The following is a 112,461-nucleotide window of genomic DNA, read 5'->3' as shown; positions in this document are numbered from 1 at the left end:
CAGGCGGCCCGCGATGCGGGCGACACGCCCCGGATTGGCCGTGCCGATCCGCCCCTGCATCCCTCTCGCCCCGCCGCGCCAGAGCTGTTGAACCCACGCGATGTGCCGCGCCGCCGCCCCGGCACGCCCGAGGGCCGCATCGCGCTGTTGCATGCGGTGGCGCATATCGAACTGAACGCCGTTGATCTGCATTGGGACATCATTGCACGGTTCACGGACACCAAATTGCCAATGGGGTTCTATGACGATTGGGTCAAGGCGGCGGATGAAGAATCCAAACATTTCAATCTGATGTGTGACTGCCTTGAAGCGGAAGGCAGCTTTTATGGCGCCTTGCCTGCCCATGCCGGCATGTGGCGGGCCGCCGAGGACACAGTGGATGATCTGATGGGCCGCCTGGCCGTCGTGCCCATGGTGCTTGAGGCACGCGGGCTGGATGTGACCCCCGGCATGATCGAGATTTTCAAACGCGCCAAGGCAGATGGCGCGGTTACAGCGCTTGAAACCATCTATGCCGAAGAGGTTGCCCATGTGGCCTATGGCAGCAAATGGTTCCACTTCCTCTGCGGACGTTTTGACGAGGATCCCAAGGAACGGTTTCACGCGCTGGTGCGCAAATATTTCCACGGCCATCTCAAACCGCCCTTCAACGAAGAGAAACGCGCCGAGGCAGGCATTCCCCCCGATTTCTATTGGCCGCTGACCGAGACAGGCGAACCTTGAGTTGAACCTCGCCTGCCAAGCATTTGGAATAGGCGGTTTTTTGCCCATTTGGTCAGTTCCGGTGGTTTGATGTCGCAGTATCGGTCAACAGGGTTGCCCCATGGCCGGTCACTGGATAATGAAATCTGGACCAAAATGTGCCGGGGGGGAACCTGCACCTTTGGTCGGGGGACGATAAAAAGGACAACATTGTGCGTACAAGGCTCGCCATCAAAGTGAACGCCATTCTGGAACAGTATTTTCCTGAACGCCGTGTTTTTCTCAAATCCGACAACGACACACGATTTATCCGCTTGCGCCCCGGCACACAGATTGTTGCCTTCGCAGGCTCCGCCGCGCTGGTCGCCTGGGCGATCGTCGCCACAGCCATTATCCTGATGGACAGCATCGGCTCCGGCAATTTCCGCGAACAGGCCAAACGCGATCAGCGCACCTACCAGGCGCGTCTGAACGATCTGTCCGGCCAGCGCGACAGCCGCGCCGAAGAGGCATTGGCCGCGCAGGAACGGTTCAACGCCGCGCTCAAGCAGATCTCGCTGATGCAGTCAGAGCTTTTGCAATCCGAGACCCGTCGCCGCGAGCTTGAGACCGGCATCGACGTGATCCAGTCCACCCTGCGCGACACTATGAAAGACCGTGAAACCGCGCGCCGCACCCTGGCAGAACTGAAAGACACGCTGGAGGACGGAGCCGGACAGGTGCAGGTCGCCGCCAGCAACGCCCCGATGGATTTCCTGGCCGAAGCGCTTGAGCGGACGGCAAAGGAACGCGATCAGGTTGTGGCCGATGCGCAGGATGCCCTGCTTGAGGCGGACCGCATGGCCCAGCAGATTGCCCTGATGCGTGATCAGAACGATGCGATCTTCCGCCAGCTTGAAGAGGCAATGACCGTTTCTGTGGCCCCGCTTGATAAAATGTTCCGCAATGCCGGCATGCCGCCGGACCGGATCATCGAACAGGTGCGCCGGGGCTATTCCGGCCAGGGCGGACCTATGACGCCGCTGTCCTTTACCACCCGCGGCGAGGAACCCACCGCCGATACCCTGCGTGCCAACCGTCTGCTCAACCAGATGGACAAGCTGAACCTTTACCGGATCGCCGCACAGAAGGCGCCCTTCGCCAACCCTGTTAAATCCGCCTTCCGTTTCACCAGCCAGTTCGGTTATCGCCGCGATCCCAAGACCGGCGGACGCCGCATGCATTCAGGTGTTGATTTCGCCGCCGGACTTGGCACACCGCTTTATGCCACCGCCGATGGCGTCGTGGTTCATGCCGGATGGCAGTCCGGCTATGGCCGTCTTGTTAAGATCCAGCACGAGTTCGGCATCGAGACCCGCTATGCCCATTTGTCCCGGCTTCGCGTAAAAGTAGGCCAAAGGGTCTCGCGCGGACAGCGTATCGGTGATATGGGGGCATCTGGACGCGTAACTGGCGTACACCTGCACTACGAAGTGCGTGTGGGCGGCAAAGCTGTTAACCCCATGATCTATATCAAGGCTGCAAACGATGTTTTCTAAAAGCAAAATCAACGACCCCGCACCATCCAAGGACGCCGATGCGCCCAAACCTGCGGCACCGCAAGCGCCATCCGCTTCGACACAAACCACGTCGAGCGAGTTCAAGGCCAGCGCCCCAAAGGCAAAACCTCCCGCCTCCGTGCTGTCATCTGACCTGCATGTGACAGGCAATATGAAGACCACCGGCGACATTCAGGTAGAAGGCACGGTGGAAGGTGACATTCGCGCGCATCTGCTGACCATTGGTGAGACCGCCACGATCAAAGGCGAAGTGGTTGCGGATGACGTTGTGATCAACGGTCGCATCGTGGGCCGTGTACGCGGCCTCAAGGTGCGCCTGACCTCCACGGCACGTGTTGAGGGCGACATCATCCACAAGACCATCGCCATCGAATCCGGCGCCCATTTTGAGGGTTCCGTGCAGCGGCAGGACGATCCCCTGAACCCCGGCGCCAAATCCGCACCGGCGGCCAAGGCCAATCCAGCCAGCTAAGTGGCGCAACAGTCCAAGAATTGAAAGGCATCGCCATCGGGCGGTGCCTTTTGTTTTGGGTCTGGCCTGCGAAAAGGGACCAGCTGCGCGGCAAGTCTTCAGACCCTTATGAGCGGCGGATCATCAGCCCCTTCGCCTTGCCACGATCCCTTGGCTGGTGCGTGACGGGGGGCCCGATGGAAACGCGTAGACCTGCTCAACCTCAAAACCGGCCTCAGCTACCAGTGCCAGAATCTCAGCCCTTTGAAATGTCCTGTGCCGCCACTGCAACCAGATGATCGCATTGCACCAATGCGGCTTTGACACCACAAGGCGCAGTTGCCCCCCGGGAACCAGAAGATCCCGCATTTGCCCGAGTGCGGTCAGCGGATCATCGCAATGTTCCAGGACATGCGCCGCCAAGACCACATCGACAGGCTCCGTTTCCGTCGTCTGTCCGAGAAATGACTTTAGCATCCGCGGCTCCACCCCGCGCCGGTTCAAGGCCGCTTTGCCCCGTTCAAGCATGGCTGAACTGGGCTCCAGCAGGGTCAATTCGCGCGGCGGGCCATGAATGGCCACCCATGCTTCGGCAAATGCGCCGGTGCCTGAACCAACGTCGATGACCCGTTTGTTGCGGCCATCAAGATCAGATGGCGCAGACAGAAAGCCCAAGTACCCATCGTAGTAGCCAAGCGTCCGCATCTTGTCGCCCCAACGCGGGGCGGCAATGTCGTATCGGTTGGTTGTGGAGATCTGGGTGTCTGCCATGTGGAGTTCCTGCCGGTATAGGCGATGCTGTTGCGCGAGAGCCTACTCAAGCATGTATCGGAATACCACTGAACTCAATGGAATGTGAACGCAACACAGTCCATCGGCACGCAGTGGCCTCGGCTCTCTCAGACAGAAAGTTCCCCCTTGGCCAAGTCCGGACCAAAGGCTTCTGGCTTTTGCAAACGGAACGTCTGGTCCGTCCGTGCCGCAGACAGAATCCGGTCACAGCGAAAGGTCCTTGGTCCGCCCCGCAGGTGATCGACCGCAACCACGTACCAAACCGGATATTTCAGCAATAGGTAATGTGGCTCGATCCGGCGCTCGGAGGTCTCTCCGTCCTCACGTCGATAGGCAATCTCAAGCAACTCCTGATTGATGAAAGCCTGATGCAGCGCCTGCACCACCCTTTTGGGCGGCGCATCTGCGCTGGCCTGCACGTAGGTCGAGGCGGTCACCCCCACCAGAATGCGGGATTTCAACTCATTCACCTTCTTGCGCTTCTCCGCAGAGAAGGACGCTACCAACTGCCGCCGGACACTGTCCAGATTGGCCAGAAACATCGGCGAATTCATCTGCTGGGCCACCGCGATGCTGATCAACAGATCGACCGCGTCACCATAGGTCAGGTTCAACCGGCCAACGCCCCAGTTCCGGTCAAGACGCAAGCCGCCGCCGCGCCCCCGGTCCGCATCGATCTGCATGCCGTGGTGGTCGCGCATCAACGCCAGATCGCGGGCAATCGTGCGCGGGCTGACGCCATGCTGCCGGGCCAAATCGCTGACGGTGCAATGGCTGTCCTGCTTGAGCTGGACCGCCAACATTTCGAGCCGTCTGAGTCTGCCTGGGGTATCTGCGCGTGCCATCGCACAAATAGGACATAAACTGTCTTATTTGGCAATATGGATGTTCGCAAGCCTGCGATTGCATCGCGGCTGAAACAAGGAAAAAAGCTATGAAACTAAACTACGCTGTCGTTGGAACCAACGACTTGAACGCCTCCAAAACCTTCTATGACGCCATGTTCTCAGAGGCGGGCCTGCACAGCATGTCACCTTCGGACAGAATGACCTATTGGCTGGCTGAGGACTTCGCCTTTGCCGCCGCGATTCCCTTCGATACCAAGCCCGCGACCCGCGGCAATGGCACGATGGTGGGTTTTGCCGTTGGCAGCCAGGCAGAGGTGGAACGCCTGCATGCACTGGCGCTTGAGCTTGGCGGCACATGTGAAGGTGCGCCGGGCCAGCGCGGCCCAAAGTTTTCGGCCTATGTACGGGATCTGGACGGCAACAAGCTTTGCTTTGCTGAATAGAGGCAAAGGGAGGGGCGCGCCGGCCGGGCCTGCGCCCCTACCGCCCCAGCATCCAAGTGCCATCCGGCCAGAAGGCGTGAAAGGCAAAGGCAAACATCACATCATGGGCCAGATCACGCCCCTGCCCGTCCTGCACACGGATGCTGCCCACGTCGCGGCCCTTGGCGATCTGGGCCGTGTCGAGGGCGGAGGCCTGCCCGGCCCGCCAGCTGATTGTCACACCGGCCTCTGTCAACTGCTCCGCTTCGGCTAGCCGCGTCATGGGCCAGGCGCGATTGCCGACCCGCACCACGCGTTCCAGCGCCGGAATGCCATGGGGCGGCGGGTCACCGGAATAAAGGAAGGGCCGCGTCAGGCTGTCATAACCACGATATGGATTGCGGCCATAATCGCGCGGATAGCTCGGTTCGGCCATCACCAGCCCCTGCGGATGCGCGTCCTTGAATTCCGCCCAGCTTTCCATCCAGCTTGGCAACTGGCGCAGCTCTGCACCGGTCAATTCACCCACGATCCCAACGCCTTGCGCCTGCTGCCACCAGCTTTGGGTTTCGCGGTCATACATCACCATATCCGAATTGCGCAGCTTGCCTGTGACGCCAAAGGTCAGCACCCGCCCCCGCACCCGGCCATCAAACACCATGGCCGAATTGCACAGCGGGCAGAAGGTCACCGTCACAGGTGATCCGCCAATGCGGTCATTCACGATCTCATGCCAGGTGAGGTACCGGATCGGATAGGCCCGCGCCGGATGCCCGTCCAGGACCACGGTGATCACCGGCTCGCGGTCCGCGATCCGGGTTTCCTTGCTGGCATGGACAAATTGCGGGGCATCCAGCGCAGGAATGCCATCCTTGGGCGGCCCGCCCGAAAGGATCTCGGCCCAGCTGTCCACCGAAGTGTTTCCGAAATCCGTGTCTGGCCATTCACTGCGCCAGAACTCAGGGCTGGCATGGGCAGCGGCCAAGGACAGACAAAAAGCGAGGGCGGCGGTCAAAGCTTTGATCATGCCCCACCCTGACGCAAATGGGGCCCGCAATCCAGCAGGCCCCACGCAATCTTGATCAATGATGAAGGGCGGCGTTACTCGGTCACGGTCACTTTGCGCATCAGATCGGGCGTGCCGACCACCGCACCATTGCCGCCGGTGCCGCGCTTGATCGCATCCACCACGTCCTGCCCTTCGGTCACGCGGCCCACAACGGTGTATTGCCCGTTGAGAAAGTGACCGGCGTCAAACATGATAAAGAACTGGCTGTTGGCGCTGTTCGGGTTCTGGCTGCGGGCCATGCCCACAACGCCCTTGTCATAGGGCACATCGGAAAATTCCGCTGGCACATCCGGCATATCAGAGCCGCCCATGCCTGCACGGCCCAGATCGCCGCCTTCCCGGCCAAACTGCACGTCACCGGTTTGCGCCATAAAGCCGTCGATCACCCGGTGAAACACCACGCCGTCATAGGCGCCTGCCTCGGCCAAGGTGGTGATCCGCTCCACGTGCTGGGGCGCGACGTCCTCCAGCAGATCGATCATCACGGTGCCATTGGCCTCGCCCTCGATCTCGATCTTCAGGCCGGTGGCCCCGACCGCCGTGCCCATCAGGGCAAACGCAAAAGCACCTGCAAGTAACTTACGCATCCGCAGCCACCTTCATGCTGATCATGCGGTCCGGCTCCGGTGCAGGCTCGCCCCGTTTGATCGCATCGACATGTTCCATGCCGGAAATGACCTGACCGTAAACGGTGTATTGACCGTTGAGGAAGTCGTTGTCTTTGAAGTTGATAAAGAACTGGCTGTTGGCGCTGTCCGGATTGGCAGAGCGCGCCGCGCCGATGGAGCCGCGTGCATGTGGCACCTTGGAAAATTCAGCCGGAACATTGCCCAGATCGGAACCGCCCGTGCCTGCCAGACGCAGGTTGAAGTCTTTTTCGATGTTGCCGTGTTCCACGTCGCCGGTTTGCGCCATGAAGCCGTCGATCACCCGGTGAAAGGCCACGTTGTCGTATTTGCCCGCGCGGGTCAGTTCTTTCATCCGCTCTACGTGCTTTGGGGCCACCTTGGGCAACAGCTCGATAACGACAGTGCCGCCTTTGAGCTCCATCAGGATGGTGTTTTCTGGGTCTTTGATCTCGGCCATGCCGCGCTCCTTTAAACTGGTTTGCCTCTAACTAGGTTGGATAAGCGCAATTGCCAAGCTGCTGCATTGACCTGAGGCCCCAGAAAGGCAAAACACGGGGCCAAACCAAAGGACAGGAGTATCACATGGGCTGGAAATCGCTGGATGACATGGAATTGTCAGGCAAACGGGTGCTGGTGCGGGTGGATATCAATGTTCCGGTGGAAAATGGCGTGGTCACAGATGCCACGCGGATTGAACGTATCGTTCCGACAATCACCGATATTCTGGCCAAAGGCGGCAAACCGATGCTGATCGCCCACTTTGGCCGCCCCAAGGGCCGCGTGAACCTTGAGATGAGCCTTGCGCAGGTGCTGCCCGCGTTGAACGATGCGCTAGGCCGCAAGGTTGTATTGATCGAAACGCTGGAAGGTGCGGAGAACCTGACGGCAGAGGCCGACGCGGCAGATGTGCTGCTTTTGGAGAACATTCGCTTTTACCCCGGTGAAGAGGCCAATGATCACGACTTTGCCCGCCGCCTGTCCGGCCTTGGCGATGTCTATTGCAACGACGCCTTTTCCGCCGCTCACCGCGCACATGCCTCGACCGAGGCGCTGGCGCGACTGCTGCCTGCCTGCGCGGGCCGGTTGATGCAGGCCGAGCTCAGCGCGCTTGAGGCCGCCCTTGCCACGCCAGAGCGCCCGGTTGGCGCTGTTGTGGGCGGGGCGAAAGTCTCCACCAAGATCGAACTGCTGGAAAATCTCGTGAATCGCCTTGATGTGCTGGTGATCGGCGGCGGCATGGCCAACACCTTTCTCGCCGCCCTCGGCGCGGATTTGGGCGCGTCTTTGCAGGAGCCAGATTTTTTCGACACCGCCAAAGACATCATGGCGCAGGCCGATAAGGCCGGGTGCCGGGTGATCCTGCCTGTTGATGGGCTGGTTGCGCGGGAATTTGCGGCAGGTGCCGATCACGAAGTTGTTCAGCTTGGCCCCGACGCCAAACTTGACGCAGATCAGATGGTTCTGGACGCAGGGCCAGACAGCATCGCAGTGACCGCTGCCGCCTTTGAAGGGCTGAAAACCCTGATCTGGAACGGCCCCATGGGCGCATTCGAGATTGCACCTTTTGATACCGCAACCGTTGCCGCCGCCAAAACCGCCGCGCGGCAGACCCGCGATGGCGCGTTGATTTCCGTGGCTGGTGGCGGTGACACCGTTGCCGCGCTGAACCAGGCGGGTGCCGCGGAGGATTTCACCTATATCTCCACCGCGGGCGGCGCGTTTCTGGAATGGATGGAAGGCAAGGAATTGCCGGGGGTTGCGGCGCTTTCCGCCTGAAAACGGGAAGGCTTCACCCGAAACGGGTAAAAAGGCCACGCTGCGGGCAATTCGGAAAATTTACCTGAACAATAGGGCACGGGGGGATTCACACGGCGAATCACCTGTGTCATATTGCCTTTACGTCCATCAAGAGACGATTTGAGGCAGATAGAATGACCCGCACCGCACGCCCGGCCTTTGGCACGCTGTTCTTTTTCGCCATCGCTTTCGCGTTGAGCCTGTATTTCACCTTTGCCGCTGTGCAGGGTGACTTTGGCCTCTTCCGCCGGGCGGAAATCCTCGCCGAAACGCAGGATCTTCGGGCACAGCTGGATGGGGTACGCGCCGATGTGGCGAGGATGGAAAACCTGACCAAACGTATGTCAGATGATTACCTCGACCTTGATCTTTTGGACGAACAGGCCCGTAAGGTGCTTGGTATGATCCGCTCAGACGAGATTGTAATCCGCTAAAATCAACGATTTGACCACATTTGGGTGGTTTTTGGGTGTGACTTCTTGCCCCAACGTCAAATCTCACTACCATTATGTTCTCGAATCCATTAGAAGATAGTTTAACGCTAAACTATCTGCGGACATCTGATCTGCGCAGACGGAGGACATGCCCATGGCAGCGAAGAAACCTAGTAAGAAACCCAATGTCTCAGCGGAGGAGCTCAAAGCATACTATCGTGACATGCTTTTGATCCGCCGATTTGAAGAAAAGGCCGGTCAATTATACGGCATGGGTTTGATCGGTGGTTTCTGCCACCTCTATATCGGCCAGGAGGCCGTTGTGGTTGGCCTTGAGGCCGCCGCAGAGGAAGGCGACAAGCGCATCACATCCTACCGCGATCACGGTCACATGCTGGCCTGCGGCATGGACCCCAACGGCGTGATGGCCGAGCTGACGGGCCGCGAGGGTGGCTATTCCAAGGGCAAGGGTGGCTCCATGCACATGTTCTCGAAAGAGAAGCATTTCTACGGCGGCCACGGTATCGTCGCAGCGCAGGTGCCCCTGGGCGCGGGCCTCGCCTTTGCCGACAAATACAAGGAAAATGGCCGTGTCACTTTCACCTACTTCGGTGATGGCGCGGCAAACCAGGGTCAGGTTTATGAAACCTTCAACATGGCCGCCCTGTGGAAATTGCCCTGTATCTTCGTGATCGAAAACAACCAATACGCCATGGGCACCTCGCAGCAACGCTCCACCTCCTCTGCCGAGATATACGAGCGCGGCAAGGCGTTCGGCATCCCCGGTCAAGCTGTGGACGGCATGGATGTTCTGGCCGTCAAAGAGGCTGGTGAAAAGGCCGTTGCGCACTGCCGCTCAGGCGAAGGGCCCTACATCCTTGAGGTCAAAACCTACCGCTATCGCGGCCACTCCATGTCCGACCCCGCGAAATACCGGACCCGCGAAGAGGTCCAGAAAATGCGCGAAGAACGTGATCCGATCGAAGCTGTGCGCGCCTTGCTGCTGACCGGCAAACACGCCACCGAGGACGATCTCAAATCCATCGACAAAGAGATCAAGGCCATCGTGAACGAAAGCGCGGAATTTGCCAAAGACAGCCCCGAGCCAGCGCTTGAGGAACTTTGGACAGATATTTACGCAACAGAAATCCCGCAGGAGGCTTGATAGATGGCTACTGAAATTCTCATGCCCGCCCTCTCGCCCACCATGGAAGAAGGCACGCTGGCCAAATGGCTGGTCAAGGAAGGCGATACCGTGTCGTCCGGCGATATCCTTGCCGAGATCGAAACCGACAAGGCCACCATGGAATTTGAAGCCGTGGACGAAGGCACCATCGGCAAGATCCTGATCGAAGAAGGCACCGAAGGGGTCAAGGTCAACACCGCGATTGCCGTGCTTCTCGAAGATGGCGAAAGCGTTGAAGACATCGACAGCGCCGCATCTGCCCCTGCGCCTCAAGCCAAGGCCGAAGCCCCGGCAGAGGCCGCGCCCGCCCCTGCCGCCGCGCAATCCGCGCCCGAAGCGCCCAAAGTGGACCTGACACCGGATTGGCCGGAAGGCACGCCGATGAAACAACAAACCGTCCGCGAAGCCCTGCGCGACGGCATGTCCGAAGAGATGCGCCGCGATGAAAATGTATTCCTGATGGGCGAAGAGGTGGCCGAATACCAAGGCGCTTATAAAATCTCCCAAGGAATGCTGGACGAGTTTGGCAAAAAGCGTGTGATCGACACCCCGATCACCGAACACGGGTTTGCCGGAATCGCCACAGGCGCAGCCTTTGGCGGTCTGCGTCCCATTGTCGAATTCATGACCTTCAACTTCGCCATGCAGGCGATTGACCATATCATCAACTCCGCCGCCAAGACGCTCTATATGTCCGGCGGCCAGATGGGTGCGCCCATGGTCTTCCGCGGCCCCAATGGCGCGGCGGCCCGCGTCGGCGCCCAGCACAGCCAGGACTACGCCGCATGGTACATGCAGGTGCCCGGCCTCAAGGTCGCGATGCCCTATTCGGCCTCGGACTACAAAGGTCTGATGAAGACCGCGATCCGCGACCCCAACCCGGTGATCTTCCTCGAAAACGAGATCCTCTATGGCCGCAGCTTTGATGTGCCGGACATCGACGATCACACCGTGCCATTCGGCAAGGCCCGCATTTGGCGGGAAGGCAAGGACGTAACCATCGTCAGTTTTGGCATCGGTATGAGCTACGCATTGGAAGCGGCCGAGAAACTGGCCGAAGAGGGTATCGACGCCGAGGTCATCGACCTGCGCACCCTGCGCCCGATGGACACCCCCGCGATCATCAATTCCGTGATGAAAACCAACCGCTTGGTCACCGTCGAAGAAGGCTGGCCGCAGGGTTCTGTCGGCAGCTACATCTCCTCCGTGGTGATGCAGGAGGCGTTTGATTACCTCGACGCACCGGTGATCAACTGCACCGGCAAGGACGTGCCCATGCCCTATGCCGCCAACCTTGAAAAACACGCACTGGTGACCACCGAAGAGGTCATCGCAGCCGTGAAAAAAGTAACCTACAAATAAGGAGCGGCCCGATGCCCACAGAAATCCTCATGCCCGCCCTGTCCCCCACCATGGAAGAAGGCACGCTGGCCAAATGGCTCGTTAAGGAAGGCGATACCGTCTCCTCCGGCGATCTGCTGGCCGAGATCGAAACCGACAAAGCCACCATGGAATTCGAAGCCGTGGACGAAGGTGTCATCGGCCAGATCCTGATCCCCGAAGGCAGCGAAGGCGTCAAGGTAAACACCGCCATCGCGGTTCTGCTCGAAGACGGAGAAAGCGCCGATGACATCGGCTCCGCCGCTCCTGCCCCCAAGGCAGAGGCCGAACCCTCCGCAACGCCTGATGCCGCGCCTGCCGCAACCGCCGCTCCCGCTGCAGCGGCACCCGCCCCCGCCGCCCCCAAAGGCGCCGATGGCACGCGCATCTTTGCCTCCCCGCTGGCCCGGCGCATCGCCGCGAACAAGGGGCTGGATCTGGCCAATGTCACCGGCAGCGGCCCCCATGGCCGCATCGTCAAGTCCGACGTTGAAGGGCTTTCCGCCTCTGATGCTCCAGCGGCCAAACCTGCTGCAGACGCCGCCGCACCGGCAGCGCCAGCCGCCGCCGCGCAAGGCCCGTCCACGGACGCCGTGCTGAAGATCTACGAAGGCCGCGAATTCGAAGAGGTCAAACTCGACGGAATGCGCAAGACGATCGCCGCCCGCCTGACCGAAGCCAAACAAAGCATCCCGCATTTCTATCTGCGCCGCGATATCCAACTGGATGCGTTGATGAATTTCCGCGCCGATCTGAACAAACAGCTTGAGCCGCGCGGCATCAAACTGTCGGTCAACGATTTCATCATCAAGGCCTGCGCTCTGGCCCTGCAACAGGTGCCCGAGGCCAATTCGGTCTGGGCCGGTGATCGCACGTTGCGGCTCAAGCCATCGGACGTGGCAGTCGCAGTCGCCATCGAAGGTGGCCTGTTCACCCCGGTCCTGAAAGACGCCGAGATGAAATCGCTTTCGGCCCTCTCAGCGGAAATGAAAGACCTCGCTGCCCGTGCCCGGGATCGCAAACTCGCCCCCCATGAATATCAAGGCGGCAGCTTTGCCATATCCAACTTGGGCATGTTCGGCATCGAAAACTTTGACGCGGTGATCAACCCGCCCCACGGCGCCATCCTTGCGGTTGGCGCTGGCGTCAAGAAACCCATCGTCGGCAAAGACGGCGAAATGGCCGTGGCCACCGTGATGTCCGTGACGCTGTCTGTAGATCACAGGGTGATTGACGGTGCGCTGGGGGCCAATCTTCTCAACGCAATCAAAGACAATCTCGAAGCGCCGATGACCATGCTGGCCTGATCCCTTTTTGGCCCCAAATACTCGCGGGGAGCATGAGGGGCCGCCAGCCCCTCATCGCCAGCCCGCAGGGATGGCATAAATCAAACAAAAAGCCGGGGTTTCCCCGGCTTTTTCAATTCTTAATACGGCGTTCGGACAGGTAATCAGTCCTGCGGTCCCAGCATGTGGTTCATCGACACCGCCGGTTGATCACAGCCCGCCTCGCCCACAATCCGCGCCGGAATTCCCGCAACGGTCTTGCACGGCGGCACAGCCTCCAACACCACAGACCCTGCCGCAATGCGGCTGCAATGGCCCACAGTGATATTGCCCAAAACCTTGGCACCGGCTCCGATCAGAACACCATCTTCAATCTTCGGATGCCGGTCCTCTTCTTCCTTGCCCGTCCCGCCCAGAGTGACCGAATGCAACATCGACACATTGTCTCCAACCACGGCAGTTTCGCCGATCACGATGGAATGGGCATGGTCTATCATGATGCCGCGCCCGATTTTCGCCGCCGGATGAATATCAACGCCAAAGATCTCGCTCACCCTCATCTGCACAAAATAGGCGAGGTCGCGCTTGCCTTTTTGCCAAAGGTGATGCCCGACGCGGTAGGCCTGCACCGCCTGATAGCCTTTGAAGTACAAAATCGGCTGAAGCAATCTGTGGCACGCCGGGTCGCGTTCATAGATCGCCACCAGATCGGCCCGCCCGGCCTGAATAAGCTCGGGGTTCTCGGCATAGGCTTCTTCAACCATCTCGCGCACAACCATCATCGACATTTCATTCGACGAAAGCTTGGCCGCGATCCGGTAAGACAGAGCCTTTTCGATAGACTGGTGGTGCAGAATACAGGCATGCACAAACCCGCCAATCAGGGGCTCGTCCGACACAGCTTGCTGTGCCTCTTTCTGGATCTGGTCCCAAACAGGGTCCATAGGTGCAATTTTTGTGCGCAGTTCAGCCATAATATCCGTCCTTTGTTGGCTCTACCCTAGCCCATGCAACATCTGATGCCCAAACGCAAATCTGTGATGTGGCACATAAAATCATGTGGTCATGAAAGTTCTACTTACAAGTTTTTTGTTGCCCGAAAGCGGCTCAACGCGGTCAGAACCACCAGGCAACACTTTGCATAATCGCGATCATCAAAACTGCGCTCGGCGGCCAAGGCGTGTTTTTGTGCCGCCGCCAACAGCGTCCCATTGCCCCATTCGGGATGATCGCGGCGCAGCCGGCGCGTATATTTGTCCGCATGGCTGGCCTGCACAATCAATGCCGTGGCAAAGCTTTCCCGGCGATCAGGTCTTGCCGCCATCACCGCCCGCGCCGCAGCAGTCACATCCGACCAAAGCACGCGGCGCATTATGCAGAAACCACCACCGCCGCGAAAAGCCCTGCCCCGTAGGTCGCCGAGATTTGCGCCACCTGAACATCAAAGGGGCGCACCGCCCCATCCGCGGACTGTGCAGCGGCTGAATAGGTCCAATTTGGCTGAGCTACGATCTCTTGGCGCAATGTCGCGCCGTTCTTGCGCACCTGCACCAGATAGGATTCGCTTTCTTCGCCCAGTGGCACTTCTGCCGCTTCCCAGCCATCCCCCCCTATCCGAGTGCGCCTGATCCATTCCAGTCGGGCGTCGCCGCCCATCTGCAAATCAACGCGCAGATGGCAGGGGCTGAAGGGGCGCAGCCCGTTGCCGTCAAATGCGACCTCCACATGCCGATACGACGGATCATCATATCCACGCCCCGCCGGTCCGATCCGGAAATGTTGCGCAACGCGGCGCAGGTTCGGGCTCAGCTCAATCTGTTTTGGGATACCGTCGAGCAGGACAAAAACCGACCCTTCCGGCCAAACCTCCGGCATCAGCGCATCAGACCCCGCCTGCCCCCGCAGCCGTCCGCGCAGCCAATAGGTGTCCTGCCCGATCAACTCTGCCTCGGCGAACTGGAAGATCTCCCAATTGCCGGGCGTACCATCCCCAATCGCCGCCGTATTTGCCCCGCTAAGAAGGGCTTGCGCCTGCACAGTCTCCAGTTGCCCAGAGATCAGCTTGACCTCCAAGACCGGCCCATGATCCATCACCCCGGCACAGGCTGCGGGCAGCGCCGTCTTGGTTATGCCGATGGTGGCGCGGGCATGGATCAGGCTGTTTAGCGTATAATCGGCATCCACGCCCGACTGGAACACCGCCGCCGCCCCCGGCCAGGGATCCGCCGTGATGGCGATATGTGGCGCATGGGGCACTTCATCGCCACGCAACAATGGCAGGTCCAGAAAGTGCGAGATCACCGGAACCGGCGCAACAAATGGCTTGATTGGGACGGGACCCTCACTCAGGTCAGCGGTGTCATAAACCTGCGGCTCAATGCGCACAGCATCCACCAGTTGTGTCAGGGATTGTTCAACCCGATCAATGCGGTATCGCCCCGCGCCTTCATTGCCCTGACCGGGCAGTTCGATCACATCACCCGCGCCCAGATCCATCCGCGACGGCGGCAACGCAAGGCGCAAGGTCTCCCGCGCCACCCGCGCTTCGGTCAGCCAACGCTCTGCAATCTGGCGCCCTTCACTGCGCGTCAGGGACATGTTCATTTCCGACCCCGTGACCGCATGGGTCGCCTCATCGGCCAGAACGGCCTCCTCCGCGATCACATCAAAATCGGCATCCGCCTGCACAAAACGCAAACGCACCCGCCCGGACACTTCGGCCTCGGCCTCACGGCTTTGCTCTGTTACACCGTCCAGCTCATCGCTCACCGCCAATCGACCCACATCGATCGCCTCCGGGGTCAACCCATCGCGGGACCGGAACACCAAAGCGCCTTCCCGTTCAACCGCGTCAAATCCGTATCGGATCATCAATGGCTGCAACGCGGCACGGGCATCGCCGACCTGCTCCACCGCATAGCCGCGCAAGTAACCGTAAAGCCCTTCGGTGCTAAAGGCCGTCAACCCCGCCCGCTCGCAGATCTCCCGCACCACTGAGGCCAAGCTGCGCGACGAGGTGCGCCCATTGATCCAATGCCCCCGCGCATAATTTTCGCCATCGCTCCAGCGTTCGATATCATTCGGGAAAAACGGATAGGGCCTGCTGTCCCAGGCCCAAACAAAGGCCCGCGACATATCCAGCATCCGGCCCTCATATTCCGAAGACAGCGGATTGTTGTCAGGCTCTGTCCAATATTCCGACATCGCCCGCAGATATTGCATCTGGATCAGCTCATCCCGCGCCCCGTTGGAAAACCGGGGAAGCAAGCTTTCAGAGCTTTTGCGATCAAGGAACTTGTTGGGTTGGTTCGCCCCTTTGTCCACCGCGCCGCAGCCGTATTCGGTGAACCAGATCGGCTTTGATTTCGGCAACCAACTGGTCGGGCTCGCTGCGCGCACCCCGCCAATCCGGTCGTGGTGCGTGTTCTCCCACCAGCCGCGCAAATCCTTGTAACGATGCACCCAAGGTTCGCCATAATCCCCATCGGTGATATCCGTGCGGATCTGCGCTGCGCGGGCGGTCTCGGAATGATAATACCAATCGAAACCTTCTCCGCCCTCAATGTTGGACTTCAGGTAATCAAGATCATAGATCGCATCCCAATCCAGCCCATCCAGATGTCCCTCCTCATCGCGCCAATCGGCCAAAGGCATGTAGTTGTCGATGCCAATGAAATCGATATTCGGATCCGCCCACAAAGGGTCAAGATGAAAGAAACGGTCGCCCGATCCATCCTGCGGCGCGTATCCAAAATATTCAGACCAGTCCGCCGCATAGCTCAGCTTGGTATCTGGCCCCAAAAGGCTGCGCACCTCCGCCGCCAGGCTGCGCAAATGCGCCACTGCCGGAAAGCTGTTTCCCGGCCCCCTGATCTGCGTCAGACCGCGCATCTCTGATCCGATGCAGAATGCCTCAACACCGCCTGCCGCAAGGCACAGCGCCGCATTGTGCAGGATAAACCGGTTCATCCCCCATTCTGCAGGGCCGCTATAGATCACGGCCCCGTCTTCCACCGTAAAATCCGCCGCTGTCGCCGCTCCAAAGAAGGCATCGACCTCGGAAACCGCCTGTGCCGTGCCATCAGGGCTGCCCGGCCGCCCCGGTGCCTCAGACAGGGTGATCCGCCCGCGCCACGGCAGATCAGGCTGAAACCCGTTGTCGCTATAGGGGTCTGGCAACTCGTTGCCCTTGAATGGGTCCATCAGGATAAAGGGGTAATACATCACCGCCTTTCCCGCCGCGTTCAGCGCCTGAATGGCCTCGATGACCGAAGCATCAGTGGGCGTGCCGCCATAAACCGGACGCCCGTCGTCCTGCACGATCACCTGCGCTGCCGACCGGTCAATCCCGCCTGAGGTCCAGGGCATTTCCGGGCTGTCCACTTCAAGCTGCTCAACCTTTGGCCGCACTGTGCACGCCCCGCACCGCAGATCATCGCCGAACCAGGACACAACCAGCGACGCCGCTTGAAGGTTTGGCAGTTCTTCAGTGACGGCATTCACACATTGGGCAAAGTCCGGCTCTGCCGCCGGAGTAGAGACATTGGCGCTTTGCAGCACCCCATCACCCAGGTCGTAGTTCACAGGCGAGGTTGCCAGTTCATATTCCCCCGTGCCGGGGATAATCGCGACGCCGCGCACGCCGAACGCAGGGGTATGTTCCCAGCCCGGTGCGCCCGGCTGCTCGGGGCGGATCACCTCAAAGGAAAACTGCGGTATCCGGTTGCCAAACTGGCCCAAGGGCAGATCTTCCATAACCACATAGGCCGTTCCGCGATAGGCAGGCACCCGGCCCGCGCCCTCGATTGCCTCCATGACAGGATCCGGCAACTGGTCTGCCGTGCCATGATAAACCCGCATGTTCAGATCCTTTGGCGCAACCTCTTCGCCATCCGCCCAGACCCGGCCAATGCGGGTGATCTCACCTTCGCAAATACCAATCGCAAGACTGACCGCATAACTGTACTCGGACACTTCCGGCGAAGGGCTGCTGCCCTTACCGCCCCCCGACACTGAGACAGTTTCGATGAAGTCAGACGCCCAGATCACATGCCCCCCCATGCGCATCCGGCCGTAAACCTGCGCAATCGCTGCACCCTCTCCGGCGTTGGTCAGGCGAAAGCGATCCACCTTGCCAGTCTCGACCGCTTCACCGCCCTGACCCAGCAGGCGCTGATCCACCACCCGTCCCAGTGTTGCGCCGACCGCACGGCCGATTGCCACGGATGACAGCCCCGCAAATGTGCCCCCGATAGAACCGCCAAGCGCAGCGCCGGCTGCGGAAAATAACAATGTCGCCATCACAAGGCTCCTTGAGGAAATTCAAACCGCGCGACAATGCGCCTGCGCCATGGACCTGCAAGCGGGCTTTCGGTCACGCCATGCCGCGCATAGGCATGTATAAAACGCGCGTCCGCCCCAGTTTCGGATTGCAGCCCCAGATGTTTTGCCACCGATCCCTGCCGCATCCGGAACAACACGACATCACCGCGCGCTGCATCCCCCAAGGGTTTGGCTCGCAAATGCCGCAGCGCCGCCGCCCAAAGCCGCTCTTCACCTTGCGGCTCGGACCAATCCATCGAATAGGCAGGCACCGCTTCGGGTTCTGCACCAAATTGCTCGCGCCAAATGCCCCGGATCAGCCCCAAACAATCACACCCCGCCCCCTTGGCCGCTGCCTGGTGCACATAAGGCGTGCCAATCCAGTCTCTTGCAGCGTGAACCACCTGATCGCCCTGAACTGTCATCGCCGCGACCCTCCGGTGTTGGCCCCTTTGGATTTCGGCACCGCAACCACCCAATCCTCACTCGGAATATCGGGGAACCCCTGAAAGTTGATCAGATTGTCGAATTTGAGCCGGCAAATCTCCAATCGCTTGTCACAACCCGCAATCAGCCGCACAGTGTCGCCGGGTGCCAGCACAGCACGCAAAGGCTCCCACAGATCAATCACCCGATTGCCGTCCTTGGTCCGGTCATGTTTGATCACCGACCAAAGCCCCGCCGCGGCGCCATCCAGTGCCTCAAGGCGGCCCCGCTCGAACCACCCCTCGCCGTAACCTTCGAAGGCATCCCAGATCAGCCTGCGACGATCCTCGATCTGCTCCACCGCACGGGTCTCGCGATAGCCCGGTTGGCTGAGATCAAACCGGCAATTCTTATCGCCCAGAACCGCGGTGCAAGGCTTTTGATAGACCCGCCCCATTGGCCGGTTCAACGCCTCGGTCAACCCGCGCAACTCGGCCCGAAATGCACCATCAATGCGCCGCAACTCACCAATGCTGCCCGAGAACTTCAGCATCCGGTGATCCGGATCCTGCCAGTTCACCAACCATGCCTTGACCGCAGCCCCGTCAAAACGGCCTTGTTCGATCTCATCCTCGCGGATGGATGCATGGCTCAACGCACCCAGCGCCTCGGTGTTGTCCACGGCCAACCCTGTGGTCTGGGCAATCGCCCGTGCGCTCAGCCCCGCATCAGCCTCAAACACGAACCCCTCGAACGCCAAAGGCATATCGTGATCGGTAAAGGCAAACGTCTTGCCATCCGCCCGCTCAATCGCCCAGGCGTGGCACAGCGTGGTCAACCCGCCTGCCAGATGGTCCAACACCCCCTGCCTTGCCCCGCCCATCAGATCCGCACCTCGATCACGGGAACATTGGGCACCTGACCGGCCTGAAAGCTGGCCACCGACGTCAGGATCCGGTCTGTGTCAAACCGCACCGGCACGTCAAACTCATAGCCGGCCAGTATCTCCATCCCCGGATCAGGCGGATGGGCAAAACGCACCATGCCCGTGACCAGATCCACCTCATAGTCCACGCCCTCTTGCAGGCTGTCCTGCTCAACCCCGACACGCACCGTGCCAGAGACCGGTTTCTTGATCGGACGGGCATAGCTTTGTGCGCCGGACCTGTAGGTCTTGATCAGCTGAAAATCGACCGTTTCGCCATTCCCGAAGCCGATGGTCTGGTCATCAAAAGCCACCTCAGCCGATCCCGCGCCAGACTTGTAATCCGCCCAGTCTTTCCAGCGAAATCCATGCATTTGTCCCATCCGGGCCTCGAAGAACCCGATGAGCACCTGCAGATCATCAATCGACCGCATGCCAAGCCCGGCATCATAGACCCGCCGCGAATGCGCCCAGGGGGTGTTGCGCTCTTCGAATCCATTGGCAAGCGTGACCACATCGGTGCGCCGCTGCGGCCCACCCACGGACCCAAAACTGAGGCTGGCCGGAAATCTGATTTCGTGAAATGTCATGGCTGTTCCCTCGCTCAGCGGTTTCTCTTGCCAACAGAAAGTGCCCGGCTCATCTGCGCCGCGATCTGGCTCTGGGATCGCTGGAATCCTTGAACATCAGGCGTCGTGATGTTCATCACCACATGCACATCGCCGCCGCCCACGCCGCCACGCACCCCCAGCTTCCCGTCCGCGCCGCGGGCCAGTGGCATAATCGCCTCCGGTCCCGCTTCCCCCATCAACCCATAGCTGCCACGCAACGGGAAATGGGTGGGCCCGGCCACGATGCCGCCGCCACCACTTTGCACACGCCCCGCGCTCACCACGCCGCCTCGCGCAAATGGGATGACCCGCCCTTGCGAAAACGGCGCGCCCTGCTCAAACGGCAGAACATTCTGGACCAACGCACCCACGCCCTGTGAAATCAGACCTCCAATATGCTGCGTCACCGGCTTGATCGCAGCGTTGTAGGCGGTGTTCGCCATCGTCTGCGCCACACTGCGCAACGCATCGGTCAATTTCATGCCGTCAAACACCACGCCATCAAACGCCTTGCGCAATCCCCGGCTCAGCCCACGCTCCATCGTCGCCATATCCTTGCCCGTCGCCGCCAAGGACACCCGCATCCGGCGCAGCTCGCTGTCGAAACCGCTGACAAGCACACTGGTCTGCGCCAATGTCCCGTTGAGCCCGGCCGCCTTGCCGTTCAACTGATCAAAGCTGTTTTCATCCGCCATCTTGTGTTCCTTTTGCTTGGTCAGGATAGGCATCCATCAAGGCGTCCAACCCGTCCCGCGTCATGGGCTGGCGCGATCCGGCCTTACCCAGCATCACCTGCAGCTCTGCCGGGGTCAGGTTCCAGAACACATCCGGCGCCAACCCCAGTTGGTGCAACCCGGCCCGCAACAACGCAGGCCATGCCACTGGCTCGCTCACTCCGGCACCACAAAGGCGCGCGCCAGCAACTCTGCTGCCGCCTTCGCCGCCGCAACAGGGCCGCCCTCGATCTCTGCCTCTGCCAATTCAGTATCGCTGATCGCGGCGCCGCCGCCGCGCAACCCAGCTCCCAAAAGCGCCAGCACATCACGGCTTGAGAACGCCCGCGTCTCGAACCGTTCGACCAGCGCCACAAGCGATCCGACCTCCAGCGTCTCCTCCAACGCCGCCAAAGCGCCCAAAGACAGCCGCGCCAGGTGGCGCTGGCCATTGACCGTCAGGGCCACTTCCCCGCGCCACCGGTTCGCCATGCTCAGACCACCACCACATCTGCGGTAAAGGTCAGCATGCCCGCCGATTGCAAGCTCAGCTCATAAGTAGCCTCGCCGTTCAACGCCCCAGCATATTCCAGCGCCGTCACCTGAAACGGGCCCTGCACCACGCCGAAATCGGGGATGATGATCTGAAAATCCGGCGTCAGCCCATCAAAGAACAACTGCCGTGCCCGCTCATCCGTACCCGCATCGCGGAACACACCTGACCCGCTGATTGCTGCAGATCGCACGCCCGCCCCGACCAGCAACTCGCGCCAACCCCCTTCGCTATCAAGCGCGGTCACATCCACCGTTTCCGCGTTGAAGCTGATCCGCGTGGCCCGCAGGCCTGCGACGGTCTCGAACTGCCCGTCACTTGTCATATCGATTTTGACCAAAAGGTCTTTGCCTGCTTGAACAGCCATGTCGTATCTCCTGTGATTGTCCGTGAATTTTCCGATGGGCGGCCCTAGCCGTCTTCGACCCTTGCCCGAAACCGCATATCAATCTGCCGCGCAGATACCGCGTCGATCCGGTGCGCCTTGGCCTTCTCAAACCACAGGCCCACCAACCGTCCCCGGCTCAGCGCCAGATCCGCCTCATGCAATGCATCGCTGACCGCGCCCGCCGCCGCCTTGGCGTCCGCAAACCCCGGCCGCGTCGTGATCACCGAAACCGTGACCACATGCACCGCGCCTGCGCCGCTGCAGTCGGAGGCGTCCTCAGCCGTTTCACTGCCCAGCCGAACATAAAGCTCCGGCAACGCACCCGAAGGCACCGCGTCATAAACCGCATCGCCCACCAGCGCCGTCAACGCCGGATCACCGCGCAACGCGTCATAGATCGCGGCCTGCAACGGCCCGGAAAGTGCAAAGCTCATACCACCACCTCCTCATCGGCAAAGCAGGTCAGGTAGCGCCCCGCGCCGTCCCACTCGGCCACCGCCTGAACGACAAAGATCCTCTCGCCATCGCGCAAACGCTGCCGCGGCTTGGGCCGATCCGGGCTGCCATAGGGTGCACCGCGCACCACGATCTTGTGCGACACCCGGCTCACCGGCGCACCGCTCTGCGCTGTTTCCCTGCCCGTGCGGGCGGTGATTTGCGCCCAAAGCGTGCCAAGGGCGACCCAGCCCTCCGTGTAGCCTCCCGCGCCATCACTCACCCGCTCAGGCCCTTCAAGGATCAGGGCATGGGATAAAACCGGCATGCTCATGCGCCTGCCCCGATGCGGATGGATTTATAACGCTCGATCAAGCTGCTGACGCCGAAGGGCATGCAGCCCTCGCTCAGCCCGGTGTCATTGCGATACTCATAATAATGTGCCGCCAACATCAGGACGGCCTGCTGCATGTCCGGCGGCAAATCCGCCCATTCTGCGGCCATACCCGCCTCGAACCGCAGCCGTACAGAGCCGCCCGTCGGAATACCCGGCAACGCCGTTCCGGTGCTGCGCAAACGCGGGCGATGCATGTCCTGCTCCAACCAGTAAAGCGCCGGACCAACCGCAATCTCGGTCCCGTTGCCCGCAATCACCGTCACCTGGGACAGTGCAGAAACCGGCGCAATCGGCAGCGGTTGCGCCGCGTCGTCGCGCCAATGGCTCACTGTCCACACGAACCCCCGTGTGAACAATGCCTTGCCAGTGCGGGCCTCAATCGCCGCCAAGGCAGCGCGCAAAAAGGATAGCAACACCACATCTTGCAACCCGTCCTGACCAAAGCCACTGCCAAGCCGCAAATGCGCCTTGAAGGCCTCCACCGGCAAGGCCGCATCCGCGACAGGTGTCTCTTCGATCAACATCATGGAAATTCTCCGAAAAATCGCAATTGGCACAACCGATCTGGTGCCCGGACGCGCGGCCGCCCGCACCGCTTGGTCGGAAGGGAACAGCTAGGCAATGCAGGGCCATTGGTTACGCGCCCGGACCGGGGCAAATGCCCCGGCCCCGCTTTTGGCTCCGGCTTACACCAGACCAAATTTCAACAGCTTGATGGCCGCAAAATCGCTCACATCGCCGCCAACACGCTTTGTCGCATAAAACAGAACATGCGGCTTGGCGCTAAAGGGATCACGCAGAATGCGCAGGTCAGGGCGCTCCGCCACGGTGTAGCCTGCGTTAAAATCACCAAAGGCAATCGCCATCTGGTCACTTGTGGCATCCGGCATATCCTCAGCCACCAACACCGGATAGCCCATCAACCGCGCAGGCTCCCCCGCCGCCAGACCGTCAGACCACATGAACCGGCCATCGCCGTCCTTCAGCTTGCGCACCAGACCGGCGGTCTTGGAATTCATCACGAAAGACCCGTTGGCCCGATACTGCGCACCCAGGGCGTAGACCAGATCAACGATCGCATCCGCTGTCAGATCTCCGTCCAGACCCGTCGGCACATAACCCAGATTGCCCCAGGTCCACGCGGCATTGTCTACCGCCGTATGAGCGAGCATCCCCTTGGGCTTGTCGATCCCATCGCCGTTGATAAAGGCATCGGCCTCGGCCCGCGCAAACTTGTCCGCGATCCGCCCCGACAGCCAGCCCTCGATGTCAAATGCACTGTCATCCAGCAACCGCTGCGACGCCTTCGGCAGGGCGCTCAGCTCATGCAGCGCAATGGTGATCCGGTCGATTTGCGGCGTGCTGGTCTCTGCCGTCGGATCTGTCTCCGTCGCCCATCCTGCGCCGACATCCGTATGATCCACCAGTACGTCATAGGATGTCGCCTCAACCTGAACCACCGCCGCAATCGCCCGGATCGACGCCGTGGTGTTCAGCACAGACTGCACACGGTCCGACGTCTGCGGATCGACCAGATAGCCCCCGTCAGAGTTGACGGCGGTGGACATGGATTTGCCCTCCAGTTCCAGCCCGCGCAGCCCATCATCATCGCCATTGCGCAGATAGGCCTGAAAGGCCACCTGATGCGGCGCGGCAGTGTCATTCGCCGCGCTCAGCGGGGTGCGTGCAGGCAGTGTCATCTTGCGGTCCAACATGGTCATTCGCTCTTCTGTTTGTTGCAGTTTCGTTTCGATTTCGGACTGGAAGCCTTTGAATTCCGTGACAAACCCATTCACGGCCTGCCGCACTTCCTCCGCCGGGGGCAGATCGCCGCCCATCGTCTTGCTCTCGCTCATTTGTTTCCCTCGATCCCTTGTTGCCTCATCCGGCGCAGATCTTGCCGCGCCCCTTCAAAGATCCCCGCCATTTGCCGCATGTCCGCAGCGCTTTGCCTGTCTTCCGCTTTCGCGGCGACCCGCGCATTCGGCAGCATCGGAAAGGTCACCAATGACACCTCCCAAAGCTCCAACTCCGCCAACAGACGCTGCCCCTTGGCCGTCTTGCTGGACTTTACAGTGCGATAGCCAATCGACAGCCCGTCAATCGCACCCGCCGCAATCAGTGCAGCGGCTTCGCGGCCCTTGGTCACGCTGTCCAGAATACGCCCCTTGACCCAGAGGCCGCGGGCGTCCTCGCGCACCTCATCCCAAACGCCAATGGGCTCGGACGGATCATGCTGCCACAGCATCTTGACGCTGCGCCCCGCCTCCCGCAGCCCCTTCAAGCTCTGCGCATAGGCGCCGCGTTGCACCACATCGCCGCTTTGGTCTGCCGCATCAAACAGGCTGGCATATCCGCTGACCTGCACGCCGCCTTCGACCACCTCAGCGCTGCCAAACCGCGCAAACTTGCGTTCAAGCCCACACCGTTCAGCGGGCAAAGTCTCCCCGTGCTCTGGCCCGCAGCCAAAGCGTATTGCATCATATTCCATGACAACTCCTCAGAATTTTGCGCCTTAAGGCGTGACCACCAGAAAGCTCTGCACCGCCTGCGCCAGGATCACCGCAACCACCCCGTAAACCGTCAGCCAAAGCCGCCGTTCCATCCGTTCCATCATATCCTCCAGACGGTCCAGCCGGCGCAGCAGGTTTTCATGATGGATCGCGCTCACCCGTTCATGCGCTTGCAACCGCAGCCCCGGTGCGCATTCAAACCGCTCATATGCCGGAAGCTCACTCATCGGCCACCACCGCAGGCAGCCCCAGCATCCGGCGCTTTTCAGCCTGGCTCAGAAACTCCGCCTGTGCCACCCGCGCCCATTGCGCATCCCGCTCCGCTGACAGGGCGGGCACCTGATCCAGATCCGGCTTGACCTCCACGATCTCGCCGGAAAGGCCGGACAACCAATGCCCCAGGGCCGCTGTGACACGCGTCGCCAGTGGCAGCACGGTCAAACGGTAAAACGCGCGATGGGCCTCCTGATAGTTGGCATAGGTCGCATCCCCCTGCACCCCGATCAGCATCGGCGGCACCCCGTAGGCCAAAGCAATCTCCCGCGCTGCCGCCTCCTTGGTCTTCTGAAATTCCATGTCGGAGGGGGAAAAGCCCATGGGCTTCCAGTCCAAACCGCCCTCCAGCAACATCGGTCGCCCTGCATTGCGCGCGCCTTGATGATGGCTCTCCATCTCGCTCACCAGCCGGTCATATTGATCTTCGCTCAGCTTGCCCTGACCTTCCGCGCCCTTGTAGACAATCGCCCCCGACGGCCGGGCGGCATTGTCCAACAAGGCTTTTGACCAACGCGATGCAGCATTATGCACATCCAGCGCCATCGCCGCGGCCTGCATCGGGCTAAAGCCATAGTGATCGTCCTGCGGATGGAAGTTACGGATATGGCAAATCGCATCGCGGCCACCCCGCAGATCAAACCGGTGCTTGCGCCCGCCAACAGCATATTCATAGGCCATCGGCCAGCCATCCGCCCCCGGCACCACCGACATCCGGTCTGAGCGTAACACATGCAGCTCTGCCGGAACCCCGGTATCCCCCACCGCCTCGACATAGCCATTGCCGCTCAAGAGCAACTGCGCATATAGCGCCTCCAGCAGCTCGGCCCGCCCCTGCGCCCCATTGGGCCGTGCCAGCAAGTCGGCAATCGGATGCGCCTCGTAGCGATGCGCTTTATCCTGCACCGCCAAAGGCAAGGCCGCCGCCGCCTCCGCAATCAGTTTGACCGACCGGAACCCGACAGGATTGCCGCAAAACCCGGTCCGCGTCAGGCTCGCCGTGTCACGCGGGCTCCAGGCAACCCGGCCCGAGGTCTGATAGGCCACAACCGGACCTGTGGCCGATGCCTTCTGCGCCGGTGCCTCTGCCGCCGCCCCGCGCCGCAGGAAATCCAAAACCATCACGTCACTCCTCATTCGCTCTGCCCCAACCGGCGCAAACAGAACCTGCCAACAAAAGGTTAAGACCGCGAAACCAGACCGTGCGCCGCTTGGCGCAACACCTCGTTTCGCGCCTCCCCCCCACTTCATTTGGCAAGAAAAACTCCTGCGCGGCACCCGCCGCACAGACTGCCCTCACAAGGTCCGCACCCCCGGTGCCCGCCACTTGGCCGCAGGCGCGATCATCAGCTCATGAATGGCCCAGACCAGCGCATCCACCCGGTCCGGGCTGCCGCCACCCTCATAGCCCCGCGCCGTCATCCGGCACATCTGGTCCTCTAGGGCATCCAGCCCGCGCAGGTGGCGCACCCGCCCCTGCTCATAAAGGGCGGCCACCGGTTCTGCCCGCGCTGCCTTGCCGCGGCTGGCATGCACCGCCTTGATGGGCAGCATCGGATCCACGCCATGCAAAACCTCGCTGACCATCTGCCCGCCCTGGTTGATCTCCACCACCAGACGGTCCGCGCCAAACCGCTCCATCGCGGCAATGGCGGCCTTGGCCCATGCGCCCGGACTGGCCCCCTGCACCGTACAATCTGCCAAGACAACCGCCCGCCAATCCTGCACTGGCCCTTGCGTCGTCGCGCCGACCACGACGATCCCGCATTCGTCGGCGCTTGCACCGCTGCTGATGGAGGGGTCAAGCCCGACAACAATCCGGTCAAACTCAGGCGGGGCTTCAAGACGGCCTTGCTCCAACATCTCGCTGGTCCACAGCGCGCCTTCCGCATCAGACAACAACACCCCGTCCAGCTCTTGCCGTCCCATCCGCGTGCCGCGATACCTTGCCCGCACCTCTTCCATGAAAGAACTTGCCAGATTGGCTGCATTCGCCTCCGTCGGCGCATGGGTCTGTACCGTCGACGGGGATTTGAGCAGCTTTTTCAAGACATCCACATTGCGCGGCGTCGTCGTCACGCAGACCCGCGGATCATCCCCAAGCCGCAGCGCAAATTGCAACTGGTCCCAAGCCTCCTGCCCGCGCTTCCACTTGGCCAGCTCATCCACCCAGGCGGCATCAAACTGCGGTCCGCGCAGCCCTTCAGGGTCATGCGCCGTATGCACCGTGGCAACCGCGCCATTCGGCCAGATCAACCGCTTGCGCGTGGCCTCCCAGTCGGGCCTGCGATCCTCTGGCGAACAGGCCAGAATGCCGCTGTCACCAAAGATCATCACCTCACGCACCTGCTCGATCGTTTCGCCCACCAAGGCCACGCGCCGGCACCGCCCCTTATCCAAAGGCCGCGCCCCCTCAACCATGCTGCGCACCCATTCCGCGCCCGCGCGGGTCTTGCCCGCCCCGCGTCCACCCAGCACAACCCATGTGCGCCACGCGCCCTCTGGCGGCAATTGATGCGGCATCGCCCAGAACTCAAACAAATAGGGCAGCGCCATCAACTCCCCCGCATTCAGATCATCCAGAAACTCGGCTTGCACCGCCGCATCTGCGCAAGCGATCCAGCTTGCACCCGATGTCAGCCCTTGCTTGCTCCAGATCGAGGGCATGGCCTGCCCTTGCGATCCCCGCTTGTCGATTTCTACAGTCATTCAGAAACATCTCCGCCTTTGTGCATTGCGTCACCAGCCCCTGCATGTCGCGCAGGTGCTTCGCCATCTGTGTTTTGTCGATATCCTCCCCAGATCGGGCCGTTTGTGCCTGGCCTTCGATCTCTTGCCGCAACACCCGAATTGCGGCCCGCAAGGCGTCAAGGATCTCAACACCATGCGCAATTTCTTCGTCCGGGGTGATTACTGTCATTGTCGCGCAAACCTCTTGTAAGGAATTCCCGACCAATCAAACGCAAAACGGCCCTCGAGGTGTCCCTCGGGGCCGTTCATTCACGTCTGCTAGCGTGACAAAATCTATAGTTCAGACCGTGCGCAAAGTCAAGAATAACAGTGTTAACAACACCTTACCCAAACGCACGCCAAAGCGGTCGCACGCGCCTAGTTCCCACCCGTCGAGGCATTGCCCGCTGCCGCTGCACCGCGCTCCGCTTCGATCTCGCGCCACTTCGCAACGTTGCGGTTGTGCTCATCCAAGGTCTCGGCAAAGGCGTGTCCACCCGTACCATCAGCCACGAAAAAGATGAACGGGCTCTCATCCGGCTGCGCTGCCGCCATCAGGCTGGCTCGTCCGGGGTTGGCAATTGGCGTCGGGGGCAAGCCTTCAATCACATAGGTATTCCAAGGGGTTGCCTTGCGCAGCTCCGACCGGCGCAAGCCGCGCCCCAAGATGCCTTGCCCCTTGGTGATGCCGTAAATGACCGTCGGGTCGGTTTGCAGACGCATGCCCTGGTTCAGACGGTTCACAAAAACACTGGCCACCTGCCGCCGCTCTTCTGGCACGCCGGTTTCCTTTTCCACGATCGATGCAAGGATCAACAGATCCTCAGGCGTTTCAATTGGCAAATCCGGATCACGCGCCTCCCATGCGGCAGAAACCAACAGCTCTTGCGCATCCTGCATCTGGGCAATCACCTCAGCCCGATCATCGCCGGGCCGCACCTCATAACTGTCGGGTGCCAGCGATCCTTCAGGCGGCTGCGTTGCAATCTCGCCATCCAGCACCTCAATCCCCTTCAGCGCCTCAACCACCTGCCAGCTGGTCACACCTTCGGCTATCGCAATGCGAAACCGCGTGTCACCCTTGGCAGTGGTCTGGGTAAACAGCTCAGGAACCTCATCCGCGCCGGGCGTGAACTCCACCCGTTCCACAAACCGGTTCGTGTTTGGGTCCAACTCGCGGACCTGCACCGATACCCGGTTGATGCCGATCCGGTACACCACTTCGGTGCCGCAAGTGCTGGCTCCGCCCTTGGTGATCACATCGACAATCTCCGCCATCGACGTGCCCGGCTGCACCAGAAAGCTGCCCGCCTTGAGCTGGGAAGTTTTCTCTTGGTAATCCGATCCGATCCGAAAAATCGCCGCAGAACTCACCGCCCCTTGCTCCGCAAGGCTCCGGCTCACTTTGCGCATGTTCGACCCGCGCTCGACCTGCAGGCAGATGGCCTGCGTCAACGGACCCTCGGCCTGATACTGGCCCTTGCCCCAGAGGATCACGCCCCCGACAAGGAACAACAGAACTGACAGGAACGTGACCGCGTTAGACGCAATGTGTCGCCACATTATTTGACTTTCCCGAACAGAACGCTTGCGTTGGTGCCACCAAAGCCGAACGAGTTGCTCAGCGCCACATTGATCTCGCGCTCGACCTTTTTGTTCGGGGCCAGATCAATGGGCGTTTCCACCGCGGGGTTATCAAGGTTGATCGTTGGCGGTGCGACCTGATCACGGATCGCAAGGATGGAGAAAATCCCCTCAATTGCGCCCGCCGCACCAAGAAGGTGGCCCGTTGCAGATTTGGTCGAAGACATCGTGACCTTGCCCGCATCCGCGCCCATCATCCGCTCAACAGCGCCCAATTCGATGGTGTCGGCCATGGTCGAGGTGCCATGCGCGTTGATATAGTCGATGTCTTTCGGCTCCAGCCCGGCAGAGCGCAACGCCGCCCGCATGGACCGCTCGCCGCCTTCACCATCTTCGGATGGCGCGGTGATGTGATAGGCATCGCCCGACAGTCCATAGCCCAAGACCTCGGCATAGATCTTCGCGCCACGCGCCTTGGCGTGTTCGTATTCTTCCAGAACCACAATGCCCGCGCCCTCACCCATGACAAAACCGTCGCGGTCCGCGTCATAGGGGCGGCTGGCGGATTTGGGATCATCGCCACGTTTGGTCGACAGCGCCTTGCAGGCGTTGAAACCGGCAATGCCAATCTCGCAAATTGCCGCTTCCGCACCGCCTGCAACCATCACATCCGCATCGCCCAGCATGATCAGACGGCTGGCATCGCCAATGGCATGTGCGCCCGTGGAACAGGCCGTCACAACCGAATGGTTTGGCCCTTTAAACCCATAACGGATCGACACCTGCCCCGAGATCAGGTTGATCAAGGCACCCGGCACAAAGAACGGGCTGACCCTGCGCGGACCTTTTTCTTTCATCATCACGGCGGTGTTGGCGATGGAGTTCAAACCACCAATGCCGGATCCGATCAATACGCCCGTGCGCTCAAGATCTTCAACGTCCGTCGGCATCCAGCCGCTGTCTTCAACAGCTTGCTGCGCAGCGGCCATGCCAAACAGGATAAAGGTATCTACCTTGCGCTGTTCCTTGGGTTCCATGTATTTGCCAGCGTCAAACGTGCCGTCACTGCCATCACCCAATGGCACTTCGCAGGCATATTGCGTGACCAGATTGCTCGCATCAAACCCCGTAATCGGGCCCGCGCCGGACTGACCGTCCAGAATACGGCTCCAGCTTTCCTCTACGCCATCTGCCAGCGGCGTGACCAAACCCAAACCGGTTACAACTACTCTGCGCATATCCAAGCCCCTTGGTGTTATATCGCTTTGGGGGGCTATACCTTGCGGCACCCCCTTTGTTCAAGTGCGCAGGCACGCCCTCGCACAGCGGACCAAGCGTGCCACGGCGACCCGCCCCCGCCAAGCCCCGAAGTTAGCCAACCGGCCCCTTACGGGTCATCAATTGCACCTTATCGCCGCCAAATTCCGCCTCGCGCAGCGGAACATAGCCGACTTCCCGTGCGATGCGCAGCGATCCGGTGTTGTCCGGCGTGATCATGCAGACCGTCCGACCTGCAATCACACGGTCAAACCAATCATGGGCGGCCTGTACGGCCTCCAGCCCCAAACCCTGCCCCTGGCTCCCCGGTTCGAGCACCCATCCCGCCTCGGGAAAAGGATCAAAATCATCGCCCAATCCGCGTGAGCCGAAGAAAAAGCCGGTCTGCCCTGCCATCTGATGCTGACGGTGCACTTCGATGGCCCATTGGCCAAAGCCAGTAATCTGCCAATGGCCCGCATTGCGTAAAAATGCGTCCCATGATTGGGATTTGGGCCGCGGTTTGCCACTGATATGGGTCACCACTTCGGGCATGGCCCAGATTTCGGCAAAACGGCCAAAATCCTCCGCCCGCATGGCACGCAGGGTCAATCGGCGGGTGTTGATAGTCGGAATATTTCGGGACATTGAGGGTGAATTGCCTTCACTCGTAAACTGCTGCTTTGCCTCAGTTTTGCGCGGCCTGCCGCCCGGCACAACCCCTGCTTTGCCCTGCCCAATAGAAAACGGCGCCATTCCGCCAAGGAACAACGCCGCTTTGAATTTCATAGCTGCAAAGGCGCTCAGGCCAATGCGAAAAGCCGATTAGGAGGCTTCTTTGATGAACTTTACCGCATCGCCAAAAGTCTGGATGTTTTCGGCTGCGTCATCTGGGATTTCGATGCCGAACTCTTCTTCGAACGCCATCACCAGTTCAACAGTGTCAAGGCTGTCTGCGCCAAGATCGTCGATGAACGACGCATTCTCGGTCACTTTGTCCTCTTCAACACCAAGGTGTTCCACAACGATTTTTTTCACGCGGTCTGCGACGTCGCTCATAATAAGTCCTCATGTCTTTGGCCCTGTTTGGGCCCTTTTCTATCCGCACGCCGTTGAACGACGCTTGGAAATTACCCCGTTGCCGAGGCGGCTATTTCCCCTGTTCGCACAGGGAATAGGGTGCGATCAAGCACCCCTCGATACGAATCTGCGCCTCGTTTACCATATCAATCCTATCAGGCAAACGTTTTGCGTCAGAGGCTACAACATGGCCATGCCGCCGTTCACATGCAAGGTGGTGCCTGTTACATAGGCCGCTTCATTGCTGGAAAGATAGACCACAGCAGCGGCAATCTCGGATGGCTCGCCCATGCGGCCAGCAGGGATTTGCCCCATGATTCCAGCCTTTTGATCATCGGTCAGCTTATCGGTCATCGCCGTGGTGATAAATCCGGGCGCAACCGCATTTACTGTGATCCCGCGGCTCGCAACCTCACAAGCCAGCGACTTGGACATGCCCACCATGCCTGCTTTGGACGCCGCATAATTGGCCTGACCGGGGTTGCCGGTGGCGCCGACCACGCTGGAAATATTCACAATCCGGCCCCATCGGGCCTTCATCATGCCGCGCATCACCCCTTTGCACAGCTTGAACGTCGCGGTCAGATTCACGTTCAGAACCGACTGCCATTCATCATCCGACATCCGCATGAACAGATTGTCGCGGGTGATCCCGGCGTTGTTGACCAGAATATCAACCGATCCCATCGCTTCTGCCGCCTGTTTGGGCAGCGCATCAACCGCCTCCATATCGCTCAGGTTACACGGCAGCACATGCGCCCGCTCGCCCAGTTCCGCCTTCAGCGCCTCAAGCGGCTCAGTGCGGGTGCCGGACAGGCCAACTGTTGCGCCCTGCGCATGCAATTTGCGCGCAATATCGGCGCCAATCCCGCCCGATGCACCTGTCACAAGTGCATTTTTACCTGTCAGATCAAACATGTGTCTTCCTTTGCTCTTTCTCTTTTAGGGGTGGGTCAGCACACCAAACCGCGCCAATTCACCCCGTGTCATCTCATGTATCCCGTCTGAGGGCGCGGCCTGCAAGGTAAACCAGTAAAACGCATCACTGCCCAGCATATCGCGGGTGTACTGCGCGTTGGCCTGATGCTCCGCCGCATCGCGCGGATAACTGCTGCCCTCGCCAAAGCCATCGGCCCAGCTGTGCACCCCGATCACCGCACCGTTTTGCGCGGTACGGCGCACGCCGGCCAGGAACAGATCCACCGCACCTGAATAGATCTCGCTCTGCGCGGTCAGATGGGTGTCCAGCCCGCGCCCGCGCAAGAAATACCCCATCCGCAATACCGCCTGATCATCGAGTGATCCTGGCATCATCCCCTGCACCACGGTGACAATCTGCGGGTTGGCGGCAATCACCGCCTCGAAATTCGCCGGTGTACGGCTGGTGATCTCACCATTGAGCCAAAGCTGGCTGCCGCGCACCTCCATCGCTGTGCGATCCACGGCATTGTCTGCAATCGCACAGCCGAGAATCGCCAATACAGCGACAAGTAGCGCGGCAAGCCGCATCAGGCGTCTTTGGCCGCCGCAACATCATCGGGCGTGCCGATGGCCCGCATGGCACTGTCCTTGGCGATCCGCCGGATCATACCGGACAGGGCCTTGCCTGCGCCGATCTCCCAAAACTCGGTCACGCCCTGCGCGGCCATCCATTCCACCGAAGACCGCCAGCGCACGCGCCCGGTCACCTGCTGCACCAGCAAATCGCGGATCTGGCCTGCATCGGTCACCGCCTCTGCCGTAACATTGGCCACCAGCGGCACTTGCGGATCATTCATCGTGACCTCGCCCAGGGCGCGGGCCATTTCATCCGCCGCTGGCTGCATCAAGGCGCAGTGGAAAGGCGCCGAAACCGGCAAAGGCAAGGCGCGTTTTGCCCCTGCCTCTTTGGCCAGAACAAGCGCTCGTTCAATGGCCGCCTTGCTGCCGGACAGCACGTTTTGGGTTGGATCATTTTCATTGGCCAACTGGCATACATCGCCCTGCGCGGCATCCTCGGCCACCTTGGCCGCTGTGTCTGCGTCCAGCCCCAGAACCGCCGCCATCGCGCCTTGACCCACAGGCACCGCCGCCTGCATTGCCTTGCCGCGAATGCGCAACAACCGTGCGGTATCGGCCAAAGACAACGTGCCCGCCGCACAAAGTGCTGAATATTCGCCCAATGAATGGCCCGCCACAAAAGCCGCCCGGTCCAGACCAATCCCCTCGGCCTTCAACGCCGCCATCGCCGCCATCGAGGTGGCCATCAGAGCAGGCTGCGCATTTTCTGTCAGGGTCAGTGTCTCGATCTCGCCCTCCCAGATCAGATCGGACAGCTTTTCACCCAGGGCCGCGTCGACCTCATCAAAAACGGCCCGCGCCTCTGGATAGGCTTCGGCCAATGCGCGGCCCATGCCGATTGTCTGTGCGCCCTGTCCGGGAAATACGAATGCGATGCTCATGTTGGCCCCTTCTTTTCAGTGGCCTTTGGTCTAGCCTGCACCGCCCCCCTGAACAAGAGTGCAGAGACGCTGTGCATGGATTGTCATTGCCTTGGCCGGATTGACACTTAGGTTGGCGCAGACCCAAGCAGGAGCTGACGATGTCCCTATCCAACACCCAAACCCGCTATGGCGCGGTGACCAAGGCGATCCATTGGCTGATGGCCCTGTTGATCCTGTCACTGATCCCGATGGGATGGTTTGCCCATCAATTGCCTTTTGAAACGGACGCCGAGCTGGCCCGCAAGGCATGGCTGTTTTCACTGCATAAGACATTGGGCGTGCTGGCATTCTTCCTTGCTGTCCTGCGGATCATCTGGGCGTTCACTCAGCCCAAGCCCGGCCTTTTGAACGCTGACAAAAAACTGGAAAGCTGGGCGGCAGACACCGTGCACTGGATGCTTTATGGCGCGATGGTGGTGGTGCCGCTGTCCGGCTGGATCTCCCATGCAGCCGCGGCAGGTTTCGCGCCGATCTGGTGGCCCTTAGGCCAGGGACTGCCGCTGGTGCCAAAATCCACCGCGGTTGAACACTTCTTTGGCGCGCTGCACTTCGTGTCCGGGCGGTTGCTGATCCTGTCCTTGGTGCTGCATATCGCGGGCGCATTGAAACACCACGTGATCGACCGTGACGCGACGCTACGCCGGATGTTGCCGGGCCGTCCGGATCTGCCTCCCCTGCCCGATCAGGCGCACAGCCGCACCCCCGTTTTGGCTGCCGTTGCGCTTTGGTTGGCGGCTCTGGGTCTATCGGCAGCATTGGCAGGCGGCAAAACCCAAGCCGCGCCCGAAGCCCTGGCCGAGGTCACATCACAATGGCAGGTCGAAACCGGCACCATCGAAATTACCGTGGTACAATTCGGCTCTGAAATCACTGGCAGCTTTGCTGATTGGACCTCTGTCATTGCTTTTGATGAGACCATCCCGACGCCCGATGTCGCGATCGGCAGTGTGGAAACAACGATCTCGATCCCCTCGCTCACCCTTGGCTCTGTCACCGCGCAGGCGCTTGGGCCTGACTTTTTTGCTGCCACGGATTATCCAACGGCGGTATTCAAGGCAGATATCAAACATGCCGCCGACGGGTATGAGGCCATCGGAACCCTGTCCATAAAGGATCAAACCGCGCCCTTGACCCTGCCGTTCAGCCTTTCGGTGGACGGCAACCGCGCTGAAATGCGCGGTGATCTGACACTGGACCGGCGCAGCTTTGGGATTGGTGATAACGTCAATGACCCCGCAACGCTGGGCTTTGAGGTGCGGGTCAAAATCACCCTGACCGCGCAGCGCGGCACGGAATAACAAAAGGCCGCCGGGGTGTCCGGCGGCCTATTGTTCTGTCTCGCGTTGAAAGTTTAGTCGGCTTTCATCGCCTCGATAGAGATTTTCACTTGTACTTCGTCGCTCACATAGGGCGCGAATTTTCCAAGGTTGTAATCCGAACGCACCAGCGTGGTGGTGGCGTCAAAACCCATCCAGGGCTTGCCCGCCATCGGGTGATCGCCTTTTTGGTTCAGCTTGGCATCCAGGACCACTGATTTGGTTACATCGTTCAGCGTCAGATCACCGGTGATCAGCGCGGTATTGTCGCCGGTGACTTCGATCCCTGTAGAGGTGAATGTCACCAGATCGCCCTCAGCGGCGCCGAAAAAGTCTGGCGACATAAAGTGTGCGTGGCGCTCTTCCCAGCCGGTGAACATCGACATCACAGGCATGGACACCGTGACCGAAGAGGCCTCAGGCGCGTCCGCATCAAACATAATCTCGCCTTCAAAGCCAGAGAACATGCCATAGCTGGTGGAGAAGCCGAGGTGGTTGTAATCAAACACGATTTGGCTGTGGCTGGCATCCAGCACATATTTCTCTGCGCCTGCGGCAAAGGATGGTCCGGCCAGAACTGTTGTCAGGCCGAGGGCCGAGGCAAGAATTGCGTTTTTCATTTGGGTCGCTCCGTTGGTTTGCGTTTGTGCAAGCCAAAATGGGGACCAAGGGCGCAAGTGCAATTGGACAGGTCTGAACAGGGTCTGCGCATTTTTGAACACTGGAGCCGGCTGGCGGCCCTTGCAAAAACAAACGCCCCGGCTATTGCCGGGGCGCTTTTGGGTCGTGGAAAGGCATTCTGCCTTTGTGTCGGGCATTCTGCCCTGTCGTTTCAGGCGTTCTGCCTGTCTTGTCCGGGCCTTCTGCACCGGTTTTTGGGCCTTCTGCCCGGATCACGCAAGCGTTCTGCTTTTTGCGGGCTTTTGCCCAGCGTCACCCGGCAGTCTGCGCCAGTTTCCCGACGTCTTTCAGCCCCCCCACGAGGCTGAAAAGGGCGTCGCGATTCTTCATTGTGATGTCCACCAGCAAGTCGTCGTTCCGGTCCCACATGCGCACGCGCGGCCCGTCCTGTTCGGCGCGGGCCAGATCGTCAAACCCGCAGCGTCGCAAGATGATGTCACCGACCCCTTTGGCCGGGCGCACCACCCGCACCTCGCGGCGGATTGTGTCGATCTCGACACGCGGATCGCGGGGAGTGCTGCTGGCCAGCAGCAGACCGAACCCGGCCAATCCCCCAGTCAAAGAAAGAGCCAGCTTGAACAGCAACAGATCGTTATCCCAGCTTGATCCCGGTGCGACCCAGAGGCCAACCGCCGCAACCATCAATGACGCGCCCATCAGCCGCTGCACCGAGCGCTGCATCACGCGGCCCTCATCATTTGGCCGGTTGCGCATCGCGCTGGTTTGTTTGTCTTCTGACAAAAAGGAAGCATCCTCGCCCTCCATAAAATCTGCTGTCGCTGTCACTGCACCCATCCTCGCTGTTCATCTTGAGTTAAGGAATGGGCGAAGAAATGGCCGAGAATTGGGCGACAACTGGGCGATGTGCGTACCTTGTCAGGGCAGCGCCGTTATCTGCCCTCTTTGCCGGCCATTGCCATTCTGCGCCAATGGCGATACCTGTGCCGCAGGCCCGACCGCCTGCCGCCCGCAATACCGGTGAAGTGTCGGATATATTTTGGACCTACCCTGTTCTGCCGGTGGGAAATGCGGGCTCCTTTCGAAAATGCGGAACGTGTTTGTGAGGCCAATCATGTCCCTTAATCCTGCTGTGGATCCTTCTCCGCAAAATCCCTTTACCCACGGGCCGCTTGGCCCGATCTTTGCCAAGACCGCACTGCCCATCATCTTTGTGATGTCGATGAACGGTCTGCTGACGGTGGTAGATGCGATCTTTCTGGGTCGCTATGTCGGCGCAGAGGCGCTTGGCGCTGTGACCCTGATCTTTCCTTTGTTCATGCTGATCGTGGCGTTGGCAACGCTGGTCAGCAATGGCATGTCCAGCAAACTGGCCCGCCACCTGGGCGCAGGAGAGCATGACGCCGCCCGCGCCGTGTTTGCCGGTGCGCATGGGCTGGCCCTGTTCGCCGGTGTGCTGCTGGTGCTGACCTATCTGGCGGTTGGACCGGCGGTTGCACAATTTCTTGCAGCCGGGTCCGACGTGCTGGCCGAGATGGCCCAGACCTATCTGGCCATCACGATGTTCATGTCGCCCTTGCTTTTCGTGCTCAGCGTCAATTCGGATGCGCTGCGCAATGAGGGCCATGTCGGTGTTATGGCCGCACTCAGCCTTTTGGTGTCCTTGCTGAACATTTCCTTTAACTATGTCCTGATCGCCCTGATGGATATGGGCGTGGCCGGATCGGCCTATGGCACGGCGCTGGCGCAACTGGTGACGATCCTGATCGTGATCGGCTTTCGCCTGTCGGGTAAAACCCTGCTCACCCCGCGCGCCCTGCTGCAAGCGCCCCTGACAAGCGATTGGGGCCGTATCCTCGCCCTTGGTGCGCCGCAAAGTCTGAACTTCATTGGCGTGGCCCTGGGCTCCACCGCGATCCTGCTGGCGCTGCAAATGGTGGATGCGCCGCAATATACCGCGACAGTTTCGGCCTATGGCATCATCACCCGCGTGATGACCTTTGCCTTTCTGCCGCTTTTGGGGCTGACCCATGCGCTGCAAACCATTGTCGGGAACAACTATGGCGCGCGGGCGCTGGACCGCTCGGATCGCAGCTTGCGGATCGGGATCTGGATCGCGTTCCTTTATTGCCTTGGTTGTCAGGTGGTCTTTGTGGCACTGGCCCAACCGATTGCGCGGCTCTTTGTGGCCGATCCTGCGGTGATCACGGCGTTTCAATGGATCTTGCAAGTCACCACTGTAATGTTCTGGCTGGCGGGTCCGATGATTGTGATCGCCTCCTACTTTCAGGCGCTGGGGGATGCGACACGGGCGGCGGTGCTGGGATTGACCAAACCCTATGCCTTTGCGCTGCCGCTGACCTTTGCCCTGCCGCTTTTGATGGGGGAGTTTGGGATCTGGATTGCCGGTCCGGTGTCTGAGATCTTGATGGCGATCCTCACCTTTGTGGTGCTGTCCCAGACCGCACGCCGCCTGAACCTGCGCTATGGGCTTTTTGCCGCCGCGCGGGCCTGATCCTATTTGACGCGCGGCGGCCTTGCCCTGCGCGTCAAACCGTGTATATGGACCCTTCCTTTGCAAATCTTTTGAACCGCGCAGTCTCTCGTGGTGGGGCCGCAAAGGATCATGCCCTGCCTATGAAATGCGCCTTGATAAAAGTAGGAGTACACATGCCACTGTATGAGCATGTTATGATTGCGCGTCAGGATCTTTCCAACACGCAAGCCGAAGGCCTTATCGAACATTTTGGTGCCGTCCTGTCCGACAATGGCGGGAAACTCGTGGATCACGAGTACTGGGGCGTCAAGACAATGGCCTATAAAATCAACAAAAACCGCAAGGGCCACTATGCCTTCCTGCGCAGCGACGCACCAGCGACCGCCGTTCAGGAAATGGAACGCCTGATGCGCCTGCATGACGATGTCATGCGTGTTCTGACCATCAAAATGGATGAGCATAAAGACCTGCCATCCGTTCAGATGCAGAAACGTGACGAACGGCCCGAGCGCCGCGAACGTCGCTGATTTTGGCTTGAGGAAAAGGATCTAAACCATGGCTGCAAAACCATTTTTCCGCCGTCGCAAGGTCTGCCCATTCTCGGGCGACAACGCACCTGCGATCGACTATAAGGACACACGTCTGCTGCAACGCTACATCTCAGAGCGTGGCAAGATCGTGCCTTCCCGTATCACCGCGGTATCCGCGAAAAAGCAGCGTGAACTGGCCCGTGCCATCAAACGCGCCCGCTTCCTCGCCCTGCTGCCCTACGCCGTTAAGTAAGGAGAAAGCACATGCAAGTTATCCTTCTGGAACGTGTATCCAAGCTTGGCCAAATGGGCGAAGTTGTGGACGTAAAGCCGGGTTATGCTCGCAACTTCCTGCTGCCACAGGGCAAGGCGCTGTCTGCGTCCAAAGCCAACGTGGAAGCCTTCGAAGCACGCAAAGCACAGCTTGAAGCACAGAACCTCGAAACCAAAAAAGAAGCCGAAGCCATGGCGGACAAGCTGAACGGTCAGCAGTTCATCGTGATTCGCTCTGCTTCTGACGCCGGTGCGCTTTATGGCTCCGTCACCACCCGTGACGCCGCCGAAGCATCGACAGAGGCTGGTTTCACCGTAGACCGCAAACAGGTTGTTCTGGGCAGCCCGATCAAGGATCTGGGTCTGCACGATGTCACCGTTGTTCTGCACCCCGAAGTCGAAGCCACAATTCAGTTGAACGTTGCACGTTCCCCTGAAGAGGCCGAGCTTCAGGCGTCCGGCAAATCCATTCAGGAACTGGCCGCGGAAGAAGAAGCCGCAGCTGATTTCGAGATTGCCGAATTGTTTGATGATATCGGTTCCGCCGCATCCGACGATGACGAGCTGGCCGAAGCGGTCCAGCCTGCAGAAGAAGCTGAGGACGACGCGGCGAAAGCCTGATCTCCCCCTTCCCTTCTATCGAACAGAAACGCCGCGCAGATCCTGTGCGGCGTTTTTCTTTGCCCTGCGCAAATCGCCGCCGATGCCAAAGGCTTTACCTTGTCGTAACGCCCTTGCGGGATAAACAGAGGCTATTGTTCCTGTTTGCCGGTGCGTTCCATGCCTCACCTCTATTCCCGACGTTCGATGTTGTTGCTCTGCGCGGGGGCGTTGCCGCTTGCGGCGTGCGGGGGTGGCGGCAACAGCGCCCCGGCGCCCTACACCAACCCGCCCGAACCGCCGCTCTATCCCAATGAAACCCCCGCCTTGCGGGCCAGCATCAACCGTTGGGCGGATCACTATGCCTTGCCGCGACCGCTGGTGCACCGTCTTGCCATTCGGGAAAGCACGCATAACCCTGCGGCCCGCAACGGCCCTTATTGGGGGCTCCTGCAAATCCTGCCCGCCACGGCCCGCACCATGGGGTTTCGCGGACACCCCGCTGATCTGCTGGACGCGGAAACCAATTTGCAGTTTGGTCTCAAATACTTGCGCGGCGCGTGGCTCTTGTCCGATGGTAATTTCGACACCGCCATCGGCTGGTACGCGCGGGGCTATTACTATGAGGCCAAGCGCCGCGGCATGTTGGTCGAAACCGGTTTGAAGTCTGGCTGACGGGATGCGGCCTCTGGCTGGATCTCCGTCAAATCACGCGCAGACCTACCCAAAGCCCCAGTGCAAAGGTCAAATGTGTTTGCAGGCTCCGGCTGCGGGCCGACCACGGCTCTGGCAATTTCCGCCCCGCAATCCCCATCCCGAATGCGGGCTGCATCACGAACCATGGCGCCACAACGGAGCCCACTCCGACCACAAACGCCGCAGCGACCACGGATGCACCGGCCTGCACCATCCAAACCGCAGGCGCCGCCCAGATCACACCAATCACATAATGGAGCAACCAACCAAACGGGCGTTCACCGCCGCGTTGTTCAGTGGCCGCGATGTTGTTGTGAAACCATCGACCGGACCACATGTGCAACATCCAGCGGCCCAACAGCGCGTAATCCAGCCCCCTTACCCCGCTCAGCCGCGCCCGCAGCACCGAAATCACATCCATCACCACCGTGGCCACCACACCAACCGGGATCACCTGCGCCGCTATTCCATCTCCGAACATTTTTTGCCTCTTGTCAGTTACGTTCACGCTGCGCAACCTGCATCTTCAAGTGCACTTGAGGTCAACCATGCAAAACCCCGACATTTCCGAACTGGCCAAAGACAGCGGCGTGCCTGCCTCAACACTCAGATATTACGAGGAAATCGGACTGATCCGCGCGGTCGGACGCAAGGGGATCAAGCGCGTGTTCACCGCAGATGTGATGGACCGTCTGACGTTGATTGGCCTGGGCCAGCGGGCCGGTTTCAAACTGCGCGAGATCGCGGCGCTGATGGGCCGACGGGACGCGCCGCGCCTGTCGCCAGACGCCCTGCGTGCCCGCGCCGATGCGCTTGACCTGCAAATTGCAGAGTTGCAACGCATGCGCGATGGCCTGCGTCATGCGGCCAATTGCACGGCACCCAGCCATCTGGAGTGCCCCAAGTTCCGGCGTATCCTGCACATTACAAAAACCCGCAGGCGGCAGGGTAAACCTTAGCGGAGACAAACGAAAAAGGCCGCACCAGATGGCGCGGCCTTCACAACTTGGATCAAGTTGATCTTATTCGTCTTCGAGCGCTTCAACGGCCTTTTGCAGGTCGTCCTTGCTGATCTCTTTTTCAGTCACTTCGGCGTTTTCCGCGATGTGATCAATCACTTTGTCTTCGAACAAAGGCGCACGCAACTGTTGCTGCATCTGCTGGTTTTGCTGAACGAATTCAAAGAACTGGCGTTCCTGACCAGGGTACTGTCGTGCCTGGTTCATGATCGCCTGGGTCATCTCGGCGTCGGTCACCTGTACTTCGGCTTTCTGGCCCAGTTCTGCCAGCAGAAGGCCAAGACGCACGCGGCGTGTCGCCAGCTTGGTGTGCTCTTCCTTGGTTTCGATCTCGGGGTGATCGTGGCCTTCAACGTCAGGGTTTTCGTCATGCCACAGCTGGTGGGCAATCTGGCCCGCTTCGGTTTCAACCAGGGTGGGCGGCAGGTCAAAGTCAACCATGCTGTCCAACTGGTCCAGCAGGCCGCGCTTCATCACCGCGCGGGAGGCACCGGCGTATTCGGCTTCCAGACGCTCAGCGATCTGCGCTTTCAACCCGGCCAGATCTTCGGCACCGAATTTTTTCGCCAGTTCATCGTCGATCTCAGCGGCAACAGGCTCTTTCACCTCTTTGATTGTGCAATCAAATGTCGCTTCTTTGCCCTTCAGGTGCTCGGCCTGATAATCGTCAGGGAAAGACACGGTCACGGCTTTTTCTTCACCGGCCTTTACGCCAACCAGCTGCTCTTCAAAGCCGGGGATAAAGGAGTTGGACCCCAGAACCAGCGGATAATCTTCGGCAGAGCCACCTTCAAAGGCTTCGCCATCCACTTTGCCAACAAAATCCATGACAACCTGATCGCCGTCTTTGGCTTTGGAGCCTTTCTTGCGGGCTTTGAAATCCTGCGCGGTTTCAGCAAGGTTGGCCAGCGCTTCATCCACAGCGGCGTCATCGGCTTTGACCACCAGCTTTTCCAGCTTGATCTTGGACATGTCCAGTTCAGGGATTTCTGGCAGCGCTTCATAGGTCATTGTGACCTCGACATCGTCGCCTTCTTTCCAGTCTTCGTTGGCCATTTTCACTTCGGGCTGCATCGCAGGGCGATCGCCGGATTTTTCGAAATGCTCGTTCATCGCGCCGTCGATGCTTTCCTGCATCGCTTCGCCCATCACGCGCTGGCCAAACTGCTTTTTCAGCAGCGCCATCGGCACCTTGCCCTTGCGGAAGCCCTTCATCTCGACTTCAGGCTGCGCCTCGGCCAGCTTCTCGTTCACTTTGGCGTCCAGCTCGGCCGCCGTCAGGGTGATGGCATAGCCGCGTTTCAGACCTTCGTTCAGCGTCTCGTTGACCTGCATGTTTGCTCCATAGGATAGGGCCGCGCCGCGCGGCGCGGGTAAAAATTTCCGCCCTTCTATGGCTGATGAAGGACGTGCGCAAGGGGGTCAGCCCGGTCGAACCGGCCTTAGGCGGTGGTTGGGGTTAAAAACCTGCCTGCATCTGCAAAACAGGCCCCTTGGCCACCGGATCGGATCACATGCCCAAGGCTTCTTTGTACATTTCCAGAACCGCCTCTTCTTCGGCGATGTCGTCCTTGTCGCGTTTGCGCAGAGCGATGACCTTGCGCATGACCTTGGTGTCATAGCCGCGCGCCTTGGCCTCGGCCATGACTTCTTTTTGTTGCTCGGCCAGGTCTTTCTTTTCCGCGTCCAGACGCTCGATCCGTTCTACAAACTGGCGCAGCTCGTTGGCTGTCACACGGTATGTCGCATCGCCTGCGGTTTCGATCACGTCTGGGTTGGTGCCTGTATCGCTCATCTGACGGTCCTCTTGATTGGCTTTCAGACTGACTACCTTCGGGGCGGCGCCCCCGCAAGCGGGACTTGCCCCAAGCGGGGGATTGTCGTAGCAGCCTGCCATGGAAACCGACACATTTACCGTTTTTGATTGGATCATCTGGTCTGGTGCCGCGCTGTCCCTGCTGGGGCTCGTTGGGCTGGTCTGGTGCATTCTCAAGGTCACCCGCGCCAAACGTGCACAGCTGGATGATGAGGCGATGCGCGCCGTGCTGCAATCTGCACTGCCGCTAAACCTTGGGGCGCTGTTCTTGTCGGTCATTGGCCTGATGATGGTTGTGGTCGGGATCTTCATGGGCTGAGGCGGGCCTTGCCTCCTGCCCTGCGACCCATTGCACCGACCTGCAATGACGGCTGGACAGGAACCCGCTCTGCGCTTAAATCATCCTATGGATATTCGCCAAATCACCCCCCGCTATTTTGTCAGCCCGCAGATTGACCCGTCCGATATGGACGCCCTGCGCGACGCTGGCATCACTCGCATCCTGTGCAATCGCCCTGACGCCGAAGTGCCGCCAAGCCACAGCGCTGATGCGATCCGCGCCGCGGCTGAGTCTGCAGGGATCGCCTTTGCGGTTCAGCCGCTGACCCATCAGACCATGGTGCCCGATGTGATTGCCAAGAACCGGGCGCTGGGTCTGGATACGGGCGATGTGGTTTTGGCCTATTGCGCCTCTGGCACCCGCTCGACCATTGCATGGGCGCTGGGGCAAGCCGGCACGCTGCCCGCAGATGAGATCGTCGCAGCCGCCGCGGCGGGCGGTTATGATCTGAGCAACATCCGCCCCGCGCTGGATCAACCTTTCGTTTGATCCCTCTGGATTGAAGCTACCCCGCCTCTTGTTCGGCGGGGGGATCTTCGAAGCCCGGCAGGTCTGACATGTCCGGCAAATCAGGTAGTTCCGGCAGATCGGGCAAATCCGGCAGGTCGGGCAGGTCGGGCAACTCGGGCATGTCATCCCCCATTTCAGGCGGCTCCGCTCCGTCATAATCTGCACCCGGCATCTCCATCATTGCAGCGGCCGGAGACAAGCCAACCGCAGCGCGGGCATCCCCGTCCGGTTCCGTCTGCTTTTGACCCTGCCCGGTCTGTGTGACCCGCAGCGCCCGCATCCCGTTGACGCGCCCCAATGTGCCAAGGCCAAGTGCTTTGCCGCCCATGGTCAGCACACGGGCCTGATCAAAGGCACATCGGCCCAGATCAATCTGATCCCCCACCTTGAGCGCCCCAAGCCGGCGCAGCGGCATCCGAAACCGGGTGAGCGCGATATTGAGATCAACGTGCAACGCCAAAACCGTTTCGGTCAGCTTTTTGGGAACCCGTTTGTCGGGTGCGACGCTGTCATCTTTGGCGTCCTCCGGCGGGATGGGGTCTTGGGCCATCTCGCTGTGCGGCAGGCAAAGGGTCAATGACCCCTGCCGAGTGCCGCCATCGATATCCACCGTGATTTCGATGATTTCAAAATCCTGTGCCGTCAGCGCCATCAACAGCAGCCGCGGCGTAGCCGTCCGCGCACCAAAGGTATAGCCGCGGATCAGGTCGCGGTCGGCCTCCGTTTCAGGCAGGCCAGCCGCACGGAGGATCAGCGCGTCAATGAAAGGCGCACACATCGCGGCATCGGTTTCGGTCATGGTCCGCACGTCGCCCTCTGCGGCGGGCAAGACCTTTCCCATGGTCTGTTGTTGCAGCAAGGCGCCGACGAGCGCCTGATCGACCACAACGCCGCCCCTTTGCCGCTGGGGCCCATCCATCAGCAGCAGCAGCGCATCCGCCGGAAACAGCTCACCCAAGGTGTCCGCGCTGCGGGTTTCGCGTCGCAGGCCAATCACTGCCATCGCCATATCGAACAGATCATCCGCCACCTTGGCCAAAGTCAGGCGCAGCGCCTTGGCCAGCGTCATTGCACGGGCCTGATGCGTCGCACGGCCCGAATGGGCTTTGCGATGCAGGACACCTGCAGGCGGTGTTGTCTCTTCGGTTATGGCTGATTGTTCCTGGTCTTGACCCATTGCCTCCGCCCGCGGTTGGGATTGCTGGGTCCAGCCATAGCGGAAGATTGGTTACTATGGCCTTTATGCGGGCTGGCTGAGTTCCGATTGATCTGTCTGGACCGGGGCAAGCGCCGATGCCGGCAAGAAAACCCGGAACGCCGCCCCTTCATAGGATGTCAGATAGCTGATTTCGCCGTCCAGCCTGTGCATGATCTCGCGGCAGATCGCCAAGCCCAACCCTGCACCATCTCCTTCGGCGCCAGTTGCGCGATAGAACTTTTCGAAGATGACAGCCTGCGCATCGGCGGGGATGCCCTCACCATTGTCGACAAAATCAACCGTGATCCCGTCGCTGCGCCGCCCCACCAGAATGGTCAATGCGGGCGTGTCGGCGCGGCAGTACTTCTTGGCATTGGTGATAAGATTGATGAATACCTGCACCAACCGGTCCAGATCGGTGCGGATGATGATCTTTTCCTGCACCCCTGCGCGGGTCACGCTGATGGGGTTTTCGCTGCCGGTCAGGGCCGTGGTCACCGCCCGGTCCAGCACATCTTGCAATGCGCCTTCGCCAATGTGCAGATTGCCCTGCCCGTTTTCGAGCACGGACAGATCCAACAAATCGTCAAGCAGCCGGGTCAGGCGAATGGTCTCCGAATGGATGATCGAAGCATAGCGGGTCTTGTCCGCCTCGCTGAGCTTGGCCGCGTCCCGCAGGATTTCAGAGAACGACCTGATCGAGGTCATAGGCGTGCGCAACTCATGGCTGATCTGGCTGAGGAAACTGTCCTTTTGCAGTGACAATTGGGTCAGCTTTTCATTGGCGTGGCGCAATTCTTCGGCGGTTTCGGACAGCTCTCTCGATTTGGCCTCAAGCTGGCTGGAGTATTCCAGCATCTGGGCGGATTCGTCCGCCACCGCCAGCAAATCCTGCACCGACACTGACGTGCCGCCAACGATCTGCCCCACCATCGCATGGGCCGTGGCCGCACCAACCGAACCTGCCAGCTCGCGCTCCAACTCCTGCACAAAGGCCGGTGTGGGTTCCGGCAGGTTGCCCGGCCGTCCCTGTGCCTTGGCCTCTTGCCGGAAAAATGCCTGTGCCTCGGCCGCCCCCAGGATCCGCTGGGCCATAATCATCAAGTCTTCACTGCCCGCCACCGAGGCCGTCCAGCCCCGCGCCGATCCGCCGTGGTCCAGCACATTGACAAACTGTGCGCCCTGCAATCGTTCAATCGGATCAGGAAAGGTAAAAAGCGAGACCACAAAGAACATCAAAGTGTTCAGGCTCAGGCTCCAGACAACGGCATGTACCGTGGGGTCCAGTCCCTCAACCCCAAAAAGCGCTTGCGGGCGCAGCCACGCGGCCCCCATCAAGCCTTGCTCAAAGGTGCTTTGTGACAGGGCCACATCCATGCCAAAGCTGGGCAAGAGCATGGTGAAGACCCACAGGACAAAGCCGATACCCAACCCGCAGAGCGCGCCCAACCGCGTCGCCCCGCGCCAGAACATGCCGCCCAAAAGCGCGGGCAGGAACTGCGCCACACCGCCAAAGGAGATCGTGCCAATTGCCGCCAAGGCGCCGCTGCCGCCACTCACGCGGTAATAGGAGAAGCCAAGCGCGATGATCAGCAGGATCGAGAGCCGCCGCGCAAGGATCACCACGCTGCGCACATCGCCCGATTGGGTGGCACCGCCGCGCCGCAGGTTAAGCCAGATCGGCATGACGATATGGTTGCTGACCATGGTGCTGAGCGCCAGCGTGGCCACGATCACCATGGAGGTGGCAGAGGAAAAACCGCCCAGAAAAGACAGCATCGCCAGCCCGTTCTGCCCCTGGCTGAGCGGCAGGCTGAGCACAAAGAGGTCAGGGTTTGATCCCGCAGGCAGCAAATCAAGGCCCACAACCGCAATCGGCACCACAAACAGGCTCATCAACATCAAATACAGTGGAAAGGCCCATGAGGCGATTTGCAGATGCCGGTCGTCGTTGTTTTCCACCACCATGACCTGAAACATGCGCGGCAGACACAGGAACGCCGCCGCAGAGACAAACATCAACGCCGCCCAACGGCTGCCCTGCACTTCCCAATCACCAATGGCGGAGGCGTCGATACGCTCAAGCGTGTCGCCCACGCCGCCTGCCAGCCCCCAGACCACAAAGACCCCAACCGCGATCAATGCGACCAGTTTCACCACCGCTTCCACTGCGATCGCGATCACCACACCATGGTGGCGTTCGTTTACATTGAGATTGCGCGTGCCAAACAGAACGGTAAACAGCGCCAGCCCCGTTGCCACCCAGAAGGCCGCCTGTGCCCTGTTGAACGGCGCACCCTCGGCCCCGGCAAGGCCCGCATCCGGTGTCGCAAAAATTGCCAGAGATAGGATAACCGACTGTAATTGCAGGGCAATATAGGGCGTCACGCCGATGACCGCCATCACGGTCACAACAATGGCCAAGGTGTTCGACTTGCCATAGCGCGACGAGATCAGATCCGCGATGGACGTCACACGCTGGCTGCGCCCGATGCGCACCAAACGGCGCAGAACCCACCACCAGCCAATCATCACGATAGACGGGCCGAGGTAAATCGTCAGATACTCCAACCCCGACCGCGCGGCATAACCCACCGCTCCGTAAAACGTCCATGCGGTGCAATAGATCGACAGCGACAGCGTATAAACTACCGGTGAGCGCAGCAGCCATCCCCCGCGCCCCCGCAATGCGGCGCGTTCTGCGAGAAAGGCGATGGCAAAAAGTCCGACAACATAGGTCAGGCACACCAGCACCAATTCGTTGAGAGAAACCATCAGGGCGTCCTGTCCGAGCTGCCCTGCGCCGTGTCTACCTCCGCTTCGCCGCGGGTGTAGCGCCACAGCGCCCAAGCCATGACCACCAAGGCCAGCCAGACACCAAAGAGATATCGCAGGGCCACGCTCATCGGCATCGGATCGGCATCACCCGCCTCTGGCAAAGGCCAAAGCAGGGGCACCATCCACAGGCACAGGCCAATCAACGGAAGAAACCGCAGCGCGTCCATCATCCGCCGCATTCGATAGCTGCGCCGTTCCAGAAACATGCGCCGCTGCGGCATCGCTCAGGCCCCTTTCATTGTGTGGTCAGTTCGCGCACCGCATCCAGCATCTCGGCATTGGAAAACGGTTTGGTCATGAACCGGCTTACGCCTGCTTTTTCCGCCATCTCGCGGTCGCGGCTTTGGCCGCGTGCGGTCAACATAAGCACCGGAAGCGCATCAAAGGCCGGATCGGCCCGCAAATCATGCAGGATTTCAAACCCGCTTTTGCCAGGCAGCATTACATCGAGCATCACAAGATCCGGCCCGGTGTTTCGGATCACGTCCACTGCGTTTGATCCATTGGCCAAGGTTTCGACCCGCCAGCCCTCATTCGACAGCAAAAAGCGGATTGCCTCGGCAATGTTTGTTTCGTCCTCAACCAACACGACATGTTTGCTCACGCGCGGTCCTCCTCCCCCAAGGTGGCAGGGCGGCTCTGTCTGATGCAGCTGGCGCCATGCCGACCCTGAGCATGCAACGGTTTGAGCGGGCTGTCAAAAGCCCAAAGGCCGCAGTCAGACGCCGCTGCTGAGAATTGACGGCTCTCGGCGGGCGGCGCAGCTCTCTTGCGGGCAAACCCGGCATGTCGATCCCATCGACCGCCCCTGCCCCGCGCCGGCGGATGCGGGCAGCAAGACCATCACCGCCTGCACAAGTGGCAACGCATTGTAGGACGGCGCCGATTGGGTTTCGGATGTGGCAAAACATTCAAATTTGGCTTGGGCGCGGCCCAGTTGCATGACGGTTTCCGAAATCACCATGCCCGTTTGCGCCAATGCGCCAAACAGCGGCCAAAGCGGACAACAGGCCCCGTGGCGCGGCACGGTGAAGCCTTCGACCGATTTGCGGAAAATCACCGTGCCAGAGCGGTCGCAGACCACAAGCCCCGCGCCCAGCTCCGGCAAGGCGGCTAAACGGCGCAGAACAACCACGACAGGTTTGTGCAGGTTCCGCGCCAGCGTCAGCGGGTCTGTTCCTGCGGTTTCGATCTCCTTGCGCAGCTCTTTGAGTGACAAGGCCGCTGCATCACGTGCCCATTGTTGCAAGACCCCTCGCGCAATGTATTTGGCGGCCTGCGACCTGAGCATCTCGGCGGTCTCTACAATCTCGGCAATAGTGGCCTCGGTCGCGGAACCGGTTTCCAGACTGCCAAAGCTGAAATCATGTTCTGACAGAAACGCTTCGACCTCCTCTTGCGGCGAGCTGGCAGCATCGGCGGCGTCCGCTTCGGCATCAAGATAAGACACCAGGGCCTGCGCACTGTCAGACAGGCGGTGGCTGTCTTCATTGATATTGGCGTGAAACCGTTCACGCCATTCCGGCTGAAGGGTCTTGGTTTCCGCAAGGATCGCAGCGGTGGACCGGATCGCGGCAGCGGTGGAGAGAAGCTCGTGCATGGACGCCGCCAGATGCGGATCATGGGCGAGCCTGTCGGTCAAAGCCTCGACTGTCTGTTCAAGGGAGGCCACCCGCCGCCGCGTTCCGGCCAGCACATCGGCCCAACCGGGGAAACGCCCGGCGAATTCGTCGGCTCGGCTGGCCTCTGGTCCGGTCAAACCCGCCTCGTCCGCAGCCTCGCGCAGGGCGGCGATCAGGGCAGCCTCCGCCCCTTCGGTCAGGGTTTGCGGCTCGACCCCCAGAACCGCCGCGATATTGAGGAGCAGCTTGCCGCCGATTCTGCGGCGGTTGTGTTCGATAAGATTAAGGTAGCTGGCCGAGATACCGATATCGCGGGCCAGATCCGCCTGTTTGAGCCCGGCCATCACGCGGCGTTCGCGGATGCGGCTGCCGGTCAGCCCCTCACGTGCCATTGCCGTGGCTCCGGTCAATATCCCGCGTTTTCAATGGGTTTCTGCGCTGCAATATCATTTTCTTTACACCTTCGAAAATGTTCCTGCGAAGATATTTACAAATTTAATGTGTTTATCAAGGGGGTTATTGATTGGTTTTCATATAGCAGGCGATAGTCAATTTGCACATTTGTGCCGTGTGAAGGTGCGCGGGAGACGCGCCTTTGCTGTTTCATAATTCGGGAGGAATTCATGTCATTTTCCAATCTGACACGTCGTGGTCTGATCAAAACCAGCGCAGCAGCTGGTGCCGGTCTTGCACTGCCGACGTATCTGCGTGCCGACGGGCACTCTGGCTTTACCAACGCCCCCACGGGCAGCACCGTAACCCTGGGCTTTAACGTGCCCCAGACCGGCCCCTATGCCGAAGAAGGTCTGGACGAGTTGCGCGCCCAGGAGCTTGCTGTTCAGCACCTCAACGGTGAAGGCGACGGCGGTATGATGAACACTTTCAGCTCCAAAGCGCTGAAAGGGAACGGTATTCTCGGCAAGAAGGTCGAGTTTGTAACAGGCGACACGCAGACAAAGTCTGACGCGGCGCGTGCCTCTGCCAAGGCGATGATCGAAAAAGACGGCGCAATCATGATCAACGGTGGTTCGTCCTCCGGTGTGGCTGTTGCTGTTCAAGGCCTGTGCCAAGAGGCCGGCGTTATCTTCATGGCGGGTCTGACCCACTCAAACGACACAACAGGTAAAGACAAGAAAGCCAACGGTTTCCGTCACTTCTTTAACGGTTACATGTCTGCAGCGGCCCTCGCGCCGGTGCTGAAAAACGCTTATGGCTCTGACCGCCGCGCGTATCACCTGACGGCTGACTATACATGGGGCTGGACACAGCAGGAATCGATCGCAGCCGCGACCGAGGCCATGGGCTGGGAAACTGTGAACAACGTGCTGACGCCGCTCGCGTCCACGGACTTCTCGTCCTACATCGCGCCTGTGCTGAACTCCGGTGCGGACGTTCTTGTTCTGAACCACTACGGCGGCAACATGGTGAACTCGCTGACCAACGCGATCCAGTTTGACCTGCTGAACAAAGAAGTGAACGGCAAGAAGTTCGAGATCGTTGTTCCGCTTTATTCCGAGCTGATGGCCGCTGGTGCGGGCAAAAACGTGCAAGGCGTTATTGGCTCCATGAACTGGAACTGGCAGCTGCAGGATGAAGGCTCCAAAGCCTTCGTGAAATCCTTCGGTGAAAAGTATGGCCGTCCGCCATCCAACTCCGCGCACACCTGCTATGTTCAGACGCTGCTCTATGCGGATGCCTGCGAACGTGCCGGCACTTTCAACCCATGCGGCGTTGTCGAAGCTCTGGAAGACTTTGAGTTCGACGGTCTGGGCAACGGTCCGGTTCTGTACCGCGGCGAAGACCACCAGTGCTTCAAAGACGTGTTGGTCATGAAGGGCAAAGAGAACCCGTCCAACGAATACGACACACTGGAAATCGTTGAAGTGACACCGCGTGCTCAGGTTGAGTATGCGCCAGATCACCCGATGTTTGCCGGTGGCGAGCTGGGCAAGTGTAACCCAGGCGCATAAGCCGACCCAATCCAACGACTACAGGGCGCATTCCGTTTGATGCGCCCTGTCCCATACCGTTACGCCGGGCGCGACCTGCCTGCGTAATGACGCATTGCAAGAGGTGGGGACCATGGACGCAATCATTCTTCAATTCCTGAACGGCCTGGATAAGGGATCCGCCTATGCGTTGATCGCTCTGGGCCTTACGTTGATTTTCGGCACGCTGGGGGTGGTGAACTTCGCCCATGGTGCAATCTTTATGATTGGTGCGTTCTGCTCCGTTACCCTCCAGCGTATTCTGACGCTCAGCTCGGAAACGCTGTCGGAAACCGAGAAGGACTTTCTCGGCAATCCGCTCAAGATCAAAACCCCCTATGTCGAAAGCTGGTTTGGCCCCGAGGTGGGCGCTTCCATCATCGACTGGGCGGTGCCTCTGGCGATCCTGCTGGCGATACCGGTAATGCTGTTTGTCGGCTTTGTCATGGAACGGGGCCTGATCAAACACTTCTACAAACGTCCCCACGCTGATCAGATCCTCGTGACCTTTGGCCTTGCCATCGTGCTGCAGGAGGTCATCAAGTATTTCTACGGCGCCAACCCGATCCCGACCCCCGCGCCTTCTGCCTTTGTTGGCAGCTTTGACTTTGGCCCCTTGCTGGGGCTCGACAGCTCGCTCGCTTATCCCTACTGGCGTTTGGTCTACTTTGGCTTTTCTGTGCTGATCATCGGTGCTGTCTTTGCCTTCCTGCAGTTCACAACCTTTGGCATGGTGGTGCGCGCAGGCATGGCTGACCGGGAAACTGTGGGCCTTCTGGGCATCGACATTGACCGCCGGTTCACCATCATGTTCGGCATCGCGGCGGCGGTCGCGGGATTGGCAGGTGTGATGTACGCGCCGATCAACTCGCCCAATTACCACATGGGTATGGATTTTCTCGTCCTGAGCTTCGTGGTTGTGGTCGTCGGCGGCATGGGCTCCCTGCCCGGCGCGGTTCTGGCTGGCTTTATGCTGGGTATCCTCGAAAGCCTCGCCTCCATGAACGAAATCAAAAACATTCTGCCCGGTATCGACCAGATCATCATCTACGTGGTTGCTATCATCATCTTGCTGACACGTCCGCGGGGCCTGATGGGCCGCAAAGGCGTGATGGAGGAATAAACAATGCTCGGACTCAAAAAACACGACACCCAGTTGTTGATCATTGTGATCTGCCTGGCGCTGTTCGCCCCTTTCCTCCTCAACCCATTTCCTGCCGGTTCTGCCATGGCGCAGTTTAATGCAGGCTATCCGGACCTGATGCAGCGGTTTGCGATCTTTGGCATCTTTGCCATCGGTTTTAACCTGCTGTTTGGTCTGACCGGTTATCTCAGCTTTGGCCATGCGGCCTTTCTGGGGATCGGATCCTACTCGGCGGTCTGGATGTTCAAGCTGCTGGGCTACAACATCATTCCCGGAATGATCCTGTCGGTCATTGTTTCGGCCTTCTTTGCCCTGCTGATCGGCTATATCTCGTTGCGCCGCTCAGGGATCTACTTTTCGATCCTGACACTGGCCTTTGCACAGATGCTGTTTGCGATTGCCTATTCGGATCTGATCGGCCGCTTTGTCGGCACGCCGATCACCAATGGCGAAACGGGCCTGCAGGTCTATACCTCCGATCCGCAGTTTTTCCACAGCGCCGCGAAACCGGACATTCCGCACCTCTTTGGCCAAAAGATGCAGTCGACCTATACATTGGATGTCGGTGCATGGAGCTTTGACTTCAACTTTGGTTACTATTTCTGTGCGCTGGTGCTGATCTGCATGTTCTATCTGGCGATCCGTATCTTCCGCTCACCTTTCGGGCTGATGCTGCGGGCGGTGAAATCGAACCAGCAGCGGATGAACTACACCGGTCTGAACACCAAGCCCTATACTCTGGCGGTCTTTGTGATCTCTGGCATGTATGCCGGCCTTGCGGGCGGTCTGATGGCCTCCATGGATCCGCTGTCGGGCGCGGAGCGGATGCAATGGACCGCCTCTGGCGAGGTGGTTCTGATGACGATCCTCGGCGGCGCAGGCACCTTGATCGGTCCGGTTCTGGGCGCGGGCTTCATCAAGTACTTTGAGAACATCTTTGCCAAGATCAACGACAACGTGTTGCACAGCTGGTTCTCCTTCCTGCCCGATGGCATCGAGGATTTCATGGTCACCATCGTCCACCCCTTCGTGGGCAAGGGCTGGCACCTGACCCTTGGCTTGCTGTTCATGATGGTTGTGATCTTCCTGCCTGGCGGCCTTGTGCAGGGCGCTGAGAAAATCGGGGCCACCTTCCGCCGCAAGGACGCAAAATCCGCCGACGCTGAGGCGAAAGCCGCCAAACAGCGCAACCCCGCAGCTGAATAAGGAACGAAACAATGGCAATTCTAGAAGTCAAGAATGTCGGCAAACGGTTTGGCGGGTTGCAAGCGCTGGGGGATGTGAACCTCAACGTGGAAGAAAACACCGTGCATGCGATCATCGGACCGAACGGCGCGGGCAAGTCCACCTTGCTGAACTGTTTGGTCGGCAAATTGATCCCTGACACCGGATCGGTGATGTTTGACGGGCAATCGGTTCTGGGCCGCAAACCCTTTGAGATCAACCAGATGGGCATCAGCCGCGTGTTCCAGACACCCGAGATCTTCGGCGATCTGACGGTGATGGAAAACATGTTGATCCCCTGCTTTGCCAAACGCGATGGCGCGTTCCGGATGCATGCACTGGAAACCATCGCCAATGAGCAGGAGATCGTTGCCAAGGCCGAAGAAATGCTGGTCGATATGAACATGATCGACAAACGCGAGATGCACGCCGCCTCCATGTCACGCGGTGACAAGCGGCGCTTGGAAATTGCGATGTGTCTGGCGCAGGATCCACGTTTGCTGTTGCTGGATGAGCCAACGGCGGGCATGGCGCGGGCGGATACCAACAACACCATTGATCTGCTCAAACGGATCAAGGAAGAGCGCGACATCACCATCGCCATCATCGAACACGACATGCATGTGGTGTTCTCACTGGCCGAACGGATCACCGTTCTGGCACAGGGCACGCCGCTGGTGGAAGACACACCTGACAAGATCAAGGGTCATCCCAAGGTGCGCGAAGCCTACCTTGGCGAAACCCAAGCGGCATAAGGATCAGAAAAATGAACACCGCAACACTGAACCGCAACGCCAATCACGCCGCCACCGCACCCGCCTTTCTGTCGGTCTGGGATCTGCATGCCTACTACGGCGAAAGCTATATCGTGCAAGGCGTGACCTTTAACGTCCATGAGGGTGAAATCCTTGCCCTGCTGGGCCGCAACGGCGCGGGCAAGACCTCCACCCTGCGGGCCATCGCCCGTCTGAGCGAACCCGAGGTGCAGCATGGCGAGATCTGGCTGGACCACCAGCCCCTGCACAAGATGGCCAGCCATCAGGCCTCTGCCGCCGGTCTTGCATTGGTGCCCGAAGACCGCCGGATCATCCCCGGCCTGACGGTTGAGGAAAACCTCAAACTGGCCCAGATCGCGCCACCGGTGGGTTGGTCACTGGATCGTCTGTATGATCTTTTCCCCCGCCTCGGCGAGCGGAAAAACCAAGAGGGCGTCACGCTTTCAGGCGGCGAACAGCAGATGTTGGCCATCGCCCGCGCCCTGGCCCGGGACATCAAAGTGCTATTGCTGGATGAACCCTATGAAGGTCTCGCGCCGGTGATTGTGGACGAGATTGAAAAGACACTGGGCCTGATCAAGGAACAGGGGATCACCACGATCCTGGTTGAACAAAACGCCGTTCGCGCCCTGAAGCTGGCCGACCGCGCTGTGATCCTTGATACCGGCGGGATCGTTTTTGACGGCACGGCCGAAGAGGTTCTGAACAACGCAGAGCTGCGGGCGGAATACCTCGCAATCTGATCTTGGCATTGGCTGAGGCCTGAAATTACCCCCAACTAAGCAGCAGGTCCGCCTGCTGCTTTTTTTGTTGGCCGGTGGGCCATCGCCTGCGCGCCTCTACCCCTCCAACAGCTTGCGCAACTCGGTCTTGAGGACTTTGCCATAGTTGTTCTTGGGCAATTCCGGCAGGTGGTGATAGCGTTTGGGCCGTTTGAACCGCGCAATCTCGTTCAGGCAAAGCGCATCCAGCGCCGCGGCATCGGCATCCCCGACGACAAAGGCAATCACCTCTTCGCCCCATTCTGCATGGGGTCGTCCGACAACGGCCGCTTCGCTGATCATTGGATGGGTCAGCAAGACCTCCTCTACCTCGCGTGGATAGACGTTTGACCCACCGGTGATGATGACGTCCTTGCTGCGGTCCTGGAGGGTCAGGTAGCCTTGATCGTCCAGAAACCCCATGTCACCGGTCATCAGCCAGCCGTCTTTCAGGGCTTTGGCGCTGCCCTCGGGGTTTTGCCAATAGCCGGGCATGACCGTTGCGCCGCGCACCATGATCTCACCTTGTGATCCGCTGGGCAATGGTTGCCCGCCTGCATCCCCAATGCGAATCTCGACCGCCGATTGCGCCCGTCCAACGGAGGCCAGCCGCTTTTGCCAGTCAGCGCGGCTGCGGTCTGCCACATCGGCGCGGGACAGGGCGGTGATCCCCATAGGGCATTCTCCTTGCCCGTAGATCTGCACAAAGACCGGACCAAACTGGTCTACAGCCTCAATAATATCGGCATTGTACATCGGGCCGCCCGCATAGACGACGGTGCGCAGCCCCCGCCCGCGCAGGCCTGCGCCCTTGGCGTAATCGGTCATCCGTTTGACCATCGTGGGCGCAGCGAACATGTGAACCGATCCGAAATGCGCGGCCAGATCAAGGATTTCCGCCGGATCAAACCCGCCAGACGCCGGGCAGATATGCGCTGCCCCCTTGGCCACATGCATCAGGGCATAAAGCCCTGCACCATGGCTCATCGGGGCGGCATAAAGCGTTGCGTCCTCCGCGCGCACCGGATCGACGTCCGCCTCATAGCACAGCGCCATCGACATCAACATGCCATGGGTGATGATCACGCCCTTGGGCTTGCCCGTGGTGCCGGAGGTATAGAACAGCCATGCCAGATCATCCGCTGTGCGATCCACCGGGTTCAGCATGGGCGGGGCGGCCATGGCGGCCTCGAAATCCTCCTCGGTAATGGTGACAACCTGCGCTGCGCTGTCCGCCTCCCTCAGACCCTGCGACAACTCCGGGCTGGCAAATACCAACTTGGCACCGGCATCCTCAATGATGAACGCCGCCTCACGGCCGTGCAGCTTGGCATTGATGGGCACCGCCGCCGCGCCGCAGCGCCAGATGCCATAAAGAACCACCAGATAATCTGGCACATTTTTCATGAAGATCGCGACCCGGTCCTCCGGCGCAACGCCCTGCGTGATCAGCCAAGCGGCCAGCGCACCGGCGCGGGCGTTCAGTCCCGCATAGTCACAAATCTGGTCCCGCCCCTCAAATACAGCGGGCCAATCCGGCATGGCCGCAGCGGTGCGGATCAACCAATGGTCGAGATTCATGAAAACGTCCCCTTTGAATCCCACCATGCCAAGCCTTTATTGAGGCTGCAACTGGCGGCTTTCCATGGGGAGGCCCATGGCATATAAGCGAAAAAACGTCACGGCACTTTCGGTGCCTGCACAAAAGAAGTGTTGAGGAAAAAAATGACTAAGAACACCCATGACGCTGATGTGGCCTTTATCAAGGCCTTGGCCGAGCTGCTGAACGAAAATGACCTGACCGAACTGCAGGTCAAACGCGATTACGCCGAGGATGACAGCCTCAATGTGCGGGTCAGCCGCAAGCCACCCCAACAGATCGTGGCACCGCAACAGATGCAGGCTGCAGCACCGATGGCCGCTGCGCCCGCCGCTGCGGCCCCGACTGCCGCCGCTTCCGCAGAAGAACCTGCAGATCCGGCCAGCCATCCGGGCGCCGTGACCTCCCCCATGGTCGGGACCGTTTATATGCAAGGTGAACCGGGCGCACCGGCGTTTATCACGGTTGGCGCAAGTGTCTCTGAAGGAGATACGCTTTTGATCGTTGAGGCGATGAAAACGATGAACCACATTCCAGCCCCCAAGGCGGGCACAATCAAGCGCATTCTGGTGGGCGATGGCGATGCCGTCGAATTTGGTGCGCCGCTTGTGATCATCGAATAAGGGCGCCCAGATGTTCAACAAGATCCTCGTTGCCAACCGCGGAGAGATCGCCCTGCGCGTGATCCGTGCGGCCCGCGAAATGGGCATTCAATCGGTTGCGGTGCATTCCACCGCCGACAGTGACGCGATGCATGTGCGGATGGCGGACGAATCTGTCTGCATCGGTCCGCCTTCATCCAGCCAATCCTACCTGTCCATTCCCGCGATCATCGCCGCCTGTGAGATCACCGGCGCCGAGGCGATCCACCCCGGCTATGGCTTTCTGTCCGAGAACGCCGGATTTGTGCAGATCATCGAAGATCATGACCTGACATTTATCGGCCCCACGGCGGAGCATATCCGCGTCATGGGTGACAAGATCACTGCCAAGGACACGATGAAAAAACTGGGCGTGCCTTGTGTGCCCGGATCCGAGGGCGGCGTGGCCAACCTCGAAGAAGCGAAAAAACTGGGCGAAGAGATCGGGTATCCGGTCATCATCAAAGCCACGGCAGGCGGCGGCGGCAAGGGCATGAAAGTGGCCGAAACCGCAGCGGACATGGAAAAAGCCTTCCAGACCGCGCGGGCCGAGGGCAAGTCGAACTTCGGCAATGACGAAGTGTATATCGAAAAATACCTGACCACACCGCGCCACATCGAAATTCAGGTGTTTGGTGATGGCAAAGGCAAGGCCGTGCATCTGGGGGAACGCGATTGTTCCTTGCAGCGCCGCCACCAGAAGGTCTTTGAAGAGGCACCCGGCCCCGCCATTTCCGCCGAAGAACGCGCGCGGATCGGCAAGGTTTGCGCCGATGCCATGGCTGACATCAACTATATCGGCGCGGGCACCATCGAGTTTCTTTATGAGAACGGCGAGTTTTATTTCATCGAGATGAACACCCGTTTGCAGGTCGAACACCCTGTGACCGAGGCGATCTTTGGTGTTGATCTGGTGCGCGAGCAGATCCGCGTGGCCAGCGGCATGGATATGTCCTTTGGCCAGGATGATCTGACCATCAATGGCCATGCCATCGAAGTGCGCATCAACGCAGAAAAACTGCCTGATTTCCGCCCCTGCCCCGGACGCATCACCCAATATCACGCCCCCGGCGGTCTGGGTGTGCGGATGGATTCGGCGCTTTATGATGGCTATTCGATCCCGCCCTATTACGACAGCCTGATCGGCAAGCTGATCGTGCATGGCCGTGACCGGCCCGAGGCACTGGCGCGTCTTGGACGTGCCTTGGGCGAGCTGATCGTCGATGGTGTTGATACCACGGTGCCGCTTTTCCATGCGCTGTTGCAGGAAGAGGACATCCAGTCCGGCGGGTACAACATTCACTGGCTGGAACACTGGCTGGAAACCAATCTCGGCGATGCCTGATCTGCAATGTCCGAGCTGACGCCGGAACTGCTGCTGCATGGCTATTCCATCGGGATTTTTCCGATGGCCGAACACCGCGACGACCCGGAGATTTTCTGGGTCGACCCGCGGCGGCGCGGAGTGATGCCGCTGGACGGGTTTCATCTGTCCCGGTCACTGGCAAAGGCGATGCGTCGCTCGCCGTTTCGCGCCAGCGTGGATGAAGATTTTGCCGGAGTGGTTGAGGGCTGCGCAGATCGTGCAGATACCTGGATCAACGATGAAATCTTTGGCCTTTACAACGCGTTACATCTCAAACGTCACGCCCATTCCATTGAGATATGGGAAGATCAGACGCTTGTGGGCGGGGTTTACGGTGTCAAATTGGGCGGCGCCTTCTTCGGCGAATCCATGTTTTCGCGGCGCACCAATGCATCAAAAATGGCGCTGGCTGTGTTGGTGGATCGGTTGCGGCAGGCAGGCTTTGTGCTTTTTGATGCGCAATTTTTGACCGATCATCTGGCGTCACTTGGTGCGCAAGAGATCACCCGCGCGGAGTATCACGCCCGCCTTGATCGCGCCAAAGAGGTGAAAGCCCGCTTTGATGCGCCGCCGGTGGCCAGTCTTTATGAGGTTGTGCAGCGGATGACCCAAACGTCGTAACGGGCATGTTCCAGCGCCGAAAGCGCAGGCGCGGAGGCAATCATCCAGCCGGAAAAAAGCGTCCCGGCCTTGCCCGCTTCGGAGATTTCCAAGGCGGCATAAGCATTGCCGGACGGGTTGCCCGCCGGATAGCGGCAGTCGGCCATCACGATCTGCAAATTGCCGAACCGCACGGCGTTGCCAACGCCAATATCAATATCTGTGGTCTGGCCCGATACCTTGTCGAGCGCCCGCAGGACACCGCCAGAGGCACTTGTCACCTCTTGGGCGGCCAAAGGCGCCGCCAGACAGGTCAATACTGCTAGGTATTTCAACATTTTAGCCACCTCACCGCATCGCGCCGGAAACGCAAATACCGGTTACTCAGGGCTCCATGCTTCGTAATCGCCCCGGTCTGCGGGTTTCTGGCGCCGGATTGACCCTGCAGGTGCATAGGCCATCTCGGTGCCAGACAGGTTTTCAACATGGGGCTTTTCCCATGGCTTGTGCACCAATGGGCGGTCACTGGGCGTTTCATTCCAGGTGTGGTGCAGCCAGCCATGCCAATCGGGGCTGACGCGGCTTGCCTCCATGTCACCGTTGTAGATCACCCAGCGTTTGCTGTCGTCATGGTTGCGGTAGTAAATATTGCCCTGATCATCCTCGCCCACTTTGGTGCCTTTGCGCCAAGTGAAAAGCTGTGTGTTCAAGGTCTGGCCATCCCACCAAGTGAGAGCCCGGAAAATTGTGTTGAGAATGCCCATGACGGTCTCCGCTCTTGTTGTTCGGGTTATGCACCATGGCCGCGGCGGCGTCCAGTAACCTATGGTGTTGCAGCAAAGACTCCCGCCATAAAACTTGGTCAATTTGCCGGTTAAATCCCTTTGGATCGCGCAAACATTCGCCGTATTGTTTCCAAAACGGAGATAATACCGATGGCAGGCACCCCTTCGAAACCGCTGCATGTGGCGGAATGTCATGGCGTGAAAGTGCCCGACAGCCCGATGATGACCCCCACCCGCGCTGAGCGGATCAATGCAGCGCGTTACGAGGGGCAGGAAATTGCCGGTGCATTGGATGTGATCCGCCCCGGCGACAACATTCTTGAGATGGGTGCGGGGATTGGTCTGGTTGGGGCGATTGCCGCGAAAAATGGCAAACCTTCCAAGGTGTTATCCTTTGAGGCAAATCCGGGGTTGATCGAACATATCAACGCGCTTTATCGGCTTAACAAGCTGGAACAAGTGATCGAGGTGCGCAACGAGGTCCTGATCTCTGCGCCGGATGCGCCTCAGACGATGGCTTTTCACATCCGCAATTCCTATCTCGGCTCCTCTCTCATCGACAGTGACAAACGTTCCACCACACGCGTCGATGTGCCGACAGCGGACTACGCCCGTGTGCATGCCGAATTTGCCCCTGATGTGCTGCTGATGGACATCGAAGGTGGCGAGCTGGATTTTCTGCGCCACGCCGATCTGACCGGCATTCGTGCGGTTGTCATCGAATTTCATCCCGAGGCCTATGGCAAGGACGGCATGCGCGAATGCAAAAGCATCCTGCGGCAAGCCGGATTTGCGCAGGTGCCGGAACATTGCACGCGCCATGTCTGGACCTGCATTTATGATGAAGAGCTCAGCCCGCCCAAGCCGGATCGTGGCTGGACCCGCGAGATGCGCGAGGTGCCGCAGGCGATTGTGGTGCCCCCTGCGGAGCAGGATTTTGTACAGGAGGCTGGCATTCTGCATGAGGATGGCCGCTATTGCCCCACGGGCGCCCTGTGGCGCAACGGGCGGGCGCTGACGGTTGAACCGCCGATGCCGAAGGGTGATCTACCGCTGCGCAAGGGGCGCTGGCTTTGGGGCGGCGTCCTGTGGATGCATTTCGGGCATTTTCTGGTGGAAAGCACCAGCCGCCTTTGGGCCTTGCCCGCGTTGAAGGGTGAGATCGATGGTATCCTGTTCGTCCCCAAACGCCCGCGCAATGGCAGCGAAGTCGCTGATTTTCAGAAGGTATTCATTGATCTGATGGGCTGCGATGTGCCGGTTGTCTGCGCTGACAAACCAGAACAGGTGGAACAGCTTGTGATCCCCGGTCAGGGCTTTGGCCTTGGCACGATGATCGAAGGCACCCAGAACTACCAAGACGCGATCCAAGGGCATTTTGCCAAAGATATCGCTGCGGACGGGCCGGAGAAGCTTTATATCAGCCGCAGCGCCCTGCCCTCGGGTCGCGGTAATCTGCTGGGAGAAAAGCAGCTAGAGACCTATCTGGAGGCTGAGGGTTACACGATCTACCACCCGGAAAAACATGATCTCACAAGCCAGATCGCAACATACAAAGCCGCCCGCAAGGTGATCGCCGCCGAAGGGTCGGCGCTGCATCTGCTGGCCATGGTCGCCGATCCGGCAGCGGAGGTTGCGATGGTGGTGCGCCGCCCCTCCGGCGCCACGCGGCAGTTGGAGCGGCATTTGACCGCGTTCCTCGGCAAGCCCCCCGTGACGGTGACACAACTGGCCCGATCATGGAAACCTGTCGGCCCGGCCAAGCCGCGCCTGTGGATGGGAGAACTGAACATGCCCGCTGTTCAGGACGAGCTGACTGCGGCAGGTTTCATCGGTCAGACCGCCAAGAAATGGCCCTCTCTGAAGCCGGCAGAGGTCAGCAAGGAGCTGGGAAAAGGATTTGAGGAGGTCGCCTGAGGGGGCGATTTGATCAATCCGGCAAAAGCGCCGTCACCTCAATCTCGATCCGGTATTTCGGGTCGATCAGCCCGCATTCGATCATCGTGGCCACCGGTGGGTTGGCGCCAAATGTCTCGGCGAGGATCGGCCAGCAAGGTTCGAATTCATGGCGGTCCGGCAGCATGTAAGTGACTCGGATCACATCGGCAAAGCTGCAGCCCGCCTCGGTGAGCGCCGCTTTGATCACCTGCAAGGCATGGCGGCATTGTGCCACCACATTATCACCCTGCCCGACGGTGCCCGCCACATGCACAAAGCCACCTGCGACAACGGCACGGCAATAGCCGACCTTTGGTTCAAATTCGCCGCCTGAGTGAATGCGTTTGATGGTCATGGAAATTCCTCACGTTCAATTAAAAAAGGGCGGACCCATAGGCCCGCCCTCAAATCGTTAGCCGCTGATCACGGATCAGCCCGCCGTCGCCGGCTCTTTCTCGGCTTCCTTGCCATGGATCATCAGCGGCGCGGCGTCCGAATTCACGGCCTCCTCGTTCACGACCACTTCGGACACGGAATCAAGGCCCGGCAATTCGAACATTGTATCCAGCAGAATGTCTTCGAGAATGGAGCGCAGGCCCCTCGCACCGGTTTTGCGTTCGATGGCACGTTTGGCGATGGCCGACAGCGCATCTTCGGTGAAGGTCAGCTGCGTGTCTTCCAGCTCAAACAGGCGCTGGTATTGTTTGACCAATGCGTTCTTGGGTTGGGTCAGGATGGTGACAAGCGCGTCCTCATCGAGATCTTCCAAAGTCGCCAGCACCGGCAAACGGCCGACGAATTCAGGGATCAACCCGAATTTCAGCAGGTCTTCCGGTTCCAGCTCGGTGAAAATCTCGCCGATGCCGCGGTCATCATTGTCGCGCACATCCGCGCCAAAACCCATGGCAGAGCCCTTGCCGCGCGCCGCGATGATCCGGTCCAGACCGGCGAATGCGCCGCCACAGATGAACAGGATGTTCGTGGTGTCCACTTGTAGGAATTCCTGCTGCGGATGCTTACGCCCGCCCTGCGGCGGAACGGAGGCCACGGTGCCTTCCATCAGTTTCAGCAAGGCCTGCTGCACGCCCTCGCCCGACACGTCGCGGGTGATGGAGGGGTTTTCGGACTTGCGGGTGATCTTGTCGACCTCGTCAATATAGACGATGCCGCGCTGCGCACGTTCAACGTTGTATTCAGAGGCCTGCAACAGCTTGAGAATGATGTTCTCAACGTCCTCGCCCACGTAACCGGCTTCGGTCAATGTGGTGGCATCGGCCATGGTGAAGGGCACATCCAAAATCCGTGCCAGCGTTTGAGCCAGCAAGGTTTTGCCGCAGCCGGTGGGGCCGATCAGCAAGATGTTGGATTTGGCCAATTCGATATCGCCGCCCTTTTGGGCATGGTTGAGGCGCTTGTAATGGTTGTGCACCGCGACCGACAGCACACGTTTTGCTGTCGCCTGTCCGATCACGTAATCATCCAGCACTTCGCAGATGTCTTTGGGGGTTGGCACACCATCGGTTGCCTTGAGGCCCGATGCTTTGGTTTCCTCCCGGATGATGTCCATGCAGAGCTCAACGCATTCATCGCAGATGAAAACGGTTGGCCCCGCAATCAGCTTGCGCACCTCGTGCTGGCTCTTGCCGCAAAAACTGCAATAGAGGGTGTTTTTGCTGTCGCCGCCGGAATTATTCGCCATCTCAACCCTTTCAGGTCTTTCGTGTTTATTTGCCCCTGCGTTGGGGACTGCGTGGTTGGCCCTGATCCTAGGCCAGAGGCACCGGCGCTACAATCGCAAAATCGCAGCGCCGGATGGTTCAGGTGTTACTTGTCATCCTTGCCCTTTGTGGGGGCGTCCGGATCGTCTGCCTTGCCGCGGCTTTCGACAATCTCGTCGATCAGGCCCCAGTCTTTGGCGTCCTCCGGTGACATGAAGTTATCCCGCTCAAGCGCCTCTTCGACTTTCTTGAGGGTCTGGCCCGTATGCTTGACGTAGATCTCGTTCAGGCGGGTTTTCAGTTTCTGGGTTTCCTGCGCATGGATCATGATATCCGTCGCCTGCCCCTGATAGCCGCCAGAGGGTTGGTGCACCATCACACGGCTGTTGGGCAGTGAGAACCGCATGCCTTTCTCGCCCGCCGTCAGCAGCAGCGAACCCATCGAGGCCGCTTGCCCGATCACCAGCGTGCTGACCTTGGGTTTGATGTATTGCATGGTGTCGTAGATCGACAGGCCCGAGGTCACAACGCCGCCGGGGCTGTTGATATACATGGAAATTTCCTTCGACGGGTTTTCCGCCTCCAGGTGCAAAAGCTGCGCCACGATCAACGAAGACATGCCGTCATGCACCGGGCCGGACAAAAAGATGATCCGTTCCTTCAGCAGACGCGAGAAAATGTCATAGGCGCGTTCGCCGCGGCTGGTTTGCTCCACCACCATGGGGACCAGCGTGTTCATGTATGTTTCGTATGGATCTGTCATTGATGCCTGCCTGTTAAGATGTCCGCAGGACCATACCCGCAAAACCGTTACCCAGAGATTAGTCTCGCCCCTTGGGGGGTTCAAGGGGGGCTCTGCCCGCCACGTCCAATTGGCGAGGCTGCGCGGCCTTGCAACTGGCGCTGTGCGGGGGTCAAATGTCGCGGGCGGGCTGCCATCGGCCGCTTGGAGGCGAATTTTGCAGCGGTAACAAAACTGACATCTGAGCTACATAAATCCATTACACAAACGGGCCACTAGGGGCGCAACGCAACCTGCAGCCATAGGAAAAGCCATGACGCGCAAAGACATCCTGAATGACCCCAGCATCGGCAACAAGGCCGAAGCCTTCGAGGCCTTTGATGATATCCCGACAAATCCCAATCTGAGCCGCACCATCGGCGATGTGATCAACGCCCGCTATGGCCGCCGCGATGTTCTGCGCGGGATGCTTGGGGTGTCGGCCACCACCGCGCTTTTCGGCAGCTCGGCCTTGATGGCCCCGAACGAGGCCTCCGCAGCCGAGGCGCAGAGCCGCTACAAATTCGAAGAGCTGACGGCAGGCAATGACGAGACCCACCATGTCGCCGAAGGCTATGGCGCCCAGGTGTTGCTGCGTTGGGGTGATCCGGTGCTTGCGAATGCGCCCGAATTTGACGTGATGAACCAGACCGCCGAGGCCCAGCTCAAGCAGTTTGGCTACAACAACGATTACGTCGGCTTTGTGCCGCTGAACGAGGCTGGAACACGCGGCCTGCTGTGTGTGAACCACGAATATACCAACGAAGAAGTGATGTTCCCCGGTCTGGGCCGTCAGGACAAAGCCGGATTCGAAGGGATGACGCCCGAATTGATCGGCATCGAGATGGCTGCCCATGGTGGCACCGTGGTCGAGATTGCGCAGGATGAAGCAGGCCAATGGTCCGTGGTGCGGGACGGCAAGATGAATCGCCGGGTGACACCGTTGAACACCGCAATGACCCTGTCTGGCCCTGCGGCGGGTCACAAGCGCATGAAAACAAACGATGATCCTGCTGGTATGAACGTGATCGGCACGATCAACAATTGCGCGGGCGGCATGACACCTTGGGGCACATGGTTGATGGCCGAGGAAAACTTTCACGGCTATTTCTGGACCGATGTTCTGGATGCGGATGGCAAGCCGGACCTGAGCGCGCATGACGATGCCGCGCAGAAGAAACGCTACGGCGTGCCGGGCCGCTGGTATGCCTGGGGCAAGTTCCACGACCGCTACAACATCGACAAGGAACCCAATATGCCGAATAAATTCGGCTGGGTGGTCGAAGTGGACCCGATGGACCCCACATCCACACCGGTCAAACATACCGCGCTGGGGCGTTTCCGCCATGAAGGCGCGGAAACCACTGTCAGCACCGATGGCAAGCTGGTTGTCTATATGGGCGACGATAACCGCTTTGACTATCAGTACAAATATGTCTCCAACGGCTCTGTCTCCGCGGACCGCGCGGCCAATGCCAAACTTTTAAGCGATGGCACGCTTTACGTGGCACGCTTTGATGAGGATGGCACCGTGCATTGGCTCCCGCTGGTGCATGGCATGGGGCCGCTCACGGCTGAAAACGGGTTTAACGATCAGGGCGACGTGCTGATTGATACGCGCCTTGCAGCGGATCTCTTGGGCGCGACACCGATGGACCGCCCCGAAGACGCGCAGCCGCGCGGCGACGGCACGGCCTACATCATGTTGACAAACAACAACAAACGCAAGGAAACCAACACTGCCAACCCACGCAGCAAAAGCGACTTTGGCCATATCATCGAGATCAAGGAAGACGGCGGTGATCACGCGGCAACCCGTGGCACCTGGTCCATCCTTGTGAAATGTGGCGATCCGTCGGTTTCCGAGGTTGGCGCACAGTGGAACCCCGAGACCTCTGAAAACGGCTGGTTCGGATCGCCCGACAATTGCGCCATTGATGCCGACGGCCGTCTTTGGGTATCGACCGATCAGGGCAGCAAATGGGGCAAGACCGGCAAATCCGACGGGCTGTATGCGGTGGAAACCGAAGGCACGGCGCGCGGCACGTCCAAGCTGTTCTTCCGCTGCCCGGTGGGCGGCGAGATGTGCGGCCCCTACTTCACCGATGATGGCGAGACATTGTTCCTTGCCGTGCAGCACCCTGGCACCGATGGCACCAAAGACCTCAAGGGGTTTGAACGGGCCTCAACCTTTGAAGATCCCGCGACCCGCTGGCCGGACTTTGACCCCAAGATGCCACCGCGCCCCTCGGTGGTTGTGGTGACAAAGAAAGGTGGCGGCAAGATCGCCGTTTGAATTCAAACCAAGACATTTCAGAAGCCTATGCCCCGCCGTTTTGGCGGGGCTTTTCTTTTTTCCAAAACTCCCAATTGGCCGCTCAAAACAAGAGAAAATGCAAATAAAAACACCACCATTTGACCTAACTGCGCCCGCCTCTTTTCGCATTTCAGACACAAATTCGGGTGATCCCATTGCAAGGCTTTCCGGCCGGCCCTGATCGTTGGCTGGTCTCTCAACATGGGGTTTGCGCGATGACCGCCTATATATCCGAGCTCGACACGCAGGGCGGTATTGGCAATGAGTTTGTCGAGATCGCCGTACCAATCGGTACCGACATGTCCGGCTTCACGCTTTATATCTACGACGAATTCGGCAGTGTCCTCAGTGGCCCTTACGGGATGGGTTCCCTTCAGGCGACCATCGGCAATCAGGACGTTTACGTTCTGGACAATGCCTCTGTCGGACTGCCGGGCATTCGCAGCGAGGACGGTGTGGCATTGGTGGATGACACCGGAACCTTGGTTCAGTTCATCTCTTTCGAAGGCCGGGTTGTGAATGCTACCAATGGTCCGGCAGCCGGCCAGTCGAGCACCGATATCGGCACGCCCCCCGCGACCGGCAGCTTGCAGTCGGACGATGGCGGAGCGTCCTATTATGCGCAAGCCAATCCGAATGCAGGCACCGTGCCATGTTACGCCCCCGGAACCCTGATTGACACGCCGTCCGGGCAATGCCCTGTCGAAGACCTGCGCGCCGGGGACCATGTGATCACGGCCGACAATGGTGCGCAACAGATCCAATGGGTGCGCTGCAGCGGCCAGACCCTTTTGTCTCTCGCGGAAGGCAGGTTGCCGGTTCTCATTCAGACCGGGGCCTTGGGTCCGAACCTGCCAGAGCGGGATTTGGTGGTCTCACCTCAACACCGCATCCTCGTTGGCGCCAACGGACAACTGATGGAGATTTTTGAACGGCCCGCATTGGTCCCCGCCAAAGCGTTGACCGGTCTGGCGGGCATTCGGTACATGACAGGCAGATCGCAGATCACATGGGTGCATTTTGCCTGCCGGCGCCATGAGATTGTCCGCGCCAACGGCTGTTATGCAGAGAGCCTGCTGCTTGGGCAGATGGTGATCAGCGGGATGACACAGGCGGAGCGTCGCAGGGTCAAAGCCCTATTTGGCGCGGCACCACATCAAGGTGCGGCGCTGAACGGACCGACCGCGCGGGTGTGTCTGAAGATGCAAGACGCGAAAGCGCAGGTCCAACAAAGTCTGACCGGAGGCCTGAAAGTCAGCCACAAAGATCAGAGAAATCGGCCAATGGCACCGGCGGCAAAAACTGCCGCCAGTGCCGGGCTTGAAAGGCGCTACTCTGCCAAACATTCCTGCATGTCTGCGGCGAGTTGATTCAACGTTTCCAGATAATGAGAGCGGCCCAGCGGCACATCTGCACCCAAGGGATCGAGCGTGCCGATTTTTACGGGCATACCTTCAGTTACAGTAACCAGCAAAGCTTGGTTCAACTGCGGCTCTGCAAAGGCACAGACCACGCCCTCTGACTGCACATGCTCACGCAATTGTGCGACACGCGCCGCGCCGGGGCTGGCGGCCTCTGTGTCATGAACCGAGGCCACGGCATGCAGTTCATATCGCGCTTCGACGTATTGGAACGCATCATGGAGCACGACAAAGGGGCGGTTTTGAAGCGGGGCAAATGTCTCCTGTGCTTTGGCCTCATGCGCCAGCAGGCTTTGCATCAGGGAGAGTGCGTTTTTTTGATAGAGTGCGGCATTGTCCGGATCCATCTTTGACAATTGGTCGGAAATCGCCACCGCCCAAGCCGCGCCATTCAGCGGGTCAAGCCAGGCATGCGGATCGACGCCACCCGTGTGGTGGTCGTCGTGGTCGTCATGATCGGCGTGTTTACTGTCGTCCGCATGATCATCATGGGCTTCATGACCATCGTGTTCCTCGTGGTCTTTGTGCTCATCATGATCGGCGTGGTCATCGTGATCGGCGTGGTCATCATGATCGTCATGATGATCTTCGGAACCATGGTCATGGTGGTGGTCCTCAAATCCAACACCTTCGCGCACTGGCAAGACCCGCGTGCCCTCCACATCCATCAGGCTCATATGCACGGCATCACCCGCAAGGCTTTCCAGCGGATCCGCCAACCACGGTGTCAGACCGGGGCCAACCCAGATCACCAGGTCCGCTGCGGCCAGATTGCGCGCCTCTGAGGGGCGCATGGCATAACCATGGGGGGAGGCACCGGGCGCAATTATCAAATCGGGCGCCCCTGCCCCGTCCATGACAGCCGCGACGAGGCTGTGCACCGGAGCAATATCTGTCGCCACACGCGGCACTTCGGCAAAGGAGGTCGTGGCAAGCAATGAAAACAAAAGGCTGAGGCGGCGCATGGTGGTCTCCGGTAATGTTATAATATCACGCTTGCTACCGTGGATGTTATAACATATCAATAGGGAAAATTCAGAAAGGCCTCCCATGTCCGCTATCGGCTTTGCCGCACATGATCACGCCGCCTGCGTCAAAGGCACCTTGGCCAAGGCAGAGGCCCACTGCGCCGAAACCGGCCTGCGCCTGACCCCTGTGCGGCGGCGGGCGCTCGAAATTCTGCTGGCCGAGCATCGGGCGCTGGGGGCTTATGATCTGCTTGCCGTGCTGGCCGAGGAAGGTTTGGGCGCACAGCCGCCTGTCGCCTACCGTGCATTGGATTTTCTGGTAAAAGCCGGGTTCGCCCATAAGATCGAGGCATTAAATGCCTATATCGCCTGTGCGCATCTGGGGTCCGATCACGCGCCCGCATTCCTGATCTGTCGCAGTTGCAAATCGGTGGCGGAGACGGACACGGCCCCTGCCCAGGGGCGCCTGGGCGAAGCGGCTCGCGCCGCCGGATTTACCATAGAACGCACCGTGGTCGAGGCCGAGGGCCTTTGCCCCGATTGTCAGGATGATGCGGCGTGACATTGATTGAGACCAAGGGTCTGACCCTGCGTTATGGCAGTGCAACTGTGCTGCGCGATGTGCATTTCAAACTCTCACAGGGCGAGATTGTGACCATTGTCGGCCCCAACGGGTCTGGCAAGTCCAGCCTGCTGCGGGCCTTGATCGGCGCATTGAAGCCGGCCAGCGGGGCGGTGATCCGCAAGCCGGGGCTCAAGATCGGCTATGTGCCGCAGAAGCTGCAAATCGACGGGACATTGCCCCTGACGGTGCAGCGGTTCCTAAGCCTGCCAGTGCGCCAATCCCAAGAAGTCACAACCCAAGCTCTGGCACAGGCGGGCGTGCCGGAACTGGCACAGCGGCAAATGACCGATCTGTCCGGCGGGCAGTTTCAGAGGGTTCTGCTGGCCCGCGCCTTGCTGGGATCGCCCGATGTTCTGATCCTTGACGAGGCGACACAGGGGCTGGACCAGCCGGGTGCCGCCGCGTTTTACCGGCAGATCGAAGACGTCCGCCAGCGCACAGGCGTGGCGATCCTGATGGTCAGCCATGATTTGCATGTGGTGATGGCCGCCTCTGACCGGGTTTTGTGCCTCAATGGCCATGTCTGCTGTGAAGGTGCGCCGGAGGTCGTCGCCGATGCGCCGGAGTATCGCGCGCTCTTTGGCACTGGCACACAGGGGGCTTTGGCGCTTTACCGGCATCATCACAACCATGACCATGATCATGATCACAGCCAATGCGGTGAGGACCAGAATGTTGGATGATTTTGCAATGCGTGCCGCCCTTGCCGGGCTTGGCGTTGCGCTGGCCGCCGCGCCTCTGGGCTGTTTTGTGATCTGGCGGCGGATGGCCTATTTTGGGGATGCCACCAGCCATGCTGCCCTGTTGGGCGTGGCGCTGGCCTTGGCGACAGATCTGCCGGTTGTGGGCGGCGTCCTCCTGGTGGCGCTGGTGATGGCGCTGATCATCAGTTCCCTGACAGAACGCAATGTCAGCACCGATGCCCTGCTGGGGGTGCTGGCTCATTCGGCGCTGGCGCTTGGCCTTGTGGCCGTGTCGCTGATCCCCGGACAGCGGGTGGACCTGTCGGCCTATCTGTTTGGCGATATTCTGGCGGTGCGGCAGGTGGATCTGGCGATCATCTGGATCGGTGCCGCGCTGGTCGGCGGCCTGATGGTCTGGCGCTGGCAGGCGCTGCTGACGGCAACGTTGAACCCCGATCTGGCGGTTGCATCGGGCGGACATCCCAAGCGCGAGAAACTGGTTCTGACATTGGCGCTTGCCGTGACCGTGGCGGTCGCACTCAAGGTTGTTGGGGCGCTGCTGATCGCAGCCATGTTGGTCATCCCCGCCGCCGCCGCGCGACCCTTTGCCCGCACGCCGGAGGTGATGGCGATCTGCGCCGTGGCGATTGGCGGCTTTTCCGCATTGGGCGGATTGGCCGGATCCTTTGCCTTTGATACCCCTACAGGGCCGAGCATTGTCACTGTGGCGGCTGTGGTCTTTGCCCTGTCTGCGGCAATTTCACCGCTTCTGCGACGAAGATAACACTGGCCTTTTCAATAGATTACAATACGCTCCCCCACAAAAGGGGAGAGTCATGCACCATCAGGTTGTCATCATCGGGGGCGGTCCATCGGGGCTTTTGCTGGGGCAATTGCTACACGGGATCGGCGTCGATGCCGTGATCTTGGAACGAAAGACGCGCGATTATGTGCTGTCGCGTAACCGCGCAGGCGTGCTGGAACGCGGCATGCTGGACCTGATGAAACAGGCCGGGATCGACAGCCGCGCGCAGGCCGAAGGGCTGCCGCACGATGGCACGCTGATCGCCTATGAGGGCGATATGTTCCGCGTTGATCTCGCCGCCCACGCGGGCCATTCGATCATGGTCTACGGGCAAACAGAAGTGACCCGTGATCTGTATGACGCCCGCGACAGCATTGATGCGGTGACCCATTTTGAGGTCAGCAATGTGGTGATCAACGGCGCGGACAGCGACCGGCCCAGCGTCAGTTTTGACAAGGGCGGGCAATCGCATCAGATCGACTGTGATTATGTGGCGGGCTGTGACGGGTTTCACGGGGTCAGTCGCCAGACCATCCCCGAAAACATTCGGCAAGAATTTGAAAAGGTTTATCCTTTTGGCTGGCTCGGCATCCTGTCACAAACGCCGCCGGTCAATCACGAGTTGATCTACGCCAATTCGCCGCGCGGCTTTGCCTTGTGTTCCATGCGCAGCGCAAACCTCAGCCGCTATTACATCCAATGTTCGATGGCCGATACGGTTGAAAACTGGTCGGACGAGGCGTTCTGGACCGAGCTCAAGCGCCGCCTGCCCGAAGACGTTGCGGAGAAACTGGTCACTGGCCCGTCGATTGAAAAATCCATCGCGCCGCTGCGATCCTTTGTGACGGAGCCGATGCGCTGGGGCCGGTTGTTCCTGTGCGGAGATGCGGCGCATATCGTGCCGCCCACCGGGGCCAAGGGGCTCAACACTGCCGCCTCGGATGTACACTACCTCTTCCAAGGGCTCAAAGCCTGGTATCAGGACCAGAACCCTGAGGGCCTTGACCAATATTCGGAAAAGGCGCTTGCACGGGTCTGGAAGGCCGAGCGGTTTAGCTGGTGGTTCTCATCGCTGATGCACCGGTTCCCGGACCAATCGGAATTTGACCTTCGCATGCAAAAAGCCGAACTTGATTTCCTGCGCAGCAATGACGCGGCGCAAAAAGCCATGGCCGAAAATTACGTGGGGTTGCCCTACTGATGTCTGACACAAAGATCCCCCAAGGCGGCTATGCCGCCCGCCAGCCCGGTCATCATCCCGTGGCGCTGTATCCGCCCTATCGCACCTCCGTCAAACGCAGCCCGCAGGCCGCGCCGCTGTCCTTTCCCACCAGCATTGGTGAGGAAAGCGGGCCAGTCTTTGGGCATGACCTGCTTGGCCCGCTGGATGCGGATCTGTTGCATAATTACGCCCAAGATGGCGCCTCGGCCATCGGACCGCGCATTATTGTGCATGGCAAGGTGCGCGACCAGTTTGACCGCCCCGTTGCCGGTGCATTGATCGAAGTTTGGCAGGCCAATGCCGGCGGGCGCTATCGCCACAAGAAAGAAGGCTATATTGCCCCGCTTGACCCAAATTTTGGCGGATGCGGGCGCACCATCACCCGCGAAGACGGGTCTTATGAGTTTCGCACCGTGCTGCCCGGCCCCTACCCCTGGCCCAATGGCCCGAACGATTGGCGACCGGCGCATATCCACTTTAGCCTGTTTGGCGCGGGATTTGCCCAGCGGTTGATCACGCAGATGTATTTCGAGGGTGATCCGCTGATCTGGCGTTGTCCGATTGTCGGGTCGATCGGGGATAAATCCGCCGTTGAGCGACTGATCGCACCTCTGGATATGAACCGGACTGTGCCAATGGATGCCCGCGCCTATGAGTTCAACATCACCCTGCGCGGACGGCGGCAAACCATGTTTGAAAACCGGATGGAGGGTCTGTGATGGGCGATCTGCCAGAAACCGCAAGCCAGACCGCTGGCCCCTATGTTCATATCGGCTGCACGCCGAATTTTGCAGGGATCACAGGGGTTTATGATGAAGACCTTGGCGCACGGATGATCACTGGCGATGTTGCCGGGGAACGGATCACGCTCACGGGCCAGGTCTTTGATGGCACCGGCACGCCACTGCGCGATGCAATGGTCGAGGCCTGGCAGGCGGATGCGGGCGGGCGCTATGCGGGGCAAGACGGGGCCGATCCGCATTTTACCGGATTTGGCCGATGTGCCTGCGATCAGGCCACCGGCGCGTTTACTTTTGAGACGGTGAAACCGGGGGAAACTCCATGGCCACAAGGCGGGACGCAAGCGCCACATATCACCTTGTGGATCGTGGCGCGGGGAATCAATCTCGGGCTACACACGCGAGTCTATTTCCCGGGTGATCCGGCGTTAGAAACTGATCCGGTTTTGGGCCGGATCGAACATCGCGTGCGGGTTCAAACCTTGATCGCCGATGCCGAAAAGGATGGGGTGTATCGATTCAACATCCACCTGCAAGGCGCTGACGAGACAGTGTTTTTCGACGTTTAGACCAAATCGGCCTAGACCAAACACGCGGAACAATGCCCGCCGCGCCGGACCCCGAGGAGCAGGAAAACTGCCCCTCGTGCCCAATCACGTCACGCGGCTGCGGACCTTGTATTTGTCATCATCCCACAGATCATTGGCCATCACATCACGGATGATCCCGACCGCGGCAGTGACATCGCCCGCGTCCAGATAGAGCGGCGTAAAACCAAAGCGCATGATGTCGGGCGCACGGAAATCGCCAATCACGCCGCGATCAATCACCGCCTGCATCGCGGCATAGCCATGTTCAAACCGGAACGAGACCTGCGAGCCGCGGATTTTTGCATCGCGCGGGCTGGCCAGTTCAAGCTGTGGCACCTGCGCCTCAACCTCAGCGATGAATTGTTCCTGCAAGGCCAGCGACGCCGCCCGCAGATCCCCCATATCAACACCGTCCCAGACCTTCATCGCCTCTTCCAGCGCAGCCATCTGCAAGATCGGCGGCGTGCCGACGCGCATCCGCTCGATACCCTTGGCTGGCGTATAGTTCAGATCAAAATCAAAGGGTTGCCGGTGACCGAGCCAACCACTCAGCGCAGGTTCGACCGTATCTGCCAGATCAGGCCGCACATAGATGAACGCAGGCGCACCCGGCCCGCCATTGAGGTATTTGTAGGTGCAGCCAACCGCAAATTCACAGCCCGACCCGGCCAAATCAACCGGGATCGCCCCCGCCGAATGCGCCAGATCCCAAACCATCACCGCCCCCGCCGCGTGGGCCAGTTTGGTCATGGCCTTCATGTCATGCATCCGGCCAGAGCGGTAATCGACCTCTGTCAGCATCACCACGGCAATGTCATCGCCAATCGCTTCGGCCACCTCTTCGGGGGCCACTGTGCGCAGCTCGTAGCCCTGCTCCAACAAGCCAACCAGACCTTCGGCCATGTAAAGGTCCGACGGGAAATTGCCCGTGTCACTCAGGATCACCCGCCGTTCCGGGCGCAGTTTCACCGCCGAAGCCAGCGCCTGAAACACCTTCACCGACAGGGTATCGCCCATCACAACCGATCCCGCCGATGCGCCCACCAGCGCGCCGACCTGATCACCCACCCGTTCGGGCATCGCCATCCAACCGGCCTTGTTCCAGCCGCCGATCAACATCTGCGCCCATTCGCCCGTCATCACCTCTGACACGCGGGCCGGCACGGTTTTGGGCATCGGGCCCAGCGAATTGCCATCCAGATAGATCACGCCTTCGGGAAGGATAAACTGGTCTTTTCTCAATACATCAGCCACTTAAAGCGCTCCTCTGACGTGCCACAATTCCGGAAACAGCTCTACTTCGAGCATTTTGCGCAGGTAGGCCACCCCGGATGTGCCGCCCGTCCCCCGTTTGAACCCGATCACCCGCTCCACCGTGGTGACATGGTTGAACCGCCAACGGCGGAAGTAATCCTCAAGATCCACCAGTTTTTCGGCCAGCTCGTAAAGCTCCCAATGGGTCTGGGGATCCTCGTACACCTTCTGCCACAGATCCTGCACCTCAGGCTTGGCCTCCCAGGCCGTGCCTTCTGCCTCTCCTGCCAGGGATGGAACGCCCAGACGGTCGCACAACAGATCGATCGCCACCTGATAGAGGCTGATCTTGCCCAGTTCATCGGTCAGCGCGGCATGAGGCTCCGGCGTGTGTTCATGCAGTTTGGTCAAGGCGCGGTTGCGGTTGCCCAAAAGGTATTCGATCAACCGGTATTGATAGGACTGAAACCCCGACGATGCCCCCAGATAGGGCCGAAACGCGGTATATTCGCTGGGCGTCATGGTCCGCAGCACATCCCAGGCTGAATTGAGCTGTTCAAAGATCCGCGCCACGCGGCTGAGCATCTTGAACGCAGGCTGCAATTGCCCGTCTGCGATGCAACGGCGTGCTTCTGTCAACTCATGAATGGCCAGCTTCATCCACAATTCGGAGGTCTGGTGCTGAATGATGAACAACAATCCGTCATGGGCCATATCCAGCGGGTTTTCCACGGTCAGGATTTTGTCCAGCCCCAGATAATCGCCATAGGACTTGTCCTTGGCGAAGTCCATTTTGGCCCCTTTTGCGGCCTCGTCAAACGTGCTCATTGGTCTTCTCTCAGTGCAAATCTTTGAATTTTCCCGGTCGCCGTCTTGGGCAAGGCGTCAATGAAACGGACGTCGCGGGGGTATTTGTAGGGAGCAATGGTTGCCTTCACATGGTCTTGCAATTCCTTGACCAGCGCCGCATCCCCAACGGCCCCTTCAATCAAGACCACATGGGCCTGAACAATTGCGCCCCGTGCCTCGTCCGGGGCACCAACAACGCCGCATTCACTGACCTTTGGATGGCTCAGCAAGGCCGCTTCGACCTCCGGTCCGGCAATGTTGTAGCCCGCCGAGATGATCATATCGTCGTTGCGGGCGGCAAAATGCAGATAGCCGTCATCGTCCATCATGAAGCTGTCGCCGGTGATGTTCCAACCGTCCCGCACATAGGTCTTCTGCCGATCATCCGCCAGATACCGGCACCCCGTTGGCCCGCGCACCGCCAGTTTGCCAACCTCACCGCGCGGTACGTCACCGCCGTTGTCGTCGATAATCCGAACCTCATAACCGCCAACAGGTTTGCCCGTACAGGCCGCCTTGTGATCATCAAACCGGTTGGAGATGAAGATATGCAGCATCTCGGTTGCGCCAATTCCGTCCAACATCGGCTTGCCGGTCTTTTCCATCCAGTCGTGATAGACGGGCGCGGGCAATGTCTCGCCTGCGCTGACCGCTGCGCGGAGCGAGGACAGGTCGGCGCCCTCCTCCATCGCCTGAAGCATCGCGCGATAGGCCGTGGGCGCAGTGAAACAGACGGTTGCTTTGAACTTTTCAATGATTTCAATCATGTTCGGCGGGCTTGCGGTTTCCAGCAATGTCGCTGCCGCGCCAAAGCGCAGCGGAAAGATCGCCAATCCGCCCAGACCAAAGGTAAAGGCAAGAGGCGGCGATCCGACAAAAACATCCTCTGGCGTGACCTGCAGCACCTCTTTGGCGTAGCCATCTGCGATAATCAGCAGATCGCGGTGAAAATGCATCGTCGCCTTGGGATCGCCCGTGGTGCCCGAGGTAAAGCCAAGCAGCGCCACATCGTCCTGCGCGGTTGGCACGGCATCAAAATGTACCGGCTTTTCCAGCGCCAGGCGGTCCAGCTCTGCGTCATGGTTGCTGGTCCCGTCAAAACCAACCACGGTCTTGAGGAACCTCGACGCCTTGGCACATCCAGCCATCTCGTCCATCAGCCGGGTATCGCAGAGCGCATGGCTGATCTCGGCCTTGTCGACAATCGCGCCCAGTTCCCCTGCCCGCAGCATCGGCATGGTGTTGACCACCACCGCACCTGCCTTGGTCGCGGCCAGCCAACAGGCCACCATCGCGGGATTGTTGGCGGATCGGATCAAAACCCGATTGCCCGGCTTGAGGCCAAGATCCTCGACCAGGGCGCGGGCCAGCTTGTTGGTCCAGTCGCTCAGTTCCTTGTAGGTACGGCGGCGGCCATTGCCGATCAACGCCGTATGATCGCCAAAGCCTTTGGCGACCATTGCATCGGTCAGCTCGACACCGACGTTCAGCCTGTCCGGGTAGTCAAACCCATCCAGCAGAAAATCCGGCCAAAGCGCCTGATCCGGCAGGTTGTCGCGGCAATAGCTGTCGCTGTGTCCGGTTGGCCCAAACATCTTAACGTCCTCCCAAGGTCTGGCGGGCGATCACCACCCGCTGCACATCGGATGCGCCCTCATAGATCCGCAAGGCGCGGATTTCACGGTATAGCCGCTCAACCGTTTCGCCGTGGCGCACCCCGTCGCCACCGTGCAGTTGTACCGCCTTGTCAATGACTTGCTGTGCATGATCTGTCGCAAACAGCTTTGCCATCGCGGCCTCGCGTGTGACCCGTGCCGCGCCGCTGTCCTTGGCCCAGGCGGCCCGGTAAATCAGCAAGGCCGAGGCATCCACATCCACCGCCATATCCGCGATATGGCCCTGCACCAGCTGCAAATCGGCCAAAGGCGCACCCTGAACATGGCGGGTGCTGACCCGCTCCATCGCCTCATCCAGCGCCCGCCGGGCAAATCCCAGCGCCGCCGCCGCAACGGTCGAGCGGAACACATCCAGAACCGACATCGCAATGGCAAAGCCTTTGCCGCGCTCGCCCAACAGGGCCGATCCGGGCAGTTTCACATCGTCAAAATGCAAGGTCGCCAAGGGATGCGGCGCCATCACCTCAAGCCGCGCCTCTACCTTTAGACCGGGCGTATCGGCAGGCACCACAAAGGCTGACAGCCCCTTGGCCCCCGGCGCCTCCCCGGTGCGGGCAAAGACGGTGTAGACATCGGCAATCCCGCCGTTGGAAATCCAGGTCTTGCGACCGTTCAGGACAAATCCGTTGCCATCCGCCTGCGCCGTCATGGTGGAATTGGCCACGTCCGATCCGGATTGCGGCTCGGTCAAGGCAAAGGCCGATATGGCCGCGCCGCTGCGGGTCTTTGGCAGCCATTCCGCCTGCTGTTCGGCAGTGCCAAACAGAGAAATCGCACCGGTGCCAAGCCCCTGCATGGCAAAGGAAAAATCGGCCAGCCCGTCATAACGCGCCAAAGTTTCGCGGATCAGGCAAAGCGAACGCACATCAAGGCTTTCGCCGGCCTCGGCCCCCGAATGGCGCAACCATCCACCCTGCCCCAGCATTGTCACCAGATCACGGCAGGCCGCATCGGTATCCCCGTGGTCCACAGCGCCAAGGTTCTGCGCCGCCCATGCGTCCAGCGCCCCGGCCAGTTCCCGATGGTGATCCTCAAAAAACGGCCATGTCAGAAAACTCCGATCCGGCATTGCGCTCCTCCCTCTTCCCTTTTTGGCCCCAAATACCTCCGGGGGTTTGGGGGCTGGCCCCCAATGTGGTCTCCGTTTGGGGGCTGGCCCCCAAGTCCGTTGTCAGTCCGGGCTCAATCGCCCTCAAACACGGGCCGTTCCTTGGCAACAAAAGCCTTGTAGGCCCGCTCAAAATCGCCGGTCTGCATACAGATCGCCTGCGCTTGCGCCTCGGCCTCGATGGCCTGCTCGATCGACATTGACCATTCCTGCGCCAGCATCGTCTTGGTCATCATATGGGCAAAGTTTGGTCCCGCCTGGATCTTCTTGGCAAAGGCCAGTGCCTCGGCGTCCAGATCGGGCCCGTCCACCAGACGGTTGAAAAAGCCCCAGCGCTCGCCTTCTTCCGCCGACATCGACCGCCCTGTATAGAGAAGCTCAGCCGCGCGGGTCTGGCCGATGATCCGGGGCAGGATCGCACAGGCCCCCATGTCACAGCCCGCAAGGCCCACGCGGGTAAACAGGAATGCTGTTTTGGCCTCAGGCGTGGCAAGCCGCAGGTCAGAGGCCATCGCGATGATCGCGCCGGCCCCCACACAGATCCCGTCCACTGCTGCAATCACCGGCTTGCCACAGTTTACAATCGCCTTGACCAGATCGCCGGTCATACGGGTAAATTGCAGCAGTTCTTTCATGTTCATGCGGGTCAAAGGCCCAATGATATCATGCACATCTCCGCCAGAGCTGAAGTTGCCGCCGTTGGAGGCAAAGATCACGATGTCCACATCGTCAGCATAGACCAGATCGCGGAACCAGTCGCGCAATTCGGCGTAGCTGTCAAAGGTCAGCGGGTTCTTGCGGTCAGGTCGGTCGAGCCGCACCGTGGCGATGCCGTCTTTGATCTCGCAAAGAAAATGTTTCACATCACTGCGCATTCTCAGGTTCCTTTTTGTTCATTTCCATATCTGCCTGGTCCGCCGCATCGGCAAAGGCTTGCAGCCGCGCGGCCATGGCGCGGGCGTCTTCGGGGGTCACATCTGCCAGCATCAGATCCACCCATTTCTCATGGGACAGCGCTTGGCGGGCAAACTCCGCCTCCCCCGCGCGGGTCAGGCGCAGGCGGGTGGCGCGGCGGTCTCCGGGCACGGCGATGCGTTCGACAAAGCCCTCATCGCTGAGCCGGTCGGCGATGCCGGTGACATTGCCGTTGGAGACCCGCAGCACGCCCGATAGCTGGCTCATCTTGAGCCCTTCGGGATGGCGCGACAGGGCCGACATCACGTCAAAGCGCGGCAGCGTTGTGTTGTAGTCCCGGCGCAGGTTGTCGCGCAATTGATGTTCGATCCCGCGCACCACTTTCAGCAGCCGCAGCCAGAGGCGCACACGATCCTTGGCGGCGGTCATATTTCCCCGCCCGAAACACTCAGCGCGTGACCATTGACCATCGAGGCCTCGGGGGAGGCCAGAAATTGCACCGCTGCGACGACTTCATCCGTTCGGATCATCCGGCGCATCGGGTTGCCGCCCACCACCATCTTTTCGGCCTTTTCGCGGGGGATGTTCATGCGTTCCATCACCCCTGTGACCGCAGCCTGCCCCATATCGGTATCGACAAATCCCGGGCAAACCGCATTGCAGGTGATGCCCTCGCGGGCCAGTTCCACGGCCAAAGACCGCACCAGCCCCAGCACACCATGTTTGGCGGCGGAATATGCGGCGATATTCGCGCCGCCTTTCAGGCTTGCGGTTGATGCGATGGCAATAAGCCGCCCGCCTGCTGTCATGCCCTTAAGTGCCTCGCGGAAGGTCAGGAAAACCCCGGTGAGGTTCACTGAAAGCGTGCCTTGCCAGACCTCGAGCGGCATATCAGCCACGCGCATGGCCTTGCCGGAACCGGCATTGGCGATCACCACATCATAAGGCGCATCAAACAGCGCCTTGACCGAGGCCTCCTCCGTCACGTCCAGATGTTTGCAAGTCATCCCGCGCCCGCCGTTGGTCTCTTCAAGTGCGTCCATACGGCGCCCTGCGATGGTCACGTCATCCCCCCGATCGGCGTAATGCTGTGCAATGGCGCGGCCAATGCCTGATCCACCGCCCGTGATTAAGATGCGTCTCATACTTTCTCCATCTCTGCGGCGCGGTCCGCCAGTCGCCACGCCTGATCCCGGCCCGCCTCATAAGGCAGCGGCCATTTGGCATGACGATCGCCAATTTCAGTGGCGGCGTGCAAGGTCCAATAGGGATCGGCCAGATGTGGCCGCGCCAGGCAGACCAGATCGGCACGGCCTGCCATCAGAATGGAATTGACGTGATCAGGCTCATAAATATTGCCCACTGCCATGGTTTTGATCCCGCCATCGTTGCGGATGCGGTCCGAGAACGGCGTCTGGAACATCCGGCCATAGACGGGCTGACCTTCCTTGCTGGTCTGGCCTGCGGAGACATCAATGATGTCCGCGCCAGCGGCCTCAAACATCTTGGCAATCTCAACGGCTTCTTCCGGGGTCACGCCATCATCACCAGCCCAATCGCTGGCTGAAATACGCACTGACATCGGCTTGCTCTGGGGCCAGACCGTGCGCATCGCATTGAAAACCTCAAGCGGATAGCGCATCCGGTTTTCCAGAGGGCCGCCATATTCATCGGTCCGGGTGTTGGATAAGGGCGAGATGAAGGACGAGATCAGATAGCCGTGGGCGGCATGCAGTTCGATCATGTCAAAGCCTGCCCGGTCCGCCATCTCCGCGGCGCTGACGAATTCATCGCGGATCTGGTCCATATCGGCGCGGGTCGCGGCGCGGGGCACCGCATTCTCATCCGACCACGGGATTGCGGAGGCGGACACCAGTTCCCAGTTGCCGGATACCAGCGGCTTGTCCATGCCTTCCCAGCCGATCCGGGTAGAGCCTTTGCGCCCCGCATGACCGATCTGACAACAGATTTTGGCATCGGTTTCGGCATGGGTGAAATCCACCAACCGTTTCCAAGCGGCCTCATGCTCTGGCGCATAAAGGCCCGGACAGCCCGGCGTGATGCGCCCCTCGGGCGAGACACAGGTCATCTCGGTGTAGACCAGCCCCGCGCCGCCCTTGGCCCGCTCACCATAATGGATCAGATGCCAATCGGTCGGGCAGCCGTCCACCGCCTTGTATTGCGCCATGGGCGAGACCACGACACGGTTCTCCAGCTTCATATCGCGCAGCTGGAACGGGGCAAACATCGGTGCGCGCACCGGGCCATTGGCCCCTGCGCCGGCTTGCTCCATGAACCAACGCTCAGCCCCTTCGAGCCATTTTGCATCCCGTTCGCGCAGGTTCTCATGGCTGATCCGCTGACTTCGGGTGAGCATGGAATAGTTGAGCTGTACCGGATCAAGATCGAGATAGCGCTCCACATCCTCAAACCATTCCAATGAGTTACGCGCAGCCGATTGCAAGCGCAGCACCTCAAGGCGGCGGGCGTCTTCGTATTTCTGGAAGGCCACTTCGATATCGCTCTCGGCGGTCACGTGATCGGCCAACGAGATGGCCGATTCCATCGCCAGTTTGCTGCCTGACCCGATGGAGAAATGCGCGGTGGCCGAAGCATCGCCCAGCAAAACCACGTTTTTGTGGCTCCATTTTTCGCACAGAACGCGGGGAAATTGGATCCAGGCGGACCCGCGAATGTGTTTGGCGTTGGTCATCAGGGCATGACCGCCCAGATGGTCCTTGAAGATCTCTTCGCAGATGGCGATGGTCTCTTCCTGGGTTTTTTCGCCGAACCCATAGGCGTCAAAAGTGTCCTGATTGCACTCCACAATGAAGGTCGCGGTTTCATCGTCGAATTGATAGGCGTGGACCCAGATCCAGCCCTTGTCCGTCTTTTCAAAGATAAATGTGAAGGCGTCGTCGAATTTCTGATGCGTGCCGAGCCAGATGAACTGGCACTTGCGCACATCAATGTCCGGCTGAAAGGTTTCCTGAAACTCCAAACGTGTTTTGGAATTGAGCCCGTCACAGGCAACCACCAGATCGTAGTCATCCATGTAATGCGAGGCGGCATGCACTTCGGTCTCGAACTGCAGGTTCACGCCCAGTTCCCGCGCCCGTTCCTGCAAGATCAGCAATAGCCGCATCCGCCCAATGCCGCAGAACCCGTGGCCGGAGCTGACGGTTTTCTGGCCCTTGTAGACCAGCGCGACATCATCCCAATAGGCAAAATGACTGCGGATCGTCGCCGCCGACACCGGGTCATTGATCTCAAGATTATCAAGCGTTTCGTCCGATAGAACCACGCCCCAGCCAAAGGTATCATCGGGTTTGTTGCGTTCCAGCACGGTCACATCGGCGTCCGGCTGGCGCAGTTTTAACGAGATCGCGAAATAGAGCCCCGCAGGCCCGCCGCCCAAACAGATCGCACGCATCAGCCTCTCCCTCAGATGTCCATTTGCAGGCAGGGTATGGTGAGTCGTGATTTGCTTCAAGTAAAAATATTTTAGATATAAAATAATATTCGCGGTCAATCCTTCAGCGCCAAAATCCGCCGCTATGAAGATGAAAGCGACCTGAAATGTCGGGAAACCTGCGCGACAGGGGTTCTTTCAAAATGCAACGGTCTGCGAAAATGAAAGGACAACAGATGAGCCTCCGCAAAGGTCGCCGCGCCCGTCAGGCCCCAGACACAACCACCCCGCCCCGCAGTCACGCCTACCGGCAAATGCGCCACCCCTTTGAACCCCAACGAATTTTTTCGGATGATGCCATTGCCAACATGCACCAGATGGCGCTCAAGGCGCTGTCCGAACTGGGCATGAAGGTCTTGCTTCCCGAAGCGCGCAAATTGTTTGCTCAGGCCGGCGCCCTTGTGGATGACAGCACCGAAATGGTGCGGATCGGGCCGGAACTGGTGGCAGCAGCGCTTGAGACCGCGCCGCGGTCCATCCGGCTGCGGGCGCCCAATCCCGACCGCGAACAGCGGTTTGAGCCCGGCGCAATGCTGTTTTCCGCAGGGGCCGGTTGCCCCAACTCCATTGATGCGTTGCGCGGGCGACAACCAGGGCGCCTTGAGACCTTCGAAGAGAGTCTCAAGCTTGTCCAAAGCTTCGACGCGATCCACATCCTCGGCCCCTCGGTGGAACCGCAGGACGTGCCATCACACCTGCGACACTACGCGATGATGGAAGCCCAGCTGAGCCTGAGCGATAAACCCGCCTTTATTTTTGCCCGTGGCAAAGCGCAGATCTCGCAAAGCCTCGAAATGATCGCGCTGGGGCATGGGTTGTCAGATGACGAGCTGCGCAATGGGTCGTGGTCCTATTCGATCATCAACACCAATTCGCCCCGGCAGATCGACGTGCCGATGGCCGAAGGCATCATCGAGATGGCCCGTGCCGGCCAGATGACCATCATCACGCCCTTCTGTCTGGCAGGTGCGATGGCACCAATCACCGTGGCCGGTGCGCTGGTCCTGCAACACACCGAAGCCTTGGCCGCGATCACCCTCACACAGCTCACCGCCCCCGGTGCGCCGGTGACCTATGGCGGCTTTGCCTCCAATGTAGACATGAAATCCGGCTCCCCCGCTTTCGGCACGCCATCGCATATGAAACTGACCATTGGCTCGGGGCAATTGGCGCGGCACATCGGCCTGCCCTGGCGATCCGCTGCAGGCGCGGCTTCAAACATCTCGGATGCGCAGGGCGCGGGTGAGAACCACATGGGGCTCTGGGCGGCGCTGCAGGCCAATGCAACGCTGACCGTGCATTCGGCAGGCTGGCTCGAAGGCGGGCTCAGCTTTGGATTTGAGAAATTCATCAACGACATGGAAGCGGTGCAACAGCTTGCCGAAATGGCGATGCCAACCCCCGAAGATGACGCCAGCCTCGGCTGGGATGCCTTGGTGGATGTGGACCCCGGCGGGCATTTCTTTGCCACGCAACACACCATGGACCGCTACCGCGACGCCTTTTACACACCGCTGGTTGCGGATCTCAGCAATCACGGCGCATGGGTCGAAGCGGGATCCAAAACCTCAACCGATCGCGCCGTGGACGTCTGGCAAGGGCTGCTGCGCGACTTCATCCCGCCCCCAAGTACCGCCGGTATGGCCGACAAATTGAAAGCGTTTGTAGATGCGGGTACCAAGGCGGGCGGCGCCCCGCCCACCGAAGGTTAAGGCCGCCCGAAGGCATAAGGGGGCCAGCCCCGCCGCCGCTGCGCGGCGCTCCCCCGGAGGTTTTTCCGGCCAAATGAAGACAAGAGCGCCTTTTATCTTGATTTGGCCTGAAACCACTTGGGTCCGGGGCAACGCCCCGCGAGTTTGCGAAGCGCGGTGATCGTGCCGGAGGTTTAGGGCGTGATCAGTGACACGCCCGGAATGCGCTGAATGGCCAGCACGTCTTCGTCGTAGAGATCGGTCATTTCCTCGACCAGATCTTCGGTCCAGCCATCCATGTCCAGTTCCTCTTCGATCTCGTCTTCGAGCGCGAATTTGTCGAGGAAGGCGGCAATCACCCGGCGCTTCTGGATTTCGGTCAGGTCCGGATGGCCATCCAGATAGGCGCGGAACCTTTGCATGCCTTCCTTGCTCATGATCGAAGCCAGCAGATCAAACCCGCCCGCGACCTTTTCATGCGGCTCGAACCCGGCCATCTCGCGAATGATTTGCGACCAGATCAGCGGCATGTCCTCGTTGCACCAGATGGTAATCGGCACATGCGGCACCGCTTCCTTGATGTCTTCGATTGTCTCGGACCAGCGCACGTCCAGCGGGTCATGCGGCCCCCAGAAGGCATCCGGATCTTTCTTGTCCGCCTTCCCATGCAAGATCGGCAAAAGCGCCGCCGGATTTCGGATCGCCAGAAAAATCTCAAGATCGTCATCAGGGAACAGTTCGGCCATGAACCGCATGCGCCGCGCGGCTGCGGGGTAAAGCTGGCCTTTGCGCACCGCCGTTGCTGGGGTGCGGAAAAAGTTGGGATCCGAAAGGATCACCCTATCGGCCTTGCTGCCATCAAGGATGACATCCAGCAGCACCTCACGCGCCTCGGCGGAGGCCGGAGTGCGGTGCATGGCGTTCAAAGTGTCGCGGATCAACCCGCGGTAACTGTTCGGTCCGGGCACAGCGATCCCGCGTTGACCAAATTCACCCTTGTTGCGCAGCAGCGATTTCATCAACCGCTCTTGTTCTGTGAAATGCGCACCTGTGTGCAAGATCAATTGCATGATCAACCGCTCGATTTTATTGCTATGGCACGTTGAATACAGCGTTGAAGCGCTTGTGTAAAATGCCAATCCGCCGCTGCCTGCAGGGCATTGCAAACCCAAGTTGAGCGCTGGCCAAAGACACGCCAAATGGGCGAAGTGAAATTTCCTGACTTTTGCCCAAGAGAATGTCTTGCATCCCCCCAAATCATCTTTTAAAGAACGCCCACGCTAGGCGGTGACACGCACCGGACAGCACTGACATCTTCGATGTCTGCCCCTATAGCTCAGCTGGTAGAGCAATTGATTTGTAATCAATAGGTCCGCGGTTCGAGTCCGTGTGGGGGCACCATTTCAATCAATCAGCGCCTTGTTTCTACTGGAAAGATCCAGATTTCTGGCCTTACCGATGTAGTCCACGGCCCGGCCCGCTGATGCCCCTCGGGCCAGTCAGCGCGGCAATCAGGCCCCAGCCGCACAGTTTTTGCACAGTGGTGCATAAAGAACGGCGTTCAGCCGTGCCTCGGAAATCGGCTCTTCACATTTCTTGCAGATGCCAAAGCTACCGTCCTTGATGCGCTTCATTGCAAGGTCAAGAAGCGCGATTTCCTTTTGGGCCGCCATCCCAAGCCCCTCAAGCACCTCGTCATCTTCAAGATCGATCGACTGGTCGTTCATATCGGCAGACTTGGGTTCGCCAAGCTCGTGATCGACATCGTGAATGCGGTCATCCAGTTCTTTCATGCGGGCGGAAATCAGTTCTGCGTAGTGGGTCAGGTCAATCATGTCTGTTCCTCGTTGGTTTGCCCGAACATTATGATCGGAAATCCATTTCTGCGTATTGACTGGGATCAAGCGCAGGAATTTTTCTCCGAAAAAACAACGGTGCGCACTGCCCACCGAACACCGTGCCGGGCAGCGATTTTGCCGACCTGTGCCAATCAGCCCGTGCAACTGCGGAACACGCCAGACCTGCATATCCGGACTGTGATTTGGCAGGTCAAAACCCGGCGCATTTGACATGGCTCAATGGCAAGCAGGCGGGGTTGAGCGATGATAGGCTCATGAAACAGGAACATGGACATAGCCGCAAGGAAATCGCTGACCGTCTGTCGGCGGGCCATCGGCACAGCAACCTCAAAGACATGATCTATGGCGGGATTGATGGCGCGGTTACGACCTTTGCCATTGTTGCAGGGGTCGAAGGCGCGGGATTGTCGCACAGTATCATTGTGGCCCTTGGCCTTGCCAATATTCTGGCGGATGGATTTTCGATGGCAGCGAGCAACTATTCAGGCACCAAGGCAGAACTGGATGATCGCAAACGCATTATCCAAATCGAAGAACGCCATATTGCAGAGCACCCAGAAGGCGAATTGGAAGAGCTGCGGCAGATATTGCAGATGCGCGGCCTTTCCGGTGACGTGCTTGTTCAAGCGACAAGTGCCATTGCCCGCAGCCGCGACAAATGGATCGGGATGATGCTGACGGATGAATACGGGCTGGCGCCCAATGATCCCGAACCCATGCGCGCCGCCCTTGCGACGTTTATGGCATTCATGATCGCGGGATCTGTGCCTTTGATACCCTTCTTGTTTGGGCTGGCAGATGCGTTTCCCATTGCCATCGTTTCGACCTTGCTCACCTTCTTTTTCATTGGCGCTGCCAAAAGCCGCTGGTCACTCGCCAAATGGTGGCGCTCAGGCCTTGAAACATTGCTGATCGGGGGCACGGCCGCTTTGTTGGCTTATGCTGTTGGTGGATTGTTCCATCCGTAAGCGCAGGCATTGAGGGGCATCAATTCGGGCACGCCAGAACGTGTCGAATGAGAAGCAACGACGGTGGCTCCTCGTTCCCAGATGCCACAGGAAAATTCTCCCGCAAGGGATGCGATATTGTGGTGAAGCCAGGGTGATTAGTCACCCGGACCGCCGAAACCGCTCAGGCAACGCTCAATTTCCACCTTTGGCGGGGCGCGCAGCGTTTGCAGGATGACGCAGCTTCGTTCGGCAGCGTTAATCAGGGCGTTCAGATGCGGCTCCGGCAAATCACACTCTGTTCTCAGATCGACCTTCATATGTGCGCTTTGAAATCCGACGGGCACGCCCTCCCCTGTCATGAGCGCCCCGCGCACGTCTGCACCAAGGCTGACCTGCACTTCGAGGTGGCTCAACTTGATCTCCTTGAGATTGGCAATCATGCGGATCGCCGTGTCAAGGCAACTTGCCAAGGCGGCGGCGAGAAGTTCGCCCGGGCAGGGAAAATCGCTTTCTCCTCCGACGGCTTTGTGGACAGATACCGGGATATCCAAAGGGATGCCTTCGCCGCAGACAACATGCCCATGGATCGGGTGATCGGCGGGCACTTGGGCATCAACAGTCCTTGCGTGGTCATGCACCCATGCAGCCTCCGGTGTGTCATGATAGCGCTTGCGCAGGGGCAATTGACGGTCGGAGATATTGCTCAGCGGTCTCTGTGCGAAGGATTGAATGTGGCTCAGATGATTGGAATCCAGTGTCATTTTATCGCCCCCGTCCAAGTCCGGGCACAAACGCGGGAACCTCACGTTGATAGGTACGGTAGTCCTCACCGATTTGGGCAACCAAGTCCCTCTCTTCGAGATGGAGTACAGCGATGACGATGTATCCCGTGGTCACCACTGCAAACAGCAGATGCCCGACTGACATGGTTGGCGTTGCCCAAAAGGCAATGAGAAACCCGGTCATGATGGGATGGCGCACCACTTTGTACAGGCCAAATTTGATGAACCCAGGTTGCGTCGCCGTGCGCCTTTTCAAATTTGCATAGATTTGCTTGAGGCCGAACAGATCAAAGTGATCAATCATGAAAGTCGAGGCCAGAACAACCAGCCAGCCGACCCAGAACAATGTGGTCAGCACCGCTGCGATGATCGGAGTGTTGATATGCCATACTGGCGCCGGCAGCGGCTGCCAGAACACAAAGATCAGGATCATCGCAACGCAGGTCATCATGATATAGGTGCTGCGTTCGGCGGCTTTGGGGATAACTTTTGTCCAGATGCGTTTGAAAGCGGGACGCGCCATGACGCTATGTTGCAGGGCATAGACAGACAACAGTGCCAGATTGATTATCAGCGATCTTGCAACCGGCCCCTGCACCCCGGAATCAATGGATTTGGGCACCAGAATGTTTCCAACGAAACCAATGGAGTACAGGAACGTTACTAAAAAGATGACGTAGGCGGCGACGCCATAAATGAATGTCAGTGATCGGCCCATGGCAGGTTCCTTGCATTGCGGCACCACCCGTGAATTCGGGCTTACTTCAAGGATGGGCGCTGGAAAGGGTTGGAGATACTCCGGATTATGTACCAAACGACTACTGAATCCGTAGTAGCCAGCCCCCCACGCGCACTATAGGCATCATGGATGGATAAAAAATCTAAGAACCTATCAGGCAGCCTCTGCCCGGCAATGGCATCGGCAGATCTATTGGGCGACAAATGGACCCTCTTGTTGCTGCGCGAGATGTTCTTGGGAACCACAAGGTTCAGCCGGTTTCAAAAGGCCATCCCCAGAATGTCCCCATCGATCCTGAGCAAACGGCTCAAGACACTTGAAGCGGCAGAGATCATCATTCGAAAGGCAGCGCCATCTGGTCAGGCTACCGAATACAAGCTGACCCGCTCTGGCCGGGAACTGGGGCCAATAGTGGAAAACATGGCTGTCTGGGGTATGAGGTGGCGAAAACGCAGCATTGCGGCGCAAGATTGCGATGTTGGCGGGTTCATGTGGGATTTCCACCGAACGCTGAACACCTCTGGCCTGCCTGACGGAGAAACCGTGATCCTCGTGCAGATTTCCGACCGCACGGATCTGAACACTTGGTGGGTGATTGTAAACGACGATGATGTTGACCTTTGCACCGATGATCCGGGGCATGATGTTGATGTATACCTGACAGCACCGCTTGCAAATCTTATCGCACTCTGGCTGGGCGATGTCGGTGTGCAGCCTGCCGTTGATGACCAAACCATCTATTTGGACGGGCCAAGGCATCTTATGAACACAGCGCAGGATTGGATGGCCCAGTCCCCCCTTGTCGGGGTGCGGCCTGCTGCTTCTGCGCGGTGACATTTCAGGCCTCGTAATGCTTGGGGACTTTTCGCCATGCGCAGCATCGCAGAAACCTGCAATGTAATCCCCGATCAGCCATTCCCTGCCGCCTGCATAAAGGGCCAGAACGATCATCTCAAATCTACTGTCCGAACGCATGATGCCCGACCGCCATTGACAGGCAATTCAAGCACGCACGCTGCGGCGCTGTATGCGCAGTCGCCTCAACTTTCCGATCAGGGCACCTGGCGTCTATCGTAGCTGCGCGGATGTGTTGACCCAAATCAATGTGGGCCATGCGATTAACCCTAAGATGAAAGCGATTGCGGGCAATGCTCGGTCTTGGGGGTGCGACGATGGATAAGACATCTCGAAAAGCGGTACATCTCAAGCGATCCATAGGCCTGCCCGGACTTGTTCTGTATGGCCTTGGCGTCACAATTGGTGCTGGCATCTACGTTTTGGTTGGTGAAACGATTGTGCGTGCGGGCTCATATGCACCTGCCGCATTTTTGCTTTCCGCCATCGTAATGGGATTTACGGCGGCCTCCTTTGCCGAATTGTCCGGGCGGGTTCCACAGGCCGCGGGCGAAGCGGTCTATGTCGAACGGTCATTTGGTCTTCCCTGGCTGACGATACTGGTCGGCCTTGCTGTTCTGGTCGAAGCGATGGTCGCAGCTTCGGCGATCGCGGTGGGGGCAGCAGGCTATGTCGGAGAGTTGATACATCTGCCAGAAGAAGTGCTGGTGGTCTCCATCGTCCTTTCGATGGCCACGATCGCAGCATGGGGCATACGGGAATCCGTGGCCATAGCGGGTGCGATGACATTGGTGGAGGTTATAGGCCTCGTGGTCATTATCGTCTTTGGGCTTGTTGGCGATCCGGGCAGCATAAGCGCGTTGCCATCTTCACTTATGCCCCCGGCATCGGATGGTGCGGCCCTTTCTGGCGTGTTGGCCGCGAGCATGATCGCATTCTTTGCATTCATTGGTTTTGACGACGTCGTCAATCTTGTCGAGGAAGCCAGGAACCCATCCAAGATCATGCCATGGGCCATTGGTATCACGCTATTCGTGGTAACTGTGCTCTATATTTTGGTATCGTTTGTCGCAACGCAGACTGTTTCTGCCGAGGGTTTCGCGGGCACATCTGCACCTATCAGCTTGCTCTTTGAAAGCCTGACCGGACTGCCCCCGCTTGCCATTACCCTGATCGCAATTGTCGCGACCATGAACGGTGTTGTGATCATCCTTATCATGGCCGCGCGAGTGGCATACGGCATGGCACAGGAGGGTCGGCTTCCAGCTTGGATCGGCGTTGTATCCCCGCGCACGCAAACCCCTCTCAGAGCAACAATACTGGTCGCAACAGCGGTGTTGGTTATGGCAACAATGATCCCTCTGGATAAACTGGTGGAAACATCGTCCGAAGTGCTCTTGGCGATTTTTGTTTTGATCAACCTGGCACTGGTGTGGATGAAGCTCCGGCATGCCCCTGCACCGGCAGGTACGTTCAAGGTGCCTATCCTATTGCCCATTGTCGGTGCGATACTTTGCCTGGGACTATTGATCGGTGCGTCCCTCGTCGGAAGCGAGATCTGAAAGATGCAACAGGTCCGGCCGCTGTGCGCTACTTTTGCTCGGGGAATCTGGGCCGCGCGGCACTCAAAGGCTCAAGGCGAGGATTGAACCCATGCGGATTTGGAGACACCGGGTTGCGCCGTTTCTCATTGTTCTGAACACATCGCGAACGCTGGCCTGCTGTTCTAAGGCCAGCCTGGTCTGCCTCGGCCCCTCTGGCCAAGGCAAATGGTTCAAGATGGGCAGGTGATCAACCTTTGAGGCGCTCAACAATGCTTTGCGCGGTAACGGTGCCGACGGTGCCTATGGTGTCCGTGACGTTCAGAGCGGTCTGTGCGCCGCTGAGTTTATCAATCAGGTCGGCCACGGGCGTTTCGGCCGGAACTTCGGCGGATGCGGAACCGGTCTGCGCCCCCATCACATCCCTTGCCGTCAGAACGCCAAGCGGGTTCATATTCGCCACAAAATCCGCCACATATTCTGACGCGGGGTTTGAGAAAATCTCGCGCGGGGTGCCCAGTTGCACGATGCGCCCCCCTTCCATGATCGCGATGCGGCCGCCCAGCTTGAAGGCCTCGTCCAGATCGTGGCTGACAAAAATGATCGTCCGTTTCAGATCGCGTTGCAGGTCCAGCAATTCGTCCTGAAGCCGGGTGCGGATCAGTGGATCAAGGGCCGAGAACGGCTCATCCATCAACAGGATCGGCGCTTCGGTGACAAAAGCGCGGGCGAGGCCCACGCGTTGTTGCATACCGCCCGACAATTCGCCCACTTTGCGGTCCGCCCAATCGGACAGGCCCACAAGGGCCAGTTGTTTGTCTGCACGCTCAAGGCGTTCTTTCTTGGGCACATCCGACAATTCCAGCGCCAGTGCCACGTTGTCGCGCACGCTGCGCCAGGGCAGCAGGCCAAACTGCTGAAACACCATGGATACGCATTCGCGGCGCACCCGGCGCAAATCCGCGGGGGAGCAGCCCTGCACATCGCAGGACCACGCCCCATCGTTCACGGTGACATTGCCGCGCACCACGGGGTTCAGCCCGTTGACCGCCCGCAGCAGCGTCGATTTTCCCGACCCCGAAAGCCCCATCAACACGAGGATCTCGCCCTCTTCGACCTCGAAGGAACAATTGTGCACGCCCAGCACCTGCCCCGTGGCGGCTTCGATCTCTGCACGGCTTTGGCCGGCGTCCATCAGCGGCAGGGCTTTGCCCGGCTTTTCGCCAAAGACGATGGAAACGTTATTGAATTCAACAGCTTTGGTCATTTTCCGCCCACCCGCAACATTCGATCCAGCATGATTGCGACCACGACAATGATCAGCCCGCTTTCAAAGCCAAGGCCGGTGTTCACTTGATTGAGCGCGCGCACAACCGGCACGCCGAGCCCGTCCGCACCCACCAGCGCGGCAATCACCACCATTGACAGCGACAGCATGATCGTCTGGTTCAGCCCGGTCATGATCTGCGGCAGCGCATAGGGCAGCTCGATTTTCCACAGGGTCTGGCTTGGCTTGGCGCCAAAGGCTTCAGCGGCCTCAAGCAGCGCCTTGGGCGTAGAGGAAATGCCCAATTGCGTCAGGCGGATCGGGGCGGGCAAAACAAAGATCACCGTGGCGATCAGACCCGGCACCATGCCGATGCCAAAGAACACGATGGCCGGGATCAGGTAGACAAAGGTCGGCAGGGTTTGCATCAGGTCCAGCACCGGACGCATGAAACGGTACAGCTTGGGCCGGTGCGCCGCCGCGATGCCGATGGGCACGCCCACACCCATACAGACCACACAGGCCGAAAGCACCAGCGTCAGGCTTTCGGTGGTTTCCTCCCAGTAGTCCTGATTGAGAATGAACAGAAAGCCCAGCACAACAAAGACCACGGTTTTCCAATTGCGTTGGATCACCCATGTGAGCGCGGCAAACAGCGCAATGATGATCAGCGGATGCGGGGTTTGCAGCACCCAAAGGATCGCGTCGATCAATTGTTCCATCAGCAAGGCCAGCCCGTCAAAGAACCACGCGCCATTGATCTGCAGCCACTCGAACATCGCCTCTGCGACGTCGTCGATTGGCACTTTGTTTTCTGTCAGCCAGTCCATTGCGTCCCCCGCCAAACTGTTGTGCATTCAAAAAAGATGCCCGTCCTATGGTTAAGAACGGGCATCTTTCGATTGTGGGCTGATCTTACTTCAGCGCGTCTTTGGCGGCCATCATCGCGTCGCCGCCGTCCTTGGTGGTGACCCCTGCCAGCCAGCCGTCGAGCACCGATGCATTGGCCTTGAGCCAATCTGTGGCGGCCTCTTCTGGATCTTTGCCATCATCCAGAATGGCACCCATGATTTCGTTTTCCATGGCCAGCGTGAATTCCATGTTGCCCAGCAGTTTGCCAACGTTTGGGCATTCCGCGGCATAGCCGGCGCGGGTGTTTGTATAAACGGTCGCGCCGCCCAGATCGGGACCAAAGAAATCATCGCCGCCCTCAAGGTAGGTCAGCTCAAAGTTGGCGTTCATCGGGTGTGGTTCCCAGCCGAGAAAGACAACCGGATCGCCCTTGCGGTTGGCGCGGGCCACCTGTGCCAGCATCCCCTGTTCGGAAGATTCCACAACTTCAAAGTCTTTGAGACCAAAGGCGTTGTCGTCGATCATCGACTGGATCAAACGGTTGCCGTCATTTCCTGCCTCGATACCATAGATCTTGCCATCCAGCGCTTCGCCTTTGGCGGCGATGGCGTCAAAGGAGGTGATGCCCATGTCGGCGGCAGCCTTGTTCACGGCCAATGTGTATTTAGCCCCCTGAAGGTTGGCGCGGACAGTGTCGACTGTGCCAGCCTCGCGGTAAGGGGCAATGTCCGCTTCCATTGTGGGCATCCAGTTGCCAAGGAAGACGTCGATGTCGCCCGCTGCCATGGAGGTATAGGTCACAGGCACCGACAGGATCTTGGTTTCGGTGTCATAACCCAGTGCATCCAGGACGACGCTGGCGGCGGCGGTGGTGGCCGTGATGTCGGTCCAGCCAACATCGGAGAAGGTGACTTTGTCACAAGAGGCGGCGGCTACAGATGTGCCGATGGTCAGCGCCAATGCGGTTGTCGCAAGCAAGGTTTTCATGGTTCAGGTGACTCCCAGATGATTTTTATTGATTGATGAGCCAATAAAAAAGCAACTGACCTGACAATGCAACATGATTTATCCCCCGGCGCGGGGGGCAGCGGCAAATAGCACCGCGCTTGCGCCCTGCCCGTCCCAGATCATAGACTGTGAGATATTGACGCAGTTTTTTGATCAAGGACACTCCATTGAGCAACGCCCCCTCTCGCCCGGCGCAGCGCACCACCCTGCGCAACTTGCGCATGTTCAGCGGCCTTTACCTGCTGGCCTATGTGACCTGTCATTTGCTGAACCTGTGCCTTGGCATTCTGTCGGTGGATGCGATGGATGCTGCGCGCCCCTATCTTTCGGGTGTCTGGACCAATGGTGCGGCCTCCTATGTCACGCTGACGATGCTGCTATTGCATTATTTCGTCGGGCTGTGGTCGATTTACCAAAGGCCAAGTATCTCCGGCACTGCCCAGGATCTGGTGCAAGCCTTGTCGGGGCTTACGGTTCTGCCCTTACTCGCCACCCATGCGATTGGCGTGTCGATGTTGCAGCAATCGGGCGTTTTGGTGGATTATGTCCTGATCAACCGGATTTTCTGGCTCAGCAATCCGGGCATCGGATTGACGCAGGTGGTTCTGTTGTCGGTCGTTTGGGTACATGGCTGTGCGGGCCTGTTCATGTGGCTGCGCGCCAAGCGGGCGGCAGCGGGGTATTTGCCCTGGCTTTACCCAATGGCCGTGGCAGTGCCGGTTCTGGCGTTGATCGGGTTTGCGCAGGCCGGGCGGATCGTGCTGGCCGAGGGCGCGGGGCCGGAATTGATCCGCGATCCGGCTTTCGTGGCACCGATCCCCTTCGGCCTGATCAAGACTGTCACAAACTGGGTGATCTGGGTGTCTGCTGGGCTGGCTGCGCTGGTGCTGGCGGGGCGCGGTTTGCGCAACTGGCTGGCGCAGAATGTGCGGGTGACAGTGACCACCGAAGATATCGGGCGGATTGCCCCCTTGACGGGTCAAAGCCTTCTGGACGGGTTTCGCCGCGCCGATCAGCCCCATGCCAACCTGTGTTCCGGGCGCGGGCGCTGCGGCACCTGCGCGGTGCGCATTCTCGATGTGGCAGGCAATCCGCCGCCACCGCCCACCCCGCTGGAGCAGATGACGCTGGACCGTATCAACAAGGGCGATGACGTGCGGCTGGCCTGCCAACTGCCACTTGAGCATGGCACCGAATTGACCGTCGCACGGGTGTTTCCGCCGGATTTCAGTTTTGACAGCCCCCGCGTGGCAGAACCGGCGCGGCATACCGATGAGGTGCCTGCATGATGATCCGCCTGATCCGCGCCCTTTCGCTGTGTTTGGGCCTGTCCTTGGCGGGCGTCCCCGCCAACGCGCAAGACACCAGTGCTGCGCCCGTTGATGCCCCTTCCGCCAATGATCTGCACGAATTCACCCGACTGCTGGCCGATCCGCGTATTCAAGGATGGCTGACCGCTCAGGCGGACACCGCCGAAGTGATCGCCGAGGACAACGGCGCAACCTTTCGCGAAGAGGCCGAGGCTGTTCTGACCGGCATACGGGCGCGGATTGGCGATCTGGGGCAGGCATGGCGCGCTTTCCCATCTGCCCCGGCCTATATTCTTGAGCGCTGGCAAACCAAGGTCACCCCCGCACAACAGGTGCGCGGCCTGACCTTTGTGATGATTTTTCTGTTCGTGGGCGCGGGGCTGGAATGGCTTTACCGGCAATACACCAACCCGGTGAAACTGCGCATTGAGCTGCAACACGTCAGCACCGTGCGCGAACGGGTGACGGCGGCAACCTTGCGGTCGTTGATCACCTTGACCGGTTTGGCGATCTTTGCGGTTGGCAGCATTGGCACCTTTGCCGCCTTTTCATGGCCGCCGACATTGGAAACCTTGGTGCTTAACCTCTTGGTTGTGGTGTTTGGCGTGCGGGCAATCCGGGCGGTGCTGGTGTTGTTTCTGGCCCCCTCGGTCGAGGAGTTGCGGTTGCTGCCGCTGTCCAATCCGGTGGCCAAATTCCTGTCCAAACTGCTCCTTTGTCTGGCCGGGTTCTTCGTGCTCGCCGCGTCTATGGCAGATGTCTTTGGGCGCATCACCGGCAGCGGCGGACAGACGCCGCAAGCCCTGGGCGTGAGCCTTGCGCTGGCTACTTTGGCGCTGGTTCTGACCCTGGCCGCAGTGATCTATGGTTTTCACAAGATCGGGGCAATCCTCGCCCTGCCCCGCAGCCGCACACAGCGGCTTTGGCGGGTCTATCTGTGCGTGCTGGCGGTTCTGGTCTACGCCGCGCTTTTGCTTGATCTGCCCCCCTTGATGTGGAGCTTTGCACTGCTTGGTCTCTTGGTGCCCGGTCTGCGTTTGCTGCGGCTTTGGGTGGATGACAGTTTTGACCGCGCCAAAGCTGAGGTGATCCGCATTGAAGCGCCCGACCCTGATGCCGCGCCGCAAGACGCAGGCGATCTGGCTGAAGCCGCCCAGGAAGAACCGGCCGAAGAGACAGACGCGCCCCTGCCCGATCATCCTTACGAAAGCTATCGCCCGCTGGCGCAGCGGTTGGTGCGTTTTGTGGCGCTGTTTGCGGTCGGGATCATTCTGGCGTTGGTCTGGGACTTGCGGGTCTTTGAACGCGCGGCAACGCCGACATTCTCGGGCCGCGCCCTGCGGGTGCTGATCGACAGCGCGGTGGCGCTTTTGCTGGCGGACCTGGTCTGGGTCTGGGCCAGTTCGGCCATTGACCGCAGATTGGCCGCCTACCGCCCGCCCGAACCGGGTACAGCGCCGGGGCCAGAGGCGCGGATGGCCACCTTGCTGCCGTTGCTGCGGGTCACATTGATGGTCACGTTGCTGGTGATGGTGGCGATGTCTGTGCTGTCCTCGCTGGGCGTTAACATCGCGCCGATCCTCGCCGGTGCGGGCGTGTTGGGCATCGCCATCGGATTTGGTGCGCAGTCACTGGTCAAGGATGTGGTCTCGGGGATCTTTTTCCTTGTCGATGATGCGTTCCGGGTTGGCGAATATGTCGAAATTGACCAGCTCCGCGGCACGGTGGAGAAAATCTCGATCCGGTCCCTGCAGATCCGCCATCACAGAGGCGCAGTTCATACCCTGCCCTTTGGCGAATTGCGTCATCTGACCAACCATTCGCGTGATTGGGTGATCATGAAGCTGGAATTCCGCGTGCCCTTCGAGACCGACCTGAAGCTGGTCAAGAAGCTGATCAAAAAGATTGGCGCGGAGATGCTCGAGAACGAATTCTACGGTCACAGCATTATCGAAACGCTCAAGTCCCAAGGTGTGCGGCGGATGGAAGAGTTTAACATGGTGGTGGGCGTCAAGTTCATGACCCGCCCTGGCGAGCAATGGCTGGTGCGGCGCGATGCCTACCAGATGGTGCGCGATGCCTTTGAAGCCAACGGCATCCGCATGGCCGAGCGAAACGTCAAGGTCGAAGTGGCCGGATCTGACAACATGACCGAAGAGGAACGCACGGCGGTCGCAGCCGCCGCCCAGCAGGCCACGGAAACCCAACTTGGCCCCAAGGCGCCGATCCCGGATGAGCCGTGATCGCCCTGTGGTGCCAACTCCCTTTGTGATGAGGGCGAGAATGACGCACCGATGAGGCTTTGCTTGTGGCTGTCTTGATGTTAGAACTATTAGACTTTTAGCGAACGAAAGACCTCCTTATGACTCTGGCGCAATCCAGCTCGGATTTCATGGCCTGTTCAGATTGCAACATTCGCAATCGTGCTGTTTGCGCGACCTGCGAGCCGCATGAGTTAAGCCGGCTTGAAGATATCAAGTATTACCGGACCTTTGATGCGGGCCAGTCGATCATGTTTGAGGGCGACGAGATGCATTTCGTCGCATCCGTTGTGTCAGGTGCGGCAACGCTTTCTCGTACCCTGCCGGATGGGCGTATCCAAATGGTTGGTTTGCTGTTGCCCTCCGATTTCATTGGCCGTCCGGGACGGGATGCCGTGGCCTATGACGTGGTCGCGATCCAAAAGGTGACCCTGTGCTGTTTCCGGCGCAAACCTTTTGAAAACATGATCAAAGATACGCCGCATATCGGACAGCGCCTGCTGGCGATGACGCTGGATGAATTGGAAGTTGCCCGCGAGTGGATGATGCTTTTGGGCCGCAAGACCGCGCGGGAAAAGATCACCTGTCTGCTGTCCTTGATTGGCCGGCGCACCGCGTCGTTGCATATGCAGAAACTTCAAGATGGCCTGTCGTTTGAAATGCCGATGTCGCGTGAGGCAATGGCTAATTATCTGGGCCTGACCATCGAAACCGTCAGCCGCCAGATGACCGCCCTGCGCAAGGACGGCATTATCGAGTTGGGCGGCACCCGCACCATCACCATCCCCGATCTGGCTGGTTTGATGGCCGAAACCGGGGACGATACCGATGGGATGATGCTGACCTGATACGTCAGTGCGCGAGGAACACCGGCAAAGCCGCGCTTTCCAGCATATGCCGTGTCGTTCCGCCAAACAGCGCCTGCCGCAGCCGTGAGTGGCCGTAGGCGCCCATCACCACCAGTTCACAGCCCAACTCCTGCGCACGGCGTTCGATGGTCTGCGAAACCGTGTCATCGGTGCGCGACAACACCATCACCTCGCATTTGACATCATGGCGGGCCAGAAACTGAGCAAAGGCGCCACCGGGATCTGACCGGTCTGGCGAATCCTTGGCTGGATCGACAATGGCGACATAAACACTGCTGGCGCGGCGCAGCAGCGGCAGCGCCAGACGCGCGGCCCGCAGTGCGGTTGCGCTTTCGTCCCATGCGACCATGACCTTTTTCGCGGGGGCCAGCATTTCATGCTTTTCGGGCAGCAGCAAAAGCGGGCAATCCCCGTCAAACAGAACCGTTTCCGCCGTTTGCGCCACATGGGCCGCCGCAACCCTGTCAGAGGACCGTTGCTGAATCACCAGATCGCTGAACCGGATATGCCGGGTGATGTCATTGCTGCGCGACGAGGTCAGCGACGACACCTCATCCACATCCCAGCGGATATCTTCCTTTGCCAGCTCCTGCTGGGCAACCTCGGCCAGTTCTCTGGCCCGGAGCATCCCGTCTTCGAGGCTGGCCGAGATCGGCACCGCGTCCAAGGCCCCCTGCACCACACCGGGCTGATCCAGACCTGTGCCCAATGCCAGAACCTGAAGATGCGCATCACAGGTACGGGCAAAACTTGCCGCGGCCTCGATCTGCGATACGGCTGTTTCCTTGTCAGTCAGAACAGTGGTGACAGTCTGAATGGACATGCTGTTTCTCCTTTTATTTCCCAAGCAGCCTGCATGTCGCATTGACCCCTGTCTTTGATATCGCCCAAAAAGAAAACGAGCGGCATTTGACACAGATCAAAGAACATCTGCGGGCCAAGATGCAAATGCTGCTCTACGACGCAAACCGCGCCTTCCCGCTCCTCGGGGTTGGTGGCGGACAGAGGGGACAGAAAATGACGTCTGATTATTTCAAACTTATCATATTGGGGCTGATTACGATCTTTGCAGCCCTTGCAGCCGATTGGGGCCGCGATCTGGCTTATCAGATCCATGCGCTGATCATCATGGTTGTGGCCGCCGGGATGTTCATCTGGGTGCTTCGGCGCACAGACGAGCCAAACAATGGCGGTATCGACGCAAACGGATACATGGACGACGTGGTGCGGGCCGGCGTTATTGCCACCGGCTTTTGGGGCGTTGTCGGGTTTCTTGCCGGGACGTTCATCGCGTTTCAGCTGGCCTTTCCAGCGCTGAACTTCGAATGGGCACAACCCTATGCGAACTTCGGGCGTCTGCGTCCCCTTCACACATCAGCGGTGATTTTCGCCTTTGGCGGCAACGCGTTGATCATGTCGTCGTTCTACATTGTGCAGCGCACCTGCGGCACGCGGCTTTGGGGCGGGAACCTGCGTTGGTTCGTGTTCTGGGGCTATCAGCTGTTTATTGTGCTGGCCGCGACCGGCTATCTGCTGGGTGCCACACAATCCAAAGAATATGCAGAACCTGAATGGTATGTGGATATCTGGCTGACCCTGGTTTGGGTGGCGTTCCTGTTCATCTACATGGGCACGCTGATCAAGCGTAAGGAAAAGCACATCTATGTGGCCAACTGGTTCTTGCTGAGCTTTATCATCACCGTGGCGATGCTGCACCTGGTCAACAACCTGTCCGTTCCCGTCAGCATCTGGGGCTCGCGCTCTATTCAGGTGTTCTCGGGTGTGCAGGATGCCATGACCCAGTGGTGGTATGGCCACAACGCCGTTGGGTTCTTTCTGACTGCGGGTTTCCTGGGCATGATGTACTACTTCGTGCCAAAACAGGCCGGCCGTCCGGTGTTCAGCTACAAACTGTCGATCATCCATTTCTGGGCGCTGATCTTCTTGTATATCTGGGCCGGTCCGCACCACCTGCATTACACCGCTTTGCCTGACTGGGCCTCGACCCTTGGCATGGTGTTCTCCATCATCCTGTGGATGCCCAGCTGGGGCGGGATGATCAACGGTCTGATGACGCTGAACGGCGCCTGGGACAAGCTGCGCACCGATCCGATCATCCGGATGTTCGTGATCAGCCTTGCGTTCTACGGCATGTCCACATTCGAGGGACCAATGATGTCGATCCGCGCGGTGAACTCTCTGAGCCACTACACCGACTGGACCATCGGTCACGTACACTCCGGCGCACTTGGCTGGAACGGTATGATCACCTTTGCGGCGCTCTACTTCCTGACGCCTAAGCTTTGGGGCCGTGCGCAGATGTACTCCATGTCTGCAATCAACTGGCACTTCTGGCTCGCGACGATCGGTATCGTCCTTTATGCGGCATCCATGTGGGTGACCGGCATCATGGAAGGCCTGATGTGGCGTGAAGTGGATGCACAGGGCTTCCTCGTGAACTCCTTTGCCGACACCGTTGCTGCGAAGTTCCCGATGTACATCGTGCGGGGTCTGGGCGGGGTTCTCTACCTCACCGGTGCGCTGATCATGGTGTGGAACATGTGGATGACCATCCGCGGAGGACAGAAAGTCACTGCCCCCGTTGGTGTGCCAGCTGAGTAAGGAACAAAAACATGTCTGATAATCAAAACACTGCGCCCAAAAAGGGCTTCCTTGCCCGCCATGCGATGATCGAAAGATCGGCCACCTTGCTGATGGTTCTGTCTCTGGCCGTTGTGACCATCGGCGGGATCGTGGAAATCGCACCGCTGTTCTACCTCGAAAACACCATCGAAGAGGTAGACGGCATGCGGCCCTACACCCCGCTGGAGCTGACTGGTCGGGAGATCTATGTCCGCGAAGGCTGTTATGTGTGCCACAGCCAGATGATCCGCCCGATGCGGGACGAAGTGGACCGTTACGGCCACTACTCCCTCGCAGCAGAAAGCATGTATGACCACCCGCACCAGTGGGGGTCCAAGCGAACCGGCCCTGATGTGGCACGGGTCGGCGGCCGTTACTCCGACGGCTGGCATGTGGATCACCTGATGGACCCCCAGTCCGTGGTGCCTGAATCGATCATGCCCAAGTATGCGTTTCTTGCGCGTACCCCGATTGATGCGAAATACATCGAAGACCTGATCCGCACCCAACGTTTCGTCGGCGTCCCCTACACCGATGAGATGGTTGAGAATGCGGCGGCGGACTTCCTCGCTCAGGCCGATCCCGACAGCGATTACGACGGTCTGCAGGAGCGCTATCCCAACGCACAGGTCCGCAACTTTGACGGCCAGCCCGGCCTGACGGAGATGGACGCGATGGTGGCGTATTTGCAAATGCTTGGCACGCTGGTCGATTTCTCGACCTTCACGCCTGACGCAAGCCGTTAAGAAAGGAGACCACGATGGAAACCTATTCTTGGATGCGGGAATTCGCGGACAGCTGGATGCTTTTGGCAATGACGCTGTTCTTCCTCGGCGTGATTGTCTGGGCCTTCCGGCCCGGCAGCCGGAAGACCCACCTGGAAACCGCCAACATTCCCTTTCGCAATGACACGACCGGATCTCTGGACGGTGCCGATGGCACCGACCCAAAGGGCGGACACTATCAGATCGGAGACGCGAAATGAGCGCGCAGAACACGAAGAGCGGCAAGAACGATAACGTTGACGACGTCACCGGTATCGAAACCACGGGTCACACATGGGACGGGATCGAGGAGCTGAACAACCCTCTGCCGCGTTGGTGGCTGTGGTGCTTCTATCTGACCATCATCTGGGGCATCGGCTATTCCGTGGCCTATCCGGCATGGCCATTGATCAACGGTGCGACCGAGGGCTTGCTGGGCTATTCCACTCGCGGCGAAGTGGCCCGGGATATCGACGGGTTCCGCGAAGCCTCTGCCGCGCGGGACGCTCAACTGGCCAGCGCCGATCTGGACACCCTGCGCGAGAACGAAGATCTGTTCCGCTATGCCGTGTCTTCGGGCGCCTCTGTCTTCCGCAACAATTGTTCGCAGTGCCACGGCTCTGGGGCGGCGGGTGCCAAGGGCTACCCCAACCTGCTGGATGACGACTGGCTCTGGGGCGGCTCGATGGAAGATATCGCCTACACTGTCCGCCACGGTATTCGCAACGATGTGGATGATGATGCCCGCTATTCCGAGATGCCCGCCTTTGGTGAGCTGCTGGAGAAAGAGGAAATCACCGCATTGGTCGAACATGTTCGGTCCTTGTCGGGCGAAGAATTTGACGCGGCTGTCGCGGCACCGGGGGCCGAGCTTTACGCGGACAATTGTGCCTCTTGCCACGGCGACGCTGGCCTTGGCGACCGTGATCAGGGTGCGCCAAATCTGGCGGATGCGATCTGGCTTTATGGCGGTGACCGCGAGGCACTGACAGACACCATCACAAATGCCCGGTTCGGCGTGATGCCCCCATGGGGTTCGCGTTTGACAGAGGCACAGGTGCAGGCTGTTTCAGCCTATGTTCACCAGCTTGGCGGCGGCGAAGAACCCGCAAACTGAGACCAAGCCACAAGAGACTTTGCGCTTGCGGTTCTGTTCGCACCAAACCGCGCGCAAAGGAAGGGGTGCCTGAGGAGGGGCACCCCTTTTTTTTATGTTCGTCCGGTAATGTCGGTGTTGTGCTCTGCGGCCAGCATCGTCCTGAATTGCATCACGGCCTCTGCAGCCAGACCTGCCGCACGAAACACCTCGGCGGCAAAGCTGACCGGCGCTGTACCGGGGGCGGTGATCACGCTGGCGTCGCTTACGGCCGCGGGTTGAGGCAGATAGTGGCCCTGCCCTGAGTAACTTGGTGCATTGTCTGTCAGGAACGCCGGTGCATTGGACGTGTGGGCACAGTTGTCCAATAGCCCTGCCCGCGCCAATGCCAAGGTACCGCCACAGATCCCGGCCACCGTGCCGCCATCTTGATGATGATGGCGCAGCAGCTCTGAGATTTCTGGCGCGTGGTCCGTTTCCCAGATTGTGCCGCCGATCACGGCAATCACACGGGGCCGCAATCGCGCCAGATCAGCCAGGGTATTGTCCACCTCAACCTTCATTCCGCCTTGCGAGGTCAGATAGGCCCCGCCCAGTGTGACATATTGTATCTCAAGCCCATAGAATGGCCCACCCGTGCCCCCGATCAAAGCATATTCCCAATCGGCAAATCCATCGCAAAGCAGTACCGCAACCTTGTGCATTATTTTGTCCTTTCAATGCGTTAATTGATTTGGGTGTGACAGCCCAATGGATCTGCGTCCAGTAAAGAACCTGCCGTTTCGGCCCCCGACTGCGGTCTGCTGACGCAGGCTGTCAGGACACTTGACCCAGATCAAAGCAAAGATCACGCTGCGGCTGCATAACTCCGGTGCGAACAGACCCTTATTTGGACCGATTCAAATGACAGATTCCCCTCAGCCGCTTTATACCCCCCGTGAACCCATCTTTCCGCGCCGTGTGTCAGGTTTCTTTCGCACGATGAAATGGTGGATCATGGGCATCACCCTTGGCATCTACTATCTGCTGCCGTGGGTGCGTTGGGATCGCGGGCCAAACATGCCTGATCAGGCGGTGCTGGCGGATCTGGCCAACCGGCGGTTCTTCTTCTTCTGGATCGAGATCTGGCCGCATGAATTCTATTTCGTCGCGGGCTTGCTGATCATGGCGGGGTTGGGGCTGTTCCTGTTCACCTCGGCGCTTGGCCGGGTCTGGTGCGGCTATACCTGCCCGCAGACCGTCTGGACCGATCTGTTCCTGCTGGTCGAACGCTGGATTGAGGGGGACCGCAATGCGCGGATCAGATTGCTCAAGGCGAAATGGGATTTCCGCAAATGGCGGCTTCGGGTCAGCAAATGGATCGTCTGGCTGCTGATCTCCATCGCCACCGGCGGGGCCTGGGTGTTCTATTTCACCGATGCGCCGACCCTGGCAGTGAACCTCTTCACATTGGACGCGCCTTATGTCGCCTATGCTTCCATCGCGGTGCTGACCGCAACCACCTTTATCTTTGGCGGTTTCATGCGCGAACAGGTCTGCATCTACATGTGCCCATGGCCGCGCATCCAGGCCGCGATGATGGACGAGGGCACGCTGACCGTGGGTTATCGCGATTGGCGTGGTGAACCGCGTGGCAAGCATCGCAAAGGCGCCCGCGCCGCCGCTGCCGCCCGCACCACAACGGCTTATGCCGAAACCGAAGTGCCCGAAGTGGAAGTCGCGCAGGGCGATTGCATCGACTGCATGGCCTGCGTCAACGTTTGCCCCATGGGTATCGACATCCGCGATGGCCAGCAGATGGAATGTATCACCTGCGCCCTGTGTATCGATGCCTGTGATGAGATCATGGACAAGATCGGCAAGCCGCGCGGTCTGATCGATTATCTCGCGCTCGAAGATGTGCCCCCCGCCAAGGAAGAGCCCGAATACCAAAGCTGGAAGCCCAAGCCGGTGTGGCAGCACGTGTTCCGCACCCGCACCATCCTTTACACCACGCTGTGGTCGATTGTCGGTCTGGGTCTGCTTTTTGCGCTGTTCATCCGGTCGGACATTGAACTGACAGTGTCGCCAGTGCGCAACCCGACCTATGTGACCCAATCGGACGGGTCGATCCGCAATATCTATGACGTGCGCTTGCGCAACAAATCTGGCGATGACCGCCTGTTCCATTTGTCGCTGACCTCGGAGGAGACACTGCGCATCAACCTTGAAGGCAGCGAGACCCTCAGTGTAGAAGTACCCGCAGACAGCACGATGTTGCAGCGCGTGTACGTCACTGCACGGCGGCAAGATCCGGCGGCCAGCAGCGACCGCACCGACTTGCGGATCTGGGTTGAAGATCTGGACACACAAACCCGCGCCAGCACGGCAACAATCTTTAACGGGAAAGGCTCATGATCATGAAGCGTACAATGAACGGCTGGCATGTCTTCGGCATTTTTGCAGGGTGTTTTGCCGTGATCATCGGGGTGAACCTGACCCTGGCCTTTCAGGCGGTTTCCACCTTTCCGGGGCTTGTCACCAAGAATTCCTACGTGGCCAGTCAAAAGTTTGACGCCGACCGCGCCGCACAAAATGCACTGGCATGGGATGTCTCTGCCGAGATCACCGATCAGCAATTGAGACTGACCGTGCTGAACCGCGACGGCGTCGCCTTTCAACCGGCCGAGGTCAAAGCCACACTGGGCCGCGCAACCCATGTGGCAGAGGATGTGACCCCGGCCTTTGTCTGGGATGGCACGGCGCTGGTGGCTGATGTGGATGTGCCAGCAGGCTATTGGACGCTGTGGCTGAACATGACGGCCGAGGACGGCACCGAATTCCGCCGCCGCATCCCGATCACTGCGCGATAGGAAACGCTCATGTCACTGGCCGAAACCCCTCATTTGGCTGCCTGTCCGGGTTGCGTGGCAGGCCCCCTGCCCGCTGCCGCGCAAAGTGATGCGGCGGGTGATACCTTTCATCTTTCGCTGCCTTCGATCCATTGTGCGGCCTGTATCTCCACCGTGGAACGCGGGCTCTTGGGCCGGTCCGATGTGCATGCAGCGCGGGTCAATCTGAACCGCAAACAGGTTGAGATCACCGCCGAGACCGGCACGATGCCCGAAGATCTGATTGATCATCTCACCGGGCTGGGGATCGAGGCACGCATCCTTGATGTGGATGCCCTGGGGCAAGATGGCGACCGCGAGGGCCGCGCCTTGCTCATCCGCATCGCCATCGCGGGCTTTGCCATGATGAACGTCATGTTGATGTCGGTCGCGGTTTGGTCGGGTGCCACCGATGCCACGCGCACATTGTTTCATTGGCTGTCCGCCGCGATCTCGCTGCCTGCCTTGGGATATGCCGCACAGCCGTTTTTCCGTCATGCCTGGACGGCCCTGCGTGTCGGGCGGCTCAACATGGATGTGCCGATCTCGCTGGCGCTGATCCTGACGGCGGCGATGTCACTTTATGAGACAGCCGCTGGCGGGCATACTGCCTATTTTGATGCGACCCTGTCGCTGACCTGTTTTCTGCTGATTGGCCGTTACCTTGACCATCGCTGCCGCGCCACGGCACGATCTGCGGCCAAGGAACTGGCCGCGCTCGAAGTGCCGCGCATCCTGCGCAAGACCGACGAGGGGCGGGAAACCATCAACCTGAGCCAAGCGCAGGTGGGTGATCCGATCATCGTTCTGCCCGGCGCACGGGTGCCAGTGGACGGCGAAGTGATCGAAGGGATCAGTAACATCGACCGCGCCCTGTTGACCGGAGAAAGCCTGCCGGTGGCGGCCAATGTCGGCGTTCAGGTTAGCGCGGGCGAAGTGAACCTGAGCGGGCCATTGACGATCCGCGCCACGGCTGTGGGCGCCGACACCAGCCTGCGCCGCATGGTCACGATGATCGACGCGGCGGAATCGGCCCGCAACCGCTATACCGCATTGGCCGACCGCGCCGCCGCGATATATGCCCCGGCTGTGCATTTGCTGGCGCTTGTCACCTTCGCAGGCTGGATCACCTACACCGGTGATTTCCGTCATTCGCTGAACATCGCGGTGGCGGTTCTGATCATCACCTGCCCCTGTGCCTTGGGACTTGCTGTCCCTGCGGTGTCCACCGCGGCGGCAAGCCGGTTGTTCCGTTCCGGTCTGCTGGTCAAGAACGGCACCGCCATGGAACGGATCGCGGAAACGGATGTGGTGGTCTTTGACAAGACCGGCACATTAACCGAAGGCCAGCTTGAGGTTGGCGCGGTTGAGACATTGCCACAATCCACCCGCGCCATCGCGCTGGGTCTTGCGCAATCCTCGACCCATCCGATTTCCCGCGCCCTGGCTTTGGGCCTTGAATCCCTTGGCACCGCAGCAGCCTCTCTGACCGACGTGACCGAACACCCTGGCAAGGGCGTTTCCGCCCGGTTCAACGGTCAGCTGGTCAAGCTGGGTGCCGATCATTTTGTCGGGGCCAAAGCTGAGGGTGGACATGGTGCATGGGTGCAAATCGGTGACGCGGCGCCGGTGTTCCTGCCCCTGCAGGCCACCCTGCGCAAAGGGGCCGAAGACATGGTGGCAGAACTGCGCAAAACCGGCACCGAGATGCATCTGATTTCGGGTGACACCGCCGCCGCGACACAGGCCGTGGCACAGGCGCTTGGTATCAGCCATGTGCATGCGGGGCAAAGCCCGACGGACAAGATCGCCTATCTGAACGGATTGGCGGCAACCGGCAGCAAGGTCTTGATGGTCGGCGATGGTCTGAACGATACGGGCGCATTGGCCGCCGCCTATGCCTCCGTCGCGCCGGCGGCGGCGGCGGATGCGGCGCGGGCGGCCTCGGATGTGGTAGTGCTGGGCGATACGCTGTCCGCCCTGCCCGAATTGATCACAACATCGCGCAGCGCCAAGCGGCGCATTCTGGAAAACTTCGGCATCGCGGCAGCTTACAACGCCTTGGTGATCCCCTTCGCCATGGCCGGATTTGTCACGCCGCTGCTGGCAGCCATCGCCATGTCCAGCTCATCCATCGTGGTCTTGCTCAACGCGATGCGGCTGCAACGGAGGCGCAAGGCATGAATATCCTGTCCATCCTGATCCCGGTTTCGCTGGGCCTTGGCGGACTTGGCCTGCTCGCCTTTGTCTGGAGCCTGCGGGCCGATCAATACGACGATCTGGACGGTGCGGCATGGCGTGTCCTTTTGGATGACGAAACCGCGCCAGTTGATCTTGATCAAAGACAGCCCGAGGAAAGCGATTCAAAAAAGTCCTCATGATGGATTTTGACACACTCAAGGCCCGTGGCCTTTTTGACCAGCGCCTGCCCCGATACACCAGCTATCCGCCGGCCCCTGCGTTTCATGACGGCATCGGCGCCGATTTTCAGGCCAAGGCGCTTGCCGCGCTGGACCCGGATGAGCCGATTTCGCTTTATTTGCATATCCCGTTCTGCGAACGCCTGTGCTGGTTCTGCGCCTGCCGTACGCAAGGGGTCAGCAGTCTCGCCCCCGTTCAGCACTATATCGCCACGCTTGAGGCCGAACTGGCCGTGGTGGCCAAGCATCTGAAGGGCAAACAGCGGATCAAACAGATGCATTGGGGCGGCGGCACACCGACGATCCTGCCGCCGGAGTTGATCAAACGGCTGGTTGCGGCGATTGATGGTGTGTTCCAACGTGATGAAAACACGGAATTTTCGGTCGAGATTGACCCGACATTGGTGGATGCTGACAAGATCACCGCGCTGCGGTCCGCAGGCATGTCACGGGCCAGCATCGGGGTGCAGGATTTCGCAACTCAAGTGCAGGAATCCATTGGCCGGCTGCAAAGTTATGACCAGACCAAGACCGCCGTGGATCTGTTGCGACAGGCTGGCATTGCCTCGCTGAACATTGATCTGGTTTATGGTTTGCCGTTTCAGTCCGTCGAAGGGTTCGGGCGCACGCTGGATCAGGTTATGTCGCTGGACCCGGACCGGATCGCGCTTTTTGGCTATGCCCATGTGCCGCATATGGCCAAACGCCAGCAGTTGATCCCCGAACAGGCGCTGCCGGATGACCGCGCCCGCTTTGCCTTGTTCAATCACGCCACGGATGTGCTGACCGGATCGGGCATGACCGCCATCGGGATCGACCATTTTGCCAAGCCCACAGACAGTATGGCCATCGCGGCGGCACAGGGCAAACTGCGGCGCAATTTTCAGGGCTATACAGTCGATGGCTGCGGCACATTGCTCGGTCTGGGTGCCTCGTCCATTTCGCGCTTTGAGACAGGGTTTAGCCAGAACACACCGCAGACCGGCCCCTATTCCAAGATCGTGCGCGGTGAGGAACTGGCCACTGCTCGCGGGTACGAGCTGACGCCGGAAGACAAGCTGCGCAGCCGGATCATTGAAATGCTGATGTGCGATTATGCCATTGATTATAAAGAGTTGTCGCTGAGCGATGCACAGCAGGCGATGCTGGCGCCGGCCTTTATGGCGCTGCGGGCGGAATGTGCAGGCCTTTATACCGAAGACGCCGATCGCCTGTCATTGTCGGACGAGGCGCGGCCCTTGGTGCGCCGTTTGGCACATTTCTTTGACACGTTCACCATGGGCAACGTGGGTTATTCGCGGGTCTCCTGAGAGACCCGCCTGCTTGCGCGGGATGGGTTTGGCTCAGGCCGCAAAAGGATCATCCAGAACGCCAATCAGTGGCATCAGGAAATCCCCGTTTGCGGCATCCAGCGCATCCGCAAAGAATGCGTCAATCGCGTCGGTAGAGGCCTCAATGCCCGCCGCCGTGCCATCAAAGAGCGCCATCGCTTCGGCAGCGTCTTCCACGTCGGACATGCCTTTGTGCACGGCGAAATAGGCGCCGATGTCGGTTTTGACCTCCAGATATTGTTGGTCCGCCGCCTGTTGCGTGATGAATTCGGCGCTGGCGTCCTCCGGCGCGTCGGCCCGTGCGCCGCGCAGCACCTCAAGAATGAAATCCGCCCGCTGGACCGACCCATCATCCAGAAGTCCAACCCAGAAGTTGAGCCCTGCCACATCCGGTGTACGGCCCAGCACGTTGTTGTAGACGGTTTCGGCAAATTCCAGATTTGATGTGCCATCCGGATAGGCCGCGCGGGTTTCATCCTGATCAATGAACAGTTTTGCCATGTCATCAAGGGTCGTTCCATTGTCAAAGGCGGTGGCCCAAAAGAACAGCCCAACCGCATCCGGAGCGCGGTTGAAATAGGCGATGTAAAGCTCGATCACGCTTTCCATCTGGTCTTCGCTCAGGGCGGCGGGACCGGCAAAGGCCCGCAGATCCATATCCCCGCCGTTAAACAAGGGTAAGGTACTGTCAAAGCTGAGAAATTCGATGTCTTGCAGCGTATCGGTGCCATTTCCATCGGCGCGGCGGTCGGCAATGACCATGCCACTGCGGCTGATGGTGAGCGTGTGACTTTGCTGTGCGCCGGCAAACTGCGCGGTGTCCACCCCTGCGCCGCCGTTCAGATCATCATCACCCTGCCCGCCGTTCAACGTGTCGTCGCCATCGCCGCCGGATACGTCATCAGGGCCGGTGCTTCCGGTCAGGGTATCATCCGTTGGGCCGCCTTCGACCCGGTCTTTGACAAGCGGTCCGATAGGGCCAAAGCTGGAGCTGGTCAGGGTTTCCTCGGTGCCGTGGCCGTCAGTATAGGCAATCCGCGCTTCGATAAAGGCGTCCAGATCGGCGGGCGTGAGCGTGTATTCAGCAGCCTCGGCACCGGCGATCACCGCACCGTCGCGCAGCCAGGCAAATTCAAACGCGCCCAATCCATCTGCGTCAGCCACAGCGCTTGTATCCACGCTGATTGTTTTGCCCACTTCGGCGGTGCCGGTCACGACCAGCGCCCCTGTGGGCAGGTCGTTTCTGT

General features: G+C 59.6%; 116 protein-coding genes and 1 tRNA gene (2 of these 117 cut by a window edge). 52 read left to right on the top strand and 65 right to left on the bottom strand.

Annotated elements, in window-relative coordinates:
- The 3 genes from JNX03_RS03015 to JNX03_RS03005 all read left to right on the top strand — a co-directional run.
- Positions 1–723: the 3' portion of a ferritin-like domain-containing protein gene (locus JNX03_RS03015; RefSeq protein ID WP_238936667.1), read on the top strand. It extends 75 nt beyond the left edge of the window; 723 of the gene's 798 nt are visible here — the last part of the coding sequence; the start codon falls outside the window, past its left edge; it ends in the stop codon at positions 721–723.
- A gap of 191 nt (positions 724–914) precedes the next feature.
- A complete protein-coding gene (locus tag JNX03_RS03010) occupies positions 915–2,240 on the top strand; it encodes a M23 family metallopeptidase (RefSeq protein WP_203210979.1) in 1,326 nt (441 codons plus the stop codon).
- Complete coding sequence (locus JNX03_RS03005) at positions 2,230–2,733, top strand: bactofilin family protein (protein WP_203210978.1); 504 nt, start codon at positions 2,230–2,232, stop codon at positions 2,731–2,733. Before JNX03_RS03010 ends, JNX03_RS03005 begins: the two co-directional genes overlap by 11 nt.
- A 123-nt stretch (positions 2,734–2,856) precedes the next feature.
- Here the strand turns inward: JNX03_RS03005 and JNX03_RS03000 are convergent, their stop codons facing one another.
- Both JNX03_RS03000 and JNX03_RS02995 read right to left on the bottom strand, forming a co-directional pair.
- Positions 2,857–3,483: a class I SAM-dependent methyltransferase gene (locus tag JNX03_RS03000; RefSeq protein WP_231024129.1), complete on the bottom strand. Its 627-nt coding sequence runs from the start codon at positions 3,481–3,483 to the stop codon at positions 2,857–2,859.
- A gap of 128 nt (positions 3,484–3,611) precedes the next feature.
- On the bottom strand, positions 3,612–4,307 hold the full coding sequence (locus JNX03_RS02995) for a helix-turn-helix transcriptional regulator (protein ID WP_217621281.1): 696 nt from the start codon (positions 4,305–4,307) through the stop codon (positions 3,612–3,614).
- A gap of 131 nt (positions 4,308–4,438) precedes the next feature.
- Between JNX03_RS02995 and JNX03_RS02990 the strand changes: the two genes are divergently transcribed.
- Positions 4,439–4,795 carry a VOC family protein gene (locus tag JNX03_RS02990; protein WP_203210976.1) on the top strand — a complete coding sequence of 119 codons (357 nt, stop codon included), beginning with the start codon at positions 4,439–4,441 and terminating at the stop codon, positions 4,793–4,795.
- 37 nt (positions 4,796–4,832) lie between these two features.
- Here JNX03_RS02990 and JNX03_RS02985 read toward each other — a convergent pair whose 3' ends face one another.
- The 3 genes from JNX03_RS02985 to JNX03_RS02975 form a co-directional block, all read right to left on the bottom strand.
- Positions 4,833–5,801 (bottom strand): DUF3179 domain-containing protein, encoded by a 969-nt coding sequence (locus tag JNX03_RS02985; RefSeq protein ID WP_203210975.1) that lies wholly within the window; start codon positions 5,799–5,801, stop codon positions 4,833–4,835.
- A 74-nt stretch (positions 5,802–5,875) separates the two neighbouring features.
- Positions 5,876–6,430: a peptidylprolyl isomerase gene (locus JNX03_RS02980; RefSeq protein ID WP_203210974.1), complete on the bottom strand. Its 555-nt coding sequence runs from the start codon at positions 6,428–6,430 to the stop codon at positions 5,876–5,878.
- Positions 6,423–6,929, bottom strand: coding sequence for a peptidylprolyl isomerase (locus JNX03_RS02975; protein ID WP_203210973.1), 507 nt, complete (start codon positions 6,927–6,929; stop codon positions 6,423–6,425). Before JNX03_RS02975 ends, JNX03_RS02980 begins: the two co-directional genes overlap by 8 nt.
- Before the next feature lie 125 nt (positions 6,930–7,054).
- Here JNX03_RS02975 and JNX03_RS02970 point away from each other — a divergent pair, with 125 nt between their 5' ends.
- From JNX03_RS02970 to JNX03_RS02950, 5 genes are all read left to right on the top strand, one after another.
- The gene (locus JNX03_RS02970) at positions 7,055–8,248 is read left to right on the top strand and encodes a phosphoglycerate kinase (RefSeq protein WP_203210972.1); all 1,194 of its coding nucleotides are present in this window, start codon (positions 7,055–7,057) and stop codon (positions 8,246–8,248) included.
- Between the two features lie 155 nt (positions 8,249–8,403).
- Positions 8,404–8,703, top strand: coding sequence for an FtsB family cell division protein (locus tag JNX03_RS02965; protein WP_025048324.1), 300 nt, complete (start codon positions 8,404–8,406; stop codon positions 8,701–8,703).
- A gap of 154 nt (positions 8,704–8,857) precedes the next feature.
- The gene (gene pdhA, locus JNX03_RS02960; RefSeq protein ID WP_203210971.1) at positions 8,858–9,868 is read left to right on the top strand and encodes a pyruvate dehydrogenase (acetyl-transferring) E1 component subunit alpha; all 1,011 of its coding nucleotides are present in this window, start codon (positions 8,858–8,860) and stop codon (positions 9,866–9,868) included.
- A gap of 3 nt (positions 9,869–9,871) precedes the next feature.
- A complete protein-coding gene (locus JNX03_RS02955; RefSeq protein WP_203210970.1) occupies positions 9,872–11,251 on the top strand; it encodes a pyruvate dehydrogenase complex E1 component subunit beta in 1,380 nt (459 codons plus the stop codon).
- An 11-nt stretch (positions 11,252–11,262) separates the two neighbouring features.
- Positions 11,263–12,576: a pyruvate dehydrogenase complex dihydrolipoamide acetyltransferase gene (locus tag JNX03_RS02950; protein WP_203210969.1), complete on the top strand. Its 1,314-nt coding sequence runs from the start codon at positions 11,263–11,265 to the stop codon at positions 12,574–12,576.
- Between the two features lie 143 nt (positions 12,577–12,719).
- Here JNX03_RS02950 and cysE read toward each other — a convergent pair whose 3' ends face one another.
- The 25 genes from cysE to fabD form a co-directional block, all read right to left on the bottom strand.
- A complete protein-coding gene (cysE, locus tag JNX03_RS02945; protein ID WP_203210968.1) occupies positions 12,720–13,529 on the bottom strand; it encodes a serine O-acetyltransferase in 810 nt (269 codons plus the stop codon).
- Between the two features lie 104 nt (positions 13,530–13,633).
- The gene (locus JNX03_RS02940; RefSeq protein WP_203210967.1) at positions 13,634–13,927 is read right to left on the bottom strand and encodes a hypothetical protein; all 294 of its coding nucleotides are present in this window, start codon (positions 13,925–13,927) and stop codon (positions 13,634–13,636) included.
- Entirely contained in the window at positions 13,927–17,856 is a 3,930-nt protein-coding gene (locus JNX03_RS02935; protein WP_203210966.1) for a baseplate multidomain protein megatron, read from the bottom strand. The genes JNX03_RS02940 and JNX03_RS02935 overlap by 1 nt, the downstream gene beginning before the upstream one ends.
- Entirely contained in the window at positions 17,856–18,302 is a 447-nt protein-coding gene (locus JNX03_RS02930) for an NlpC/P60 family protein (RefSeq protein ID WP_203210965.1), read from the bottom strand. The genes JNX03_RS02935 and JNX03_RS02930 overlap by 1 nt, the downstream gene beginning before the upstream one ends.
- Positions 18,299–19,186, bottom strand: a complete 888-nt coding sequence (locus JNX03_RS02925; RefSeq protein WP_203210964.1) for a DUF2163 domain-containing protein — start codon at positions 19,184–19,186, stop codon at positions 18,299–18,301. Before JNX03_RS02925 ends, JNX03_RS02930 begins: the two co-directional genes overlap by 4 nt.
- Complete coding sequence (locus JNX03_RS02920) at positions 19,186–19,818, bottom strand: DUF2460 domain-containing protein (protein WP_203210963.1); 633 nt, start codon at positions 19,816–19,818, stop codon at positions 19,186–19,188. The genes JNX03_RS02925 and JNX03_RS02920 overlap by 1 nt, the downstream gene beginning before the upstream one ends.
- A gap of 14 nt (positions 19,819–19,832) precedes the next feature.
- Complete coding sequence (locus JNX03_RS02915) at positions 19,833–20,534, bottom strand: phage tail tape measure protein (protein WP_203210962.1); 702 nt, start codon at positions 20,532–20,534, stop codon at positions 19,833–19,835.
- Positions 20,524–20,733 (bottom strand): rcc01693 family protein, encoded by a 210-nt coding sequence (locus JNX03_RS02910; RefSeq protein ID WP_231024128.1) that lies wholly within the window; start codon positions 20,731–20,733, stop codon positions 20,524–20,526. The genes JNX03_RS02915 and JNX03_RS02910 overlap by 11 nt, the downstream gene beginning before the upstream one ends.
- Positions 20,730–21,044 (bottom strand): gene transfer agent family protein, encoded by a 315-nt coding sequence (locus JNX03_RS02905; RefSeq protein ID WP_203210961.1) that lies wholly within the window; start codon positions 21,042–21,044, stop codon positions 20,730–20,732. Before JNX03_RS02905 ends, JNX03_RS02910 begins: the two co-directional genes overlap by 4 nt.
- A gap of 2 nt (positions 21,045–21,046) precedes the next feature.
- Positions 21,047–21,472 (bottom strand): phage major tail protein, TP901-1 family, encoded by a 426-nt coding sequence (locus tag JNX03_RS02900; protein WP_120505133.1) that lies wholly within the window; start codon positions 21,470–21,472, stop codon positions 21,047–21,049.
- Positions 21,473–21,516: 44 nt separating this feature from the next.
- Positions 21,517–21,927: a DUF3168 domain-containing protein gene (locus tag JNX03_RS02895; protein ID WP_203210960.1), complete on the bottom strand. Its 411-nt coding sequence runs from the start codon at positions 21,925–21,927 to the stop codon at positions 21,517–21,519.
- Entirely contained in the window at positions 21,924–22,262 is a 339-nt protein-coding gene (locus JNX03_RS02890) for a head-tail adaptor protein (protein WP_203210959.1), read from the bottom strand. Before JNX03_RS02890 ends, JNX03_RS02895 begins: the two co-directional genes overlap by 4 nt.
- Positions 22,259–22,852, bottom strand: a complete 594-nt coding sequence (locus JNX03_RS02885) for a head-tail connector protein (protein WP_203210958.1) — start codon at positions 22,850–22,852, stop codon at positions 22,259–22,261. The genes JNX03_RS02890 and JNX03_RS02885 overlap by 4 nt, the downstream gene beginning before the upstream one ends.
- Positions 22,853–23,011: 159 nt before the next feature.
- Positions 23,012–24,181 carry a phage major capsid protein gene (locus tag JNX03_RS02880; protein WP_203210957.1) on the bottom strand — a complete coding sequence of 390 codons (1,170 nt, stop codon included), beginning with the start codon at positions 24,179–24,181 and terminating at the stop codon, positions 23,012–23,014.
- Complete coding sequence (locus JNX03_RS02875) at positions 24,178–24,816, bottom strand: HK97 family phage prohead protease (protein WP_203210956.1); 639 nt, start codon at positions 24,814–24,816, stop codon at positions 24,178–24,180. Before JNX03_RS02875 ends, JNX03_RS02880 begins: the two co-directional genes overlap by 4 nt.
- A 24-nt stretch (positions 24,817–24,840) precedes the next feature.
- Entirely contained in the window at positions 24,841–25,065 is a 225-nt protein-coding gene (locus JNX03_RS02870) for a GTA head formation protein, RCAP_rcc01685 family (RefSeq protein WP_203210955.1), read from the bottom strand.
- The gene (locus tag JNX03_RS02865; RefSeq protein WP_203210954.1) at positions 25,058–26,233 is read right to left on the bottom strand and encodes a phage portal protein; all 1,176 of its coding nucleotides are present in this window, start codon (positions 26,231–26,233) and stop codon (positions 25,058–25,060) included. Before JNX03_RS02865 ends, JNX03_RS02870 begins: the two co-directional genes overlap by 8 nt.
- 174 nt (positions 26,234–26,407) lie before the next feature.
- A complete protein-coding gene (locus JNX03_RS02860; protein ID WP_231024169.1) occupies positions 26,408–27,634 on the bottom strand; it encodes a DNA-packaging protein in 1,227 nt (408 codons plus the stop codon).
- A 585-nt stretch (positions 27,635–28,219) separates the two neighbouring features.
- Positions 28,220–29,404 carry an endolytic transglycosylase MltG gene (mltG, locus tag JNX03_RS02855; protein WP_203210953.1) on the bottom strand — a complete coding sequence of 395 codons (1,185 nt, stop codon included), beginning with the start codon at positions 29,402–29,404 and terminating at the stop codon, positions 28,220–28,222.
- Entirely contained in the window at positions 29,404–30,663 is a 1,260-nt protein-coding gene (gene fabF / locus JNX03_RS02850) for a beta-ketoacyl-ACP synthase II (protein WP_203210952.1), read from the bottom strand. Before fabF ends, mltG begins: the two co-directional genes overlap by 1 nt.
- A 133-nt stretch (positions 30,664–30,796) precedes the next feature.
- Positions 30,797–31,330: a GNAT family N-acetyltransferase gene (locus tag JNX03_RS02845; protein WP_203212107.1), complete on the bottom strand. Its 534-nt coding sequence runs from the start codon at positions 31,328–31,330 to the stop codon at positions 30,797–30,799.
- A 177-nt stretch (positions 31,331–31,507) separates the two neighbouring features.
- Positions 31,508–31,741, bottom strand: a complete 234-nt coding sequence (locus JNX03_RS02840) for an acyl carrier protein (RefSeq protein WP_025048350.1) — start codon at positions 31,739–31,741, stop codon at positions 31,508–31,510.
- A 201-nt stretch (positions 31,742–31,942) separates the two neighbouring features.
- Complete coding sequence (gene fabG, locus JNX03_RS02835; protein ID WP_203210951.1) at positions 31,943–32,680, bottom strand: 3-oxoacyl-[acyl-carrier-protein] reductase; 738 nt, start codon at positions 32,678–32,680, stop codon at positions 31,943–31,945.
- Positions 32,681–32,704: 24 nt separating this feature from the next.
- Entirely contained in the window at positions 32,705–33,271 is a 567-nt protein-coding gene (locus JNX03_RS02830; protein ID WP_203210950.1) for an alpha/beta hydrolase, read from the bottom strand.
- Positions 33,271–34,203: an ACP S-malonyltransferase gene (gene fabD, locus JNX03_RS02825; RefSeq protein ID WP_203210949.1), complete on the bottom strand. Its 933-nt coding sequence runs from the start codon at positions 34,201–34,203 to the stop codon at positions 33,271–33,273. Before fabD ends, JNX03_RS02830 begins: the two co-directional genes overlap by 1 nt.
- 140 nt (positions 34,204–34,343) lie before the next feature.
- Between fabD and JNX03_RS02820 the strand changes: the two genes are divergently transcribed.
- Positions 34,344–35,543: a cytochrome b/b6 domain-containing protein gene (locus JNX03_RS02820; protein ID WP_203210948.1), complete on the top strand. Its 1,200-nt coding sequence runs from the start codon at positions 34,344–34,346 to the stop codon at positions 35,541–35,543.
- 53 nt (positions 35,544–35,596) lie between these two features.
- Here JNX03_RS02820 and JNX03_RS02815 read toward each other — a convergent pair whose 3' ends face one another.
- Both JNX03_RS02815 and JNX03_RS02810 read right to left on the bottom strand, forming a co-directional pair.
- Entirely contained in the window at positions 35,597–36,181 is a 585-nt protein-coding gene (locus JNX03_RS02815) for a YceI family protein (protein ID WP_203210947.1), read from the bottom strand.
- Positions 36,182–36,494: 313 nt separating this feature from the next.
- On the bottom strand, positions 36,495–37,028 hold the full coding sequence (locus tag JNX03_RS02810) for a hypothetical protein (protein WP_203210946.1): 534 nt from the start codon (positions 37,026–37,028) through the stop codon (positions 36,495–36,497).
- Between the two features lie 286 nt (positions 37,029–37,314).
- Between JNX03_RS02810 and JNX03_RS02805 the strand changes: the two genes are divergently transcribed.
- The 5 genes from JNX03_RS02805 to JNX03_RS02785 all read left to right on the top strand — a co-directional run bounded on the left by JNX03_RS02805 (position 37,315) and on the right by JNX03_RS02785 (position 40,775).
- The gene (locus JNX03_RS02805) at positions 37,315–38,715 is read left to right on the top strand and encodes an MATE family efflux transporter (RefSeq protein ID WP_203210945.1); all 1,401 of its coding nucleotides are present in this window, start codon (positions 37,315–37,317) and stop codon (positions 38,713–38,715) included.
- A gap of 155 nt (positions 38,716–38,870) precedes the next feature.
- Positions 38,871–39,224 (top strand): 30S ribosomal protein S6, encoded by a 354-nt coding sequence (gene rpsF / locus JNX03_RS02800; RefSeq protein WP_025048358.1) that lies wholly within the window; start codon positions 38,871–38,873, stop codon positions 39,222–39,224.
- A 28-nt stretch (positions 39,225–39,252) separates the two neighbouring features.
- Positions 39,253–39,480: a 30S ribosomal protein S18 gene (rpsR, locus tag JNX03_RS02795; RefSeq protein ID WP_005852865.1), complete on the top strand. Its 228-nt coding sequence runs from the start codon at positions 39,253–39,255 to the stop codon at positions 39,478–39,480.
- Positions 39,481–39,491: 11 nt separating this feature from the next.
- On the top strand, positions 39,492–40,121 hold the full coding sequence (gene rplI, locus JNX03_RS02790) for a 50S ribosomal protein L9 (RefSeq protein ID WP_203210944.1): 630 nt from the start codon (positions 39,492–39,494) through the stop codon (positions 40,119–40,121).
- Between the two features lie 159 nt (positions 40,122–40,280).
- On the top strand, positions 40,281–40,775 hold the full coding sequence (locus tag JNX03_RS02785; protein WP_203210943.1) for a lytic transglycosylase domain-containing protein: 495 nt from the start codon (positions 40,281–40,283) through the stop codon (positions 40,773–40,775).
- Between the two features lie 28 nt (positions 40,776–40,803).
- Here the strand turns inward: JNX03_RS02785 and JNX03_RS02780 are convergent, their stop codons facing one another.
- Positions 40,804–41,277 (bottom strand): DUF2938 family protein, encoded by a 474-nt coding sequence (locus JNX03_RS02780; RefSeq protein WP_203210942.1) that lies wholly within the window; start codon positions 41,275–41,277, stop codon positions 40,804–40,806.
- A gap of 67 nt (positions 41,278–41,344) precedes the next feature.
- Between JNX03_RS02780 and JNX03_RS02775 the strand changes: the two genes are divergently transcribed.
- Positions 41,345–41,755, top strand: coding sequence for a helix-turn-helix domain-containing protein (locus JNX03_RS02775; RefSeq protein ID WP_203210941.1), 411 nt, complete (start codon positions 41,345–41,347; stop codon positions 41,753–41,755).
- A gap of 63 nt (positions 41,756–41,818) precedes the next feature.
- Here the strand turns inward: JNX03_RS02775 and tig are convergent, their stop codons facing one another.
- Together tig and JNX03_RS02765 are read right to left on the bottom strand one after the other, a co-directional pair.
- Positions 41,819–43,150: a trigger factor gene (gene tig / locus JNX03_RS02770; RefSeq protein ID WP_203210940.1), complete on the bottom strand. Its 1,332-nt coding sequence runs from the start codon at positions 43,148–43,150 to the stop codon at positions 41,819–41,821.
- 175 nt (positions 43,151–43,325) lie between these two features.
- Positions 43,326–43,610: a DUF2312 domain-containing protein gene (locus JNX03_RS02765; RefSeq protein WP_025048364.1), complete on the bottom strand. Its 285-nt coding sequence runs from the start codon at positions 43,608–43,610 to the stop codon at positions 43,326–43,328.
- Between the two features lie 100 nt (positions 43,611–43,710).
- Here JNX03_RS02765 and JNX03_RS02760 point away from each other — a divergent pair, with 100 nt between their 5' ends.
- Positions 43,711–43,950, top strand: coding sequence for a hypothetical protein (locus JNX03_RS02760; protein WP_203210939.1), 240 nt, complete (start codon positions 43,711–43,713; stop codon positions 43,948–43,950).
- Between the two features lie 87 nt (positions 43,951–44,037).
- A complete protein-coding gene (locus JNX03_RS02755; protein WP_203210938.1) occupies positions 44,038–44,460 on the top strand; it encodes a TIGR01244 family sulfur transferase in 423 nt (140 codons plus the stop codon).
- 16 nt (positions 44,461–44,476) lie between these two features.
- On the opposite strand, the gene JNX03_RS02750 is transcribed toward JNX03_RS02755, so the two are convergent.
- The 5 genes from JNX03_RS02750 to JNX03_RS02730 all read right to left on the bottom strand — a co-directional run bounded on the left by JNX03_RS02750 (position 44,477) and on the right by JNX03_RS02730 (position 50,531).
- Positions 44,477–45,658: a FliM/FliN family flagellar motor switch protein gene (locus JNX03_RS02750; RefSeq protein WP_203210937.1), complete on the bottom strand. Its 1,182-nt coding sequence runs from the start codon at positions 45,656–45,658 to the stop codon at positions 44,477–44,479.
- Positions 45,659–45,721: 63 nt separating this feature from the next.
- The gene (locus tag JNX03_RS02745; protein WP_203210936.1) at positions 45,722–48,454 is read right to left on the bottom strand and encodes a sensor histidine kinase; all 2,733 of its coding nucleotides are present in this window, start codon (positions 48,452–48,454) and stop codon (positions 45,722–45,724) included.
- Positions 48,454–48,738, bottom strand: a complete 285-nt coding sequence (locus JNX03_RS02740) for a hypothetical protein (protein WP_203210935.1) — start codon at positions 48,736–48,738, stop codon at positions 48,454–48,456. The genes JNX03_RS02745 and JNX03_RS02740 overlap by 1 nt, the downstream gene beginning before the upstream one ends.
- A gap of 14 nt (positions 48,739–48,752) precedes the next feature.
- Positions 48,753–49,121 carry a response regulator transcription factor gene (locus JNX03_RS02735; protein WP_203210934.1) on the bottom strand — a complete coding sequence of 123 codons (369 nt, stop codon included), beginning with the start codon at positions 49,119–49,121 and terminating at the stop codon, positions 48,753–48,755.
- Positions 49,122–49,235: 114 nt separating this feature from the next.
- A complete protein-coding gene (locus JNX03_RS02730; protein WP_203210933.1) occupies positions 49,236–50,531 on the bottom strand; it encodes a helix-turn-helix transcriptional regulator in 1,296 nt (431 codons plus the stop codon).
- A 231-nt stretch (positions 50,532–50,762) separates the two neighbouring features.
- Between JNX03_RS02730 and JNX03_RS02725 the strand changes: the two genes are divergently transcribed.
- The 5 genes from JNX03_RS02725 (at position 50,763) to JNX03_RS02705 (ending at position 56,014) form a co-directional block, all read left to right on the top strand.
- Positions 50,763–52,109 (top strand): substrate-binding protein, encoded by a 1,347-nt coding sequence (locus tag JNX03_RS02725; protein ID WP_203210932.1) that lies wholly within the window; start codon positions 50,763–50,765, stop codon positions 52,107–52,109.
- 112 nt (positions 52,110–52,221) lie between these two features.
- Positions 52,222–53,250 (top strand): branched-chain amino acid ABC transporter permease, encoded by a 1,029-nt coding sequence (locus tag JNX03_RS02720; protein ID WP_203210931.1) that lies wholly within the window; start codon positions 52,222–52,224, stop codon positions 53,248–53,250.
- 3 nt (positions 53,251–53,253) lie between these two features.
- Positions 53,254–54,477 carry a branched-chain amino acid ABC transporter permease gene (locus JNX03_RS02715; RefSeq protein ID WP_203210930.1) on the top strand — a complete coding sequence of 408 codons (1,224 nt, stop codon included), beginning with the start codon at positions 53,254–53,256 and terminating at the stop codon, positions 54,475–54,477.
- Between the two features lie 11 nt (positions 54,478–54,488).
- Entirely contained in the window at positions 54,489–55,250 is a 762-nt protein-coding gene (locus JNX03_RS02710; protein ID WP_203210929.1) for an ABC transporter ATP-binding protein, read from the top strand.
- Positions 55,251–55,261: 11 nt separating this feature from the next.
- On the top strand, positions 55,262–56,014 hold the full coding sequence (locus JNX03_RS02705) for an ABC transporter ATP-binding protein (RefSeq protein WP_203210928.1): 753 nt from the start codon (positions 55,262–55,264) through the stop codon (positions 56,012–56,014).
- 96 nt (positions 56,015–56,110) lie between these two features.
- Here JNX03_RS02705 and JNX03_RS02700 read toward each other — a convergent pair whose 3' ends face one another.
- On the bottom strand, positions 56,111–57,613 hold the full coding sequence (locus JNX03_RS02700) for a class I adenylate-forming enzyme family protein (protein WP_203210927.1): 1,503 nt from the start codon (positions 57,611–57,613) through the stop codon (positions 56,111–56,113).
- 144 nt (positions 57,614–57,757) lie between these two features.
- On the opposite strand from JNX03_RS02700, the gene accB reads away from it, so the two are divergent.
- Genes accB through aat form a run of 3 tightly spaced genes read left to right on the top strand, consistent with a single transcriptional unit; the run spans position 57,758 to position 60,260 of the window.
- On the top strand, positions 57,758–58,255 hold the full coding sequence (gene accB / locus JNX03_RS02695; RefSeq protein ID WP_203210926.1) for an acetyl-CoA carboxylase biotin carboxyl carrier protein: 498 nt from the start codon (positions 57,758–57,760) through the stop codon (positions 58,253–58,255).
- A gap of 10 nt (positions 58,256–58,265) precedes the next feature.
- Entirely contained in the window at positions 58,266–59,618 is a 1,353-nt protein-coding gene (accC, locus tag JNX03_RS02690) for an acetyl-CoA carboxylase biotin carboxylase subunit (RefSeq protein ID WP_203210925.1), read from the top strand.
- A gap of 6 nt (positions 59,619–59,624) precedes the next feature.
- Positions 59,625–60,260 carry a leucyl/phenylalanyl-tRNA--protein transferase gene (aat, locus tag JNX03_RS02685; protein ID WP_203210924.1) on the top strand — a complete coding sequence of 212 codons (636 nt, stop codon included), beginning with the start codon at positions 59,625–59,627 and terminating at the stop codon, positions 60,258–60,260.
- On the opposite strand, the gene JNX03_RS02680 is transcribed toward aat, so the two are convergent.
- Both JNX03_RS02680 and JNX03_RS02675 read right to left on the bottom strand, forming a co-directional pair.
- Positions 60,224–60,577 (bottom strand): DUF2155 domain-containing protein, encoded by a 354-nt coding sequence (locus JNX03_RS02680; RefSeq protein WP_203210923.1) that lies wholly within the window; start codon positions 60,575–60,577, stop codon positions 60,224–60,226. The genes aat and JNX03_RS02680 overlap by 37 nt on opposite strands.
- Before the next feature lie 42 nt (positions 60,578–60,619).
- On the bottom strand, positions 60,620–61,003 hold the full coding sequence (locus JNX03_RS02675) for an NADH:ubiquinone oxidoreductase subunit NDUFA12 (RefSeq protein WP_203210922.1): 384 nt from the start codon (positions 61,001–61,003) through the stop codon (positions 60,620–60,622).
- A gap of 171 nt (positions 61,004–61,174) precedes the next feature.
- On the opposite strand from JNX03_RS02675, the gene JNX03_RS02670 reads away from it, so the two are divergent.
- On the top strand, positions 61,175–62,941 hold the full coding sequence (locus JNX03_RS02670) for an FkbM family methyltransferase (RefSeq protein WP_203210921.1): 1,767 nt from the start codon (positions 61,175–61,177) through the stop codon (positions 62,939–62,941).
- Between the two features lie 13 nt (positions 62,942–62,954).
- On the opposite strand, the gene JNX03_RS02665 is transcribed toward JNX03_RS02670, so the two are convergent.
- From JNX03_RS02665 to JNX03_RS02655, 3 genes are all read right to left on the bottom strand, one after another.
- A complete protein-coding gene (locus tag JNX03_RS02665) occupies positions 62,955–63,317 on the bottom strand; it encodes a RidA family protein (RefSeq protein WP_203210920.1) in 363 nt (120 codons plus the stop codon).
- Between the two features lie 75 nt (positions 63,318–63,392).
- Positions 63,393–64,661: an ATP-dependent Clp protease ATP-binding subunit ClpX gene (clpX, locus tag JNX03_RS02660; protein ID WP_203210919.1), complete on the bottom strand. Its 1,269-nt coding sequence runs from the start codon at positions 64,659–64,661 to the stop codon at positions 63,393–63,395.
- A gap of 125 nt (positions 64,662–64,786) precedes the next feature.
- Positions 64,787–65,443 carry an ATP-dependent Clp protease proteolytic subunit gene (locus JNX03_RS02655; RefSeq protein ID WP_203210918.1) on the bottom strand — a complete coding sequence of 219 codons (657 nt, stop codon included), beginning with the start codon at positions 65,441–65,443 and terminating at the stop codon, positions 64,787–64,789.
- Between the two features lie 292 nt (positions 65,444–65,735).
- Between JNX03_RS02655 and JNX03_RS02650 the strand changes: the two genes are divergently transcribed.
- Both JNX03_RS02650 and JNX03_RS02645 read left to right on the top strand, forming a co-directional pair.
- Positions 65,736–67,757 carry a PhoX family protein gene (locus tag JNX03_RS02650; protein WP_203210917.1) on the top strand — a complete coding sequence of 674 codons (2,022 nt, stop codon included), beginning with the start codon at positions 65,736–65,738 and terminating at the stop codon, positions 67,755–67,757.
- A gap of 236 nt (positions 67,758–67,993) precedes the next feature.
- On the top strand, positions 67,994–69,148 hold the full coding sequence (locus JNX03_RS02645; RefSeq protein WP_203210916.1) for a Hint domain-containing protein: 1,155 nt from the start codon (positions 67,994–67,996) through the stop codon (positions 69,146–69,148).
- On the opposite strand, the gene JNX03_RS02640 is transcribed toward JNX03_RS02645, so the two are convergent.
- On the bottom strand, positions 69,109–70,164 hold the full coding sequence (locus JNX03_RS02640) for a zinc ABC transporter substrate-binding protein (protein WP_203210915.1): 1,056 nt from the start codon (positions 70,162–70,164) through the stop codon (positions 69,109–69,111). The genes JNX03_RS02645 and JNX03_RS02640 overlap by 40 nt on opposite strands.
- Before the next feature lie 85 nt (positions 70,165–70,249).
- On the opposite strand from JNX03_RS02640, the gene JNX03_RS02635 reads away from it, so the two are divergent.
- Genes JNX03_RS02635 through pcaG form a run of 6 tightly spaced genes read left to right on the top strand, consistent with a single transcriptional unit; the run spans position 70,250 to position 74,811 of the window.
- Positions 70,250–70,729, top strand: coding sequence for a transcriptional repressor (locus tag JNX03_RS02635; RefSeq protein ID WP_203210914.1), 480 nt, complete (start codon positions 70,250–70,252; stop codon positions 70,727–70,729).
- Positions 70,726–71,475: a metal ABC transporter ATP-binding protein gene (locus tag JNX03_RS02630; protein ID WP_203210913.1), complete on the top strand. Its 750-nt coding sequence runs from the start codon at positions 70,726–70,728 to the stop codon at positions 71,473–71,475. The genes JNX03_RS02635 and JNX03_RS02630 overlap by 4 nt, the downstream gene beginning before the upstream one ends.
- Entirely contained in the window at positions 71,465–72,259 is a 795-nt protein-coding gene (locus JNX03_RS02625; protein ID WP_203210912.1) for a metal ABC transporter permease, read from the top strand. The genes JNX03_RS02630 and JNX03_RS02625 overlap by 11 nt, the downstream gene beginning before the upstream one ends.
- Positions 72,260–72,311: 52 nt before the next feature.
- The gene (gene pobA / locus JNX03_RS02620; RefSeq protein ID WP_203210911.1) at positions 72,312–73,481 is read left to right on the top strand and encodes a 4-hydroxybenzoate 3-monooxygenase; all 1,170 of its coding nucleotides are present in this window, start codon (positions 72,312–72,314) and stop codon (positions 73,479–73,481) included.
- Complete coding sequence (gene pcaH / locus JNX03_RS02615; RefSeq protein WP_203210910.1) at positions 73,481–74,221, top strand: protocatechuate 3,4-dioxygenase subunit beta; 741 nt, start codon at positions 73,481–73,483, stop codon at positions 74,219–74,221. Before pobA ends, pcaH begins: the two co-directional genes overlap by 1 nt.
- Positions 74,221–74,811, top strand: a complete 591-nt coding sequence (gene pcaG, locus JNX03_RS02610; RefSeq protein WP_203210909.1) for a protocatechuate 3,4-dioxygenase subunit alpha — start codon at positions 74,221–74,223, stop codon at positions 74,809–74,811. The genes pcaH and pcaG overlap by 1 nt, the downstream gene beginning before the upstream one ends.
- Before the next feature lie 84 nt (positions 74,812–74,895).
- Here the strand turns inward: pcaG and kynU are convergent, their stop codons facing one another.
- The 8 genes from kynU to JNX03_RS02570 form a co-directional block, all read right to left on the bottom strand.
- A complete protein-coding gene (kynU, locus tag JNX03_RS02605) occupies positions 74,896–76,086 on the bottom strand; it encodes a kynureninase (RefSeq protein ID WP_203210908.1) in 1,191 nt (396 codons plus the stop codon).
- Positions 76,087–76,914, bottom strand: coding sequence for a tryptophan 2,3-dioxygenase (locus tag JNX03_RS02600; RefSeq protein WP_203210907.1), 828 nt, complete (start codon positions 76,912–76,914; stop codon positions 76,087–76,089). It lies immediately after the preceding gene.
- The gene (locus tag JNX03_RS02595; protein WP_203210906.1) at positions 76,911–78,530 is read right to left on the bottom strand and encodes an AMP-binding protein; all 1,620 of its coding nucleotides are present in this window, start codon (positions 78,528–78,530) and stop codon (positions 76,911–76,913) included. Before JNX03_RS02595 ends, JNX03_RS02600 begins: the two co-directional genes overlap by 4 nt.
- Position 78,531: 1 nt before the next feature.
- Complete coding sequence (locus tag JNX03_RS02590; RefSeq protein WP_203210905.1) at positions 78,532–79,680, bottom strand: acyl-CoA dehydrogenase family protein; 1,149 nt, start codon at positions 79,678–79,680, stop codon at positions 78,532–78,534.
- A 113-nt stretch (positions 79,681–79,793) separates the two neighbouring features.
- Positions 79,794–80,594: an enoyl-CoA hydratase family protein gene (locus tag JNX03_RS02585; protein ID WP_203210904.1), complete on the bottom strand. Its 801-nt coding sequence runs from the start codon at positions 80,592–80,594 to the stop codon at positions 79,794–79,796.
- Entirely contained in the window at positions 80,584–81,063 is a 480-nt protein-coding gene (locus tag JNX03_RS02580; RefSeq protein WP_203210903.1) for a MarR family winged helix-turn-helix transcriptional regulator, read from the bottom strand. The genes JNX03_RS02585 and JNX03_RS02580 overlap by 11 nt, the downstream gene beginning before the upstream one ends.
- Positions 81,060–81,779, bottom strand: a complete 720-nt coding sequence (locus JNX03_RS02575) for an SDR family NAD(P)-dependent oxidoreductase (protein WP_203210902.1) — start codon at positions 81,777–81,779, stop codon at positions 81,060–81,062. The genes JNX03_RS02580 and JNX03_RS02575 overlap by 4 nt, the downstream gene beginning before the upstream one ends.
- Positions 81,776–84,067 (bottom strand): bifunctional salicylyl-CoA 5-hydroxylase/oxidoreductase, encoded by a 2,292-nt coding sequence (locus tag JNX03_RS02570; RefSeq protein WP_203210901.1) that lies wholly within the window; start codon positions 84,065–84,067, stop codon positions 81,776–81,778. The genes JNX03_RS02575 and JNX03_RS02570 overlap by 4 nt, the downstream gene beginning before the upstream one ends.
- A gap of 215 nt (positions 84,068–84,282) precedes the next feature.
- On the opposite strand from JNX03_RS02570, the gene JNX03_RS02565 reads away from it, so the two are divergent.
- Positions 84,283–85,818 carry a trimethylamine methyltransferase family protein gene (locus tag JNX03_RS02565; protein WP_203210900.1) on the top strand — a complete coding sequence of 512 codons (1,536 nt, stop codon included), beginning with the start codon at positions 84,283–84,285 and terminating at the stop codon, positions 85,816–85,818.
- A gap of 173 nt (positions 85,819–85,991) precedes the next feature.
- Here JNX03_RS02565 and JNX03_RS02560 read toward each other — a convergent pair whose 3' ends face one another.
- Positions 85,992–86,867, bottom strand: a complete 876-nt coding sequence (locus JNX03_RS02560; RefSeq protein WP_203210899.1) for a hypothetical protein — start codon at positions 86,865–86,867, stop codon at positions 85,992–85,994.
- Positions 86,868–87,122: 255 nt separating this feature from the next.
- Here JNX03_RS02560 and JNX03_RS02555 point away from each other — a divergent pair.
- Positions 87,123–87,198 (top strand) — tRNA-Thr (locus JNX03_RS02555).
- Positions 87,199–87,308: 110 nt separating this feature from the next.
- Here the strand turns inward: JNX03_RS02555 and JNX03_RS02550 are convergent.
- Positions 87,309–87,632 (bottom strand): TraR/DksA family transcriptional regulator, encoded by a 324-nt coding sequence (locus JNX03_RS02550; RefSeq protein WP_203210898.1) that lies wholly within the window; start codon positions 87,630–87,632, stop codon positions 87,309–87,311.
- Between the two features lie 278 nt (positions 87,633–87,910).
- On the opposite strand from JNX03_RS02550, the gene JNX03_RS02545 reads away from it, so the two are divergent.
- Positions 87,911–88,624: a VIT1/CCC1 transporter family protein gene (locus JNX03_RS02545; protein ID WP_203210897.1), complete on the top strand. Its 714-nt coding sequence runs from the start codon at positions 87,911–87,913 to the stop codon at positions 88,622–88,624.
- A gap of 137 nt (positions 88,625–88,761) precedes the next feature.
- Here the strand turns inward: JNX03_RS02545 and JNX03_RS02540 are convergent, their stop codons facing one another.
- Positions 88,762–89,367, bottom strand: coding sequence for an OsmC family protein (locus JNX03_RS02540; protein ID WP_203210896.1), 606 nt, complete (start codon positions 89,365–89,367; stop codon positions 88,762–88,764).
- 1 nt (position 89,368) lies between these two features.
- On the bottom strand, positions 89,369–90,106 hold the full coding sequence (gene mddA, locus JNX03_RS02535) for a methanethiol S-methyltransferase (protein WP_203210895.1): 738 nt from the start codon (positions 90,104–90,106) through the stop codon (positions 89,369–89,371).
- A 150-nt stretch (positions 90,107–90,256) separates the two neighbouring features.
- Here mddA and JNX03_RS02530 point away from each other — a divergent pair, with 150 nt between their 5' ends.
- Both JNX03_RS02530 and JNX03_RS02525 read left to right on the top strand, forming a co-directional pair.
- The gene (locus tag JNX03_RS02530) at positions 90,257–90,961 is read left to right on the top strand and encodes a winged helix-turn-helix transcriptional regulator (protein ID WP_203210894.1); all 705 of its coding nucleotides are present in this window, start codon (positions 90,257–90,259) and stop codon (positions 90,959–90,961) included.
- 338 nt (positions 90,962–91,299) lie between these two features.
- Complete coding sequence (locus JNX03_RS02525; protein ID WP_231024127.1) at positions 91,300–92,544, top strand: APC family permease; 1,245 nt, start codon at positions 91,300–91,302, stop codon at positions 92,542–92,544.
- 229 nt (positions 92,545–92,773) lie between these two features.
- Here JNX03_RS02525 and choV read toward each other — a convergent pair whose 3' ends face one another.
- From choV to JNX03_RS02510, 3 genes are all read right to left on the bottom strand, one after another.
- On the bottom strand, positions 92,774–93,790 hold the full coding sequence (gene choV / locus JNX03_RS02520) for a choline ABC transporter ATP-binding protein (RefSeq protein WP_203210892.1): 1,017 nt from the start codon (positions 93,788–93,790) through the stop codon (positions 92,774–92,776).
- A complete protein-coding gene (gene choW / locus JNX03_RS02515; protein WP_203210891.1) occupies positions 93,787–94,620 on the bottom strand; it encodes a choline ABC transporter permease subunit in 834 nt (277 codons plus the stop codon). Before choW ends, choV begins: the two co-directional genes overlap by 4 nt.
- 85 nt (positions 94,621–94,705) lie before the next feature.
- A complete protein-coding gene (locus tag JNX03_RS02510) occupies positions 94,706–95,629 on the bottom strand; it encodes a choline ABC transporter substrate-binding protein (protein WP_203210890.1) in 924 nt (307 codons plus the stop codon).
- A 188-nt stretch (positions 95,630–95,817) separates the two neighbouring features.
- Between JNX03_RS02510 and JNX03_RS02505 the strand changes: the two genes are divergently transcribed.
- From JNX03_RS02505 to fnrL, 3 genes are all read left to right on the top strand, one after another.
- Positions 95,818–96,939, top strand: coding sequence for a 2Fe-2S iron-sulfur cluster binding domain-containing protein (locus JNX03_RS02505; protein WP_203210889.1), 1,122 nt, complete (start codon positions 95,818–95,820; stop codon positions 96,937–96,939).
- On the top strand, positions 96,936–99,203 hold the full coding sequence (locus JNX03_RS02500; RefSeq protein WP_203210888.1) for a mechanosensitive ion channel family protein: 2,268 nt from the start codon (positions 96,936–96,938) through the stop codon (positions 99,201–99,203). The genes JNX03_RS02505 and JNX03_RS02500 overlap by 4 nt, the downstream gene beginning before the upstream one ends.
- 119 nt (positions 99,204–99,322) lie before the next feature.
- Positions 99,323–100,069 (top strand): transcriptional regulator FnrL, encoded by a 747-nt coding sequence (gene fnrL / locus JNX03_RS02495; RefSeq protein WP_203210887.1) that lies wholly within the window; start codon positions 99,323–99,325, stop codon positions 100,067–100,069.
- Between the two features lie 4 nt (positions 100,070–100,073).
- Here fnrL and JNX03_RS02490 read toward each other — a convergent pair whose 3' ends face one another.
- On the bottom strand, positions 100,074–100,913 hold the full coding sequence (locus tag JNX03_RS02490; RefSeq protein ID WP_203210886.1) for a universal stress protein: 840 nt from the start codon (positions 100,911–100,913) through the stop codon (positions 100,074–100,076).
- A 194-nt stretch (positions 100,914–101,107) separates the two neighbouring features.
- Between JNX03_RS02490 and ccoN the strand changes: the two genes are divergently transcribed.
- The 4 genes from ccoN to ccoP are packed head-to-tail and all read left to right on the top strand — an operon-like array spanning position 101,108 to position 104,614.
- Entirely contained in the window at positions 101,108–102,712 is a 1,605-nt protein-coding gene (gene ccoN / locus JNX03_RS02485; protein WP_203212106.1) for a cytochrome-c oxidase, cbb3-type subunit I, read from the top strand.
- Between the two features lie 11 nt (positions 102,713–102,723).
- Entirely contained in the window at positions 102,724–103,479 is a 756-nt protein-coding gene (ccoO, locus tag JNX03_RS02480) for a cytochrome-c oxidase, cbb3-type subunit II (RefSeq protein WP_203210885.1), read from the top strand.
- Between the two features lie 14 nt (positions 103,480–103,493).
- Positions 103,494–103,718 carry a cbb3-type cytochrome c oxidase subunit 3 gene (locus JNX03_RS02475; RefSeq protein ID WP_203210884.1) on the top strand — a complete coding sequence of 75 codons (225 nt, stop codon included), beginning with the start codon at positions 103,494–103,496 and terminating at the stop codon, positions 103,716–103,718.
- Positions 103,715–104,614, top strand: coding sequence for a cytochrome-c oxidase, cbb3-type subunit III (gene ccoP, locus JNX03_RS02470; RefSeq protein WP_203210883.1), 900 nt, complete (start codon positions 103,715–103,717; stop codon positions 104,612–104,614). The genes JNX03_RS02475 and ccoP overlap by 4 nt, the downstream gene beginning before the upstream one ends.
- Positions 104,615–104,706: 92 nt before the next feature.
- Here ccoP and JNX03_RS02465 read toward each other — a convergent pair whose 3' ends face one another.
- Positions 104,707–105,297 (bottom strand): DJ-1/PfpI family protein, encoded by a 591-nt coding sequence (locus tag JNX03_RS02465; protein WP_203210882.1) that lies wholly within the window; start codon positions 105,295–105,297, stop codon positions 104,707–104,709.
- A gap of 199 nt (positions 105,298–105,496) precedes the next feature.
- On the opposite strand from JNX03_RS02465, the gene ccoG reads away from it, so the two are divergent.
- The 5 genes from ccoG to hemN are packed head-to-tail and all read left to right on the top strand — an operon-like array spanning position 105,497 to position 111,193.
- Positions 105,497–106,990, top strand: a complete 1,494-nt coding sequence (gene ccoG / locus JNX03_RS02460; RefSeq protein ID WP_203210881.1) for a cytochrome c oxidase accessory protein CcoG — start codon at positions 105,497–105,499, stop codon at positions 106,988–106,990.
- A 2-nt stretch (positions 106,991–106,992) separates the two neighbouring features.
- Positions 106,993–107,445, top strand: coding sequence for a FixH family protein (locus tag JNX03_RS02455; RefSeq protein ID WP_231024126.1), 453 nt, complete (start codon positions 106,993–106,995; stop codon positions 107,443–107,445).
- A gap of 9 nt (positions 107,446–107,454) precedes the next feature.
- Entirely contained in the window at positions 107,455–109,647 is a 2,193-nt protein-coding gene (locus tag JNX03_RS02450) for a heavy metal translocating P-type ATPase (RefSeq protein ID WP_203210879.1), read from the top strand.
- Positions 109,644–109,844: a cbb3-type cytochrome oxidase assembly protein CcoS gene (gene ccoS / locus JNX03_RS02445; RefSeq protein WP_203210878.1), complete on the top strand. Its 201-nt coding sequence runs from the start codon at positions 109,644–109,646 to the stop codon at positions 109,842–109,844. The genes JNX03_RS02450 and ccoS overlap by 4 nt, the downstream gene beginning before the upstream one ends.
- Complete coding sequence (gene hemN, locus JNX03_RS02440) at positions 109,841–111,193, top strand: oxygen-independent coproporphyrinogen III oxidase (protein WP_203210877.1); 1,353 nt, start codon at positions 109,841–109,843, stop codon at positions 111,191–111,193. Before ccoS ends, hemN begins: the two co-directional genes overlap by 4 nt.
- Positions 111,194–111,226: 33 nt before the next feature.
- Here hemN and JNX03_RS02435 read toward each other — a convergent pair whose 3' ends face one another.
- Positions 111,227–112,461: the final stretch of a DUF4214 domain-containing protein gene (locus tag JNX03_RS02435; protein WP_203210876.1), read on the bottom strand. 4,324 nt of this gene lie beyond the right edge of the window; only the last 1,235 of its 5,559 coding nucleotides appear in the window; its start codon lies beyond the right edge, outside the window; its stop codon occupies positions 111,227–111,229.

The sequence above is a fragment of the Sulfitobacter mediterraneus genome (assembly GCF_016801775.1).
Lineage (GTDB): Bacteria > Pseudomonadota > Alphaproteobacteria > Rhodobacterales > Rhodobacteraceae > Sulfitobacter > Sulfitobacter mediterraneus_A.
Note: the sequence above shows the minus strand (reverse complement) of the source record. Positions and strands in the feature narration are given on the sequence as shown.

Coding starts and splice junctions, on each gene's coding strand:
- JNX03_RS03005 (WP_203210978.1), top strand. CDS start 2,230: ATGTTTTCTAAAAGCAAAATCAACGACCCCGCACCATCCAAGGACGCC.
- JNX03_RS03000 (WP_231024129.1), bottom strand. CDS start 3,483: ATGGCAGACACCCAGATCTCCACAACCAACCGATACGACATTGCCGCC.
- JNX03_RS02995 (WP_217621281.1), bottom strand. CDS start 4,307: ATGTTGGCGGTCCAGCTCAAGCAGGACAGCCATTGCACCGTCAGCGAT.
- JNX03_RS02990 (WP_203210976.1), top strand. CDS start 4,439: ATGAAACTAAACTACGCTGTCGTTGGAACCAACGACTTGAACGCCTCC.
- JNX03_RS02985 (WP_203210975.1), bottom strand. CDS start 5,801: ATGATCAAAGCTTTGACCGCCGCCCTCGCTTTTTGTCTGTCCTTGGCC.
- JNX03_RS02980 (WP_203210974.1), bottom strand. CDS start 6,430: ATGCGTAAGTTACTTGCAGGTGCTTTTGCGTTTGCCCTGATGGGCACG.
- JNX03_RS02975 (WP_203210973.1), bottom strand. CDS start 6,929: ATGGCCGAGATCAAAGACCCAGAAAACACCATCCTGATGGAGCTCAAA.
- JNX03_RS02970 (WP_203210972.1), top strand. CDS start 7,055: ATGGGCTGGAAATCGCTGGATGACATGGAATTGTCAGGCAAACGGGTG.
- JNX03_RS02965 (WP_025048324.1), top strand. CDS start 8,404: ATGACCCGCACCGCACGCCCGGCCTTTGGCACGCTGTTCTTTTTCGCC.
- pdhA (WP_203210971.1), top strand. CDS start 8,858: ATGGCAGCGAAGAAACCTAGTAAGAAACCCAATGTCTCAGCGGAGGAG.
- JNX03_RS02955 (WP_203210970.1), top strand. CDS start 9,872: ATGGCTACTGAAATTCTCATGCCCGCCCTCTCGCCCACCATGGAAGAA.
- JNX03_RS02950 (WP_203210969.1), top strand. CDS start 11,263: ATGCCCACAGAAATCCTCATGCCCGCCCTGTCCCCCACCATGGAAGAA.
- cysE (WP_203210968.1), bottom strand. CDS start 13,529: ATGGCTGAACTGCGCACAAAAATTGCACCTATGGACCCTGTTTGGGAC.
- JNX03_RS02940 (WP_203210967.1), bottom strand. CDS start 13,927: ATGCGCCGCGTGCTTTGGTCGGATGTGACTGCTGCGGCGCGGGCGGTG.
- JNX03_RS02935 (WP_203210966.1), bottom strand. CDS start 17,856: ATGGCGACATTGTTATTTTCCGCAGCCGGCGCTGCGCTTGGCGGTTCT.
- JNX03_RS02930 (WP_203210965.1), bottom strand. CDS start 18,302: ATGACAGTTCAGGGCGATCAGGTGGTTCACGCTGCAAGAGACTGGATT.
- JNX03_RS02925 (WP_203210964.1), bottom strand. CDS start 19,186: ATGGGCGGGGCAAGGCAGGGGGTGTTGGACCATCTGGCAGGCGGGTTG.
- JNX03_RS02920 (WP_203210963.1), bottom strand. CDS start 19,818: ATGACATTTCACGAAATCAGATTTCCGGCCAGCCTCAGTTTTGGGTCC.
- JNX03_RS02915 (WP_203210962.1), bottom strand. CDS start 20,534: ATGGCGGATGAAAACAGCTTTGATCAGTTGAACGGCAAGGCGGCCGGG.
- JNX03_RS02905 (WP_203210961.1), bottom strand. CDS start 21,044: ATGGCGAACCGGTGGCGCGGGGAAGTGGCCCTGACGGTCAATGGCCAG.
- JNX03_RS02900 (WP_120505133.1), bottom strand. CDS start 21,472: ATGGCTGTTCAAGCAGGCAAAGACCTTTTGGTCAAAATCGATATGACA.
- JNX03_RS02895 (WP_203210960.1), bottom strand. CDS start 21,927: ATGAGCTTTGCACTTTCCGGGCCGTTGCAGGCCGCGATCTATGACGCG.
- JNX03_RS02890 (WP_203210959.1), bottom strand. CDS start 22,262: ATGAGCATGCCGGTTTTATCCCATGCCCTGATCCTTGAAGGGCCTGAG.
- JNX03_RS02885 (WP_203210958.1), bottom strand. CDS start 22,852: ATGATGTTGATCGAAGAGACACCTGTCGCGGATGCGGCCTTGCCGGTG.
- JNX03_RS02880 (WP_203210957.1), bottom strand. CDS start 24,181: ATGAGCGAGAGCAAGACGATGGGCGGCGATCTGCCCCCGGCGGAGGAA.
- JNX03_RS02875 (WP_203210956.1), bottom strand. CDS start 24,816: ATGGAATATGATGCAATACGCTTTGGCTGCGGGCCAGAGCACGGGGAG.
- JNX03_RS02870 (WP_203210955.1), bottom strand. CDS start 25,065: ATGAGTGAGCTTCCGGCATATGAGCGGTTTGAATGCGCACCGGGGCTG.
- JNX03_RS02865 (WP_203210954.1), bottom strand. CDS start 26,233: ATGGTTTTGGATTTCCTGCGGCGCGGGGCGGCGGCAGAGGCACCGGCG.
- JNX03_RS02860 (WP_231024169.1), bottom strand. CDS start 27,634: ATGCCGCATCAATTGCCGCCAGAGGGCGCGTGGCGCACATGGGTTGTG.
- mltG (WP_203210953.1), bottom strand. CDS start 29,404: ATGTGGCGACACATTGCGTCTAACGCGGTCACGTTCCTGTCAGTTCTG.
- fabF (WP_203210952.1), bottom strand. CDS start 30,663: ATGCGCAGAGTAGTTGTAACCGGTTTGGGTTTGGTCACGCCGCTGGCA.
- JNX03_RS02845 (WP_203212107.1), bottom strand. CDS start 31,330: ATGTCCCGAAATATTCCGACTATCAACACCCGCCGATTGACCCTGCGT.
- JNX03_RS02840 (WP_025048350.1), bottom strand. CDS start 31,741: ATGAGCGACGTCGCAGACCGCGTGAAAAAAATCGTTGTGGAACACCTT.
- fabG (WP_203210951.1), bottom strand. CDS start 32,680: ATGTTTGATCTGACAGGTAAAAATGCACTTGTGACAGGTGCATCGGGC.
- JNX03_RS02830 (WP_203210950.1), bottom strand. CDS start 33,271: ATGCGGCTTGCCGCGCTACTTGTCGCTGTATTGGCGATTCTCGGCTGT.
- fabD (WP_203210949.1), bottom strand. CDS start 34,203: ATGAGCATCGCATTCGTATTTCCCGGACAGGGCGCACAGACAATCGGC.
- JNX03_RS02820 (WP_203210948.1), top strand. CDS start 34,344: ATGTCCCTATCCAACACCCAAACCCGCTATGGCGCGGTGACCAAGGCG.
- JNX03_RS02815 (WP_203210947.1), bottom strand. CDS start 36,181: ATGAAAAACGCAATTCTTGCCTCGGCCCTCGGCCTGACAACAGTTCTG.
- JNX03_RS02805 (WP_203210945.1), top strand. CDS start 37,315: ATGTCCCTTAATCCTGCTGTGGATCCTTCTCCGCAAAATCCCTTTACC.
- rpsF (WP_025048358.1), top strand. CDS start 38,871: ATGCCACTGTATGAGCATGTTATGATTGCGCGTCAGGATCTTTCCAAC.
- rpsR (WP_005852865.1), top strand. CDS start 39,253: ATGGCTGCAAAACCATTTTTCCGCCGTCGCAAGGTCTGCCCATTCTCG.
- rplI (WP_203210944.1), top strand. CDS start 39,492: ATGCAAGTTATCCTTCTGGAACGTGTATCCAAGCTTGGCCAAATGGGC.
- JNX03_RS02785 (WP_203210943.1), top strand. CDS start 40,281: ATGCCTCACCTCTATTCCCGACGTTCGATGTTGTTGCTCTGCGCGGGG.
- JNX03_RS02780 (WP_203210942.1), bottom strand. CDS start 41,277: ATGTTCGGAGATGGAATAGCGGCGCAGGTGATCCCGGTTGGTGTGGTG.
- JNX03_RS02775 (WP_203210941.1), top strand. CDS start 41,345: ATGCAAAACCCCGACATTTCCGAACTGGCCAAAGACAGCGGCGTGCCT.
- tig (WP_203210940.1), bottom strand. CDS start 43,150: ATGCAGGTCAACGAGACGCTGAACGAAGGTCTGAAACGCGGCTATGCC.
- JNX03_RS02765 (WP_025048364.1), bottom strand. CDS start 43,610: ATGAGCGATACAGGCACCAACCCAGACGTGATCGAAACCGCAGGCGAT.
- JNX03_RS02760 (WP_203210939.1), top strand. CDS start 43,711: ATGGAAACCGACACATTTACCGTTTTTGATTGGATCATCTGGTCTGGT.
- JNX03_RS02755 (WP_203210938.1), top strand. CDS start 44,038: ATGGATATTCGCCAAATCACCCCCCGCTATTTTGTCAGCCCGCAGATT.
- JNX03_RS02750 (WP_203210937.1), bottom strand. CDS start 45,658: ATGGGTCAAGACCAGGAACAATCAGCCATAACCGAAGAGACAACACCG.
- JNX03_RS02745 (WP_203210936.1), bottom strand. CDS start 48,454: ATGGTTTCTCTCAACGAATTGGTGCTGGTGTGCCTGACCTATGTTGTC.
- JNX03_RS02740 (WP_203210935.1), bottom strand. CDS start 48,738: ATGCCGCAGCGGCGCATGTTTCTGGAACGGCGCAGCTATCGAATGCGG.
- JNX03_RS02730 (WP_203210933.1), bottom strand. CDS start 50,531: ATGGCACGTGAGGGGCTGACCGGCAGCCGCATCCGCGAACGCCGCGTG.
- JNX03_RS02725 (WP_203210932.1), top strand. CDS start 50,763: ATGTCATTTTCCAATCTGACACGTCGTGGTCTGATCAAAACCAGCGCA.
- JNX03_RS02720 (WP_203210931.1), top strand. CDS start 52,222: ATGGACGCAATCATTCTTCAATTCCTGAACGGCCTGGATAAGGGATCC.
- JNX03_RS02715 (WP_203210930.1), top strand. CDS start 53,254: ATGCTCGGACTCAAAAAACACGACACCCAGTTGTTGATCATTGTGATC.
- JNX03_RS02710 (WP_203210929.1), top strand. CDS start 54,489: ATGGCAATTCTAGAAGTCAAGAATGTCGGCAAACGGTTTGGCGGGTTG.
- JNX03_RS02705 (WP_203210928.1), top strand. CDS start 55,262: ATGAACACCGCAACACTGAACCGCAACGCCAATCACGCCGCCACCGCA.
- JNX03_RS02700 (WP_203210927.1), bottom strand. CDS start 57,613: ATGAATCTCGACCATTGGTTGATCCGCACCGCTGCGGCCATGCCGGAT.
- accB (WP_203210926.1), top strand. CDS start 57,758: ATGACTAAGAACACCCATGACGCTGATGTGGCCTTTATCAAGGCCTTG.
- accC (WP_203210925.1), top strand. CDS start 58,266: ATGTTCAACAAGATCCTCGTTGCCAACCGCGGAGAGATCGCCCTGCGC.
- aat (WP_203210924.1), top strand. CDS start 59,625: ATGTCCGAGCTGACGCCGGAACTGCTGCTGCATGGCTATTCCATCGGG.
- JNX03_RS02680 (WP_203210923.1), bottom strand. CDS start 60,577: ATGTTGAAATACCTAGCAGTATTGACCTGTCTGGCGGCGCCTTTGGCC.
- JNX03_RS02675 (WP_203210922.1), bottom strand. CDS start 61,003: ATGGGCATTCTCAACACAATTTTCCGGGCTCTCACTTGGTGGGATGGC.
- JNX03_RS02670 (WP_203210921.1), top strand. CDS start 61,175: ATGGCAGGCACCCCTTCGAAACCGCTGCATGTGGCGGAATGTCATGGC.
- JNX03_RS02665 (WP_203210920.1), bottom strand. CDS start 63,317: ATGACCATCAAACGCATTCACTCAGGCGGCGAATTTGAACCAAAGGTC.
- clpX (WP_203210919.1), bottom strand. CDS start 64,661: ATGGCGAATAATTCCGGCGGCGACAGCAAAAACACCCTCTATTGCAGT.
- JNX03_RS02655 (WP_203210918.1), bottom strand. CDS start 65,443: ATGACAGATCCATACGAAACATACATGAACACGCTGGTCCCCATGGTG.
- JNX03_RS02650 (WP_203210917.1), top strand. CDS start 65,736: ATGACGCGCAAAGACATCCTGAATGACCCCAGCATCGGCAACAAGGCC.
- JNX03_RS02645 (WP_203210916.1), top strand. CDS start 67,994: ATGACCGCCTATATATCCGAGCTCGACACGCAGGGCGGTATTGGCAAT.
- JNX03_RS02640 (WP_203210915.1), bottom strand. CDS start 70,164: ATGCGCCGCCTCAGCCTTTTGTTTTCATTGCTTGCCACGACCTCCTTT.
- JNX03_RS02635 (WP_203210914.1), top strand. CDS start 70,250: ATGTCCGCTATCGGCTTTGCCGCACATGATCACGCCGCCTGCGTCAAA.
- JNX03_RS02625 (WP_203210912.1), top strand. CDS start 71,465: ATGTTGGATGATTTTGCAATGCGTGCCGCCCTTGCCGGGCTTGGCGTT.
- pobA (WP_203210911.1), top strand. CDS start 72,312: ATGCACCATCAGGTTGTCATCATCGGGGGCGGTCCATCGGGGCTTTTG.
- pcaH (WP_203210910.1), top strand. CDS start 73,481: ATGTCTGACACAAAGATCCCCCAAGGCGGCTATGCCGCCCGCCAGCCC.
- pcaG (WP_203210909.1), top strand. CDS start 74,221: ATGGGCGATCTGCCAGAAACCGCAAGCCAGACCGCTGGCCCCTATGTT.
- JNX03_RS02600 (WP_203210907.1), bottom strand. CDS start 76,914: ATGAGCACGTTTGACGAGGCCGCAAAAGGGGCCAAAATGGACTTCGCC.
- JNX03_RS02595 (WP_203210906.1), bottom strand. CDS start 78,530: ATGTTTGGGCCAACCGGACACAGCGACAGCTATTGCCGCGACAACCTG.
- JNX03_RS02590 (WP_203210905.1), bottom strand. CDS start 79,680: ATGCCGGATCGGAGTTTTCTGACATGGCCGTTTTTTGAGGATCACCAT.
- JNX03_RS02585 (WP_203210904.1), bottom strand. CDS start 80,594: ATGCGCAGTGATGTGAAACATTTTCTTTGCGAGATCAAAGACGGCATC.
- JNX03_RS02580 (WP_203210903.1), bottom strand. CDS start 81,063: ATGACCGCCGCCAAGGATCGTGTGCGCCTCTGGCTGCGGCTGCTGAAA.
- JNX03_RS02575 (WP_203210902.1), bottom strand. CDS start 81,779: ATGAGACGCATCTTAATCACGGGCGGTGGATCAGGCATTGGCCGCGCC.
- JNX03_RS02570 (WP_203210901.1), bottom strand. CDS start 84,067: ATGCGTGCGATCTGTTTGGGCGGCGGGCCTGCGGGGCTCTATTTCGCG.
- JNX03_RS02565 (WP_203210900.1), top strand. CDS start 84,283: ATGAGCCTCCGCAAAGGTCGCCGCGCCCGTCAGGCCCCAGACACAACC.
- JNX03_RS02560 (WP_203210899.1), bottom strand. CDS start 86,867: ATGCAATTGATCTTGCACACAGGTGCGCATTTCACAGAACAAGAGCGG.
- JNX03_RS02550 (WP_203210898.1), bottom strand. CDS start 87,632: ATGATTGACCTGACCCACTACGCAGAACTGATTTCCGCCCGCATGAAA.
- JNX03_RS02545 (WP_203210897.1), top strand. CDS start 87,911: ATGAAACAGGAACATGGACATAGCCGCAAGGAAATCGCTGACCGTCTG.
- JNX03_RS02540 (WP_203210896.1), bottom strand. CDS start 89,367: ATGACACTGGATTCCAATCATCTGAGCCACATTCAATCCTTCGCACAG.
- mddA (WP_203210895.1), bottom strand. CDS start 90,106: ATGGGCCGATCACTGACATTCATTTATGGCGTCGCCGCCTACGTCATC.
- JNX03_RS02530 (WP_203210894.1), top strand. CDS start 90,257: ATGGATAAAAAATCTAAGAACCTATCAGGCAGCCTCTGCCCGGCAATG.
- JNX03_RS02525 (WP_231024127.1), top strand. CDS start 91,300: ATGGATAAGACATCTCGAAAAGCGGTACATCTCAAGCGATCCATAGGC.
- choV (WP_203210892.1), bottom strand. CDS start 93,790: ATGACCAAAGCTGTTGAATTCAATAACGTTTCCATCGTCTTTGGCGAA.
- choW (WP_203210891.1), bottom strand. CDS start 94,620: ATGGACTGGCTGACAGAAAACAAAGTGCCAATCGACGACGTCGCAGAG.
- JNX03_RS02510 (WP_203210890.1), bottom strand. CDS start 95,629: ATGAAAACCTTGCTTGCGACAACCGCATTGGCGCTGACCATCGGCACA.
- JNX03_RS02500 (WP_203210888.1), top strand. CDS start 96,936: ATGATGATCCGCCTGATCCGCGCCCTTTCGCTGTGTTTGGGCCTGTCC.
- fnrL (WP_203210887.1), top strand. CDS start 99,323: ATGACTCTGGCGCAATCCAGCTCGGATTTCATGGCCTGTTCAGATTGC.
- JNX03_RS02490 (WP_203210886.1), bottom strand. CDS start 100,913: ATGTCCATTCAGACTGTCACCACTGTTCTGACTGACAAGGAAACAGCC.
- ccoN (WP_203212106.1), top strand. CDS start 101,108: ATGACGTCTGATTATTTCAAACTTATCATATTGGGGCTGATTACGATC.
- ccoO (WP_203210885.1), top strand. CDS start 102,724: ATGTCTGATAATCAAAACACTGCGCCCAAAAAGGGCTTCCTTGCCCGC.
- JNX03_RS02475 (WP_203210884.1), top strand. CDS start 103,494: ATGGAAACCTATTCTTGGATGCGGGAATTCGCGGACAGCTGGATGCTT.
- ccoP (WP_203210883.1), top strand. CDS start 103,715: ATGAGCGCGCAGAACACGAAGAGCGGCAAGAACGATAACGTTGACGAC.
- JNX03_RS02465 (WP_203210882.1), bottom strand. CDS start 105,297: ATGCACAAGGTTGCGGTACTGCTTTGCGATGGATTTGCCGATTGGGAA.
- ccoG (WP_203210881.1), top strand. CDS start 105,497: ATGACAGATTCCCCTCAGCCGCTTTATACCCCCCGTGAACCCATCTTT.
- JNX03_RS02455 (WP_231024126.1), top strand. CDS start 106,993: ATGAAGCGTACAATGAACGGCTGGCATGTCTTCGGCATTTTTGCAGGG.
- JNX03_RS02450 (WP_203210879.1), top strand. CDS start 107,455: ATGTCACTGGCCGAAACCCCTCATTTGGCTGCCTGTCCGGGTTGCGTG.
- ccoS (WP_203210878.1), top strand. CDS start 109,644: ATGAATATCCTGTCCATCCTGATCCCGGTTTCGCTGGGCCTTGGCGGA.
- hemN (WP_203210877.1), top strand. CDS start 109,841: ATGATGGATTTTGACACACTCAAGGCCCGTGGCCTTTTTGACCAGCGC.